Source organism: Epilithonimonas pallida (assembly GCF_900182975.1).
GTDB lineage: Bacteria > Bacteroidota > Bacteroidia > Flavobacteriales > Weeksellaceae > Epilithonimonas > Epilithonimonas pallida.
The window spans coordinates 403,701-519,043 of record NZ_FXUO01000002.1 but is presented as its reverse complement, the minus strand read 5'-3'; the positions used below and the strand labels follow the sequence as shown (position 1 = coordinate 519,043).

Here is a 115,343-nt window from a genome sequence, read left to right as displayed (position 1 = left end):
CAATGCAGATTTATCAAGAGCTTGAGGCAAATTTTCTATCAAAACATCGACCTCGAAACCCATTCTGATCAACTGATCTACGATCGGTTTCGAAAGATTAAGATTTTTATTGACGTATAATATCTTCATTAATCAAATTTAACACGGTTCTGATAATATTTTCCGCTAAATTATGGTTTTTTTGTACTTTTACAAATTGAAAATTTTCTTTATTAAAGAACTTTCACAAATGATAAAAAAAATATTAATAACAGGCGGCGCAGGATTTATCGGAAGCAATCTTGCTCTCAAATTAACCGGCAGAGGTTACATAATCACTGTTCTTGACAATCTGTCTGAGCAGATTCATGGTTCAGATCCCGAAAACACTTCCCCTCTTTATAAAAGTATCAAGGATAAAGTCCGATTTATCAAAGGAACCGTAACATCCCGTGAAGATCTTGAAAAATCGATTGAAGGACAAGATGCAATTGTTCATTATGCTGCAGAAACCGGCACAGGACAATCTATGTACTGCATCGAAAAATATACTGAGGTGAATGTCCAGGGAACAGCTTTGATGCTAGATATTTTGGTGAATCAAAAAAATTCAGTCAAAAAAGTGATTATTGCATCTTCCCGCTCAATTTACGGTGAAGGAAAATATGAGCATCCGGAATTGGGAGTGGTTTATCCTTCTCACAGAACCGAAGAAGAAATGTTGACGGGAAATTTTGAAGTTAGATACAAAGACAATCAGACGCTTAAGCTATTACCAACATCTGAGGATTCTAAGATTCACCCTTCGTCTGTTTATGGAATTACAAAGCAGAATCAGGAGCAAATGATTATGGCAGTTTGTCCTACGATTGGAATTGCTCCGGTTGCATTCAGGTATCAGAATGTTTATGGTCCGGGACAATCTTTGTCGAATCCTTACACCGGGATTTTGTCCATTTTTTCTAACCAAATAAGAAATCATGACGGTATCAAAATCTTTGAAGACGGAAAAGAATCCCGTGATTTTGTTTTTATTGATGATGTTGTGGATGCAACCATCGCCGGAATAGAAAATGACAATGCCAATGGAGAAATTTTCAATGTCGGAACTGGTGTTGCTACTGATGTAATGACTGTTGCTAAAACTCTGATTGACTCTTACGGGATTGATGTGCCTGTAACCATTACCGGAAATTTTCGGTTAGGAGATATCAGGCATAATTTTGCAGACCTTACAAAAATAAAATCCAAGCTTGGCTTCGAACCAAAATTTGATTTTAAAAAAGGAATTAAACAATTTACAGATTGGGTTTTACAGCAGGACATTCAGGAAAATAAATTGAATGACTCTTTGGATGAGATGAAAGCGAAAGGATTATTCAAATAAAATCAAGAAATGATCGGAACATTAATTTGGAGATGTCGAGAGGCAATGGCCGTTCTTCTGGGAAAAAAGAAAACTTTTCCTGACAACAAACCGACTTCTGAAACATCACTTTCCATAGACAAACTCCCTGATTATAAAATTGACAATCAACACATTAAATCTTTTATAGAATCTATTTCCATCGAGTTTTTGTTTTCTGAATTTGGAGAAAATCGTGTCAATGCTGGCGGATCAGAATTTAACTTGGGGAACAGATTGGAACCTTCTCTTTCAACAATCAGACACTATTTCCCAAATGCAAAATTCACGGTTTATTCTGATTTTGATTTGGAGATCGAAGGAGTTAATCTTAAAAAAGTAACATCTCCTGTTCCGGAAAAAGAACATCCAAGGTATCTCTACAGGACTGCAGATTATTTTAAATTCAAGTCTCTTGCGGAGTCGGAAGCAGACTTCTGCTGTGTTGTTGACTCAGATATGTTTGTGGTTTCACCAGATATTTACAGTTTGGTTTATCTTACAAAGATATTTGGATTTTGCGCGCCATATACACCAAGAAACCTTCTGAAAAGAGATATGGAAACATCTCTGGATGCCAGAAAAATCACCGACGAAAGTAATGGTTTCGGACATTCTTACAACCAGAGCCCGATGACACTTTGGAAAGACTCAGAAAATGGGAAAGCATTCTTCGAAAAGTGTTGTGAGATTATGATAAAAGAACCTTCCAGAGCTTCTCTTGTGATGTGGAAAGCTGCTTTAGAAACCCACTCTTCACCTTATCTTTTACCAGCCGAGTTTTGTGTTTGTGGTGATGACGTTGGTATAGGAAACGAAGTAATATTGCATGTTGGTCACACTCAAGTTGCTGATTATTATAATGTAAAATTTAAAGGCTAGATGAAAAAAACAATTCTTTTTATTGCTGACAGACCAGATTGGGCTTATGAGTTTATGATCAAAGCCTGGCTTCCGTTTTTGCAAAAAGATTATGATTGTTTTATAGCTTACGATGATGATTATTCTATTAAAAAAAACAATTCAAAAGGCAAATTATTTCAATTTATTTTCAACTTTAAAAGTTATCTCAAATTTTTAGTTTTCAAATTAATTAAGAAAAACGAAGCTGTTTATTTTCTAAATAAAAGTAGAAAATACTATTACCCCAGGTATATTTCTGATAAAGTTTATCAATATAAAACTGATCTTAACAAGGAACTAACGGCAAAGAAAAATTTTGATATAAAAATCGAAATGGCCTATTACTTTCAATATATGGCAGAATTTCCGTTCTCTGCAAAAAAAAATATTGTTGGGATTTTCACTGACAAATTTCCACACGAAGGTCCTTCAAACGACTTAAAAAACAATATCGACAGAAGTCGTCTGAATCAGGAAGAGTTTTTCGAAAAATATATAAAACCTTATGATCACCTCATCGTTGGCGGTGGTAACCTGCTAACGCGTTATAAAAAACTGACGGACAAAGTAGATTTTGTTTACGGTATCTATGGACAAGAAAACTTTGTTGAGAATAAAAATGTTGGCAAAAATCCTTTTCTAACCGTTGGCTGGACAGGAAATCCAACCAGAACAATGAAAGGTTTTGAAGAATATATTGTCCCCGCCATAGAAAATGCAAAAAAAACAGGAAGAGATATTCGGTTAAAGACCAAATTTTCCGGTCCATATCAGGATCTTTTTACATTCTATCAGGATGTGGATGTCGTAATTGTTGCTTCTGATGCGGATTCTGGACCATCGATGTATGCAGAAGCCTGTTTGTCCGGTGTGCCCTGTATCTCTACCAAAGTAGGTCTACCTCTAATGGGAATAAAAGATAATGAAAATGGATTTCTAATTAATCGTGATGTTGAAGAGCTGGAAAATAAAATCATCAATCTTTATGATAATCGAGATCTTTTAAAAGCAATGTCGGTAAAAGTCAAATCTGATTATCTGCAATGGATGGATAATAAAATAACCATCGAACATATTAAAAAAGTATTGTAATATTCTATGCTATTCAACTCTCTTAGTTTTGCGATCTTTCTCCCAATAGTTTTTGTTTTGTACTGGCTGACAAAAGCCAGAAGAAAGCAGAATATTCTTCTGATGATAGCAAGTTATTATTTCTACGCTTGCTGGGATTGGAGGTTTTTGTTTTTATTGGCATTTTCAACATTTCTGGATTATTATACAGGTCTCAAAATTGAAAAATCTCAGAAAAAATCTTCTAAAAAATTCTGGTTTTGGCTCAGCGTCGGCGTTAATCTTGGATTTTTAGGATTTTTCAAATACTATAATTTCTTCGCTGACTCATTCGCTGAGTTGTTTGCCGGTTTTGGCTTCCAAATCAATCCCTGGGTTTTGAAAATTATTCTTCCTGTCGGGATTTCCTTCTACACATTCCACGGATTGTCATATGTCATTGATATTTATAAGGAAAGAATCAAGGCAGAAAAATCATGGATAGATTATGCATTATTTGTCAGTTTTTTTCCGCTATTGGTTGCTGGTCCTATTGAAAGAGCCACACATCTTCTTCCTCAAATTAAGAGAGAGAGAAACTTTAGTTATAGCAATGCTGTTGATGGATTGCGGCAGATTCTTTGGGGGCTATTCAAAAAAATGGTAGTTGCGGATAATTGCGCTTACTATGCCAATATGATTTTCAACGATTACCATAACTATACCGGTGTGACCTTGATTTTTGGAGCTGTTTTGTTTGCATTTCAGATTTATGGTGATTTTTCAGGATACTCCGACATTGCTTTAGGAACGGCGAGATTATTTGGATTTGATTTGTTGAGAAACTTTTCTTACCCTTATTTTTCAAGAGATATTGCAGAATTCTGGCGTAGATGGCACATTTCGCTTTCGTCCTGGTTTCGTGACTATTTATATATTCCATTGGGAGGAAGCAAAGGTGGAAACTGGATGAGAATAAGGAATACATTCATCATATTCATTGTCAGCGGTTTTTGGCACGGTGCCAACTGGACATTTATAATTTGGGGATTTCTGAATGCACTTTTCATCATGCCTTCCATCATTTTGAAAACCAATAGAAATAACTTAAACATCGTTGCGGAAGGAAGATTATTCCCGAATTTCCGAGAAATCATTCAGTTGATTATTACTTTTTCTTTGGCTTGTTTTGCATGGATATTTTTCCGTTCGGCTTCGGTTACAGACGCGTTCTCTTATATCGGAAGATTATTTTCAACCTTAGGAACCGGAATCGGATATCCTTACAAACTTCTGAATGGAGATCTGAAGGTTTTGATTTTTGTGGTAATAATGTTAATTTTCGAATGGTTTATGAGAGAAGAACTTCATCCATTGAGGAAACCTTTTACAAAATTGCCTACTATTGCAAGGTGGGTTATTTATTTTCTGTTAGCAACTTTGGTTTTATTATTTGCCGGTGAGCAGGCGGAGTTTATTTACTTTCAATTTTAAAAGAGATGAAAAAGTTTATTTTAAGAACACTTTTATTTTTATCACCTTTTCTGATTATTGAAATTTCTCAGGGGTTTTTACCTATTTATGCTTTTACCCATAAGTTCTATGAATCGCCTCTTTATAAAAGCACTGTTGTTCCTCATAATTATCCGATCTATGCCAACCAAAAAGGAAAAATGACCGGCGTCGGTGATCTTTGTTTCAATACTAAGTATGAAATTCCAAAAGACGAAAGCTATATCACTGATGAGTTAGGATTCAGAAATGATAGATTCATTAAAAATCCCGATATTATTATCATTGGTGATTCCTATACAATGGGAGCTACTCTCAGCCAATCCCAACTTTTAGCAAATCAGATAATGAAAAATTCTGATTATAAATACTCTGTCTATGGAATGGCGCCGACAGACTTTTCTACACTTGATAAAATGCTGAAGCTTAATATCATTCAAAAACCAAAATACATTATTTATGAAAGGGTTGAGAGAGGAGTAATTCCTAAGATTGAACGTTTTGACAATTCTTTCCTGACTCAATTAAAATACGAATACAACAATCTTTGGGCGCTGGGTGACACTAATGTTTTTCTGGATAAGATTTTCAGAGGTTATATTAATAACTTTGCTAAAGCTAAAATTACAAAATCGCGAGGAACAGGAACCCAATCAAAAGTAGACGAAAAGTTGTTTTTTTATGACACAAAACATTTGGAGCCTTCTGATGAATGGATGCATATCAATATTAAATCTCTGGAATCCTATAAAAAATATTGTGATTCCATTGGAAGCAAATTTCTTTACTTGCCAATGCCAAATAAAGAAACGGTTTATTTTGATAAAATACCTGTAAACACGCAGCCCGACTATCTTTTCAAAGTCGGGAAAATTCTGAATCAGAATAATATCAGTTATTATCCTACAATTGAATTTTATAACAATTTCAGAAAAAAGGATAACAGAATGTTGTATCAATATGATGATTCTCATTGGAATGCATTGGCCTGTGAACTCATCTCAAAAGAAATTATTAAAACATTAAAAAATGATAATAGGTAGAGGACTTTTAGCTTCACTGTTTGTAGAAGATGATCGGGATGACACCGTTTTCTTTGCTTCAGGTGTTTCCAACTCATTAGAAAACCGTCCCGAGGAATTTATGCGGGAAGAAAATCTCGTTACCAAGACCTTATCAGAAAACCCTGATAAAATTTTTATTTATTTCTCTACCTGTAGCGTTTATGACTCCTCAAAAACGGAAAGCAGTTATGTTTTGCATAAACTGAAAATGGAGCAGATCATTAAAAACCAATGTGAAAAATATCTCATACTGAGAGTAAGCAATGCTGTTGGAAATGGTGGAAACCCCAACTTACTAATGAATTATCTTATCAGATCTATTAATCAAAATGAGATCATCAATGTACATACAAAAGCTACCAGAAATCTGATTGATGCAGAAGACATTAAAAACATCACTTTTCAACTATTAGAAAAATCAGAATTAAATAAAATCGTTAATGTAGCTTATATTCAGAACTATTCAATTATTGAAATTTTGGAGATCATCGAGCGCTTTTATGATAAAAAATTAAGCCTGAACTTAATCAAAAGCGGATCCGGATATGACATCAATGTTCCTGATGTAGAGTATTATTTTCAGGAAAACGGATTGACAGATAAAGATTCTTATCTTAATAGGATATTAAAAAAATACTATTCGTAAATGATGAATTATAAAGAAAAACTTAATAATAAAAATATTTTAGTAACTGGTGGCGCTGGCTTTATCGGTTCCAATCTTTGTGAAGAATTATTAAATCTTGGGGCAAATGTAACTTGTCTGGATAATTTTTCTACAGGTTTAAGGGAAAATCTGGAAGTCATCAAAAATAATCCGAATTTCACATTAATTGAAGGCGATATCCGCAATTTGGAAGATTGTAAAAAAGCTTGTGAAAATCAGGACTTCGTTTTACATGAAGCCGCATTAGGCTCTGTTCCAAGATCTATCAATGATCCGATTACAAGCAATGACGTTAATGTTGGCGGATTTCTCAATATGCTTGTTGCAGCCAGAGAAGCGAATGTAAAACGATTTGTTTACGCAGCGAGTTCTTCCACCTACGGAGACTCCGAAAGTTTGCCAAAAATTGAGGATAAAATCGGAAAACCTTTATCTCCATACGCGATTACAAAATATGTCAACGAGTTATATGCTGATGTTTTCAAAAGAACTTATGATTTTGATACCATTGGTTTGAGATATTTCAATGTATTTGGAAGAAAGCAAAATCCAAACGGTGCTTATGCCGCAGTAATTCCAAAATTTGTAATGCAATTGATGAATCACGAATCTCCTGTCATCAACGGAGGCGGAGAATACTCAAGAGATTTTACATATATCGACAATGTGATTCTGATGAACCTTTTGGCTCTAACTTCCGAAAATCCCGAATCGGTAAATCAGGTTTACAATACCGCTTTTGGAGAAAGAACAACCCTTAATGATCTTGTAAAATATCTGAAAGAATATCTCTCCGATTTTGATCCTAAAATTGCAGATGTGGAAGTCATCTACGGTGATTACAGAAAAGGCGATGTTCCACATTCTCTTGCAAGTATTGACAAAGCAAAAAATCTATTAGAATACCAGCCGAAACACTCTATGAAAGAAGGTTTGAAAGAAGCTGTAACTTGGTATTGGAATAATCTTAAATAAAACAATGAATCATAAAATTACAATAATTGGTCTTGGTTATGTCGGTTTGCCATTAGCAAGATTATTCTCAACAAAATATCCGGTTGTTGGTTTCGATATTAATGAAAAAAGAATTGCTGATCTTAATTCCGGGAAGGATGACACTTTGGAAGTTGATGACGATTTATTAAAATCAGCTTTGATCCCAAACAATCCAAATCTGGAAGAAACAGGATTATTCTGCTCAAGCAAATTTGAGGATATTGCTGATTCTAATATTTACATTGTAACCGTTCCTACACCTGTAGATAAGAACAACCGCCCGGATCTCACACCGCTTTACAAAGCGAGTGAAACGGTTGCCAAAGTTCTGAAAAAAGGAGACATTGTCATTTATGAGTCAACTGTTTATCCCGGAGTCACGGAAGAAGAATGTATTCCTGTATTGGAAAAAAATTCGGGTTTGAAATTCAATGTAGATTTCTTTGCCGGTTATTCCCCGGAAAGAATCAATCCCGGCGATAAGCTTCATACCGTTGAAAAAATCCTGAAGGTGACTGCGGGTTCTACTCCTGAGATCGGAAAAATAGTTGATGATCTTTACAAATCTGTCATTGAAGCCGGAACTCATTTGGCACCAACAATCAAAGTTGCAGAAGCAGCAAAAGTCATAGAAAACTCTCAAAGAGACATCAACATTGCATTTGTTAATGAGTTAGCAAAGATTTTTAATCTGATGGGAATAGATACACACGATGTCTTAACAGCCGCAGGTACAAAATGGAATTTCCTTCCGTTCAAACCGGGCTTAGTGGGTGGACATTGTATTGGCGTAGATCCTTATTATCTGGCTCAGAAAGCTCAGGAATTTGGTTATCACCCGGAGATTATTTTGGCTGGTAGAAGAATGAACGATTCTATGGGGCAATATGTTGCCAGCGAAACCGTAAAACAAATGCTGAAAAAAGATATGAAAGTGAATGGTTCCGATGTACTGGTTTTAGGATTTACTTTCAAAGAAAACTGCCCCGATGTCAGGAATACAAAGGTTGTAGATGTTGTGAAAAACCTGGAAGATTATGGAATCAATGTTTCGATTTATGATCCTTGGGCAAACCCGGAAGAAGTGAAACACGAATACGGTCTGGAAACCTCAACAAAACCACCTTTTAAAAAATACGAAGCGATCGTCTTAGCGGTTTCTCACAAAGAATTTCAAAGCCTTAACATCAAAAATCTGCTTACAGAAAACGGAATTATCTATGATGTGAAGGGAATATTAGAAAAACAAGATGTGGTAAAAAGACTTTGATCAACGGTCAAATCTCCACCGGAAAAATCTATATCCAATAAATAAAGGCAGGCGGTAAAATAAGTCCTGCTTTTTTAGTTTTTTGGAATAATCCGAAGAGAAATAATCCGTAAGGCTCAAAGATTTCATTTGGTTATAAGCTTTGTAACTCCTCTTCCAGAGCTGCTCATTTTTCTGTGCTTTCCAGTTCATTTCCAGCGTCATTCCCTTAAAATCTACAAGATATTCCAGGATCAGTTTTTTCTTATAAGCATCTTTTTCTTCGCGATAAGCTTTGTCCATATAAGAAGCAATTGTGATCCAATTCCCGAAATGTTTCTCTCCTCTATTATGAATGATAGATGCTCCATGAAAGTAATACAGATAAGTATCTTCTCTAAGGAAAGCTATCTTTTCAAATTTTAGCATACTTTGAAAACTCCATAAAACATCCTGAGAAAAAAGATCTTTCACAAAATACAGCTGATGTTTCATAAGAAAATCCATTCTAACCAGTTTATCACAAGCCATTACAGGATATTGACCTTTTACAAAGTTCCACACAATGTCTTTGTTGCCTTCAAGACTATCTTTTGGGGAATTGACCGGGAAATAGTTTCTTCTCCAGTTTTCTTCCTCATTGATGCAGACACTCTGCCCCAAAACCATTTCCGCATTGGTTTCTTCAGCCAATTTTACAAGATGTTCAATTGCATAATCCGTGATCTCATCATCACTGTCAAGAAAATAGATATACTTTCCTTTTGCCAGATCCATTCCTGCATTTCTGGCCATTGACAACCCCTGATTGGTGGGCTGATTAAAAACGATAAAATTAAACTCAGGATTTCTCCGGATAAACTTCTCAGCAATTTCCATAGACGAATCCGGCGTTACATCATTGACCAGAATACATTCGATGTTTTTGTAGGTCTGATTAGCAACCGATTGCAGACATCTTTCAATGAATTGTTCAACTTTATAGACGGGAATTACGATTGTAACAAGAGGACTCATCAGGTGTATTTTAATTTTATTAAATTTAGGCAAAAATAGAAATAAAAATCTGGCATTAACCTATCTTTGTATTAATAGAAACACAATGGACTTTTTTTCTAAAATTATTTTTAAAATACTGAAAGAGAATTCTCTTAACATCATTCGGAAAAACAAAAATTCCAGGATTGGTGATGCATTCAGAATCGGGAACTATGCTAATTTTTCTCTTCACCCCTCAGCTACTTTATTGATTGACAAACGTGTTAATCTCAGGAACTACTGCAATTTTGTATTGGCAGAGGGTGCAAAAGTTGTTCTGGAAGAGAATGTTTTTATGAATAATTATTGTTCTATTAATGCCATTGATAAAATAGAAATCGGGGAAAACACATTGTTTGGTGAAGGCGTAAAGCTGTATGACCACAACCACGAGTACAATGGACAAACCGTTGAGCACCGCAAATTCAAATCTTCCCCTATAAAAATTGGCAAAAATTGTTGGTTGGGAAGTAATGTTACAGTATTGAAAGGTGTTACGATCGGCGACAACTGTATTATTGGTGCAGGCTGCCTCATTCACAAAGATGTTCCTGCCGGCAGTGTTCTCAAACTAAATCAGACTTTTTCATAATTATTTCTATGGAACAGGTACCAAAGATTTCTGTTGTAATGTCTGTTTATAATGGCAGTAATTTTTTAGCTCAGAGTATTCAGGCTATTTTGGAACAGACTTTTCGCGATTTCGAATTTATTATTATTGATGACGCTTCAACGGATAATACCCCTGACATTATAAAAAAATTCGCAAACCAAGATCTCAGAATCCGGGCTTTCCGAAACGAAAAAAACATTGGTCCGGCCGGCTTTATCAGGAATCTCAATACGGGTTGCAAAGAAGCCAAAGGAAAATATATTGCAAGAATAGACCACGATGACATCTCCAGAAAAGATCGTTTCCAGCTCCAGTATGATTTTCTAGAAAGTAATCCGGATATTTTTATTACTGGAGCAGCCTTGAGAAAAATCGATGAAAATGGAAATGATTTAGGATTGATGAAAGCACCCATCAATGATTTGGAAATCAGGAAAACAATGCCAAAAAAAATCTCTTTGTATCATCCTGTAATTATGTTCAGGAAAGAATTCTATCAAGATTTTTATCGGGAAAAGATGCGCTATTGTGAAGATTACGATTTTTATTTCAGGATTATGACAGACAATTTGAAAATGGCAAATCTGGACGAATGTCTATTAGAATACCGGATCCTGCAGAACTCTCTTTCCAGAGAGCAGGATAAAGTCATCAAAAACCTTTTCATCAATCAATCGAAAGTTTTTTACGAAGAACGACTGAAAAAAGGTAAGGACTCTTATGATTATTTTGACCCTAATAATTTTTTGAACATCTATGAAAACCCTTCAAAAGAATTATTCGCAAAGGCAATTAACGTTTCAAAAAAATATTATGATTTCATAGGCTTCCAAAAGCTAATGTCAAAATATAAAAACTTATATGGTTCTGATATTTTTTATATCAAAAACGCTCTGCTTCTTACTTGTGGTGAATCTATGTTCTATAAATATTCTAAATTAATCAACAAGTTAAGCTCTTCGGAATCAATATAACCAAACTCATGACAGATATTTTTATCAAATCTTTTAACCGCCCTTTTTATCTGGACAGATGCATTGCTTCTATCAAAAAATTTGTGTCCGGAGATTTTAGGATAAATATTCTGGACGATGGAACGCCAGAATCCTATCTCGACAAGATCAGGGAAAAATATCCCGATGTCAAGATTCTTCTTTCCGATAATTATCCAAAAAAAATCAAAGCAATTGAAGAGAATCTGCGATCCGGAAAATCTGTTAATGGCTTCGAAATTCCCACCAAATTCTGGTACGAAAATGTAAAAAAAGGCTCAGAATATGTTATCGTAACGGAAGATGATGTCTGGTTTACACAACCTGTAAATGTTGACAATCTATCGCAGCAAGCAAAAAAATTTAATATCAATCTTATAAAACTCGGCTGGCTAGGAAATGAATCTGAAAGAAATGATCTAATAATCGATTCAATTTCTGATGATCTCGAATCTGCACAACCCAAAGGCCTTCTTTTTTTCTCAAAAAGACTGATGCAGGCTTTTTTTTATAATCAATATAAATTTTTCACAATTCTTTACAAATTAGGAAGAGTTGATAATCTTACACAAAGAAAATATTGGGCTCTCAACTCAATACTAATGGGATTTTTTAATAAAGAATATTGGTTGGAAATCTGGGAAGGAATGGACGGAAAAGTAGACGAAAAAAGACAGTTGATCAATGCATCCTTATATTACCGGCAAAATAAAAGCAACCCTAGCTTTATTTCCAAACTAAAGCTGGAATCGATGAAAACCACATTCCAGTCATCTGCGACCAATTCTTACCACGAATATGGTTTCGATTTCGACGTCAACCGGTTCAATCATCTAATCAATGAAGCCTGGTTAAATAACGAATTCGATGCTATGGAAAATTTTCCAAGAGATTTCTCCTTGGATTATTTCAGGCGGTTTGTCTCCGATAAAATCAACTTTCCGGAATTTGAAAAATGGGCAAACCAATTCCGCAAACAGTACGAAAATATGGGTTGTAATACCGAATAAAAAGCTCCGAAAATAATTTTCGGAGCTTTTTATTTAATCTTTTATAATAAGACCGGCATATTTACCGTCAAATTCTACAACGTAAGGCTTCAGATTGCCGGACTCACAGAAATCTTTGAAAGCTGCATTGTCACCAATGTCATCACTCATAAAAATGCCGCCTTTTCTTACTTTACTGAACAATAAGTTATATGCCCAGATCCTGCCATTATAAGATTTGTCACTGTCATAATGAACCACATCAAAAGAATTAGCCTTACCGAAAATTTTCGGTAAAGATTCTTTGTCTGCGTAGCGGTAGAGATCCCAATTATTCCTGTACTTCTGTGGAATGACACAACCTACAAAATCCTCACTTTGGTTTTGTAAAAGATAAGGCATATCCGAGCTGTAAAGTGTTCCGTTTCTATGTACCAACGACGCCAAAGCTGCAAAAGAAGACCAGCCGTAGGCAACACCTGTTTCCACTGTTTTCTGAGCATTGGTATATTCATTAATATAATAGATAACGCTCAATGAGCCTGCTCCACCCAATTTCACCGGTGCTTTTGCCTGGATTTGAAGTGCATCTGCAAACTCCTGAGGAAACAATTTTTCGAAAGGAATAAAGGATGTCTTCAGAACATTTTCTATAAAATCCTTTTCAGAGATAGCCAGGGATGCACACCATTTTTCGGCATCTTCCTTACCCCGCAAAGCAGAAGATCTGTTGAATATATTCTTCCAGATTTTCCTTCTCAGTTCTGGATAAAGATCCGGGCGTTTCAGATACGCAAAAAAAGTAGATGTAATTTCGGCGATTTTGCTCATACAAATATGTTTTGAATTGCAAAAATACAAAACAATTGCACAAACAATGCTTATATTTGTTTTTTGAGAATTTTTTTTGAAAAATACAAATGAACCAAAAAATCAAAGTCCTTTTCCGCCACAGATCAATGGAAATGGGAGGCGTAGAAAAAGTAATTCTGAGTCTTCTTGAAAATCTTGACAAAAGCAAATTTGACATTACCTATCTGGTCAATCTATATCAGGGAGAGCTTAGGGACAAAGTTCCGTCTCATGTTCATTATATAAAAATCAATAGAGGAAAAGAAGATTTCTCAGAGAATCCATTGATACAGAAGATTCAGTTATTCTTGAGAGGTTTAAGAATTAAGTTTTTTGAGACTTTTCCCGCTTGGATCGATAAAATTTATCTGGACAAGAAATTTGATATAGAGATCGCGTCTACTTATTCCGATTTTGCTCCGGTTCTGGAAAGCGCTAATAAGAAATCAAAGAAAATTGGCTGGTTCCATTCAGACATTACTTTTCCAAAATTACAGCCGCTTGTTCCGAAAATCCTGAATCAGATTCCAAAGTTTGATTATTTTATATTTGGGTCTCAGCAGACCAAGGACATTTTGGAAACAACTTATCCTGATCTTGATGTACCTGATAACAAAGTCATTCTTAATGCCATTCCAATCCAGGAGATCAAACAAAAAGCTGAAGAATTTGTCCCTGACTTTGGAACATCTGTTCCGGTTTTTGTTTCAGTCGGCAGATTGCATTCCAGAAAAGGCTTTCACAAGTTGGTCGAAGTCCATTCACAGTTAATAAAGGATGGCTTTCCAAATAAAATAATCATTATAGGAGATGGAGAAGAAAAAGAAAACCTTGAAAATCTTGCAAAAGAATTGGGCGTAGAAGACTCTTTTGTATTAATGGGATCTTTGCTCAATCCCTATCCTTATGTGAAAAATGCAGATTTTTTCATTATGCCCTCGGAATCGGAAGGCTGGCCACTGATCATTGCTGACACACTGATTCTTCAAAAGCCTATCATTTCAACTGCTGTTGGTGGCATTCCGGAAATGATTACACATCAGGAAAATGGCTACCTTATCAATTATGATCATAATGAGATCTACCAGGCGATGAAGGAATTCATGACTAATCAACACCTGATTGAGAACCTGCAGAAAAATCTGAAAAATTCTGAAAATCAATTTGATAATCAGAAGATTTTTGATGCCATTGAAAATATCTTGACTAATTTAGCAGAAAAATAACTGATGAATATCGTTTACAGAATCATTCTGAAAATCCATTCGGTCTGGAAAAGCATTTACAAAAAAGCTTATATAGAGATTTGTAAATCCAGAGGAATGAAAGTTGGAAAAGATGTTATTTTTATAGAAGCACCTGCATTTGGCTCGGAGCCTTATCTGATAGAGATTGGCGATCGCACCAAGATCACGGCAGGGTGTACATTCATCAATCACGATGGTGCCATGTATGTGATCCGCAGCATGGAAAAATATGCCGATGCCAGAAACTTCGGGAGAATAAAAATCGGAAGTAACTGCTTTGTCGGGAACAACTGTATTTTTCTTCCCGGCTCACAGATGGGGAACAATTGTATCCTGGGAGCAGGTTCCGTTCTTAATTCTTCTATGCCGGATAACACGGTGTTCGCGGGAACTCCTGCAAAATTGATCTGCACGATAGAAGAATATGGAGATAAGGCTCTTTACAACAATGTTATATATCCCCGGGAGCTTGAGAAAAACCGCCCGGAACTGGATCGTTATATCAAAGAGAATCTGCCGCATCATTACAAACCTGTTAAATAGCATCATAATTTATAGGTTTTTAACTTTTTATGATACTATTCATAGCCTAACATTGTTTTTAAGATTAGTATCTTTGCCAAAATTTTAGGAAAGAGTATAATGATCAATGTTGCAGCAGTAGAATACTATCTGCCCAAAAATATATTAACGAACGAAGATATTTCGAAAGAGTTCCCGGAATGGAGTGCCGAAAAAATCAAAGCAAAAATAGGTGTAGAATCGAGACATGTGGCAGATGAGTCTGAAACAGCTTTGGATTTGGCTTATAAAGCTTGTGAAAAGCTTTTTAAAAACTATGATAAAAGCAAAATTGATTTCATATTGTTCTGTACTCAGAGTCCTGATTATTTTTTACCGACAACCGCCTGTATCTTACAGGACAAATTAGGTCTTTCAAAGTCAATTGGTGCATTGGATTTCAATCTGGGCTGTTCCGGTTTCGTCTATGGATTGACGCTGGCAAAAGGATTGATTGCCACAGGAATAGCAAAGAATATCTTGCTGGTTACTTCGGAAACTTATACCAAATTTCTTGACAAAGAAGACAAATCCAACAGAACTATTTTCGGAGACGCCGCTGCCGTCACGATTGTGGAGAAAGATGAGACCAGACCGGACTTTCAATTCGTTGTGGGAACGGACGGAAGCGGCTTCAACAACCTGATCGTAGAAAACGGTGCTTCCAGGAACAAAGCAGAAAAGCCGGTTTTGTTTATGAAAGGTCCGAAAATTTTTACATTTGCAGTAGAGAATATCCCGTCTTTGATCAAAGATACATTAGAGAAGAACAAGCTGACAATGGATGATATCGACTTATTCGTTTTCCACCAGGCCAGTTCTTATATGCTCAATTATCTTAAAAATCTTTGTAATATTCCGGATGAGAAGTTTTTTATGGAGATGAAGGATATAGGCAATACCGTGTCTGCAAGTATCCCTATCGCCTTGAAGCTGGCATCGGACAAAGGAAAAATTAAAAAAGGGAATAAGGTCATGGTCGTTGGCTTTGGTGTAGGTTATTCCTGGGGTGCGGGCATTTTAGAATTTTAATCCAGATTATTGAAAAAGAAGATCCTTATCAGAATTGGTTCACTGCGTCATGGCGGCGCAGAAAAAGTCCTGGTAACCTTTCTCAAAAACCTTCCGGAAGATAAATACGAGGTTGACCTTCTTCTGAATCTCCATTCGGGGAAATACCTCCCGGATGTTCCGGATTGGGTGAACGTCATGTTCCTGAACCGTGGAGAGATGATCACCACCAACCGTCCCAAAGATCTGCCGAAAAAAATATACCGTGTCGTTTATCAGCAACTGCTGAAGAAGTATCCCAAAATTCTTTATAAAAGAAAGCTTAAAAACAAGCAGTACGATATCGAGTTTGCGGCCATTCATGGTTTTATGGACGAGGTTCTGAACAGTCCGTTAAAATCTTCCAAAAAACTGATGTGGATCCATAATGACCTTACACAGGTAAGCGGCTACACACCGGAGAAGATGCGGAGGTTTTTTAATTATGATAAAGTCATGGTGATTTCTGAGAAAATTCAGGATACCTTTTTATCACTGGCCGGGAACGAAGACGAAAAGCATAAAATTGTCAGGATCTACAATCCTCTTGACACAGAAGAAATTCTTACCAAAGCGGAAAAACCGGTCATTAATTATGAATTTGATTCATCAGTTCCGACTTTTATTTCCGTTGGAACCGTTTTTCCTCAGAAAGGCTTTGACCGGCTACTGAGAGTTCATAAAAGATTGCTGAACGAAGGTTTACCACACAAAGTATTGATCGTTGGCGACGGTTATGATTTTGAAAATGTTAAAAAGCTGAAATCAGAATTAGGCATTGATGAAACTGCAACCATGCTTGGTTTTACAGACAATCCTTATCCTTATTTCAAAAAAGCGGATTTTTACATCCTGAGCTCCCGTTACGAAGGTTTCCCTACCGTTTTGTTTGAAGCGATAACATTGAAAAAGAACATCATCGCAACCGATGTTTCCGGTGTCAGCGAGATGTTGGAAAACGGAAAATTGGGCCTGATCACGGAAAACTCGGAGGATGGTATTTATAATGGTATGAAGCAGGCTCTTACCAACCCGGAAAGCTTCTATAGTTATCAGGATCAATTACGGCATTATGAGATGCCGTTCAGTCTGGGAAATTCTGTTAATTCGATAATGCAAATTATTGATAATTTGTAATAGCAGCTAATTTGCTATTCCGTAGGAATCTCAATTAAAAATATTCCTATTTTTACACCATGAGTTATTCTATTATTCAAAAAGATTTTTACAGGGAAAGCGGGCGCTACCTATCATCGTTTCAGATTCTGAAAAAATGTTTCAGCCCCAACCTGCATTATATCTATCTGCTCAGAAAAACTCAAAAGCATTATAAAAAGCCCGTGATTGGTTTGTTTTATAAACTGATGCTTCGCCATTACCAGATCCGGTACGGTTTCCAGATCTACCCCCAGACACAGATCGGGGAAGGATTCTACTTAGGGCACTGGGGACACCTGGTCATCAATCCGAAAGCTAAGATTGGGAAAAACTGCAACATTGCCCAGGGCGTTACCATCGCTCAGGCTAACCGCGGAAAAAACGAAGGCGTTCCAGTGATTGGGGACGAAGTGTGGATCGGCCCCAACGCAGTCATTGTCGGTAAGATCACGATCGGCAATAATGTGCTGATCGCGCCTAATGCCTATGTCAATACCGATATTCCCGACAACTCTGTCGTAGTAGGAAACCCTGCTGTGATTACGCCTAAAGCCAATGCAACGGAGGGTTATATTAATAACAAAGTTTAGCTCCAGAAATAGATTTTCAGAATAGCGGATAATATAATGATGCTTCTGCTAAAACAAATGGTTTTTCTGCCCAGTCGCTTCAGATGTGTCCTGAGACCGAGATTCTTTCTTTCGATTCCATTGGTACCATATCTTTTAGTATTATGAAGTTCTTGTGGAATTAAATATTGATAATTCTTCAGCTTATCCGTGAATATCATTTCCGCTTTGGAATTGAGTAATGTTTTTACCACAGCATTAAGCGTTTGATTATTTCTTTTGCCGATGTAGAAGCTCATAACCTGTTTTGTGTTCTTATCAATAGCATATACCAGCCACATGGGATTGCTTTTCTTTCTGATGAAAAACCGCACCTCGTCCATTTCGTAAGTTCGATAAAATGGAATGATGGGTTGAGATATATCTTCTGCTATTTTCAGGATTCTTTTTAATAATGTTGAGGGAGAGATCTCCAGCACTCTTGCTGTGCTTCTTATTCCTAAACCTTCTTTTATCAGTAGTATAATTTTATTATTAATATCGTCTTTGTAAGCTTTATAGCTATAATTCATAATACTTATCGCCTTGCAGTTTTTACATTGATACCGTTGTTTTCCGCAAGCCGTTTTCCCATACTTTATAAAATCTTTTCCGGCACATTTCGCACAATGACAGGTTATTAACTTCATAGATCCGTGTTTTTACAAATAAAAATAACAGAACATTGTCTGATTGATGATGATTAATTCTCCGAGGATATATAAAGCAGACCTTTGGTGACCTTGTAATAGAGGCTAACAACGTATTTAGTAATTTCGCAATTCGATAGAAAATACTCTTATCGCACCATAAGAGTTATTCTTATGCCTCGATAAGAGTAAGACTTATGCCCCGATAAGAGCAAGACTTATCGTCCGACAAGAGTGAGACCTTCCGCTCGATAGGACTTAAATGGAAGCTCGAATACTATAGTAAAAGAGTACCGATTTCTCGATACTCTATTTATTATTTACCACCTTGATGTCGCGGATTTTTAACAGGTATCAATTATAAATCGATCAACACATCTGGAACACCTGTTATGGTTCTCAGTATTTTTAAACAGCTTATTTTATACTTTCTTTTGCTCTGGCTATCTGCAATACTATTTCAAAATCTATTTTCCTATCTCATTTTCTAAAAAATAGGATTGAAATTCAATCCTATTTTTAATTACCAACTTGTTTGGAACATTGCCAGCCCTTATTATTACATCATTTTATTCCACTGTCCTTTTTCTAATTGATAAATAATGGGCTCTTCATTCATTCCGTTCTCATATATATACAATCTACAGCAATTATTACATTTTACCACAAGTTTCATTTGGGAAGCAACATCTTCTATTTTAACAAAATCTTCATCGTCATTCCAAAATTGTTCAAAATCAATATCTGAAATGATATGTAATTCATTAACATTTGGAATATCGTTCAATCTTATAATATTTCCACATTTACAATTAATTTTAGGCATAAATTATTTTTTAGGCATTACAACAATATCTTTTATATTTTTCGCTCCTGCACCTTGAACTCTTTTTAATATGTTATTTAAATCAGATGGTTTTAGACTACTTTTTGAAAGATCGACTACAATACCTTGAGCTTGAGAATTTTTACTTCTTATTGCTGATACTATAGACTTAACACTTGATGTTTCTGGTGTATAAACATCATAGGTTAAACCATCTACAAGCAAATCAGATGTTCTTCCTTGGGCTCCACCTTCAATAACATCTCTTAAAATAACTTTACCACCTTTATCAGCCATATATTGAGCTGCACGCATTTCACTAGCAGAAAAACTACCCTCAGTAACTGTAAGAGATCCCTCGATGTCGCGGATTTGTAATCCGTGACTAATTATAAATCCACCAACACATCTGGAACACCTGTTATGATTCTCAGTATTTTAAGCAGCATATTTTATACTTTCTTTTGCGCTGGCTATCTGCAATACTATTTCAAACTTTATTTTCCTTCCTTATTTCTATAAAAACAGTATTGAAATTCAATACTGTTTTTATTTACCAACTTGTTTGGAATACTAGCACACTACGAGGATTGCATTATTCAAAAACAATCTTTTGAAACCTGCTACCCCCACTATATATATATAGTATGTTATTCACCAAACAATTAGGTCGAATATAACTTTTTTCTTTAAGCTCTTGAATCTGCCATGTTTTCCCTTGGTCTAAGCTGTAAATTAAATCATACTCTGTAAAAGAACCCTTTATATTTCCAATAAAGCCACATATTACTTTATCATTGCTTTCTAATCCCTGAACTATACTATATCCTTTAAATTCTTTTATAACTTGTGTATTTTTTGTCCTAGAATCAAATCTTAATAATCCAATAGAATTCTTTTTTTTTCCTGCTATTATAAGGCTTTCAGCATCTTTTTTTACAATACAATCTGGAATTATATCTTTCAAATTAGTTAATTCTTTCTTTTCTATATCATAAAGATTATTATCCCAAGTAAGAACAAAAGGCTTATTCTCCAATAATGTGATTTTGTCTTTAAATACATTGTTTTCTTTTACAGAATCCACTTTGGTAAAATTAAAGTTGGTAGAATATATTGAACTCTTACCATTGTTTTTACTATCTACAAAAATACTTTGATTAGTTGCCCATATTTCGCCCATTCTTTCAAAATTAAAATTAAGAACAGTAACATTATTAATTTTTATGTCGACTTTTAACAGTTTATTTTTTAAAACTTCTTTACTGTCAATAATTTTTATGTAAATAGCATTTTTATCAATAAAAGAAGTTTTGTAAAAATGATAATCATTTAGAGAATATAATCTAGCCCAATTCTTACCTCCATCAATAGTCTTATAAATCGTTGCTATATCATTAGATTTAGGAAAATAATTTGGGTCATCCAATTGCTCTTCTGTTACTTTGGACCAATCTGTATCGCTTTTATTAGTAAATAAATAACCTTCTTTAGGATTTACAAAATATATACATTCAGGCTCTCCGTTCATTCCTATAGAATTAAACATTTCGACATTAGAACTATTTAGTGTTTTATCTTTGCATCCTAAAATAAGGAAGGCAACAAATATTAAAAAAAATATCCTTCTCATTTTTTCTTTTGATTTGATATAAGAATGAGATATGGGTCAAGTGCTTTTTTTATCACATCGACAGGAACCCCTTCTTTTTTTGCTTTATTTTCAATTAAAGTTTGAATAATACCCTCGATGTCGCGGATTTGTAACACGTATCAATTATAAATCCATCAATACATCTGGAACATCTGTTATGGTTCTCAGTATTTTTAAACAGCTTATTTTATACTTTCTTTTGCGATGGCTATCTGCAATACTATTTCAAACTTTATTTCCCTTCCTTTATTTCTATAAAAACAGTATTGAATATCAATACTGTTTTTATTTACCAACTTGTTTGGAACATTACCCATTACCACACCAACATTGCCGTTAATATCGATAAATAGTCTCTATTAAAATGTCTCTATAAAAAAAATCAATCCTTTTTACATCTTCTTTTTCAAAGTCTTGTATATTCCATTTTCTATTAATATCAAAATCAGCCATATGCTTAAAGCCATCAGGATAAAATTCGATTCTTATATTTTGATTTTGGCTATAAACAATATACTTAATAGCTTTTCCTGGAGGATCATCTTCTATAATCTTTTTGTCAATATTTAATTTAGGAGAAAATGCATTTAAAAAGTCTTGTATCGTATAATATTCATTCAAATTGTTTTGTTTAACACTTAAAAAAGCAAGATCTTTACTATTAACATTTATATATTTTTGAACTTTAACTTCATTATCTTTGCATGCTACCAAAAACAATAAAATACTGCTAGGGATATAATATTTTCTTTTCATAATTATTTTATTTCAACAAAATTTTGCTTTTTTTTGTCATTAGTAATAAAAATTTTTAATCCAGAATTGGAAGAATCCCTCGATGTCGCGGATTTGTAATCCGTGACTAATTATAAACCCACAAACACATCTGGAACACCTGTTATGGTTCTCAGTATTTTAAGCAGCATATTTTATACTTTCTTTTGCGCTGGCTATCTGCAATACTATTTCAAACTTTATTTCCCTTCCTTATTTCTATAAAAACAGTATTGAAATTCAATACTGTTTTTATTTACCAACTTGTTTGGAACACTACCAACACTACCATTTTTTATCCAGCAAATGAATAAATGAGAGTATCTAAACCTATACTAATTTTTAAGTCTCTATCTACCAATCTATACTTAATACCTATAAGTTGTTTATAATCATCAATTTGATAGTACTCATCTGTAATAAATACATTTTCAATTATTTTCTCAATATTATATTTGATTGCTGTTCTTTTTATACAATCACTCATCTCTTCAAAAGAAATGATGATAATGTTTTCTCCTGATGAATCTATTGTCAAACAAATTTGGTTTTCATCTTCAATGTGAATGCAAATGTAATCAATGAATACATCTTCATCTATTATCGTAAAATATTTTTCTACAAAAGATATTCTTTTGTTTATATGTTCTTTTTTTATCATCTGTTTATTTCAATTTGAATTTTTTCATTTGATTTTCATTTAAAACAACCGTAGTAGCAATTTTTCCTTTATTTTTTCCTTCCGCATAGATATAAGTCGCTATATCTTGCCCGTCAACTTTTTTATAGAATCCTTTAACCTTTGTACCACCTAAAACATTTTCAAAAGTTTTAGTCGCGGTACTTAGTATATCTGAATTAAAAGCTTTCCAAGCTTCTCTAGTATTCTTATTCCAAGTCGCGCTCGCAAATTCTTTAATATCTTTTGCGTGTTTAAATGCGTGCTGTAATCTGGAAACATCATTGAGAGCATAATCAATTCCTTTTGTGGTTAATTTAAGAAATCTATAAGCATTATTAACATCCTTTAATTCACTAAGTAGTAAAATTGATAAAAATCTTTCTGTTCCTGATAGTTTATTACCCTGCATATCAGTTCCGGCAATTCCTTCAATAGCACCTTTAAAATCTCCAAAAAGCGGAACAAAATCCATCTGATAACCTCCTCCATTCCTAAGACTTTCCCTCCATCCTTTATTAACATTATTCAATTGGCCATAAGGTACGCCGCGTAATGCTCCTGCAAATGATTGCTTTCCATTTGGGTCTACAAAAATAACAGGGTTTTGATAACAGTAGATATAAGCATTTAAATTTCCTGAATTAAAAACACCGCCATTATGTTGCCCATCACCATAAAACTCAGTTTCCATAACCGGATGGTAAATTGCCAACGGATCTACGCTTAACCAGACACTTGTGTTAGGATCATAATATCTTGCGCCGTAATAGTACAATTGTGTAGCGTCGTCCAGTTCCTTACCGTTGTATTTGTATACATTATTGTAATCCCCATTGCTCTGCTCCATTAGCATTTCCCCAAACGGCATATACTCATACCAATTGGTGGTATTGCCCGATTGGTTGGTAATGACTGAACCACTGCCCAAATGATCCGGGTGCACCCAATAGGTCTGGGATTCCAGCTCTTCATCATTTGGCTGGTTGATCATACAGTCATCCAACTGGAAATTGTGCCAGAACTCGCACACGGTTCCGGTCTGTAACGCAGCATTATAGCCCGCCATCAATTTCTTATAACAATTTGTTTTAGGATTGAAATTAGAGGCTGCTGCTAATACGGCATTGCTACAAGTCTCTTCGGTTTCAAGTGTGGAGTCATCTATATTAGCCCAAGCTACAGGTGGATAACCTGCTTCCTGTATCATAGATTCTACTTCGCGCATTGAAGTTGCAGACAATTCATTAAGCGTTGGCGTTAGCTCAGAAGCAAAACCATGAGATGGCAAATCTGTAACTTTTGCCGCTATCTTATTGCTGCCAATGTAATAATGTTTGCTCAGCTGTGCACCATTCACTACAGCATAGCCGTTAGGATAATAGGTATACGGCTCCATCGTTGTACGCGGTCTGCCAGACCCGACATTACCGTTTGTGAATATGTTTCTCACAATACCTTCGCTCTTCAGAGATCTTTCACCACCAGCATCATAAACATAATGATGTAATGCATTATCCTGAGCTATACCCTTAAGATGGTTTTGCGTATCCCAGAACAATTGTCTTTTGACAGTTCTTTCCGGTAATGAAAAAGGATCTTGAGAAGCCTCATTTTCAACCAATGTCATATTACCGTTGGCATCGTAAGTGTAATACTCGTTAGTATCCATTGCCGAAACATTAAACCCTGTACCACAATCCCACGGTGTGGTATATCTGCCTCCTATTGTAGATGTAATTGAGGAAACCGCATTTGGATGGTTGGTGTCATCATAATGGTACACCATATTGGCGCCTTCCTTGGCCGGATTTGAACATACATCGCTTCTATATGTTTTCCAACGAGAATGTTTACTTGCAATTCCATGCGAATTATTGTAAGCCATATCCAGCTGATAGTATTTCTTCTCGTCAGGACCTGTTGCTTTAATTAAAGAAGTTTTCAGCCTGTTAAATCCATCATAGGTAAATGTCTTTTCAGAAGCTACTCCATTTAATACGGTATTATTAATACCCATTGGTACAGCTGTTATAATACCTGTCACATTATTATCCTTATCATAGGTATAAGCATTACTTCTTATGATTTCTCCGAGAGATGTTAGCGAAATAGGAGCGTTGAGCATAAGCTTCTCCAGTCTGCCCCATGGATCTCTCTGGTACTCGGTTACGGTTCCGTTCCCGGCTGTTACCGAGGTCATTTGGTCATTGTAATCATAAGATATGGATGACACTATGTTGGATGTGGCACCAGTAGTTGGCATGATGCTCTGTATACCGTTAAGCAGGCCAAAAGGATTATAGCTATATAATACTTCCTCGTTATCGGGATATACTATTTTATTGATCCTGTTATACACATCATAGTCATAGCTGGTTTTGAATACCTTTGCGGTCTCATTTGGAGCGATCATAAAGCGTTTCTCCTCTGTTAGTTGTCCAAGTCTGCTGTATTTGAACATTTGGATGCCTGTACGGTCTGTCTGCTTAATGAGCCTGCCTGCTCCATTATTAACAGCTCCCGGCAGCCCATATTCATACTTCACAATGTGATCAGGATAAGTGATCTTCGTGAGCTGGTTATAATTATAAGTATATAAAATCTCGTGTCCGGATTCTCTCAATACAGGGTTATCAAAAGCAATCAGATGATTGGCTTCGTCATAAGTGTAGTTTGACAAACCGGCATCCGGGTGATTTTCTGAAATTCTTCTGCCCAGGCCATCATAGCTATAGGTTATGTTCTTAGAGTTTTGGTCTGTTACTTTTATCAGTTGTCCAAGCAGGTCATAGTTATAACTGGTCCAAAGGTTAGTATTATCACCAGTCTGTTTGACAGAAGTAGTCCTTCCCCGCTCATCTGTATAGGTCGTAGTTTTTGCACCTCTTGGTGTTTCAATAGTTTTGGTGAATTGTATTTCCCCATTTTTATCAGCTCCGAAGCCATAGGTCGTCTTTGTTTCCAGGGTATTGTTAGGATTATCATCTGCCAGTACTCCTTTTTGGATAGACTTAACAGGCCTGTTAAGCTCATCATACTTATAGGTAATATAATAGTCTTGAAATTCAGAAGAATTAAGCATCTCATTAAGTTGAGGATAATAAGTTTTTAAATTAGTGACCACATCGCCTGGCGACTGTAACGCAAGCTTATTAATAAATGCTTTTATGTTCCTTCCTCTAATATCTTTGATAGGACTTTTCTCAAAAGTATAGATATAGTTTCCTGATTCCCCGCCAGCCAATTTCTTTGTAGCTAATTCTTCACCCCAGTAATCCGTAAATAAGCTGCTGAAGTAGTTAATCGTTGGCGTGACTCCATTAATGGTCGGCGCCTTTCTTTCTGTTATAGCTACGTTAGCATTTTGCGTACCCTCTGTGTAATAATGTAGTTTGATCGTCCAGTCGTTATCAAAAGGGGATTTGTATTGAGTCATTCTACCGAAGCTGTCATAGGTATATTCTGAGACTACATTATTCAGGTCTGTAATTTTTTTAGGAACTCCGAACAGATAATTGTCATCATATTGTGTCTTGCTGGTATATCCATACGCATCAGTAACTTTAGTGATATAGGTATGATATACCGGATCATATTCATATTGGTAGAACATTCTCTGGTCGTTCTGATCCAATGGAAATATCGATTTTGTCAGATTACCATAAGAGTCATATTCATAGTTATAATCTACATTTTTATTGCCATATTGTCTTTTGATATTGGTAATGTTTCCATCAGTATCAATTGTTGTTTGTGATTTTCTCAGGACAACACCCGCACTATTGGTTACGGTATGCTGGTAAGGTATCCCCCCTGCATTCTTACTTGTTACAGGATGATAGGTAATGGTTACTTTGATATCGTCTGTTGTATCTGTAATATCTTTTCCTCTGTCTGTATATTTTAAAACATTGCCATATTTATCATATTGCTCTATGGTGCTGATTAATTTTTTGGAATGCAGAATACTGCCATTATATTCTGTTGTAGTGGTTTCTGTTTTATACAGTAGCGGGATAATTCTTCCGATATCTTTATATACTGGTTCAGCTTTTCCTTCGGAAAGAGTATAAGTATCAGCGGCTTGGTCAAAATAATTATAAGTATACTTAACCACAGATCTTGGTCTGCTAAGACTGTCCATTACCGTAACCGACTTTACCAGTCCTTTTTTGTAGAAATATTTTCTTACAGCAGAATCACTATACGGCACATAAAAATCCTGCTTACTACTGTAGTTGGTTTCATATTCGGTTATTTCACTAACACCTTTTCCTCCGGAGTAATCCGTAGACTTTACTTTACCAAATCCAAGGAAGGCTCTCTCTCTTCTATCCTGAACTCCATTTTCATATTCAAATAAATATCTTTTATATGCCGGAGGCAAACTTTTGTTACTCAAATTCAATCCGTCTTGAGATTGCGTATTATCTATTAAAATACCTGTAAGAACCTGTTTACTATAGGGCATTTGATAAGTATTTCCGATTTTGATATGAGAATTCGGATTTACATTATCATAGTTTAAAAATATTGTACCACCTAATGGATTGTTGATCTCAGTTAAAAGGTTTGATTTGTTTGCCTGATTAGGAAAAACTGTAATTTCTGCATTATTATTAGATAATAAAATATCTGCAAGACCATCACCATCAAAGTCTCTTAATTCAACAGTTTGTTTATTAGTTGATTTGTCCTTGCCGGCACCAAACGATACACATATCTTAAAGAAAAAGATCACTGGACATAAAGTTCCCATGAAATTGTAACCCATAGAATTCTGATCGTTTTTGATTTCGAAATCTATATCACCCATATCAATGGGGTACCTACTTATTTTCTGACCGGTATTAACAAATAATTTATAATGATTGTTATCTCTTTCCAATTTATCAACCAGACCATCTCCTGTGAGATCAATAAAGATGACTTTTGTTTTAGAAAAAGAGAAATTTTTTCCAACTCCTACAACCCAGCTTCCCTGTCCTAAATTGACTCCTCCGCCACCAGATAATGCAATACTTTCGTTTTTATAAACCGACCCGACATTCCAATCCGGTTCAAAAACAAATTGCTTTCCGTCATTTACATATACATTACCATTAGCTATATAATCCATAAGGCTATCGCCATTGATATCCAGCCATATATTTTCGTTTTCTGACCTTGACCCTCCGATGCTGCCATTAAGACCTACACCAGTAGCAGAAAACGAAGAACCAAACTGTGAATTGAGCTCTCCAAATGAAGTAAAACCTGATGTCAAGGTATTACTTGCTTTCTCAGAATTAATGCTGCCTCCTGCTAATGGAAAACTTACGCCACCATTAACCGTTTTATTTTTCATGGTTTTATCTCCACTTGCAATAGTGACTGCATTCGTGAGTGCTCCAGTATTTGTTGTTTTGTAGTATTGATTACCTACAACTATATCAGGATACTGATCACCATTAAAATCCTGAAAAAATTCTGATGTCTCATCTTTTGAATAGCCTCCACTAGCACCACCACCAGCTATACTTCCGTAGATATTCAGGCTGGAAGCTTTGGAATGGGATATTATTCCCGTAGGATGTTCCGTTGCAAAACTTGGGTCTCCTTCGAAATTTACAGAAGGCGTACGAGCCAATAAATTATATGGCTGCATATAATTCCTATCCTGGAATGCCGATTCCATTGGAGAAGTATATATTTCTTGTTCCGGGTCTAGTACAAGAGAGGTAAAATATCGCTTGTTTTGTTGTTCTTTTACAAAATTCAACATACAATCTTCATATCCGGGCGTATCCGGATTCCCACAATGAGTTGGCTCAGGAAAATAAGGTGTATTGTCATTAGCTTCTACAAAAAACTCCCTTTCCCTAAGAGGGTTATCGGGATATTTACTTGCATTATAAGAAAAGCCTCCCCAACCTTGCCACATTTGACCCATGCTCGAGTTGTAATGTTTTGTTTGAGCACGGAAAGAATAGTATGAAGTCCAGAAGACAGAATCAAACGAGTTTGTGCAATTACTAGCATTCTGAAAAGCATACCTTACTTTGGAATTTAAACTTAGTAGGTATTTTGACAGTTCATAACTATCTGTGTGGATTTCAAAATAAGCTTGTTCATCACTATATATTATCCTCGGTGCAACGATATATGGTATAGGCAAAGAATTGTTCTGAACCGTAACAGTCCTTTTAAAAACTTGTAGAGGTATAATTGTATTTTGATTGGTATGGAAATTTTTAATTTTAATTGAAAATGTAACTTTTTTCCCATTTAAATTATTTTCCGGACTTATTGATGTAGGAATAGATAAAGGTTGATTATAACAAGAATTATATCCAGGAAAATAAATTGGGTTCTCAGTAGGAGCTATATTAAGACTGTCTATATTTTCCACATTATTTGTGTAAAATTGAGTAGAACCTAGCCTTTCAGGAAAAGCCAGGTATTGAACGGTTGCATTTATACTAGTTGTTTGAGACAATGAAATAACATCAATTTTTGGTTTCCAATTAATTTTGTCCCACGTAATATTAGTATCAGATGATACTTCAAAATTCAAGATAGTTATCGTAGGTTGCCCATCAATCGAAGATTGATTAACTGGTATATTAGTTAAAGCTGTATTCAAAATATTGCTTAAAGAAGTTACACCATTTAATGATGACCCCCTATTCAACTTATGATGAAATATCAAAGTCCTGTTTTCAATAATATCAGCATCCTCATCTACGTTTTGAAGATAAGATCTCCTTTCACTTTTATAGATTTTAAACTCAACATCATCAGTAAAAGCAATATCGTCCATTAAATTCCAGTCGATATTAATTTTTCCCTTATCCCCGATAGCAGCCCCCTTATTATCTGATGACAAAAAAGTATCCGAAAAATTCGATTTAAAATATTTATAACCGTTAGCATCTTCTAAGTTTAAATCTTTATCAGTATATTGAATATTAGAATCAACTAAAATTTTATCTCCCTTAGCATTATCTATTGAACTTGCAATTAAATATATTCTTTGTCCTTTTTTCACAAAAGTTGAAACTGATAACCCACCACTTTGGTTATTATTATCAAAACGAATTATCCCGCTAATAATAGTAGATGGTTGAATATCATTTTCATTAATATTATCAACTTCTCTATGTACCGAACCTTTCTCAATCCATATTTTGACACCATCTGTAGAAATTTGGTTTAAGGAAACTGCTGCCGCTATATTAATATTACCTGTGACAGGAGCTTCCCAAACCCTAACAATATTGGCAAGCATATTAGATTCTGACTCCGGAGTTGTTGTTTTTGGAGCATCAATCCCTTTTAAGATAGGATTTGGAGTGTCCAGCAATGCTGTAGAATTATCTTCAGTGGCTGCAAAATCATTATAATCATTGTTACTTGAGTTAATTCGCATTTTATTGAAAAACACTTTTCCATAATAAACCAGATCCGACAATCCATCCGCATTAACATCTGAAAAATATATGGGTGAATTACTGTTGGTTGTAGAATAGCTGATTCCTCCCTGTATAAATTTCCAGCTGAATTCTATTCCGAAAGAATTGACATAAGCGTTATTTTTTGATAATGGAATATTTGAAAAGCCACTTACAGAATTAATAGCCCCGAAGCTATTTCCTAAATTCCTTCTGTATTTAATTGTACCTCCGTCTTTATAAAACACTTTATCTGGTAATCCATCACCATCAATATCCATTAATTGGGATTTTCCAAAATTTTCATTCTCGGTGTAAGAATAATTCAATCCTATTGTTCCACTTTTCTTTAAGTCGAGCCAAAACATTTTTTTACTGGCTCCAAAAGTCACCGCCCCTTTCCAATTGGTACTTTTACCCTGAGTCCCACTAATGACTGACATTTGACCCTCGTCAAAATTGCCGCTAGTTAAGTTGTCATCTCCTGCAAAGATATCCTTCTTTCCTTCTTCTGAAAATATATGACCATCCAGCCTGTTATACCCAAGACTGTGCTTGTTAAATACATTTTCGTCTTTGTCTTTTTGGATAATCTGCGAAAGTAGCTTTTTACCAAAGTCACCATCATTATATAAGAAAGAATACTGCCTCACAATAGTATTCGCTCTTTTAATTGTTATATTTTCAAGAAGCTTGAAGTCAGAAATTTTTACGCCTAACTTGTGACTTGAAGTGACATCCGGCCTTACTCCTTGCTGGTTATTAAATTCAATTATTGTGTTGGAATATGTTATTTTAGATAGATATTTATTTCTACCATTGTTATATACAATTTCCTCATATTGATAAACAGCCTCATTTCCGTAACGGTCTGTGACTTTGGAAAGATACCATTTCACAATATTTCCGGTTGCATCTTTCAGGAAATCATTATATTCTTTTTTAGTACCGCTATTGTCCGTTATCTCCCATGTATAGGTGCTGGTTGAGCTATTTTTCCTTGTAATCTTGATTCCTTCTTTTACTCCTGTTCTGAAATAAAATAATTTATCCCCTGAAACCCTTGGCTTTAAAAAAGGATTTTCTTTGGTGATTTTAGTTGGTAGGTAACCATCATCAAAGACCAACTGCTCTCCTCCTATTGAGTATATTTCTGTTTCCTTTTCATCGTTAAACTCCGGAACTCCCCACCTAGTATCAATATCGATAGTCTCAACTGCAGAAACATCCCAACCAATCCCTGCCCAGCCTCCATTTTTGCTGTCGCTATTGTAATTAATGGATACGTTAGGTTGCAAACCATTGACACCAGCTGGAATCTCAATTGGATACTGCACGTTAGCACTTCCTTGTTGGTTGGCTTTTGGAGGCGCAATTAAATTTACATTGGATACTGGATTGGCAACAGGAATATCATTAATCGTTGTTGGTGTAAAAGAACTGGTTTCCGGACTTTGAGGATTCTTTATTATTCCATTAACATAATCGGTATCACCACCGCCTTCATTTTTTACAATTAAATATTCATTTTCAACATTAATGCTGTCATACTTTATTCTCTCCCACCTTTTCTTGTTGTAATCAAATCTGAATGCTGCGATATCCGCTTCACTATAACCTTTAGGAATCAGATTTTTGTTATATGGAATGTGAATAATACTCGGTGTACCAGTTGAGCTCTTATATCTGTAACCATAAAAATCTTTTGCTAAATTCGTAATTGACGGATCAACCGGCGGTGAATCAATAGCTCTCAACCCAATTAAATAGCCATACTTATTGTTATATACAATCTTCTCTTTAGCAGCATTATAAGATACTGTTTCAAATGTTTTCTCCTGATTATCTAATTTTATGGTTTTGTTAGCTACAATATTTCCATGATTATTCTTAAACTTTATGTTCAATTCTGTTTTTAACGAAATTTTCTCATCAAAATATTCAAATTCATTACCTTCCAGCTTTATGTTCTTGTCAAGGATTTGTATGGTTGTAATATTTGAGTTTGAATTTACAAATCCTCTAAGGTAGAAAGTATTGTCTTTATAAATTTTAGAATTAATCTTAAATAGATCTGCAGTCTTATTGGTATTTTCTACAATTTTTACATCTTTAATTCTATAAAAATTTTTCTTTCCATTGGCATTGAACAATATGTGATTAACACCTTTTTTCAATAGTGTAGGATCAATATTTTCCTTTACAATATTCCACTTTTCAGATTTTGATTGTACATATCCGCCTAAGGACAAACTCTGATTGATACTTCTGGTAACAGATGCTATATTATCAAGCCCCTGAACCTGATAAGTAAGAACATATTCTTTATTATGATCAATATTATCCAATGTCACATTAAAAACATTATCAGAAGCTTCATCATACCAATTATTAGGATCAGCACTACCAATGGAACCTTCGAATAAATTTGTTTCTGTGGATGGTCTGGGTAATATATTTTCTATAGGATGATCTGACGTTTTTACTATATTGGAAAATATAGCACTGCCTTTCTTAGAGTTATTATTCTCTCTGAAGGGTCTTAAATATTGTATATTGTGACTTTTGGATTGTCCATTTTCTTTTTTAATATTATTAAGACTCCAGCTGCTTAAGGTAAAAAGCAAGGAACTTGTTATTAAGAAAAAACCTGCATTTTTGGGTGATAAAAGAATTTTATTGTTCTTCATGGTTTATAGACTTAGGTTTTTGTTAGTGACGGTATTAGTTTATTAATAGATTATATCCTTTGGATTCTTCCGGAATAAATATTTTCACATTATAATAGCCTATTACAGGCGGAATACTTAAAAGAGCATCTACATTTGCTGTATTGTCATACTTAGCTTCTTTAATAAGTCTTCCTAATGCATTATAGATTTGTATACTAATATTCTTGGGAGATTTAAGAACTATTTTAATATTTACATTTCCATCATGGGTCGGATTTGGAAATAATTTGATTTCTTTAAATATTGAGTTCTGATCTTTCGTGGCATAATCTGTTTGATTAAGTACATATAGTTTTTTTTCAAGAATACAGCCCTGCTTATTCTTGACATTAAGTGTATATTCTCCTAAACCATTTAATAAAAAAGGGGCTAAACTGTTTGTTGAACCATCAGGAGATGTTAACATATACTGATAGGTCTCGTAATTCAGGTCCAGCTCGATCGGCTCACCTTGCCATAGATAATTATCCTCAATATTTTGATTGGAAATATCTTGAATATCAAAACTTCTGATTATATCATGTCCATTTTTATTAATTGTAATCTTATATTGGCTCGGAAATATGTTATTCAGTACAAGGGGATTTGAATTACTATTTTGTATATCCGCTATGGTTGTATTCGTTTTAACATTAACAAGCTTATAGCTATAAAATGAAAAATTATCTGGCAACCGTATTTTAACTAAGCCATTCTTCAACTCGTTACAATCGCTCACAATAGAAATATCTTCGTTAGAAATATCATTATTTAATGTAAAATAGTCATTACCATTATGATCTGTATCCCAAGCTATATTTCTATATACATATATAGAATCATTCATTTTCTCACCATTGAATAGCTCAAAAATTTCACTCTGATAATTTTCAGTTGTCCTAAATATTTTCAGTTTAGGAATTTGGTTACCCGTTTCAACATCTTTAAGGTTAAAGTATAAATTTGTTTTTAGATTATCTTGTGATTTGATCTGTGCTTTCCATAGCCTCTTTAAATCCTTGCCCGGATGATAGGATAGCAAATCTGATTCTTTGAATACGATATCTTCGTTATTATCTCCCCAGAGTAAAAACTCATTATCATTTAAAGATCCTGCATTTTGACTGTTAAGTCTTTTGAGATTGTCAATTGACATAATAAGAGAATTATCTCCACTATTCTTAGACTGTTTTTGATATAATCCAAAAAGATCATCTCTTCCAATGCCAGTTATATGATAACCATATTTTTTGTTTTTTTTATAATTCCATAAAACATCTCCGGCACTCGATAGATAATTTTTTTCAGAGAAATAATTTATGGATATTCCGTATTTAATAGAAAGATAGCTTTCTATTTGCTGCTTTTCTTTTTTACTTAGGTTTCTTTTGAAAATCAGAAGTTCAGGAATCAAAAGATTACTATCGTTTATTTTTGGTAAATAAATAAAACTTCCTGTACTTTTATCATGCTTTCCGTATGTAATTATCTGTGAAGCAACAGAAGGTTCCACTTTCAAGGTATCTGCATAATCAAAAATACCTTGATTTGTAATTACAGTGCTTCCAACTTTTCCATAAATAACTTTATCTGCATTTATTTCAAATTTATTTCCCACTATAAATAAACTCAGTTGATTCAGTTTATATTTAGTATTTATCACAGCTGAATTTGTAAGTGTATCTTTTACAAAATGATAATTTATTAGTCGACCCGCAAGAGTATCTGAACTAACAGGCTCTGTAACTAAACTTTTCTTTAGAATTAAGTCAGCAACGTTACCAAAAGATGATAATGTTTGAGCTAAGTGACTTTGTAAAAAAAATAAGCTAAGGACTAATGACAATTTTTTGATTCTTTTAAGCATGTCTTTAAATAGTTGGTTATTTTGAGAAAAATTAAACGATCATATAACATTCATTTAATTTTTTCATAATTAATAATTTTTAGCTCCAAAAATAATATTATTTTTCAGCTATTGCTCAACAGTAAGCATAATATGCAAAACTTGATAGAATAATTTCTGAAATTATGCTTTATCAAACAGTCATCGAACAGTGGATATACAATGGTTATACTACGATCGAAGAAAGGATATACAAAGGTTATACAAACCAACATATTATGTTAAATCAAAACCCCATAATTATCCAATATCTCTACAAAATGACCTGGAAAATTTTCACTTATTAATCTTAATTGCTCATTAATAACTCAAACTGCCAAACTCAGTTTTGCCAAATGCTTCATAAATTAAAAAATGTCCTTCAGGCTCATAGCTCCAGTCAAAATAGCTTTTACACTTTTAATAGTAATTGCCAATCACCATTAGAAACTGTTAAGCCGAGACTCTCGAAAATTTATTTATAAGAAAAATTAAATCACGTCAACTTTTGTCGCCACACCATAATACTTTTGGCTCATCAGCTGACACAAAAAACAATTTTCAAACTATCTATTAAATTTAAAAAACATTATGGGAAAATTACATGACTCATTATTATCCGGCACTTCGGGACGCACAGGACGCATAGTAGTCGCCAACGTTTATGGCAACGAGATTTCAAAAGTCAGACCTAGAAAACGAACATCACCGCCAACAGCTAAACAGCTTCTGATTCAGAACCGGATAAAAAAATGCGCAGCCTTTATGCAGTCTTACAGGGCTTATGCGTGCCAATACTTTGGAAGCAGAAGTGGGATGAAATCTTGCTACAACCTGGCAATGACTAATCTGATGGAAAACTTCAGGATCAACTACACCACGGAGACGATCAATCCGGATTATCCTTCGCTTTATTTCTCCAAAGGTAATCTCTTAGGGGCCGTGCCATTAGGATTGAGCTTAAAATCAGCCGGATTATTGGAGATCAGCTGGCAGGATAATTCTGCTGGAAGTCCTGAGAGAGAAAATGATGTAGCTCAGATTCTAATTGCCGGAGAGGATAATGATTTTACGTTCTTCGTAGAAAACGCCGCAAAACGCTCTGATATCAAATATTCAGTAAACTTACCGGTCAACTTTCAAAACAAACCACTTCATGTTTGGATTGCCTTCCGAACAGAAAATGGTGAAATTGCCTCCAATTCACAGTATGCGGGAACAGTTTTTTAAAACAAATGATCAGCCGTGATAATTCTTACGGCTGATTATTTTAAAGTCAGAAGAAAAAGTCCTAATATTAAAAGTTTGTTAAATATTAGTTTTTTACGCTATAAACTTCTATTTTTGCATTATTATTGATTCGATCTATTGAAATTGAAAATGATTTCAACGAAATAAATAATTTACAAACCAAGTTTAAATGGCAAAGTCATACGAAGCTATTTTCGAGAACAACAAGAAGTGGGTTGAATCCAAGATTTCCGGCAACCCGGAATATTTTCACCAGCTTGCTCAAACTCAAAATCCCGAATATCTCTACATCGGATGTTCCGACAGCCGGGTAACGGCAGAAGATATGATGGGAGCGGAACCGGGCGAGGTTTTTGTTCACAGAAATGTAGCTAATGTCATTAACACTTTGGATATGAGCTCAACAGCGGTGATTCAGTACGCTGTGGAACATCTGAAAGTGAAGCACATTATAGTCTGTGGCCATTATAACTGTGGCGGTGTAAAAGCGGCAATGACATCACAGGATCTCGGACTTCTGAATCCCTGGCTGAGAAATATCCGAGATGTGTACAGGCTGCATCAGGCAGAACTTGACGCTATTGAAGATGAAGACAAAAGATATGACCGCCTGGTGGAACTGAATGTTCAGGAACAATGCATCAATGTCATCAAAATGGCTTGCGTACAGGAACGTTATATTTTGGAAGAATTTCCGGTCGTCCATGGTTGGGTTTTCGACCTGAGATCAGGAAAAATAATCGATCTCGAAATCGATTTTGAAAACATATTAAAAGACATTCAGAAGATCTACAACCTGACAGATTCTGATTGGGTGATGAGCAGAAAAAAATAGGCACATCAAATATTATGAAGTACTGGAGTATTATAACATTAACGATCTTTCTCAACTTTACGGCTCTTCCGGGATTAGCTGCAATGTTCGGTTGGGAACTGCCGAGAACCAATGTTGTAATCAGTGAAGAAGAGACGCACTCCAGCAACACAATCGTTATCTACGAAAAAACCATTCCTAAAACGATGGACATCCATGATTTCCTGAAGTTTTATGAAGCTGACACCCATAGAAAAATTACGGTCAACTGGGAATCAACTCTATATTTCCCACCGTCTCTCAGCATATTCTCTCCACCTCCGGAAGCATAAATAACATTTTCTGTTTTCTCAGAAAACGCTTGGGGTTGGCTGTAATCACACAGCGGATAGCACTTGCCGTTTCCTGACATCGTCTTAATCAATCACTATTGATTATCAATCACATCTGTTATTTACATTGATGTAGTTACCTTTAGGTCAGGTGATGACATCAGTCAAACTTATTATTTTTTTATGAAAAAGTCACAATCTTTGTTTGGAGGAATCAAAGAGAACTTTCCGTCTGGTCTTGTAGTATTTTTAGTTGCATTACCATTATGTTTAGGCATTGCACTGGCATCCGGAGCGCCTCCTTTATCCGGTATCCTTGCAGGTATTGTTGGAGGTATTGTAGTGGGCGCGATCAGTAATTCCAACATCTCAGTTTCAGGGCCGGCAGCCGGTCTTACAGCTATTATTTTGGTAGCGATTACCGATATTGGTGCATTCGAATTATTTCTTTGTGCCGGGATTATTGCCGGAATTATCCAGTTGATCCTGGGTTTTATCCGTGCAGGAAGTATCTCCAATTATTTCCCGAACAATGTGATCGAAGGGATGTTAGCCGGGATCGGAATCATCATTATTCTAAAACAGATTTCTCACGCCGTTGGATTTGATAAAGATTATGAAGGTCACCAGTCATTATTTGATAATGGATTTAACATTAATTATTTTTCAGAATTATTCGCGGCGATACATCCGGGAGCTGTCATTATAACATTAATTTCAATGGGAGTTTTGTTAGCCTGGGATAATATTGCAGCATTGAAAAGAATGAAATTATTACCCGGAGCACTAGTAGCAGTAATTGCCGGAATCCTGATTAATGAATTTTTCAAATTATCGGGAAGTTCATTGGCCATTTCCCCGGAGCATCTGGTAACACTTCCTGTTCCGACCACTTTGGATGAGTTCAAGAATATGATTACTTTTCCTGATTTTGCAGGATTTACTAATCCAAAAGTGTGGGTCACCGGCGCAACGATTGCTATCGTAGCATCAATTGAAACACTACTTTGTATAGAAGCGTCGGACAGACTGGACGTAAGAAGAAGAATTACAGATACCAACCTGGAGCTTAAAGCACAGGGAATCGGCAATCTGATAAGTTCGTTCATTGGCGGATTACCAATGACATCGGTCGTTGTAAGAAGTTCTGCTAATGCCAATGCAGGCGCAACATCCAAATTATCGGCAATCATCCACGGTGTTCTTTTATTGATCTGTGTTCTAACCATTCCTGTCATATTGAATATGATTCCGTTGGCGACATTAGCCGCAGTATTGATTTTAGTTGGCTATAAATTGGCAAAGCCGGCAACTTTCAAGCATTTTTGGCACAATGGGAAGTATCAGTTTATTCCTTTTGTAGCAACTGTTGTGGCTGTTGTAGCGACAGACCTTTTAAAGGGCGTGGGAATTGGATTATTAATTTCAATTATCTATATTTTACAGGGTAATATGAAGCGGGCCTATTACCTCAGTAGAGAAACACTGAACGATGCTGATGAGATCACGATCAAATTGGCAGAAGAGGTCTCTTTCCTGAATAAAGCAGCCATCAAAAAAACTTTGAAAAATATCAAGCCTGGTTCAAAAGTAATTATCGATGCCAGGACAACTTCCTATATAACGACGGATGTATTGGAAATGATTCAGGATTTTGCCAATGTAAGAGCAAAAGAGGAAGATATAGAAGTAGAACTGGCAGGATTCAAAACGTCATACAGAGATTATGCGAGTGACCAGGATTCTCATGTTGTGGTTAATCACAAAAGAGCAATGTAATTAAATTATTTATTATTAAATTTTAACAATCAAAAAACACATACTTAAAACAATTTTAAAAATATGAAAGCACATACATCAGAAACGCAGGCAACCATTACACCGGAAAAAGCATTGGAAATCCTTAAAGAAGGTAATGCAAGATTCGTTAACAACCTGAAAGCGAACAGAGATCTTCTGGCACAAGTGAATGCAACACGTGAAGGACAGTGGCCTTTTGCCGTTATTTTGAGTTGTATCGACAGCCGCACTTCTGCTGAGTTGATTTTTGATCAAGGCCTTGGAGATATCTTCAGTGTAAGAATTGCAGGGAATTTTGTGAATCAGGATATTCTTGGTTCCATGGAATTTGGCTGTAATGTGGCCGGTTCAAAATTAGTTGTAGTTCTTGGACACTCAAAGTGCGGTGCCTTGAAAGGAGGTCTGGACGCAGCAGCAATAGAAGGAATGGGAATGGATAACCTGAATCATTTGATCGGACATTTTGATCCAATCATCAAAAATATTATTAAAGATGGAGAAGAACGTTCATCTAAAAACGAGGATCTTTTGGAAAGACTGAATCATCACAATGTAAAATCTGCCATAGAAGACATCCGTCAACAAAGCTCAACTTTGAAAAGGCTGGAAGACGAAGGTAAAATCAAAATCGTTGGCGCAAATTATGACGTTGAAACCGGCGTTGTAACCTGGATATAGAAAACATTTTTTCTTCATACAATTAGGGTAGTAGGCCGGGTAATTTATTTATCCGGCTTACTTATTTCCCATTGTAAGCCGTCATCGTATTCTGTACACCGGCAAACACAAAAGATAAAGCCGCCTGGGCAAATTTTTCAATTCTTTCCGGCAATTTTTCATATTCCTCTTCGTTCCATTTTCCGAGAACGTAATCCGCTTGCTTCCCTTCCGGGAAATCTGCAGAAATACCAAATCTCAATCTTGGATAGTTCTGAGTATTGAGTTGGGCCTGGATGCTTTTCAGTCCGTTATGACCGGCATCAGAACCTTTCATTTTCATTCTCAAAGAACCGAAAGGCAGAGCCAAATCATCTGTAATAATCAGGATGTTTTCCAGCGGAATGTTTTCCTTCTGCATCCAGAATTTAACGGCGTTTCCGGAAAGATTCACGTAGGTGTCAGGTTTTAGGATAAAGACTTTTCTGCCTTTATATTTACCCTCAGCCAAAAGTCCGAAATTAGAAGATTTGAAAGGTGCTTCTATTTTTTCAGCGATCTTTTCAGCGACCTTGAAACCGATATTATGTCGGGTTTCAGCATACTCTTCTCCTTTGTTCCCGATGCCGACAATAAGATATTTCATTAATCTTGATATTTATATTCGATAAAATCTTCTCCGGAAGTACTTTTTACAGGATAGTTTTTGCTATCATAAGTATGCGAAAAAGACATTACTTCTGCAGAGGCACCCGTGTTGGCAACAGTTGTTTTTAAAGAATTATTTGCAGATAGAAAATTTCCTCCTTGTGGAGCTATGCCAATCAAGCAGAGGTAGTATTCTAAAGGAAGGAGCTTGTAGGGTGACTTTTTTGAATCGTAAGTGAAAGAAACCGTATTTATTTCCGGACTCATTTCCAAATCTCCGGTTACAGGATTATAAACACCATTTTTGGTTACAGATTTCATCATATTTTCTCCTTGGAATTCATATGTGGTTTCATAATATGCCTTGATAGGAAATGGAATAGTAAAGTCCTGAACAGAAATGATTTTCGAAAGCTTTCCTCCGGAATAGCTGTAATCGGCAGTAATTTTTGCTGTGCCGGTAATTTCCGTAACAACTTTAGTAAGACTAGTTCCTGCGTAAGTGAAAACAGCAGTTTGTCCAGCGTTGTACATTTTGGAGATCTTGTTGCTGCTATTATAGTCAAACTTGGTAACTTCTCCACTAGCGTCTGTATACGACGTTAACTTTGTTCCCGAATAATTATAGGTATAATTTTCATCTTCATATTCTCCCGTATCTTCATTTTTGGTATGCGACTTGACTTGTTTTAACAGCCTTGTTGTCGTTCCAGATCCGCCATTATTAGTGTTGGTTTCATAATCTACACCTTTCAAAAGATCACCATTCTCATCCTGATTTGGAGTACAAGATGCGATAATGAATAATCCGAATATATAATAAAGTATATTTTTCATTGTTTTGTTTTGTGTTTGCAAAGTTAATTTTTTAAAATAAATGTTCAGGTAATTTTTGAGGTCAGGAATTATATTAGTTAGAATCAAATTTTTCTTCGGAATTCAGGCTCTTAATTTGACTGAGTTCATCAATATAAACTTTCAACTGCTTCTCATTCAGTTCACCATTATTCTTATAGATTTCTACCCTTCTGTTAGTCTCAGAATCGTAATATTTTTTGAACTGATCGTTCGTTTCCTGTCTACTCCATAATTCGAAATACTCACATATCTCGGATAAAAAACTTTGTATTTCTTCTCTGGTTTTCTCATCTACATTATTACCAAATGATGTCACAGAACAATAAGCAGGATTTTTAATCGGCATTATTCTCTTGGAAAACTCGTTATATTTGTCATCAATGAGAGATTCGATTTGTTCTTTGTTAAAATAGACATCCTCATTAATATCACTAAGCTGTACAAAATTTGCCGAACTGTAATTATTATTAAAAATATAATTGGCATAGACCACAACCTCGCCTTTTCCTAAGCCTGGTGAAATCCCATAATGTTCCGAGAGATAAAACAATGCTGGTTCAGAATAATCGATTCCATCTTTGAGATTAGCGAAAAACAGTTCTATTTTGGTTCCGTCTTTATCTGTTGCGATTCTTTTCTCAAGATTTTTATACGATTTGTAATCATACAATGTATCGGATGCTTTTTTAAAATATCGAATTGGCGACGAAGCACTATAAGTTCTGAAGCCGTTGGCTGAAACATACTTTTTGTTGTATAAAACACCATCCATTCTGTAGATATTTTTCCGATAGGCATAATAGAAATTAATTGTATTTCTAATATATTTCTTCTCAGAATTGTAACTTATCGAATAAACAGGAACCGATTTGTCTTTAGAATTGAATCTCACAGAAATCCCAGCTTCATTATCTGCTTCACTTAAAAAAATCATTTCCTTATCGTAATGATATTTCAGAATTTGAGCGTTGCAAAAAGAAACCATTGCTATGAAAAACAATAGAATAGCGTTTTTTCTGATAAGAATAGAATGAGATCGATTCATTAAATAAAATAGTTTATTGAGCCAAAATCCGATTCAAAACCAGGTTCACCTCATCCACATTTGTCACATTATCTTTTCGCATCATCAGCTGGTTGTTCTTTTCTTTTAACGTCGCTTCTGCAGGATTTTGTGTAAGATAAGATATGATTTTTTTGAATTTTTCGCTTTGGTAGAATTTGTCCTGAGGATTCGCTGGGAAATAACCAAGAAACACTTTATTCTTCACCACCAACTTATCAAATCCAATTTCAGCCGCCAGCCATTTCAGTTCTACAGATTTCAGAAGATTAATAGCTTCATCCGGCAGTTTTCCGAAACGGTCTGTCAGTTCATTTTCAAATTGTTGCAATTCCTTAGCATTCTGAACATCGGCCAGTTTCTGATACAATGACAAACGTTCTTCCGTAGAACTCACATAATCATCTGGCAACATCAATTCCAGATCCGTATCGATATTCACTTCTTTCGTGGATTTGAACAGCTTGTTTCTATCTTCTTCATTTTCAAAAAGATTTTCAAAATTCTCATCATCTTTGAGTTCTTCCAAAGCTTCCTGCATCATTTTCTGATACGTCTCAAATCCCATTTCGTTGATGAATCCACTCTGTTCTCCGCCCAATAAATCACCGGCACCACGGATTTCCAGATCCTTCATCGCAATCTGGAAACCACTTCCCAAATCCGAGAATTGCTCAATCGCTTCCAGACGTTTTCTCGCATCAGACGTCATCATATCGAACGGTGGTGTTATCAGGTAACAAAATGCTTTCCTGTTGCTTCGCCCGACTCTTCCACGCATCTGGTGCAGATCTGCCATCCCGAATCGTTGCGCATCATTGATGAAAATAGTATTTGCGTTTGGTACATCCACGCCGGATTCTACAATCGTTGTAGAAACGAGAACATCATATTTTCCTTCCATAAAATCGAGGATGTTGGTTTCCATTTGTTTCCCGTCCATTTGTCCGTGGCCGGTAATCACTCTCGCATCGGGAACCAGTCTTTGGATTAATCCTGCAATATCTTTCAGGTTTTCGATTCTGTTGTTGATGAAATAAACCTGTCCGTCTCTCTGCAATTCATAAGAAATCGCATCACGCAAAATTTCTTCATTGAATCCAATGATTTGCGTTTCCACAGGTTGACGGTTAGGCGGTGGCGTTTTGATAACGGATAAATCTCTCGCCGCCATTAATGAAAATTGCAAAGTTCTCGGGATTGGCGTCGCCGTTAAAGTCAAGGTGTCTACATCAGTTTTTAGCGTTTTCAATTTGTCCTTGACGGAAACACCAAACTTATGTTCCTCATCAATAATCAATAAACCTAAATCCTTGAACTTGATATCTTTTCCAACCAACTGGTGAGTCCCGATGACAATATCGATTTTACCGTTTTTAAGACCTTCTTTGGTTTCCGATTTCTGTTTGGCTGTCCGGAATCGGTTCATATAAGAGATGTTCACCGGAAAATCCTTCAATCGTTCTTTGAAACTTCTGTAATGTTGGAAGGCCAGAATCGTTGTCGGAACCAAAATCGCAACCTGCTTTCCGTCGGTCGCTGCTTTAAATGCAGCACGAATCGCTACTTCTGTTTTACCAAAACCAACGTCACCGCAAATCAACCGGTCCATCACACCTTCCGCTTCCATATCCTTTTTCACATCCAGCGTTGCTTTTTCCTGGTCTGGCGTATCTTCGTAAAGGAAACTCGCTTCCAACTCATTTTGAAGGTAAGAATCCGGCGAATACTGGAAGCCTTTTGCAGTTTTTCTTTCCGCATAGAGTTTTATCAAATCAAAAGCAATCTGCTTAACTCTCGCTTTTGTTTTTTGTTTTAATGATTTCCAGGCTGGCGAACCGAGTTTACTAAGAACGATTTCTCTTCCTTCAGGTCCGTTATATTTCGAAATTTTATGAAGTGAATGGATACTTACGTAAAGCAAATCTCCATTTTTGTAAGTCAGTTTAAAACATTCCTGGATTTTTCCATCGTTATTGACTTTTACCAAACCCTTAAATTTCCCAATGCCGTGGTCGATATGTGCAATGTAATCACCAACCTTCAAAGACATCAGATCTTTGAGCGTCAATTGCTCCGACTTGGCAAAAGTGTTCTTGGATTGATATCTCTGGTAACGGTCAAAAATCTGGTGGTCGGTGTAAATCAGAATCTTATTGTCAGCATCTACAAAACCTTCATGCAATTCCGATTTGAAGCTTTTGAACGGAATCTCGTGCTCTAATTCCTCAAAAATCGATTCTAATCTTTCTTTTTGTTTTTCACTTGAAAATGAAATCCAGGTGTCAAAACCTTGACTTTGTTTTTCCTCCAAATCCTGAATCAGCAATTCAAAGTTTTTATGAAAACTAGGCTGTTGTGTTTGGTTGAGTTCTACGTTCTGAATCTTTGGAAGTTCAAATGACTGAGAACTGAAATCTATTGTTTTGAATTTGATTAATTTATTCTGAAATTCAGGCTCAGAAATAAATAATTCGTCAGGCGTTCTATGTTTGATGTCTTTGCTTAATGTCTCAAATTTTTCTAATGCTTTTTCGTGAAAATCCCTGATTCTTTTGGTGGAAAGGTAAAGATTCTTTGAAACTACAAAACTGTCTTCCGGTAATAATTCAAACAAAGAAACTTTGGTCCCTGAAACCGAAAAATTCATATTGGAAACCAGCTGGAATTCATCAATCTTGTCCAAAGAAAGTTGGGATTCTATGTCAAAAGTCTTGATGCTTTCGACCTCATTTCCAAAAAACGTGATTCGAAAAGGCTTCTCATTAGAAAAAGAAAAAACATCCACAATCCCGCCTCGGACAGAGAATTCTCCAGGCTCGGAAACAAAATCTGTTTGGTTGAATTGATAATGGTTCAACAACTCATCCACAAAATCAAAATCCAGTTGATCGCCCACTTTTATCTGATGAGAAATTGCTTTGAAGTCTTCTTTCTTCAAAACTTTTTCAGACAACGCACCAATGAAAGCGACAATCACTTTTGGCGATTTCCCGGAATTCAGTTTATTGATGACTTCAGTTCTCAGAACCAGATTCGCATTCTGGGTTTTCTCAACTTGATATGGCTCAAGATGTGTTGCCGGAAAGTAAAGAACGTTGTCGCTTCCCAACAAATCTTCCATTTCCGCATTGATGTAAAGCGCATCTTCCTTGTCATCCACCAAATAAAGAATGGTTTTGTTCCGAGTCAGAAACAATTCCGAAGCTAAAATTGAAACTGCGGAACCCGTACTTCCTTTGACTGAAATGTGCTGATGCTTTGATATCTGTGAAAAAATCTCATTCCCGAATTGTTTCTGAAGCAAGTCCGGCAAAAGATTTTGATTGATTTTTTTTAATTCCATTAATGTGGTTATAAACGCAAAAAGCGATTCCGAGATATTTTCGGAATCGTTATTTGTTACAAAGATACTATTTTTCAAAAAAATTAGTTTTAATTTTACGGTCTTAAACTATGAGCATTTGAAATTCGGTTTCAAAATATTGTCCCTTTTCTGTCTATTATCAATTCTTTTTACACAATGTAAGGATGATGATGCTAACATTTTCCGTGCATATGTAGAAGGGAAAATCACGTATTCTGATGCCAAGTTTCTGGAAAATCCGATTCATCTTGTGAAGGAAAAGAAAATCATTGCGGAAACTTTCCCGAAAGAAAGCGGAAGTTTTGTTTTGGCCGGGCCTTATGACAAAGGTGCTTACAAATTTCAGCTTAAAAACTTCAAGATAAAATCTTTTTCTACCGAAACCAAAGGCTGCAAAATCTCCAGTGATTCTCTCAGTATCGAAATCCCGGATGGTGTGACTTACGTTATTTTCAATGATATTACTTTGAAATAATGAAGAAACTTCTACTTTTTTCGCTGGCTCTCATTTCGGCATCTGCTTTTTCTCAAAGAAGAAAAAACCAGGATTGGACAGAAAATGTAAAATTTTCTATCGACCCACACGTTAAAGTAATGAAGTCACTTGGCAACAATTTTCTGAATGAAGCCTTCGATTATTTTTATGGTTTCGGAATAGGCGGTAATGTTAATGTCTACAAGAATTTTGGTTTAGGCGTAGAATACACATATTTTTTAGCAAACGTGAAAAACGGTGACAAATTTGGTTATTTGGGCGCTCCTTCAATGAATAATTTTGATTGGTATGCATTTCATCAGGACAAAATCACAGAAGATTTTTTTGTAGAAGAAATTTTAGGTTACAGCACTTACCGGATGAAAAGTCCTTTTCTTGACAATTCCGGGAATTTCCACGAGGGCAATAGCGGTCTTAATTTCGGAGCCAAAGCAATCTATACTATTGATGACACCGGCACTCAACAGATTGTTCTCAATGCAAAACTTAATTTCTATAATTCTAAGATAGGAAATCAGAATCCTGATATAGAAAAGTATTATTCCAAAGCAACGTTGTTGAATATCGGTATTGCCTATCGTATTAATTTTTAAGGCATTTTTAAGTTGTTATAATTTCTGGTTAATTTTTTTTATTCGTAATTTCTAATTGATTTTTAGTATAAATTTGTTCCATCAAACTAAAACAATCTTTGATATGAAAAATTTATTAACAGCTCTGCTACTTACTTTCGGTGTAGGTGTAGCAACTGCACAAACAACAGCGCCGGCCACGGCAAAAAAGCAAGTTCAGAAAACTGAAAAAAAAGCGACCAAGTCTGTGGAAGCACAAGCTGCAAAAGTGGCTAACACTCCTGATGTCAAACTGAAAAAAGACGGAACTCCGGACAAAAGATATAAAGCCAACAAAATGCTTAAAAAGGATGGAACTCCTGACAAGCGTTACAAGGCTAACAAATAATTTTCCTGATCGATGAAGAAGAAAGGGACAATTTAATTTTTCATAACTTTTATTTTTTTAGACTTTACATTTTTTGTAAAGTCTTTTCTTTTTGGTTCACGATTTGATTATATTTTTTTACCAATTCAAAAAAATAGTATTATGAGCCCGAAACCAATGCTTACGCTTTCTCAAGTTATGGAGAAGCTCAGAGAAAAAGGAATCACAGATGAGATCATCATGAATGATAAAAAGCAATTCGTCATTCATAGTACAGAAAAAGCTTATCATGCAGAAGATCTTAAAATTATCCGTGTTTACAGATTTGAAGGCGCAAGTGATCCGGACGATAATATTGCCCTTTATCTTGTAGAGGATGTCTATGGGAACAAAGCCATGATCATAGATTCTTACGGTGCAAACAGCAATTACGCAGGTCCGGAATTTGATGAATTCCTAAAGTCACTTCCGACAGAAGAAAGAGAAGAATACGACTTTTAAATTTCAAAAAGCACATTTATATATTTATTACCCTTTTCCATATTTCGCAGAAAAGGGTAATTTTTTAATCAATTTTGACAACAAGCAATGTTTTTTTAAGTCCGTCTTCTATTCCTTTCCAATAGAAATTGAAGAAAGAACGCTGTTTGTTTCTCTCCACATAGATATCAACTGATTCCGGGAATTTTTTGGAATCTTTTTTAACTACAAGATTAGCAACCGCTGACAAGAATTTCTTTTTCTCCTTTGTATCTTTATCCAGAATATTTACCTTCAGATCTTTGTGTGTGATTCGGAATTTTCCGTTCATAATATCATTGTTCCCCTTAAAGTCAAAATTGAGACTGGTAATTGTTCCTGTGGCAGTGATGTTCATATAAGGTTTGATGAATGGGTTGATATCATTTGCAGGAAGATTGTTGATATAACCACCAATTGTGAAATTATCACGCATATTCGCAGTATCAAAATTCCAGTTGACCTTCATTGGTGAAGCATCCATAAATTTACAATTGATCACAATCGGAACATTGGTATTAGCGCCTTTTTTCTTGTTGGAATTAAGGTTTTTTACATTCATATTGAAGTTGGTGAAAATCACTTTTCCAGGTCCGTTTGAATCCGGCTTGTCTTCTTCATATACCAATTTGGATTGTACAAGATCCAGATTTTCAACAACTAAAGGAAATTTTATCGTTCTTAATAATTTCGAATAAAGTAGTTTTTCTTTTGGATTATCTCTTGGAATCTTGCTTCGGAAGATATTAGCGTCAACATTGGTTAATCTTGCATTTTTCAGTAAAATATCCGGTTGGTCATTTTCAAATTTCCATCGTAATCCTGATAACTGAACACGGTTGACAGAAATATCAAATAAATCATTTTCCATTGGAATCATTCTCACAAACTCAGCTCTGGAAACTTTTGGATTAAGATTAAAATCTTTCAAATCAATACTTTTCGAAGTCACATCGAAGCTTGACAAATCCACTGTGTAATATTGTCCTGCATCGTAAAAAAACTGATTGCCGGAAATTTTGTAATCCTGATAACTGAAAGGCAATTTGTTTTTTGAAGTTTCTTCATTCATCAGAAAACTTTTGATATTCGCATCAAATTTTGCAATTGAAAGTGTTTTCTTTCCATTGGATTTTAAAATCGATAATTTTCCGTTAATAATATCAAAATTTTCAAAATTAAGATCAAATCGAGATTTCTTTTTGCTGGTCTTGACAACTTTATTGTCACGGTTCTGAATCACAAATTCCGGATCTTTGATCTGAGCATTTTTCAGGCTTAGTTTTGTTTTGCTGAAAACCAGCTCATCGAATGTCAGCTTTTTGCTTTTGATCCCAAACAAACTTTTCTGACTTCTGAAACTTTGTTCCCAATTCTTAAAATCCACCAGAGATTTCATTTCAAAATCATCAATTTCTAACTTCCCATTATCGGTTTTGATGTCTGAAGACGTGATGGAATAAATCTGGTCCAGACGGAAAAAGAAATCTTTTGCAGTGATATTGTAGCTGTCCAAGGCAAACGGCAACTCATCAGGATCTTGATTAAGGCTCAGGTTTTTAACGTTGAGATTAAGATCTTTTGCAGAAAATAATTGGGTTTCGTCCGATCTTTTAACACCAATATTTCCATGATCAATTTCAATATTATTAATCATAAATGGAATCGGATCTTTTCCTGACTTGCCGGCTTTTGGTTTTGCTAATCTAACCCGAAGATCCGGTTTTACAAGTTTGATGGAACTCGCTTCGATTCTGTTATTTTTCAACAATTCAATAACACCTAATCTACTGATATTCAAAATTCCCAAAGAACCTTCCAGCGCTATGGTTTCCAGATTATTGGGCTGTTTTGTTTTAATTTTGATTTGGTTAGCGGAAATACCTCCACTCAGGATTTCCACATTCAGAGATTGATAGGTAATTTGATATGGCGTTTTGTTTTTGAGATAATCGGGAAGTTTATATTTTAACCAAAGACTGAATCCAATATTGATAATTAATATTAATGCAAGAAAACTACCTAAGATTATAAGCGAAATTTTTAAAGTTTTTTTCATCCGTTTATTAAATTATTAACTGATGACTAAAAACCGTTCCAAAATTATAAATCCAGTTCTATAACATAACCTTCGTGACCTCTGACATTGACGAAATCGTCACCTTCAAAATGAAGATATTGCCCTTTGATACCTTTCAAAACTCCATTGAATTCCGGTTTTTTATCCAGTGTGAAAACATTAATTTTTCCCGGTTTTTCATACGGAAAATCTAATTTCACAACATTCTCTTCGGTCACTGCAAATTTTTTGAAATCATTGGGAAAATATTCCGCAATCTTATTTCGGAAATCGATCAGATCCAAAGCATCCTCATAATCATCCTGAAGCATTTTCTTCGGATTGGTTTTATCAGCGATATGCTTTTTCAGTTCCACCTCTATCATTCCCGCTTCATAGCGATTATCCGTCACGGCAATCGGCAAAGCGAAAGTTGCGCCCTGGTCAATCCAACGCGTCGGGATCTGATGTTCTCTTGTAACGCCCACTTTAACATCACCTGTGTAAGCCAGGTAAACAATGTGAGGAACCAGTTGTATTTCTTTTTCAACATCCAGATCTCTTTCTGCAATCCCAAGATGAGCAGTGGACAATTCCGGGCGAATAATTGTATCACTTGCATAAGGACTTTCAAAAAAACATTTTTTACAAAATCCCATTCTATATATTTTCTCATCACTTCCACAATTCACACATTCGTAACCCAAATGTTTGATGTAAAGTGTTTTTCCGAACAGTTGGTTCATATTAATCAAATCATTTTTCAGATTAAGAAAATACTGAATGGGTTGTCCGTTTTGGGAAATCATCTTTAGGATTTGTCCGGAGAATTGCATTTTTATGAAGATTTAAATAGGGATAAAAGTAGGGATTTTTACAATAAGGTTCAAAAAATTAAAAAATTTGTCAATTCCAGTTTTAAGGATATATTTGCCACAATTAAAAAACATATTAGTATGAAAAATATTTATGCCTTCTTATCATTATTGGTAACATCTTTCGTTCTTGCACAAACGACTATCTATTCCGAGAATTTTGGAAATCCTTCCTCTACCACTCTTTTGACAGCGTATACAGGTTATCAAAACAGTTCGCCTATCACTTACTCCGGAACAGCTGATGTGAGGACTTCGACACCGTCGGACTATGCAGGAGCTAGCGGGCAAGGCTGTGTCTTCATAGGTGCTGTGACCACATCTTCCGGTAATCCGGCAAAAACACTGATTATTAGTGGAATCAACACAACAGGATATCAGGATTTAACACTTTCCTTTGGGCATCAAAAAGGAACTAATGCCAGCAGTAATGAGTTAAAAGTTGAGGTAAGTTCTAATGGAACAGATTGGACTCCGCTTTCCTACACAAGACCAACCGGCTCCGGAACTTCTGTCTGGCTAGTTGTTACGCCAACAGGAACAATTCCTGCAACATCTAATCTTTCTGTAAGGTTTACAAATCCTTTGGATTCTAATGTTGGTTTCCGTGTTGATGACATTAAATTAACTGGAAATCAGACATTAGCAGTGAGTAATGTTAAAAAACAGCACTTCAACATTTATCCAACCGTTGTGAGCAATGGAATCATCTGTGTTACTTCCGCAAATAATCAGACAAAAAAAATAAACATCTACGATTCTTCCGCAAAATTGGTTATCAGCAGAGGTACGGATAAAGAAATCAATGTTTCTCAACTTCCAAAAGGCACTTACATAATTAATGTCGAGGAAAATGGAATTGTTGAATCAAAAAAATTCATTGTTAAATAACAATTTATGTTTTAAATATTAAAAAGAATCTCCGAATAAGAGATTCTTTTTTTGTTTAATTCTTATCTTCGCATCAACACAATACTTATGAACTATCTTGTAACTGGTGGAAGTGGATTTATTGGTTCCCATTTAGTCGAGCATCTTTTAAAAAATGGACATTCTGTCATTAATATTGACAATTTTGATGATTTCTATGACTATCAAATCAAAATCAGAAATACTTTGGAGTCTACAAATAACAATTCTGAGTTCAGTTTTAAAAATAAAGATGCCGACATCGAGAATTTGATATCATTGACAAAATCAGAATATTACCAGCTTTATTATCAGGATATTCGGGAAAGAAGAGGCCTTGAAGAGATATTCAGAAAACACAACATTGACTTAGTTATCCATTTAGCAGCATTGGCAGGCGTTCGTCCTTCTATTGAGCGGCCTTTGGATTATGAAGAAGTCAATGTTCGTGGCACGATGAATCTTTGGGAGCTGTGCAAAGAATTTGGAATAAAAAAATTCGTTTGCGCTTCATCTTCCAGTGTTTATGGCAACAATGAGAAAATCCCATTTTCAGAAACAGATAATGTTGACAACCCCATTTCTCCTTATGCAGCAACCAAAAAAAGCGGCGAAATTTTAGGCCACGTTTATCATCATCTTTATAGTATAGATATGATCCAGCTGAGATTTTTCACGGTTTACGGACCGAGACAAAGACCTGATCTTGCCATTCATAAATTCACGAAACTGATCTGCGAGAACCAAGAAATTCCTTTCTACGGCAACGGTTCCACAGCAAGAGATTATACTTTTATTGATGATATCATTGACGGGATTCTTAAGTCTGTACAATATCTGGAAAATCACGATCATATTTATCAGATTTTAAATCTTGGAGAGAGCGAAGTCGTTACATTGAATGAGATGCTTGCAACTCTAGAATCCGCATTGGGTAAAAAAGCAAATAAAAAAATGCTGCCAATGCAACCCGGCGATGTCTTGAAAACCAATGCTGATATAACAAAAGCGAGATCTCTGATTGGTTATAAACCGACAACAAACTTCCAAAATGGCACAAAAAAATTTGTGGAATGGTTTTTGGGAAATCGGCATTAATGAATCTCTGACAGCAGGATCATTTAAAACTAAATGAAATTATTTTTAAATATTATTGAAAATCAGTAGAAACATATATAAAATATCACCTAATTTTTTACTTTTGCAAAAAATTTAATTATGTATTGGACATTAGAATTAGCTTCATATTTAAGTGACGCACCTTGGCCGATGACCAAGGCAGAATTGATCGATTATGCAATCCGTACCGGAGCGCCAATGGAAGTTGTAGAAAACCTTCAGGCTATTGAGGACGAAGGAGAGATCTATGATGCGATTGACGAGATCTGGAGCGATTATCCTACAGACGAGGATTATCTTTGGAACGAAGACGAGTATTAATCGTCAATAAGCTTTACACCAAAGCTTCAAAATATATCACACAACAAGTGTAATTTAAACGCTTTGGACTTTGGATCCAAAGCATAAATCAGAAATTTATGAGTTTTTTAAATACCGTTCTTAAAAGTTTTTTGGGAGACAAAAATGCAAAAGATTTAAAAGAAGTAAAAAAAGTTGTCGCAAAAATCAAAGCAGTTGAACCTAACATCCAGTCATTATCCGATGATGGATTAAGAGCGAAAACCGCAGAATTTCAAGAAAAAATAAAATCTGCAACTGCCAAGTTTACAACCCAAATCGACGAAATAAAAGAGCAGATAAAAAACTCTACCAACGTTGACGAGAAGGAATCGCTTTTTAACAAAATCGAAGGTCTTAAAAAAGAATCTTACGAGGTTGAGGAAAAAGTTCTTAACGATATCCTTCCGGAAGCTTTTGCTTTGGTAAAGGAAACCTCAAGACGTTTAGCACAAAATGGAGAAATCCGCGTGACTGCAACAGACAGAGACCGCGAGTTGGCAGCTACCAAAGATTTTGTAGCGCTGGATGGCGATATTGCTGTTTGGAAAAACTCTTGGGATGCAGCCGGAACGCCTGTCGTTTGGGATATGGTTCATTATGACACGCAGTTTATTGGTGGTGTCGTATTGCATTCCGGAAAAATAGCAGAAATGGCAACCGGTGAAGGTAAAACTTTGGTCGGAACACTTCCAATTTATCTTAACGCTTTGCCGGGAAGAGGTGTTCATGTTGTAACAGTTAACGATTATCTTGCAAAAAGAGACTCGGCATGGATGGGCCCGTTATATCAATTCCACGGATTGACTATTGACTGTATTGATAATCACCAGCCCAATTCAGATTCCAGAAGAAAAGCTTATCAGGCAAGTATCACTTATGGAACCAATAACGAATTTGGTTTCGATTACCTGAGAGACAATATGGTAACCAATCCTACTGAATTGGTTCAGGGAGAATTGAATTTCGCAATTGTCGATGAGGTGGACTCGGTTTTGATTGATGATGCAAGAACACCGTTGATTATTTCCGGACCTGTTCCTCAAGGTGACAGACAGGAATTTGATGTGCTTAAACCTTCAATAGACAGAATTGTTGAGGTTCAGAAAAAAACAGTTTCTGCCATTTTCAACGAAGCTAAAAAATTAATCGCGAACGGAAACACCAAAGAAGGTGGATTCAAATTACTTCAGGCCTACAGAGGTCTTCCAAAGAACAGACAATTGATCAAGTTCTTGTCAGAAAGTGGAAACCGTGCTTTGCTTCAGAAAGTGGAAGGTCAATATATGGCAGATAACAATCGTGATATGCCAATTGTTGACAAAGATCTTTATTTTGTCATCGATGAGAAAAATAATCAAATCGATTTAACAGACAAAGGCGTAGAATATATGTCTGCAGGTAACGAAGATTCACAATTCTTTGTTTTAACTGATATCGCGACAGAAATTGCCGAATTAGAAAAAAAGAATCTCTCAAAGGAAGAAGAATTCGCTGCAAAAGAAGAGTTATATCGAGATTTTGCTGTGAAATCTGAGCGTATTCACACCATGAATCAATTACTGAAAGCTTATACATTATTCGAAAAAGATGATGAATATGTAGTAATTGACGGGGAAGTAAAAATCGTTGACGAGCAGACTGGTCGTATTATGGAAGGCCGACGTTATTCTGACGGACTGCACCAAGCGATTGAAGCTAAAGAAAATGTGAAGATTGAAGCTGCGACCCAGACCTTCGCAACGATTACTTTACAGAACTATTTCCGTATGTATAACAAGCTGGCCGGTATGACAGGTACTGCGGAAACTGAAGCTGGAGAATTCTGGCAGATTTACAAATTGGATGTTGTGGTAATCCCTACCAACAGACCTATCCAAAGAGATGACAGACAGGATTTGGTTTACAAAACCAACCGTGAAAAATATAATGCTGTAATCGAGGAAATCGAGAAACTAACCTCAGCAGGGAGACCTGTTTTGGTGGGTACAACTTCGGTAGAAATTTCCCAATTGCTTTCCAGAGCATTACAGTTAAGAAAAATACAACACCAGGTTCTTAATGCTAAACTTCACAAAAAAGAAGCGGAGATTGTTGCCGGAGCTGGTGGACCGGGCGTTGTAACCATTGCAACCAATATGGCCGGTAGAGGTACCGACATCAAGCTGAAACCGGAAGTAAAAGAAGCCGGAGGTTTAGCAATAATTGGTACAGAAAGACACGATTCCCGTCGTGTGGACAGGCAGTTGAGAGGTAGAGCCGGTCGTCAGGGAGATCCTGGAAGTTCCCAGTTTTATGTTTCTTTGGAAGATAATCTGATGCGTCTTTTCGGTTCTGAAAGAATTGCTAAGATGATGGACAGAATGGGTCATAAGGAAGGAGAAGTGATTCAGCATTCTATGATTTCCAAATCTATCGAGAGAGCTCAGAAAAAAGTCGAAGAGAATAACTTCGGTGTCAGAAAAAGATTGCTGGAATACGATGATGTGATGAACAAGCAGCGTGACGTTATTTACAAAAGGAGAAAGAATGCATTATTTGGCGATCACTTGAAGTATGATATTGTCAATATGATTTATGACACTGCTGCTGCAATTGTTTCTCAGGCTAAAGCAAACGGAAATTATAAAGATTTTGAATTCGAGATTATCAAGCATTTCACAATGGAAGCGCCTGTTACGGAATCCGAATTTTCAAGCACACAGATTCCGGCATTAACGGATATCGTGTTCAAGAAAGCCAAAGAAGATTACGATTTAAGATTAAACCTTCTGAAAGAAAAAGCCTATCCGATTATTGAGAACGTTTACCTTAATCAGGGTTCTATGTTCAAGATGATTCAGGTTCCTTTCAGTGACGGCTCTAAGACAATGACCATTGTTACAGACCTGAAAGAAGCTTACGAAACCAAATGTGAATCATTGATCACAGATTTCGAAAAGAATATTTCTCTTGCGATCATTGATGAAAACTGGAAGACACACTTAAGAGAAATGGATGACCTAAGACGTTCTTCTCAAGGTGCGGTTTATGAGCAAAAAGATCCGCTAGTAATTTACAAACAGGAATCTTTCTACTTGTTTAGCGAAATGGTTGACAAAGTAAATAAGGAAATTGTTTCTTTCCTTTACAAAGGAGAAATCCCTGCATAACAAGCAATTACGAGTAAAAATATTAATCCTGTTGAGTAATCAGCAGGATTTTTATTTGGAATAATTCTTAATAATCTGATAAAAATCACAATTTTAGTTAATTTAGAATAATTAAAAATAATATATTTGCATAAAATTATTCCATTAATGAAGAAACTATTTGTGAGTGCTGTGGTTTTGGTTTCCACGTTTGCCTATGCTCAGGAGAATGACACGATTAATAAATCCAATGATATTGATGAAGTAATTGTTCACGGTTACATCACCAGAGATAGGGAATCTGTGAATAAAATGCCTTTGAAAGAAATTGAAAACCCACAGGTTTATAACACTGTCAACAAAAATGTTATCAAAGAGCAGGTTGTAACAAACTTCAATGATGCTCTTAAGAATGTAACGGGTATTGCTCGTTTATGGGAATCTACAGGTCGAGGAAATGATGGTGGGGAATATTATACAATGAGAGGTTTTTCTTTACAGCCAACCTTAGTAAACGGAATGCCGAGCTTAAGTAACGGCACACTTGATCCCGCAGGAATTGAAACTATCGAAGCGATCAAAGGTCCATCTGGAACTCTATATGGCGGAAGTGTCATTTCTTATGGAGGATTAATTAATGTAATCACTAAAAGACCATATAATTATTTCGGTGGAGAAGTGAATTATATTAATGGAAGTTATGGTCTTAACAGAATTAGTGCTGATGTTAATACGCCATTGAGCAAAAGCCTTTTTGCAAGAGTGAATGTTGCATATCAGAAAAATAATACTTTTCAGGATGCGGGATTCAACGAGTCTTTTTATATTGCACCTTCTGTCAAATTCGTAGCAAATAATAGGTTGACATTCTATGTAAATACAGAAATAAAAACATCTGAGTCTGCAAATGCGCCTATGATTTTCTTGAATAGATATGCTCCATTGTCTTTTTATTCCATTGGAGTTTTTAAAGATAATTACAAGAAGTCTTACACAAGTAATGACTTAACAATCAACAATAACTCATTTAACCTGCAAGCAACTGCTGTTTATAAAATATCAGATAACTGGACATCAAAAACCATTATTTCCCGAAGCAATACAAAAAGTAACGGCTATTACCAATACTTGTGGGATCAATCCAATGGAGGTGATTTTAAAAGATACATTGCCAATATCGCGGGTGAAACCAATACTACAGGGATCCAACAAAATATTAACGGTAGTTTTAATATTGGTAATTTAAAAAACAAATTACTTATTGGTCTTGACTATTTCCAACAAGATTTTATCCAGGGCGGTACGAATTATGCAGAATATGGTCTTGTTAATATAGTCAATCAAACAGACACTAAGTGGAATAACCTTACTAAGTCTGGTGTAGACGCCGTACTTGCTGACGCTACACAAGAGCCAAGTAATGCTGAGTCAAAAATATATAGTGCTTACATTTCTGATGTGATTAATATTCTTCCTAACTTATCTGCAATGCTAAGTCTTAGAGCGGACCATTTTACGGGAAGAGTGCTGTATGCAACAACTGATTCAAAGCCGAAGACAACTTTTTCTCCAAAATTTGGCCTAGTTTATCAGCCAATTCAAGATAAAATTTCAATCTTTGGAAACTACATGAATGGATTCCAATACGTAGGACCGCAAAATGTAACAGATGCTAGTGGGCAGCCAACAAATGAATTTATCTATTTTGATCCAGAACATGCAAATCAATGGGAAATTGGTACTAAAGCGAATCTGGCAGGAGATAAATTCTCTGTTACCGCAAGTTATTACGATATCAATGTTAAAAATAAAGTTATGGGTAATGGTCTGAATACTAATCAAGGCGGCGAAGTTGACAGCAGAGGTGTTGAGGTTAGTGTACTCGGAAGTCCAATTCCTGGAATGAATGTTATTGCTGGTTATAGTTATAATTACAGTAATGTCGTAAAGGGCGACGAGGGTTATCCTGGAAACAGAACGGAAGAGGCCGGACCAAAGAATTTAGTTAATTTCTGGGCAACCTATAAAGTTCAAGATGGTGTACTTAAAAACTTTGGTCTTGGTTTTGGGGGAAACTCTGCGAGCAGGTTTTATACACTTAACAGAGGTAATACTGGTGCATTTCCTCTTCCTAGTTACATTATTATGAATTCTTCAATTTCCTATACAGAAGACAAATACAGCATCATTCTAAAATTAGATAACATCGCCAACAAAAAATATTTCTCTGGCTGGTCAACGGTAACACCACAAAGATTAAGGACTTTATCATTAAGCCTGAATTATAAATTTTAATTGTCGCTTTCGGCTTTTAAATCTTATGAAGAAAAAACACCATCATAAAAAAAAACCAGGATTTTTCAAAAAATGGTCAGCCAAACTACATTTGTGGTTTGGCTTATCCATTGGTATTCTGATATTTATTATTTCGACTACCGGGGCACTTTATGTTTTCAAAGACGAGATAGAAAACTTTACACGTAAAGAATATATCTATCACAACGAACAAAACATCGAGTCAAAACAAATCATTCCGATTCGTGAGTTGGAAAAATTGGTTAATAAGCAAACCAAAGAAAAATATCCAATCCATTGGGTTAATGTTCCGATTGATAAAAAAATGTCCTATCAATTTTACTGGTACGAACATCAGCCGGATCAATGGAACTATTTTGACGAATTTCCAATCTACAAGCTGGCATATGTCAACCCTTACACTGGAAAAGTTCTGCAGGTTTATGATGAAAAAAACGGATTCTTCGCCATTGTAAAGTCAATCCATTGGAGTTTTCTTTTGAAGCAGGAATGGGGAACTTATGTTGTTGGTATTCCTGTAATAATTTTCCTGATCATGCTAATCACAGGCATCGTTCTTTGGTGGCCGAAAAATAAAGCCGCCAGAAAGCAACGTTTCAGATTCCAATGGAAAGATACTACACAATGGAAACGTAAGAACTACGACCTTCATAATATTCTCGGTTTCTACTCCTCTATTTTTGCTTTGATCCTTTCCATTACAGGATTATTCTATGCTTTCTTTATCGTTCAGGCATCGATCTATTACATTTTTTCAGGTGGAGAAACTACCTACCCCGATTTTTCAACAATAACGACCAAAGCACCGATTGAAATGAGAAATGAAGGAACTCTTGACAAGATCTCTGACAAAGTGAAGGAGCTTTATCCCACTGCTTATGGTTTTAGCCTGGACCTTGGGCATCCACATATTGATGACCACGAGCATCCGAATTTTGAAGTTTATGTCAAACATCTTTCATATTCATATCACAAAAGCAGCAGTTTGATTTTCGATGAAAATTCAGGTGAACTTTTACACAGACATGATCCTAAGGATAAGAATTTTGGAGAGAAAACAGTTGCTGCCAATTATGATATCCATGTTGGAGCGATATTAGGATTGCCCACAAAAATCATCGCATTCATTGTCAGTTTGATTATTGCATCAATGCCAGTTACTGGCTTTATGATCTGGTGGGGACGAAGAAAGAAAACGCAAATAAAATAATTGATACATAAATCCGGATGTCACATTCGGATTTTTTATTCCTATTTCAACAATATTGTTGAAAATTTTCATTGACACTAAATTTAAAATTAATTTAACATCTGATATATATTAGTTTGTTTTTCCTTAAATTTAGGGTCTTAAAAATTAAAAATCGAATGTCATTAATTGATCTATCTAGACAAATTGCAATCGGAATTGATATTGGCGGGACTAATACCAAATTCGGATTGGTGAACCACCGTGGAGAAATTCTTGCTAAAGGAAGCATAAAAACTGAAGATTATAAACAAGTAGAGGATTTCATCGACGCTTTACATGCTAATATAACTCCTCTTTTGGAAGAATTTAAGGAAAACAATAGTTTGGACGGAATCGGGGTTGGCGCACCTAATGCAAATTACTTCAAAGGCACAATAGAGCTTGCTCCTAATCTTCCGTGGAAAGGTGTTGTTCCTTTTGCCGAGTTGATGACAAAAAAATTCGGTGTTCCTTGTAAAATGACCAACGATGCTAACGCAGCAGCACTTGGAGAAATGATGTTTGGTGCAGCAAGAGGAATGAAGGACTTTATAATGATCACGCTTGGAACAGGCGTTGGAAGCGGGATTATTGCCGGTGGTAGTTTAATCTATGGACACGATGGATTTGCGGGTGAGCTTGGCCACACAATTGTGAAGCCGGGCGGAAGAAAACACTGGAGTACAGGTTCCGAAGGAAGTCTGGAAGCTTATGCTTCTGCAACCGGAATTGCTATTACTGCGAAGAAATTCCGTGCTGAGTTTCCGGATTCTATGCTGAACCAATATCCGGAGGATGCTATCAACTCAAAAACTGTATTTGAATGTGCAGAAAAAGGTGATCCTACGGCTATTGAAGTTTTCAGATATACAGGACAAAAATTAGGGGAAGCCTTAGCCAATTTTGTAATGTTCTCTTCTCCTGAAGCGATTTTGCTCTTTGGTGGTGTTATCAAAGCCGGAGAATACCTTCTGAAACCTGCTAAATTACATATGGAAAGAAACCTGCTCCCGATTTTCCGAGGAAAAGTAAAACTAGTTTTCAGCGAGTTGGATGAAGCAGATGCAGCTATACTCGGAGCAAGTGCACTTGTATGGGAAAACAATAAATAATTGATCTCATAAATCCTTTGGTCTTTCTTTCTGATAGGAATAATTTTTGCTATTAATATCGGGAAAAATCAAAGGATTTTTCTTTCGGAACAATGACTCGATATTTATTAATCATCTTATGCTTTTTTCTTGTCAACTGTAATGGACAGGAGAAAAAATCAAAACCTTTAACAAATCAAAAAATGGATAAAAACAATTTGGAATATGCCACTTTGGCAGGTGGATGTTTTTGGTGTGTGGAAAGTTGCTTTCATATGCTGAAAGGTGTGGATTCTGTAACTTCTGGATATTCTGGCGGGCACAAAGACAATCCAACTTATGAAGAAGTCTGTACCGGAACAACCGGGCACGCAGAAGTTGTAGAGATCGCTTTTGATCCAAAGATTATTTCGTACAAACAACTGCTGGAAGTGTTCTGGTTTCTTCATAATCCTACTACACTTAACAGACAAGGAAATGATATTGGAACACAATACAGATCTGCTATTTTCTACCATTCCGAAAAACAAAAGCAGGAAGCTGAAGAATCTATGAAAGAATCGGAAGCAAAACAGGAATGGAACGGGAAATATGTTACCGAGATCGTTCCTTTTAAAAAATTCTGGTCAGCAGAAGCTTATCACCAGGGCTATTATAATGCTAATCCAAATCAGCCATATTGTAGTGCTGTTGTGGGACCAAAAATTCAAAAATTCAAAAAACATTTTGGAGAAATGGGTTGGCTAAACGAAAAAGCGGAGAATTGATTCTCCGCTTTTTTATCAAAATCTTACTTTGTTTTCCAATCCTGATTGCGTTTATCCTCCGATCGCTTTTTTCCATTATCAATATTATAAGCCAAACCGATTCCTAAGGTTTGTTTCAGCTGGGTTTTCTTGATTTGGTTATGATCGTACAAAAGATCCAATGTTATGTTGGTTGATATATACTTATTGACTTTCATATTCAGAATTCCGGAATATGACAAAACTAGTCTTTCCGGATGGTCTAGATAATTAGAGAAAACCGAAGCATTGTTTTGCAATGTAATATTTTCCATAAGCTTTACCTTATATTGTGCTGTTCCCAGGAAACCGAATTGAAACAGCATAGAATCACCATCATTCTTCAGACCATAATTTCCTGCCCATTGCAGGTCTTTGTCCAGAACAAAAGTGAATCTAGCATTGGCAGGCCTTAGTGTCATTGTAAAATTATCACTCGGTTTATAGGTAAAGCCAGCTCCCAGATTTACATATCCCGGTGCCATGAAATTTGAAATCTTAGTAGCATCAGGATTATTTCCATCCTCGTAGCCCGGAGCAAACTGCGTGATCAATCCAGCACCAACAGATGCGTACCAATTATTAGATATTTTCCGCCCATAATTGGTAGAAATATTAATAACATCCTGTGTTTTCCGATTTCCTACGCCTTGTGTATTATTCATTCCATATCCAAGAATAATGAGGTTTTCCCAGAGGTCTTTGTCTTTCTCATAGGTCATATTGTAGTTAACTCCAGCCTGCCAGCCGACATTGTTGGCACCACCAGCAACCCAGTTAGAAAATGCCGATTGATTGAGCATCAAGGTGTTTTGACCAACGATAGACCAAGCTTTTGTAGGATCTTGCGCAGGCTGTTCTTGCGCATAGGAGCAGAAAGCCCACAATAGGCCTCCAAAAAATAGTAGTTTCTTCATATTTATTTGTTTTTGGTTAAACAAATATAATAAAATAGAAGAATGATTTAGTTTACGAAAGGCTTGATAACACCGGTTTTGTTGTCGCGCTCTATTTTATATCCCAGATTATATGTAATTCCGACTCCAAGGGTTTGTTTTCTCTGTAGTTTTTGGATCTGATCGTGGTCATACATCAGATCAAGAGTTACGACTGTTGTAATATATTTGTTAAATTTCAGATTGAGGCTTCCGCTGTAATTGATATCAACTCTCTCAGAATGCTGAAGATAATTGGTAAAGAAATTAATTTGATTAATGTAAGTGGCATCTTTGAATAGTTTAATTTTATAAAGAACATTCAACATTGCACCAAGTTCAGCCCGCAGGCTTTGTCCGTCTCTTTCCAAACCATAATTACCGGCAAATTGTAATTTCTTATCCAAAACAAAAGTAAATTTTCCATTCACCGGTCTTAGAATGACCTGAAAATTCTCGTTCGGATTATAAGAGACACCGATACCCAAATTAAGATAACCCGGTGCCATAAATTTTGAAATCCTGTCATCAAAAACCGGATCAGGAGTGTTGGAATAATTATATCCCGCTGTGAACTGTGATAGAAACTGAAAACCTGTTGACAAATAATAATGCTGAGCCAACTCGTAGCCGTAATTGGTCATGATATTAATGTAATCATCTGTTTTTCTTGTAGATTGGCCTGTAGATGATACAAAACCATAACCCAATTGGATATTATTATCCAGGTAATGTTTATCTTTTTTATAAACGATATTATAGTTCGCTTTTCCGATAATGCCGATATTATTGTTTCCTCCGGCATACCAGTTTGCAAATGATGACTGATTGAAAACCAAACTATTCTGTCCAAATACAAACCAACGTTTCAAAGTTGGCAACGTTAAAATAGATGATGGTGTTAATGGACTTGCATCATTATTGTTCGGAATAATTACCACATTATTGGTAATTTTTACAGAATCTTTCTTAATAGATCTTATATCAATGATTCTCGGATTGGCAAGACTGTCGAGATCTATTGCTGTCGAATCCCATTTTTTTTGATTAATCGAATCAATTATTTTCTGATAACCAGTAATTTGAGCTTGTGACAAAAAGCCAAACACAACACAAAATAACGCCAATACCTTTTTCATTAACACCTAATTTTGAACAAAAATAATAAAACTAAATTTTCTAAAATCTGACTTTATAACCAAATTCTTATTGATCATGCAGTTTTTTACAGACAAAATTACCTCTTCCGGAAATTGGCTGTAAAATTGTGAACTTAAAATTAATGTTTTTAAAATCTTTAAATCTAAGATCTTTCTTGGTTCCAATAATTATGCTGGGACTGATGTGGAGTTGTTTTATACTTCAGAATCTTGGATTTTTCGAAGGCTGCAACGGAGCAATCATTCCATTATTACCGCAAGGGCTGAAGGGAGTTATCTTTGCGCCCCTGTTACATGGCAATCTTGACCACATTGTCAGCAACTCCATGCCGATAGCAATTCTATTATTTTTACTTTTTGAATTTTATCCGAAAATCGCTTTTAGAATTTTTCTGATTGGTTGGATTGCTTCCGGATTATTGGTCTGGATGTTACCACCAATTGATATCACAACCGGGCAATGGAGTTACAACTGTATCATTGGTGCAAGCGGATTAGTTTATATGCTGGCTTTTTTTATTTTTTTCAGTGGTGTTTTTCGCTGGAATATGAAATTGCTGACGGTATCACTTGTTGTTGCACTATATTACGGAAGTCTGATTTGGGGAATTTTTCCGGAAGAATTTTTTTCTCAATTACAGGAACCGAGCAAGATCAGTTGGCAGTCTCATTTGGCTGGCAGTATTACAGGGATTTTATTAGCCGTTATTTTCAGAAAAATCGGTGAAGAAAAAAAAAGAAAATTCATTTGGGAATATCCTAATTATTATAGCGAAAAAGACGATAAAATGTGGCAGGAATATATCGCTAATCATCCCGAAGATTTTGAAGAACTTCCTCAACTGAAGCAGGAAAATATTTGGGAATACCTGGACGAGATTCGTAGAAAAGAAAAATAGTTTTATATTCGTAGAAAACACAAATGAATTATGTTTTCCGAAGAATATCTTTACATCCTTGCGCTTAAGCAATGCAAAAACATTGGCAATTCCAATCTGCGTAAACTGATAAAAAATATTGGATCTGCTAAAAAGGTTTGGGAATCTTCCCAAAAAAATCTTCAATCCATTTTCGGTATCGGTAAAAATATTACCCGGGATATCGGTAAAAAAGAATTCCTGATTGCTGCAGAGAAGGAAATTAAATTTTGCGAAAAGCATGATATTAAAATCGTTTCTCAAAATGAAGATTCGTATCCAAGACAGCTGTTGAACTGTGATGATGCACCGGTCATTTTATTCTGCAAAGGCAATTTAAATTCTGATCATAACCCTGTCAGCATTGTCGGCACCAGGAAGCTGACATCCTATGGCAAACAGTTTATTCAGGATCTTTTGTCCGAATTAACTAACACAAAAATCTGCACCATCAGTGGTTTGGCATTGGGCGCAGACACTTGTGTCCACGAGGAATCACTTAAAAATGAAATTCCTACAATTGCGGTTCTGGCACAAAGTCTCAAAACAATTTATCCTTCCTCTAATAAAAATTTAGCCAAAAGAATTTTAGATAACAATGGTGCTTTAATCTCAGAATACACTAGTTTCGATAACATCAGCAGAGAAAATTTCTTACAGAGAAACAGAATTATCGCAGGATTTGCACCTCATCTTATAGTTGTGGAAACGGCTTATGGCGGCGGGTCTATGACAACTGTTAATTATGCGAATGGTTATAACCGTGATGTTTTTGCGCTTCCAGGAAAAATTACCGATCAGTACAGTCAAGGCTGTAATCAACTTATTGCAATAAACAAAGCGGAAGCTATTGTTGACATCAAAACATTAATTCAAAATCTGAATATTACCATTCAACCGGAACTCTTTCCTAAAGAAGAACCGATGATAAAATTAGATCCCGACAAGAAAGAACATCAGTTAATCCTCGGCATTATTACCCAGGAAAAATCAATTTCTCTGGATGAGATTGCAGACAAAACTAACATTCTGCATCATAAGCTTTTACCAATTCTTTTGGATTTGGAGATCTATGGCTACATAAAATGTCTTTCCGGAAGGCTATATCAAATAAATTAGTAAAAACAACGTTTCGAAAACTTGAAATAAATTAACATTAACTTCAAAAATTCTTAACGCAAAATATGTAATTATACATTAAGCAAAAAATTAAGTCAATATCCTTAAATTTTCAATAAAAATCAAAATATTACTTGCGAAATTCGAAAATAAAATTAAATTTGTTGTCATAATTATAGAATAATGGAACACTATAACGTTGAGCAAAAGATTCAGGAATTTATGGCAAAAATCGAAGCCAAAAATCCTAACGAACCAGAATTTATTCAGGCAGTAAAAGAAGTTGCAGTAACTGTAATCCCTTTCATCGCCACTAAAAAAGAATATACCGGAATGAAGCTCCTAGAGAGAATGGCTGAACCGGAAAGAGTAATCATTTTCCGTGTTCCTTGGATTGATGATAAAGGAGAAATCCAGGTCAACAGAGGGTTCAGAATCCAGATGAATTCTGCGATTGGTCCATACAAAGGCGGGATCAGATTCCATCCGACTGTAAACCTTAGTGTACTTAAATTCTTGGCTTTTGAGCAAGTTTTCAAAAATAGTTTGACAACACTTCCAATGGGTGGTGGAAAAGGAGGTTCTGATTTTGATCCTCAAGGGAAATCTGATATGGAAATCATGAGATTCTGCCAGGCTTTTATGACAGAGCTTTGCAAACATATCGGCCCTGAAACTGATGTCCCGGCTGGTGATATCGGCGTTGGCGCAAGAGAGATCGGATACCTTTTTGGTCAGTACAAAAAAATCAGAAATGAGTTTACCGGAGTATTGACAGGAAAAGGTCTGGCTTACGGTGGATCTTTGATCAGACCAGAAGCAACCGGTTATGGTGTGGTTTACTTTGCTGAGCAAATGCTGAAAACCATCAATGAGTCCATTGCAGGTAAAACAGCTGTTGTATCAGGATTCGGGAATGTGGCTTGGGGTGTTATCAAAAAAATAAATGATCTTGGAGGAAAAGTAGTGACAATCTCTGGTCCGGATGGTTATATCTATGATAAAGACGGAATCTCTGGAGAAAAAATTGATTACCTTCTGGAACTTAGAGCTTCCGGCAATAACAGAGCTGAAGATTATGCTAAAAAATATCCTGAAGCACAATTTTTTGCAGGAAAAAGACCTTGGGAAGTTAAATGTGATATTGCATTCCCTTCCGCAACTCAAAACGAACTGGATCTTGACGATGCAAAAGCTTTGGTTGCAAATGGCTGTCTTTGTGTAACGGAGGCGGCTAATATGCCTTCAACTCTTGATGCAATCAACTATTTCCTAGATAATAAAGTGTTGTTTTCACCTGGTAAAGCTTCTAATGCTGGTGGTGTTGCTACTTCCGGCTTGGAAATGACACAAAACTCTATCAGATTGAACTGGACTTCTGAAGAAGTGGATGCAAGACTGAAGGAAATCATGATCGGTATCCACAAAGCTTGTAGAGATTATGGTAAAGAAGAGGATGGTTATGTAAACTATGTAAAAGGTGCTAATATTGCCGGTTTCGTAAAAGTTGCTGAAGCAATGCTGGCTCAGGGTGTGGTTTAAACCATACTTATATAAAAAATGAAAGCAGCTAAGATTTAGCTGCTTTTTTTATTTAAAAGATTTTATCTTGGCAAACCTCTTTTCAAAGCGTAATTAGCCCTCTCGATAGCTTTTTTCTCTTTCCAATTCATATATTTGGCTTTGAAATTTCGTTTCATAAAGTTGTCAAAGTTCCTCTGAACCGTCAGATTCCAAAGGGAATGTGCTTTTACTGCCCAACTTTTGTCCCAGGCTCTCAAAGAGATCGAGAAACTGCCGTCCAGATATTTCATCCAGTGCCACCAACCTGTAGGCATAAAAAGCGTATCACCGTGTTCCAGGAAACATTCGATACCTTCTACTCCATCCAAAGCCGGAAACTTACTGAAATCCGGATTTTCAATATCATAATCTTCTAATGCATAAGTGGCGTACGGAATCTGGTATAATCTGTCTTTCCATTTGTAATCGAAAAGCAAAATGTGTTTTCTCCCGTTGAAATGGGTGTGGAAAATATGCGCCATATCTATGTCATAATGAAGAAATGTCACAGATCCTTTTCCTCCAAAAAACATATTAGGATACTTATCCAAGAAACCTCCCATCAAATCTTTTGGAAAAATATAATCATCTAATAATTTAGGCGCTTGTTTTATAGGATCGAATAAGAAAATCCTGAGATCTGTTGGTTCTTTTTCTATCAAATCTATATAATCCGCAAATTTCATTTTTGCAGCAGAAGCATTGATCGGTGCCGCCGGATCTGCTTTTGAGCTATCATACAAAGGAACTTCTACATCACCAACAGTCTGCTTCATATAGTCCATAGTCCACTTTTGATAAGCCGGCCATTTCCTTGCCATATTTTTTATTACCACAGGTTTGCGTGGCTTCAGGTATTTTTCAAAGAACTCTTCTTTGGTGATATCATCTACAATGTCAATAGGTTTAAGAATAATTCCCATGTTAATGTAATATTAAGCGACAAATTTATTAATTTTTAATCTACTGTGAGAAAAAAAGCGCATTGTTATTTATAACAATTATAAATAGAATTCATTCATTTTATAAATGGTTATTATCAAACTGCATATTGAGCATAAGATTTTAACTTAATCAAATTTTTAAACTCCAATAAAAAGTTTGTAACATTTTTTAAATTTTATCTACTAACATTTTAGTGATATAATTAATGACTATGAAAAGAATTCTATCTGCCCTTTTTATGCTGATGTTCACAGTGGTTGTTTTTGGGCAAAAGACAATTTCGGGAGTAATAACAGATTCTGACGGAAAACCCCTTGCCAGCGCAAGTGTAACTGTTGAAGAACCCGGAAAAAATGCCATCCTGGCTTACGGAATTTCCAATGCCAAAGGCGAATATAAAGTGAATGTAACTTCTTCCGAAAATAATCTTGATCTTAAGATCAAAGCCTTTAATCAGAAGCCAATTACGCAATCTATAAAAAACGAAGACCAAAAGCTGAATTTCTCAATGGATTCTCAGGCAACTGAAATCCAGGAAGTAAGGCTTAAAACAAAACTGATTACAAAAAAAGGTGATACAATCTCTTACGATCTTAAGTCTTTTGAAAACAAAAACGACAGAACGCTAGCCGATGTTCTGAAAAAAATCCCGGGAATTGAAGTAAATAAAGACGGAACAGTACTTTACCAGGGTGAAGCCATCAACAAATTTTATGTTAACGGGAAAGATCTCATGGAAGGTGGTTATGGAACCGTTAATAATTCACTTCCGAAAGATGCGGTTTCAAAAGTGGAAGTTTTAGAAAATCACCAGCCTGTAAGCATCCTGAGAGATAAGGTTCCTTCCGAACAGGCTGCTCTTAACATCAAACTGAAAAAATCGGTGACGATGACCGGTCGCGGAGAAATTGGCGCCGGCTTCAGCCCACTACTTTGGAATGTGAAATTGACGCCGATGTTCTTTGGACAGAAAAACCAGTGGGTCGTCAATTATAAAGCGAATAACAATGGCGAAAGTGTAGAAAAAGAAGGTAACCTCTTGAGTTTTGGAAGCCGTTGGGAAGGCAGAAGATCACAAGCCGGACAAAAATCCTGGACCAACGTAGAAACAGCGGGTGTTCCGGACGTCCCTGAAAAAAGATATCTATTGAATAATGTTCACTTCTTTTCTGCTAACTTATTAACAAGTCCTTTCAAAAATAAAGAATGGGAACTGAAGGCGAATGCTTCCTATACCAATAACAGTATTAAAAGAGAAGACCTACAAACAAAAGTTTATGGAGCGGGTTCTATATCAGTACCAACACTTCCAAATGGTGGAACTTTTATATCTAGTACCAACAATAGATTTTTTGATAATGCTGCCAAGGGTGAATTAATTTTCACAAAGAATGCTAAAAAAGGATTTTTCAAAAATACAACTACCTGGAACAGCTTCTGGAATACAGATCGTGCAAATGTAGACAACAATCTGCCTCCAGCATTGAATGATCCTACAGCAACACCAATTCATAAATTTGCAAATGAATCTCTTGAATCTCCAACCGGAACATTCCAAAATTCATTAAGCACAATTATTCCTTGGAAAGACAAGCTTGTTAATTTTATGAGTTACGTTAAGTATCAGAAAGATAAACAAACGCTCACAGTTTCCCCAGGAAACTATATGGAAAACTTTGGGTTCAGTAATTTTGATAAAATCAGACAATATGCAATTTCTAAAACTCTTGAAGTTAATCATTCTGCTTCTGTAGGATTTTCATATAGAAAATGGACATTCACACCTGAGTTTGGTTTGAATATGAACTTCAACAATTTGAAATCGGCTATTACAGGAGAAGTTAACAATAATAATTATTATCTTGGAACAGATAGACAAAATGATATGGATTGGAACGAGGTAATGCCTTATACTCAAGTTGGTGTTAACTTCAAATCTCAAAATTTTAATTTGAATCTAACGCTTCCAATGAATTTCTATGGTATTACTTACAAAGATAATATCAGACAAAATTATCTGGATAAAAGTAAAACTGTTTTTGAACCAAACCTGTTTGCAAACTTAGACTTTGCATCATTTTTCAAAATCTGGGCTTTTGCGAATCAATCCTATGATTTTGGAAACTTTGGATTCTTGTATGGCGGGAATATGCTCACAAGTCCTACTAATTTGCAAAAAAGATTTAGTAACAATATTGAGATGCCAGAATATTTGAGCAGAATGATCGGCTCCAGATTAGAGTATCGTAATCCTTTGAACAATCTCTTCTTCAATGTAAGATATAACTATTCTACCAACAAAAGAAATTTGATAGAGAGTTATACAACCAATGGCTTTGTTTCACAACTGGAGTTGCAAAGCAGAGAGAACACAATCAGAACCCAGACAGAAGGTGCAGAAATTGGCAAATACTTTCCAAAATTCAAAACCAATCTATCTGTAAGTGGCACCAATACAGATTCCAATTCTTTCTCTTATTTTAATTCCGATTTGAGAGAATCAGCGAATAGCAGACAAACAATGGGTATCAAATTCAACAACACTTATTTCAGTTGGCTAAGTGTAGATTATAACATCAATTTGAATTGGAGCAAAAATACCAATAAAAATGACAATACTGTATTTACATCCAGTGGTTGGAATCATAATCTTGCAGCTTATATTTATCCAAGCGACAACCATACTTTTGGTTTCAACTGGGATGATCTTTCTACAAAAGCAAGTGGGCAGAATTTTAGAAATTCTTTCTTCGATTTGTCATACCAATACACTTGGGTTAAGAGAAAAATCGATTTCGAATTCAAATGGTTGAATATCGCCAACAGAAAAGTTTATGAAACTGTTAATGTAGAAGTTGTACAACAGCTTGTTACAACCAACCAAATGTATATCCGCCCAAGCCAGTTTATGTTCACCGTAAAATTCAACTTCAAATAACACTATTTTATAATTGCAAAAAGGCAGTTCATCTTTTTGTCTGCCTTTTTATTTTGCATAATTTTAAATCACTAATTTTTTAGGTATGAAAAAAACACTATCTATTTTAAGTATTTTCCTTAGCGTTCTATCATTCGCCCAAGGAACAAGGATTATTTACGAATACAAATTCGCTTCCAGCCTGGAAAAAAAAGATTCTCTGGAAACGGAACTCATGTATCTGGATATTAAAAAAGACGGAAGCAATTTCTACAGCAGACAAAAATTTGTAAGCGATTCTACAAGAGATGCCTACTTCAAAAAACAAATCCAGATGGGCTCCACAAATTTTAATTATCGCGGGGGCAATTCCGGAAAGATCGGATTTTCGGTTTCAAAATCCTATCCGGATTTCTCGGTTGTATTGCATACAGGAATCGGAAATTCCAGATTTTCTGTAAAAAATGAGCAGCCTGTGGTGTGGAAAATTCTTCCGGATAAGAAAAAGATTGACAAATTCGATGTTCAGAAAGCCACCGCAGATTTTGGAGGACGAACCTGGACAGTCTGGTTCTCACAAGATTTCCCTTTTCAGGATGGACCATACAAATTCTACGGCTTGCCGGGACTTATTTTGGAGCTGGAAGATGCCACCGGCACACATAGCTTTAAATTTGTGGGAAGCAAAAAGTTTGATGAAGTCACAAAAATCGAAAAAGAAGAGATCGGAAGTACAAGGGGCGGTATGGTTGTCAAAACTTTTGGCGTTCCAGGCGGAAAAGAAATAGAAGTCTCCGAAGAACAGTTCAGAAAGCAGTGGAAGGAATATAAAAATGATCCTGTAAAAGATACGCGACAGATCCTGTCACAAGGTAATATGAAGTTAACGCTTAATATTGATGGAAAGATCGTAACTGACCCTTCGGAAGTACTCAGAGCAATGGAAAAAAACCAAAAGGAAGAAATCAAAAATAATAACAATAAAATCGAACCCGCACTTTATCCTTAGTTTATCCATAAAACACTATTTTTATAGTCCTCTTTCGGGAGGACTTTTTTTATGCACAATTTTAAAACAATTGAAATGAGTTATTTGACAAAACTTAAAAATATAAAAGCCTTCGTATTTGATGTTGATGGCGTGTTCACAGACGGAAGTGTCTATCTCCTGCCGGACAAAAATATGTCTCGTGTGATGAGTGTTTTGGATGGTTATGCGGTAGTTCAGTCTTTGAAGCAGGGCTACAAAATTGGGATCATCACTGGCGGAAACGATCCAATGGTAAAAAACAGAATGGAGTATCTTGGCATCAAAGATTATTATGCCAAATCTTCTCACAAAGTTTCTGATTATGAAGATTTCAAATTAAAATATAATTTGCAGGATTCTGAAATTCTGATGATGGGCGACGACATTCCTGACATCGGGATTATGAGATTAGCTGAGATTGCTGCCTGCCCCGCAAATGCAGTTCCCGAAGTGAAAGCCATTTCGGATTATATTTCTCCCGTTTTTGGTGGAAAAGGTGCTGTACGTGATGTCATTGAGCAAGTGATGAAAGTCCAGGGAAAATGGAATCTTGACGAAGAAACAAAATCAGCTTAAATATTTACAAATGAAACTATTACTGGCTTCCAATTCTCCCAGACGGAAAGAATTATTAATACAATTAGGCTACCAGTTCGAGGTTGTTAAAATTGATGTTGATGAGTCGTATCCTTCTAATCTAAGGTCGGACCAGATTGCAGAATATATTTCCGAAAAGAAAGCAGAAGCTTTGGAATTAAAATCTGATGAAATCCTGATAACATCTGATACCATTGTTGCATTAGATCAAAAAATACTTCTCAAGCCTAAAGATGAAAAAGAAGCTTTTGAAATGATCAGAAATCTCTCCGGAAAAAAACATCAGGTTTATACGGCCTTTACAATCAAAACTAATGACAATCAGGTCAGTAAAACCAGCAAAACAGATGTAGAATTCTCGGAAATATCAGACCCGGAAATTGATTTTTATGTCAAAAATTATAAGCCATTGGATAAGGCCGGTTCTTATGGAATTCAGGAATGGCTAGGAATGGCAAAAGTAAAAAACATATCCGGCTCTTTTTATTCTGTAATGGGCTTTCCCGTAGATTTGGTTTATGAGGAGCTTAAGAAATTGGGTTGCTTTCCGAACAATTATTAAAACTAACTGTCTTGAATAATTTTCTTTGCAATTTTTCGTTATTTTTACAGATTAAACTTGAATTTCATTTCAAATAATTAGATGAAAAAATATTTACTAATCATACTTGCCGTCATCAGCGTTATTGCCTGTAATCCACGAACAAAGAAGAAAAAGACCAAAAGTGGACCCGTGAACAGGTTTATGACCTATTATAACACCTTATTTAACAGTAAGGAAGCTTTGAATTTCGAACTAGAAAGCAGAGACAAAGCACATGTGGACAATTTCTTTGATCCGTATATTTCTGTCTATACTACAGAAGATAATATGGATGATTTGCAAAACGGTGTTTCAACATCAGGCTCTGATTCCGGTCCTATGCCGCTAAGAGGTAGAGCCGGTAATGAAGCGACATTTAACAATAGCGGAGGCGACAGAAGTTTATCATCCAACAACACCAAAAAGGGCGCATCCACACTTCAGATTACAGAAGCAAAAGCATTAAAAGCAATTTCAAAATATTCTGTTCTTGTCAGCGGTGTAGAGAAAAACAAGAAAATATTTGATGCTTATATTTTGCTGGCCAAAGCAAGAATGTATCAAGGCAAATATTTGGAATCCCTTGATGCGCTTGGTTATATTTTCAATACCATGAGCAAAGATAAAAGATTGCCTCTGGCTAAGATTTATCAGGCTGCCAATTTCACAAAAATGAAAGAATATTACCGAGCGGATGAAGTTTTTAAGGAATTAGAAGAAGACCCGAAGATAAAACTAAAAAAAGAGCATAAAAAAATTCTCAAAGTTTATCAGGCTGATAATTTTTTGAAGTGGGGTAAAAAGGAACTAGCCGCTGAAGTTCTGGATGAAGCCTTTACTTACAATAAAAATAGAAAAACAAGAAGTAGAATTGCATTTTTAAGAGGACAGATTCTTTCTGATTTGGGACAAAAACCCGAAGCAAGAGAATCCTTTGCAACAGCTTATAAGTATGCTAACAACTACGAGTTTGAAGTCAAATCCCAAATAGAAATTGCAAAAACTTTTGACGGAAAAGCAGACAGTTATGAAGAGGCCATTGCTTATATCGATAAAATTGCCAAAAAAGGAACTTACGCTTCCCGAAAAAATGAATTATATTATGCCAGCGGCCTGATTGCAACTTCTGCGACAAAAGATTCTATAGCAGATTCTTATTTCAGAAAAGCGTTAAAAGAGAAGCAATCCGATCCTCAGATTCGTGGATTGACTTATTCTGAGTTGGCAAAAAAATATTTTGCAAAAGATGATTATTTGACTGCAGGAGTTTATTATGACAGTGCATTAGCGGTTATGACTTATAAACCTGAAAAAGACAGGTTAACAGATCTTACTGCCAATATCAAAAAGCTTTCAAAAAACTATTATATTGTAAAAAAGAATGACAGTATCCTGGCTTTGGCAAAAATGACCGATGCTGAAAAAAGAGAATATTTTACAAAATACATCGAGAAAATCAAAGAAAAGGAAGCTGCCGAAGCATTAGAAAAAAGAAGAGCCGAAAGAAGCAAAGGCTTTGATAATGGGGATTACAATTCCAATTCTATTTTCGCAAATAATTCTACAGATAGCAACAGCTTCCAAAACTTTGGAATTAATACTGGAGGATCAACCTTTTATTTTGCCAATGCAAACAATATCCCAAGAGGAGAAACGGCTTTCAAACAAGTTTGGGGGAACAGAACCTTACAGGATAACTGGCGTTATTCTGCAAAAACAACAACTATTGAAGATCTCAAAAATGAAGCATTAGGAATAACAAGTGCTCCGGATCCCAGACGTTTGGAACCAGAGTTCTACATAGAAAAAATTCCTACATCAAAAACAGAACTGGACAAGCTCAAAAAAGACAGGGACACTGCCAGTCTCGGAATGGGAAGAATGTATGAATCATTCTTCGGAAATACAAAACTGGCAACCAAAACCCTATATGATCTTGTAGATAACAAACCCGACGAAGAAACAGATTTGCTGGCTTTATATAATATTTTCGTTTTCAATTATGAAAAAAATCCTGCCGACGCGGAAAAAGCAAAACAGATTATTCTTCAGAAATATCCATATACTTCCTATGCGGAATTTGTAAAAAATCCAAAAAGCAAAGATTTCAACAAATCCTCTGCAGATGTGGAAAAACTATATGCAGATGCTTACAATCTTTATCTGACAGAAAAGTATTCGGAATCAACCACGATGGCTGATAAAGCCATTGCAGATCATCCAAAAGATGCATTGGTGCCTAAATTTTATTTATTGAACGCTTATAATGCCGGCAAAACTGCAGGAAAAGAAATTATGATTCTGCAATTGGAACAGATTGTTCTTAATTATGGCAATACGCCCGAAGGTAAAAAAGCCAAGGATCTTCTTAAATTTTTAAAGAGTGACGCAAAATTGGAATTCACAGATGAAAATGGAAACGCAATGTCACAGAAAGATAATCCTTCGACCACTAATGCTGAAGAAGAGGAAAGACAAAAAGAGCAGTTGAACAGCAGTGCGCCAATTGGCGGACCAGGAATTCCGGGAAGTGTAGAAATGCCACAACAAACAGGAGTAAAAACAGCAACTCCGGAACAAGCCAAAAGAAAGAAATAAAAAAAAGAGCAATATCAATTGCTCTTTTTTGTTTTATGCTTTATCTAACTGAACTGTAAAGTGCCTTAAAATTTCCGGTTCGCGTTTGATCTTGTAACCTTTTGTAATGTCATTTCTTTTTTCGAAAACGTTCTTCACAGCGGCAGCTACATAATCCATATGATTATTGGTGTAAGTTCTCCTTGGGATGGCCAATCTCACCAATTCCAGTTTTGGATAACGATTTTCCCTCGTTTCAGGATCTCTGTCTGCCAACAAAGTTCCAATTTCCACACCTCGGATTCCGGCTTCCTTATAAAGCTCGATTGCAAGAGTCTGTGCAGGAAATTCCTCTCTTTTGATGTTAGGTAAAAAGTTAAGCGCATCAATAAAAACGGCATGTCCGCCAATTGGTTTCTGGACAGGAATCCCAGCTTCCATTAACTGATTACCGAGATATTCAACCTGAGAAATTCTGCTTTCTAAATAAGGGAACTCTGTTGCTTCATTAAGGCCGGCGGCCAATGCTGACATATCTCTTCCCGCCATTCCTCCGTAAGTAATGAAACCTTCGTAGATGATTGTAAAATTAGAAGCTTTTTCAAAAATATCCCTGTTTTTCAATGCGATAAATCCTCCGATATTTACCAAGCCATCTTTTTTAGAACTCATTGTCATTCCCTCACCATAAGAAAAAAGTTCTTTACATATTTCTTTGATGGTTTTATGTTGTTGTCCTTCTTCACGTTTTTTGATAAAATAAGCATTCTCTGCAAATCGCGCCGAATCAAACAAAACAGGAATCCCATATTGATCCGACAATTCTTTTACAGCTCTTATATTTTCCAAAGAAACAGGTTGCCCACCGGAAGAATTACAGGTAATGGTAATCAAACAGAACGGGATCTGTTCTTTTGGATGAGATTTGTAAACCTCTTCCAGCTTTTCCAGATCAAGATTCCCTTTAAAAGGATGAAGATTGTTGATATCAAAAGCTTCGTCAATGGTGCAATCAATGGCGTGTGCTTTTCTAAATTCTATATGACCTTTTGTAGTATCAAAATGGGAGTTTCCAGGAACAACATCACCTTCTTTTACCAACACCGAAAACAAAACGTTTTCTGCTGCACGACCTTGATGTGTCGGTAACAAATAAGGAAACCCGGTAATGTTTTCAACGGTTTGCTGTAAAGCTTCGAATGAACGGGAACCGGCATAGCTTTCGTCACCGATCATCAGTGCGCCCCATTGCTTATCACTCATTGCCCCGGTTCCACTGTCTGTCAGCAGATCGATGAATACGTGTGAACTTCTCAGATTAAAAAGATTATAATTGGCTTCCTTCAGCCATTGTTCGCGTTGTTCTTTTGTGGATTGATATATCTCTTCAACCATTTTGATTCTAAATGGTTCTGCGTAAGGAAGATTCATAAATGAATAATTTAAATTAATAATTAATATTTTGAAAAGACCAAATAATGCACATCAAATCTTGACATTCATTATTCATTTTTTAATTATTAATTGAAAACTATTCCGGTGCTTTGAAAACATTATCGTCCGAATGGAAACCGGCTACGCCACCACTCACGGCAAATTTCATAGCTTCGGCAGAACTCATTCCGGTAACTTCTTTTATGTTGTTGAATTTGGTAATAATCACCCAGCCGGAAACGGCGTAAGAATGCGGCAAGTAAACAGCCACCATATGGTCAAGGTTCACAGCCGACATATCAGACTGCGTTAGAAAACCTATACGCCAAATCTCTGGTTCTTCATTAGTCTTGACCCAGACCGGAATATTGAATTTTTTCTTATCACCAACAAAAGAACCTAAGACATCTTTCAGAGAGGTGTAAATAAATTTGATTCCGGGAATATGCTCCAGAACATAATCGACGCCGTCTACAATTAACCTTCCAATAATGAATTTGTTCCCAAAGAATCCGATGAATGTTGTCCCGAAGATAACCGTCACGAATATCAGTCCCGGGAATTTTTCCGAAACCGATGGAATAATATTGTCGATGCTGAAAACGATATACCAAATAATCCAAACCGTAATTGCGAAAGGGCCAATAATGATCAGTCCCTGGATAAAGGACCGAAGAAAAAGGCGAAGGTAATCGTTAAAGCTTCTGTTCATATTAGTTATTTGTCACCAAGTCATTAGCCGTGGATTGTTTCTTTGTTACCGTAAGATTGGATAATCTGCGCTTCGTATTCCAGCCATTCTTCCCAGCGCTTGTTCACTTTATCCGGATCACCGATTTGTCTTGCAAATCCAATAAATGTTGTATAATGATTGGCTTCGGAAATCATCAGATCGTTATAGAATTTTTTCAACTCTTCGTCTTTGATATTTTCTGTCAGCACCTTGAAACGCTCACAGCTTCTGGCTTCTATCATTGCTGCAAATAGCATTTTATCTACCAAAAGGTCCGTCCTGTTTCCACCTTTTACAATGAATTTTATCAGGTCATTCACATAATCGTCTTTACGGGTTCTACCCAAAACGCCGCCTCTTTTTTTAATGATCTCGTGAACCTGGTTAAAATGGTCCATTTCTTCTTGCGCAATAGCTAAGAGTTCCGTTACCATTTCCGTGTGCTCAGGAACCATTGTGATAAGCCCGATAGCATTGGTTGCTGCCTTTTGTTCACACCAGGCGTGGTCTGTAAGAATCTCTTCCAGATTATCTTCTGCAATATTAGCCCAACGCGGATCTGTAGGAAGTTTAAGACGAAACATTTTTATATTTTTTGTAAAAATAACAATTTGAAAGGATAAATGAATCTATATAAATACAATTTTTAAGAATAAACTATTTTATTACATTCAAATCGATATGGCACGAATATTGAAAATTTGGTAATTGTAAAATAATAAAATTATGAAAAATACAAAATTCTACAATTGTGCTAAATTCTTTCTATTTAGTATTTTGTCAATGTTTACTTACACATTATCCTTTGCTCAGGATTCCTTGGTTACAAAAACAACCAATGTGACCACACGAACAGAAGAATGGCAGACCAATCCACTTTATTGGGTTATTGGAGGTGTGATACTAATTATCATTATCGCAATCATCGCTTCAAGAGGAAGAAGAAAAGATGATTAAGAATATTAAAAAGCGCTGTAAAAAGCGCTTTATTTTTTTTCCGCCGTTTTTGCTCTCAAGAATTCTAAAATTTTCCAGCCTAAATCATCTACTTTTTTCAAGCCTTTGGAAATCAAAAATGCCAATAAAATATTGACTGGGTAAATAATCAAAACCAACAAATACCAAGGCAAAGAATCTTTCATCGGAACCACAAGGAAATAAACCAAAGACGAACTTATTCCCTGAGCGAAATAGAAAAAGATTGCATTCTGCCCAACATTAGTGAAGAAATTAGGCTTCTCAATCTTTAATCGATTATAGAAAACAAATAATGTAACCAATGAAAACAAGGTCCAAATGATGTAAGGAATTTTAGGTGGGAATTTTTGTTTGTTGAGTTTGTAGAAAATTTCCACCCCATAATTCCAGAACATCCAGGCTAATGCGACGCCTACCAATCCATATAGAGCAGGAATCATTTTGTCCGGTATTGTCTTTCCGCGCATTTTGTTAGCGACTAAGAACACAATCATATAAAATGCTACATAACCAACCTGTCCGTTTGGATAATATTGCGGAAATATATTGAATATCAAAGTCAAAACCACGCAAATCCCAATAAACCAATTAATATGTTTCGGGAAGAATCTTAAAATCAAAACACCAAGAACAGTGAGGATATAATAAACCTTCAGATACCAAAAGCTTCCCATCACTACAGGAAATGTATCACAATTGGAATATTCGTGTAAATACCAGTTCCCCAGGATCTGCCATTGTGGTTCGGTCGAGATGCTTGTCGGAACATATTTGCTCCCAAAGGTTGAGTAAAAATCCTTCAGCCATTCAAAAGAGAAAAATGTCAATCCAAATATCTTGAAAAAATAATCCAAAAAGAAGAGAAACGTCACAAAGATCATATACGTGATTTGCAACTTAAGCAATCTGTAAAATGTCTTTTCAATGTTACTTCCGGAAGTGATTCCACTCAGCGCATAAAACAACGCGACATCAAAAACCAAGGAAAATACTCTCGCTTCTGTCGGCATATAAAACTGTCCGCTCCAGAACGCAGTGTGGATAAAGATTATGGAAATCGTAGCCAGTCCTTTGGCAAAATCAATATAGAGATCTCTTTTCATTAATAGGATTAATTATCTGAAAGTCAAAAATATCATAATTTTCCAAAGTTCTTTATAATTATTTAACTTTTACTACTCGATTCTTATCCTTATTTTTGAAAGTTCAATTGCAAAAATGTCAGATATCATTCAACTTTTACCAGATCACGTTGCCAATCAGATTGCTGCAGGAGAAGTTGTGCAGAGACCGGCTTCTATTGTTAAGGAATTGTTGGAAAACTCTGTAGATGCGGGTTCCAGCAAGATCCAGCTAATCATTCGTGATGCCGGAAAAAATCTGCTTCAGGTGGTTGATAACGGTATCGGAATGTCGGAAACAGATGCCAGACTGGCTTTTGAACGTCACGCTACTTCAAAGATACGCTCAACGGAAGATATTTTCAAAATTGCGACCAAAGGCTTCCGGGGCGAGGCTTTAGCATCTATTGCTGCGGTTGCCCAGGTTGAGCTTAAAACCAAGCAGAAAGATTCACCTGTTGGGACCAATATTTATATCGAAGGTGGAATTTTCCAGTTCCAGGAACCTGTACAGACTGTGGAAGGTTCTAATTTTTCTGTAAAGAATCTGTTCTACAATGTTCCTGCAAGACGCAAATTCCTTAAGAATGATAATGTAGAATTCCGTCATATCATTGATGAATTTCAGCGCGTTGCTTTAGCCCACGAAAACATCGAGTTTGAAATGTTTCATAATGACGAACCTGTTTTTAAGCTGAGAAAAGGCGGACAGATGCAGCGTATCGTGGATGTTTTCGGAAGAAAACTTCAACCGCTTCTGATTCCCATCAAAGAAGATCTTGGTTGGGTCAATCTACAAGGTTATGTAACAAAACCAGAAGGCGCCAAAAAAGTAAGAGGCGAACAATTTTTCTTCGTTAACGGAAGATATTTCAAAAGTGCTTATCTCAGCAAAGCTGTTCAGGAAGCTTTTGATGGTCTGTTGCAGCCTGGTTATATTCCGTCTTTTTTTCTTTATCTGGAATTAGATCCTGAAAAAATAGATGTCAATATTCATCCTCAGAAAACAGAAGTTAAGTTTGAAGATGAAGCTTTGATATTTGCACTGATGCGTTCCACGATCAAACGGTCTCTAGGCATATACAATGTTGCGCCAAGTCTCGATTTCGAAAGAGATCCAAAAATGGAAACTTTTTTTTCTCCGAGCAGGAGTAACCCAGGTGCGGCGACACCTTCAGCCATTAATGTGGACAGAGATTTTAATCCTTTTGTTGCAGAAAAGATTTCGAGCGAAGAAAAAATCAATCTGGCAGAACTTTATGAAGTAACCGCTTCGGCTGCACCTTCAAAAATCAATCTTTTTGAGGATGAGGATCTGGACGAGGATCTTTTCCGATTACCTAACGGCTATTGGCTCCTGAACAAAGACGGGCAGACTTATATGCTGGATCTTGGAAGAATGCATCGCGTACTGATGTCTTCCCATCAGGAGAATCTACCAACCAAAAAGGCGGGACAAAGTCTCTTGTTTTCTTTGGAATATCATCTGAATGAAATCGAGAAAAATAAATATAAATCCATCAAAAAATATCTTCCTGATTTCGGTTTCGAAATGACCTTAGCTCAGGAAAATGTTTTAAGAATAGAAGCTGTTCCGGAAGCATTGAAAGAGTCTCAAGTGATCAGATTTCTGGAAAAGATATTCGAAATTTTGGAATACCGAACCGAAGAAGATTTTTACAAATATTTTGAATATCAATGGGTTAAATTAAAAACCAAATCCAAATTCGATTTTATTTATAAAACAGAGGTTGAGCAATTGGTCAAAGATTTTATCGATCTTGGTTTTCCACAATATACGGTCAACGGAAAAAAATGCTGGTTGGAAGTCCCATTCGATGATTTTAAAAATAAATTTTAAGCTATGTTCTCTCAATTAACACCGGTTACCAAAAATATAATTATTATTAATGTCATCTTTTTTGTAGGTGCATTTTTGCTGGGAAATGCCAATATCAACGTTGACGCCCTATTAGCAGGATATTTCCCTTTATCTCCCAATTTCAGATCCTGGCAGATTGTCACACATATGTTTATGCACGGTAGTATTCTTCATATTGCGTTCAACATGATGACATTGTGGAGCTTTGGTCCTGTTTTGGAACAGGTGCTGGGACAGAAAAAGTTTATAATATTATATTTTGCTTCAGGCTTGGGCGGATTTGCACTCTATAATATCTGGAATTTTTATGAAGTGAGTCAGCTTACAAATTATTTGACCAGCCAGGCCTATGATGTCCACGAGATTTACAAATATGCTGACAATAATTATGCTGGGGAAATGCCGATTTCTACCAATTCTGAAGCAGTAAGAGATGCTGCACAGCAACTTTTCATTATTCTGAAAACACCTATGGTCGGCGCTTCTGGCGCTATTTTCGGGGTTATTGCCGCTTTTTCAACGTTGTTTCCTGATGCAAAGCTGATGTTTATGTTTATTCCTTTTCCAATTAAAGCTAAATATCTGACACCGATTATTATTGTTGTTTCTATATTTTTAGGTTTCAGACAGTTTAGTGGCGATAATATTGCTCATTTTGCACATCTTGGAGGTGCATTGATTGGTTTTCTCTACATCTGGAATTGGAAGAAAAACAGAGACAGAATCCAATAATGAAAATCATCCGGTTTTTACTGACAATTCTGCATCTTATAGTTATTGGTCTTTTATTCGGGACAATAATGAATGCGTATATCCCACCAAGGGTTTTCGGATTTTTGAATCTTTTGTCGTTAGGATTTCCGATTCTGATCAGCTTTAATATTGTATTCTTAGTTTTTTGGATTATAACCTGGAAAAAAAGAGCATTTATATTCCTTATATTGTCTTTATTTTTCATCATACCAACAAGACGTTGGATTAATTTTACTTCGACTAAAACAGAGACATCCAATCTTAAACTAATCTCTTTTAATGGGAAATTTGGAAAATTAGGTGATGATGAAATCTATGACTTTCTCAATAAACAAAATCCCGATGTTGCTTTCTTTCAGGAATATGATAACAAAAAGCCCCTAGACGGATTTAAGTATTTTGAAAATGGCTATCCAATTGTTAAAATCCAGTCCAAATATCCGATTTCGGAAAGTGGAATTGTAAGAACCGACGTTAATAACGGGATTTGCATCTATGCAGACATCAAAATCAGTGGGAAGTTGATCCGTTTTGTCAATGTCTATATGGAGCCGTTTTTCCTCGATAAGAAAATGGTTAAGCCAACAAAAGACATGGATGTCAATGAGCAAAAAGCAAAGAAAGTTTTGCATATGCTGATTCCGACATTCAAAAAGCATCAGACACAAATTGACCAGATCAAAGATTTTATCAATACATCGCCTTATCCTGTAATAGTCGGAGGAGATTTCAACGCAGTTCCGAATTCTTATGAGTATTACAAAGTTTCAGAAGATTTACAGGATGTTTTTCTCAAAGTCGGAAAAGGAAGCGGAACCAGTTTTCACGATTTCAAATTCCCTCTGAAAATCGACCACATTTTTGCATCAGAATCAATTGAGCCTATCAGTTATAAAGTGGATAGAAGTGTCCGGATCTCAGATCATTTTCCAGTAATTGCTGAATTTTATATCCAATAATTTTCGATATTTGTTGATATGAAACACATCTATTTTATCGCAATTTTTGTTTTTGCCATTTCTTGTTCCAAGAATAACTCTACAGTAAGCCAGGAAAATTTTGAAAAAACGCCTGCGATTACATACGATACAACTGCCATCGATTCTTTTGGACCCGGCGCAACTTCTGAAAGTGTCATGGCAAAAATCAATGCCGTTGCAATCAAACGTGAAAAAGATAGTTTAGCCGCAATTGCAAAAGCTGAACAGGAAAAACTGGATAAAGAGAAAGCAGAGAAAGAAGCACAAAAGATTAAAGAAGAAAAGGAAAAAGCTAAAACAGAACAAACTCCAACAGAAAATCTACCACCAAATCCATAAAAAAACCACCAAAATTTGGTGGTTTTTATTAGAATTAGAATCTAATATCTTATTTGTTATAAAGCTCTTCCACTTTATCCCAGTTGATCACATCAAAAAACGCAGACACATAATCCGGTCTTCTGTTTTGATAATTCAGGTAATAAGCGTGTTCCCAAACATCCAATCCAAGAATCGGGGTTCCTTTTACGTCAGCAACCGGCATTAACGGGTTATCCTGATTCGGAGTTGAAGAAACAACCACAGAACCATCAGAATTTTTTACCAACCAAGCCCAACCGGAACCGAATCTCGTTTTCGCAGCGTTAGAAAAATCTTCTTTGAACTTCTCAAAACCTCCGATTTTCTCGATTTCAGCTTTCACGTTTCCAACTGGCTCTTTGCTTCCTCCCGGAGTCAGGATTTCCCAGAAAAGTGTGTGGTTAAAATGTCCGCCCCCATTATTTCTCACGGCCGGTTTATCTGTTCCTGTCTTTTGGATTTCTTCAAGAGATTTTCCTTCCAGCTCTGTTCCTGCAATTGCGTTATTAAGATTATCCACATAAGCTTGATGGTGCTTTGTATAATGGATCTCCATTGTTTTTGCATCAATCGTTGGTTCCAACGCATCGTATGCATAATTTAGTTTTGGTAATTCGAATGCCATAGTTTCGTATTTATTTGTTATTAATAAATGAGTTGGTCAAAAATACTCAATAATTATTCCTTAATCCAATAATCACAGTCATTTTATAAATATTTAACATCGAAATTTTTAATAAATTTTGTTGTAACTTTGAACCATTCTAAATAATTACAAACTTTATTTTAATTATTTGGGCAGCTTTATCCGCCTTCCGCTCCCGCTATTTTTGTCATTGCGAACGAAGTGAAGCAATCTACAGAAAGTTTCAACAATCGCAATAACAAAAATGAGCTCCGCTCAAGTCGGGCTGCGTGCAATTCTTTATTAAGTTGAAGTTTATACTGAGCTTGCCGAAGTACCTTTGTGAACCTTAAAAAGATATTTAATTTAAAAAAATCTTTGTGCACTTTGTGTTCAAAATCAAAAATCTAATTAAAACATGTTCGACATCAATCATATCAGAGCACAATTCCCAATCCTGAATCAGCAAATTAACGGAAAACCGTTGGTTTATCTGGACAACGCAGCAACGTCACAAAAACCGATTTCGGTTCTGGAAACCTGGGAAAAATATTACGAAACCATCAATGCTAATGTTCATCGCGGGATTCACACTTTGAGTCAGTTGGCGACGGAAGAAATGGAACTTTCCAGACAGAAAATCCAAAAATTCATCAACGCCAAACACGACTATGAAGTTATCTTTACCAAAGGCACAACCGAAGGAATCAATCTGGTGGCTTATGCTTTGACGAATCAAATCAAAAAAGATGATGAGATAATCATTTCTTACCTGGAGCACCATTCCAACATCGTTCCGTGGCAGATGCTTTGTGAAAGAACCGGAGCAAAACTGAAAGTGATCCCAATGGACGAAAACGGAATTCTTCAAATCGATGTTTTGGATTCTTGGCTGAACGAAAAAACAAAAATTGTTTCTGTTAATCAGGTTTCTAACGCTTTGGGAATCATTAATCCAATCGAACAGATCATTGAAAAAACAAGAAAACTTTCTAATGCTTATATTTTGATAGATGGTGCTCAATCCGCACCACATTTCAAAATCGATGTTCAGAAACTGGATTGTGATTTCTTCGTTTTCTCTGGACACAAGATGTACGCTCCAATGGGAACGGGAATTCTTTACGGGAAAGAATCCGTTTTGGAAAATCTTCATCCGTTCCACGGCGGCGGCGAAATGATTGCCGTTTGCAGCTTTGACGGAACAACATACGCAGGTTTACCTTTCAAATTCGAAGCCGGAACTCCGAATGTTGGTGGAAATATCGCTCTTGGTTCCGCTGTTGATTTCATTAATCAAATTGGTCACGATAATCTTCAAATCCACGAAAATGGGCTTCTGACTTATGCTCAGAAAAAACTTCTGGAACTCGACGGCATCAAAATCTACGGCGAAAGAGCCAATAGAACTGGTGTAGTTTCTTTCAATCTGGAAGGCGTCGGAATCGCATCTGACACCGGAATGATCTTGGATAAAATGGGAATTGCTGTGAGAACTGGACATCATTGTACGCAACCGATTATGGATTTCTTCAACATTGCCGGAACTGTTCGAGCAAGTTTTGCCGTTTACAACACTTTGGAAGAAATTGATGTTCTTGTTGAAGGGGTGAAAAAAGCGCAGAGAATGTTGGTTTAATTTATATAAAAGTATATTTCACGCAGTTACTAATTTTCTGCAGATAAGCTTTAATAAAAATCTGTTTAATCAGCTGAATCAGCGAGAAAAAATAACACTTACAACCCTTTCAGAGTTTAAAACTCTGAAAGGGTTTTTTGATAAAACTGCCAAATTGTATTGTTTTTTCCTGTGGCATAGCTCTTGCGAAATTATAATCAACATACAACCAGATTGATTTTCTAAGCAATAATAGAGAGTCAATCTTCATATCCATTAAGATTAATGACAATATGTCATCAAGTATATTATGACAGAATTTGAAAATATCAATTTTGAAGAGATTCTTGACGAAGGTCTCGGAATCATTGCCGAAGAAATTAATTTCTCTGACTTCGACACTAAGGAAAGCGACGAATCTCAAAGTCTCTTTCCGATTCTTCCCGTAAGAAATATGGTAATGTTTCCTAAAGTGGTGATTCCCATTACAGCTGGAAGAGAAAAATCCAAAAAACTTCTGGAAGAAGCACAAAAGGAAAATAAATTCATCGGAATCATAAGTCAGAAAAATCCAAATGAGGAAAATCCAACGGAGAAAGACCTCTACGCCATCGGAACTTTGGCTAAGATTATCAAAATAATCAAACTTCCGGAAGGTAATATCACCGCGATAACAAGAGGTGTTCAGCGTTTCAAAATCAAGAAAATGATTTCTCAGGAACCTTATTTTCTTGCGGAAATCACAAAACAAAAAGATTCTCCGCCAAAAGACAAAGAGGAATTCCTTGCTTTGATTGACAATATCAAAGATCTGGCAGAAAAAATTATCAATATCGACCCAAACATTCCAAATGCCGCACAATTTGCATTGAAGAATATCGAAGGCCAGGAAGATTTGCTGAATTTCGTTTCGGCAAATGGTAATTTTTCTTCAGATAAAAAACAACAATTGTTGGAAGAAAAAACTTTGACTGGTCGCGCCAAAGCTTTGTATGAACTGATGCACGATGATTTCCGTCATTTAGAATTGAAGAATCAGATTCATCAGAAAACAAGCAAGGATCTGGATAAGCAGCAACGCGAATACTTCTTGAACCAGCAAATCAGAACTATTCAGGAAGAATTGGGTGGCGGTGTCGAGTCTGATGCGGACGAAATCAAGAAAAAAGCTTCTAAAGTCAAATGGAATGCTGATGTGGAAGCCCATTTTCAGAAAGAATTACAAAGATTACAACGCCAGCATCCTAATTCTCCGGACTATAATGTTCAGCGAAATTATCTAGATTTCTTCACCGATTTGCCTTGGGAACATTATTCTAAAGATCATTTTGATCTCATCAAAGCGGAAAAACTTTTGGACAAAGAACATTTCGGACTGGAAGATATCAAGAAGAGGATACTGGAACATATGGCCGTTCTAAAACTGAAGAACGATATGAAATCGCCAATCCTTTGTCTGGTTGGCCCTCCGGGCGTTGGTAAAACGTCTCTCGGGAAATCGATTGCGGATTCTTTAGGTAGAAAATATGTCCGTGTTTCTTTGGGTGGTTTGCACGACGAAAGTGAAATCCGCGGCCACAGAAAAACGTATATTGGTGCAATGGCGGGAAGAATTCTACAATCCATTAAGAAATCAGGAACATCCAACCCGGTAATTGTTCTGGATGAGATTGACAAAATTGGACAAGGCATCCATGGTGACCCAAGTTCGGCGTTACTGGAAGTACTTGACCCTGAGCAGAATAATAATTTTTACGATAACTTCCTTGAACTAGGGTATGACCTTTCCAAAGTGATGTTCATTGCGACAGCCAACTCATTGTCAACCATTCAGCGACCTTTGTTGGACAGAATGGAAATCATCAGCATTGCCGGTTATACTTTGGAAGAAAAGATTGAAATCGCCAAACGGCATTTGGTTAAAAAACAACTTCAGGAAAACGGCTTGGATGCAAAATCCTTGAAATTAGGAAATACTGAATTAAAACATATCATTGATGCTCATACTTCGGAAAGTGGAGTGAGAACTTTGGAAAAAAGAATTGCCGGAATCGCGCGTTGGGTGGCGCTCCAGATTGCAATGGAAAAAGAATTTGACCCGAAAATTTCCGTCGATAAAGTCGATGAAATTTTGGGTGTTCCAAGACCAAAAACATTGTCTGAAATTACGGATGTTCCCGGTGTTGTAACAGGTTTAGCCTGGACCAGCGTTGGCGGTGATATTCTTTTCATCGAAAGTATTTTGTCCAAAGGGAAAGGCGGTCTGACGATGACCGGAAATCTCGGCAACGTGATGAAAGAATCCGCAACAATCGCATTGGAATTTATCAAAGCGCATTACGAAGAGTTAGGGATTTCGGAAGAAGATATCGAGAAAAAAAACATCCACGTTCACGTTCCGGAAGGTGCAACGCCGAAAGACGGACCGTCTGCCGGAATTGCGATGTTGACATCAATGGTTTCCAGCTATAAGAACAAAAAAGTGAAGCCTCACTTGGCTATGACCGGCGAAATCACCCTACGTGGAAAAGTATTGCCTGTTGGCGGAATCAAGGAAAAATTATTGGCTGCAACAAGAGCTGGAATCAAGGAAGTGATTCTTTGCGAAGCGAACAGAAAAGATGTGGAAGAAATCAAAAAAGATTATCTGAAAAACCTTAAAGTCAACTATGTCAACAATATGAGTGAAGTGATTAAAATTGCTTTGAAATAGGTTTTAGAATAAACATTATAAATACTAATCCGTTCAGAGAACTCTGAGCGGATTTTTTTATTTTCAAATTCAATCTAAATTTTTTATAAAAGTTTTCTTAAGACAATTTTTGAATAGAAAAAAAGATTTAATTTAGAATTAAATTAAAAAACTATTCGTGGTATGAAATACGTCAAATTTATTCTATGTCTTCTTTTTGGATTAATGTTTATCAATGCCGGATTAGACAAGTTTCTGCATTATATGCCAATGCCTAAAATGGAACCTGAACAAATGAAATTGTTTGCAGCTTTTGGAGAAATCACCTGGCTCATGCCATTAGTTGGTACGGTTGAATTGATTGGAGGATTGCTTTTTATTTTGCCTAAAACAAGAGCCCTTGGCGCGATTGTTATTTTGCCGGTAATGGTTGGAATTGTTCTTCATAACTTTACACTGTTTCCTACAAACGAAGGTAGAATTATTGCTGTTATTCTTTTATTAATCAATCTTTGGATGCTGATTGATAATCGTGAAAAGTATAAAACATTGCTCAGCTAAAAATTAAAGGGAAGATTAATCTTCCCTTTTTTTATAATTTTTCAATAGCTTTTATAATTTGGCTGGGTTCTACAATCATAGCTTGCAAATGTTCTCCGGAATATTCCAAAAATTGTTTAGGTTCTGGAGCATTATTATAAATGACTTGCCCGTGTTCAAAAGGAACTGTTGTATCGCCTTTACTATAGATAAATAGTTTTGGAAGACCTTGCAAAGACTTCACATCTTCTTTCGCAGAATAAGGGGAAATCAAATATTTTTCGATGACGTCCTTCATTTCCGGTTTGAAATGGATTGCAATATCTGTAAATGATGACATTCCGCCGTCCAAGATCAATCCTGAAATTTTTGACTGATTATCTTTTGCGAGATGTGTTGCAATCTGAGAGCCCAAGGACGCTCCAAATAAATAGATTTTAGTATTACTAATATCTTTTCTCTTCAATAGATAGTCGAACATTTTTTGACCGTCTGACGCAACATTAACGTGTGTTGGCTTTCCTGTTGATTTCCCGTAACCTCTTACATCCACCATCACTACTTGAAACCCACTTTCAACTAATGGTTTTGTCATAAACTGATAAGTCGAGATATTTCCGCCTGCTCCGTGAAAAAACAAAATCGTTTTTTTGATCGATTTTGATTCCGGTTTCAAAATAACTGCTGTGATGGTATCGCTTTCAACAGGTAAATTTATATTTTCGATGTTTTTGAATTCCAAAGGTGTCATTTCTTTCTTAGGCTGATAGAATTTATCATCCATTTGAGCTTTAGAAAAAAAAGATAATAAGATTAGGAATAAAGAAAAGAATACTGATGTTTTCATTGTTTTAATTATTTGATGATTCAAAAGTATCATGATTGAAAATCAAAAGGAAAACATTCCGACCGAACCGGCAAAAAAACAGACCGAACTGTAGAATTCTTGGATAAACAAAAAAAGAGACTTAATATTAAGTCTCTTTTTTATTATATAAAATCTGATTTTAATCTCTAAGTCTGGCAATTACATCCAGTCCGCCTTTTGTCTTATCTCCAATCTTGCAAAGGATTTCTGTATCAAGAGGCAAAAAAACATCCATTCTGGAACCGAATTTAATAAACCCAAATTCGTGTCCGGCTTTGGCTTTGTCCTCAATATTACAATAGAAAACAATTCTTCTGGCCACATAACCAGCAATCTGGCGGAAGACCACTTGATGGTTGGTCAAACTTTGCACAGCAACTGTAGTTCTTTCGTTCTCGGTAGAAGATTTTTCGTGCCATGCAACCAGATATTTTCCAGGATGATATTTTTTATATGTCACATCGCCACTCACGGGATAACGGCAGATATGGACATTAAGCGGTGACATGAAAATAGAAACCTGAATACAATTAGCCTTCAAAACCTCATCCTCGAAAACCTCTTTTATCATGACCACCTTTCCATCAACTGGTGCAATCACATTTTCTGTATGATCCAAAATGGCTCTATTTGGAACTCTGAAAAACCAGAAAATCAATCCCAACATTACCAATAATGGAATTAGAATAACCAAAGACCATAATTGTAAATAATAAATGGATATGGTTCCGATAAATGCAATGAACAAAATCGCAACAACCAACGTTCCTTTCGATTCCTTATGTAGTTTCATAATGTTGTTTCTAAAATAGTTTTTCTAAAATAAAGTACAGGTAAATCACCGGCGCACAAATGATAAAGCTATCAAGTCTATCCAGAATTCCGCCATGACCGGGAATAATATTCCCACTGTCTTTCACTGCAAAACTACGCTTTAACTGACTTTCTACCAAATCGCCTAAAGGTGCAAATATAGAAATCAGTAATCCGACAATCATCCAGTTTCCTCTAAGCTCAGGGAAATACTTCTCTACAAAAAAACCTAAAATCAAAGTCAGAATTACACCTCCGGCAAATCCTTCCCAGGTTTTTTTAGGAGAGACTTTTGGCGCCATTTTATGTTTTCCAAAAAATTTTCCTGTGAGATAAGCAAATGTATCACTACTCCATATTAATACAAAGAGCATAAATACTTCTAAAGTAAACGGCTTATCCGGGTCAAGTGTGCTGAATTTTGGTAAACCCAAAGCAAAACCAAAAGGTAAAGCCAGATAAATAACTGTGAAAATCAGTTTACCATTCTCGAAATAAAGTTCTCTGGTATATTTGAAAAGTGTAATCGCTGCAATGGGAATTAACGCTAAAGCCAAAATCTCGCTGAAATTAACATCGAAGAAAAAACCGTGGTAAAAAAAACGTTTGCTAAAGCGGTAATAAATGATTGCCGCAACAGGAAAAACCAACCATTTGTAAATGCTGTTATCAAATTTCATAATTCTGACACATTCATAAAGTCCTACCACGAGGAAGAATGTTATCAATCCGTAAAAAAGATATTGCTGTTTTAAATCCGGAAAAATATTACCTAACAGATATTCTCCAAGAGGTGTGGTGCAAATTGCTATAATAAAGACGTAAATAAGTCCAGATATAGTCCGTTGAATTAAATTTTTATCCAAAACTGAAGTTTAATCTTCCAGCAAAAGTAAGAAAAGTTTGGTATTATCCTTATTAGGAGTATCCAATTTGGACTGGCTACCGCTGATAGATGTAAGATTCTTAAGATTCCCGGCACGTTTTACCTTCATCATGGCTTCGTTAAGGTTGCTTGCAATCTGAGAAACATTAGCCATAATGATGATTTTACTTGGTAACCTTGAAGAATGATAATGAAGAATATTATTGTGAGAAAGCATAATCCTGCCGTCGAATGCGATCAGATATTCGCAGGTAATAAAAGCTGCATCATTTTGCTCTGTTAATTCAGGTGTATATTGCGTTTTGATGACGTCTAAGAAATTCTTCAGATCCTGATCCCAACAAAACACATTGTTAATCTGCTCTATCTTTATAATTTGATTAAGGGTCTGTAATGCTTCTGACTCGTCGGCACAATAATTAAAAAAACCACCTGAATGCGTAAAAAGCTGCGCAAACTTATAATCCAGATCCGCATCACGAAGTTGATCCGCCAGTTTTGTAACATCTGGTTCGGCCTCTTCGGGCTGGTTCATTATTTTATTTACGATTTTCTTAAACAGACTCAATTTCTGTAATTTTTTATTAATTATTACAAATGTAAAGAATTATTGCATTACTCTAAAAATCAAAACTTTGTTTTAATAAAAAAATCCTAAATAAATTAGGACTTTTTTATTATTTGCAATTAATTCGATAATTAACTCTCTGTATTTAAGATATTTCCGGCCGCAGCAGGATTATCCACGCTTGATACTGGTTTTTCGGTCAATTCCGGATCCCATGCCCGTTTTCCAAAAATTTCTTCAAGATCTTCACGGAAAATCACTTCTTTATCCAATAATTTCTGAGCCAAGGCATCTAGTTTATCTCTGTTTTCAGTTAGGATATTAACCGCTCTTTGATATTGTGTTTCGATCAGTTTAGAGATCTCTTCATCAATCAATTTGGCAGTTTGCTCAGAGTAAGGTTTTCCAAAGCTATATTCTGACTGACCTGAACTGTCATAATAAGAGATATTACCAACCTTATCATTCAGACCATAGATCGTAACCATTGCCTGGGCCTGTTTGGTTACTCTTTCCAAATCAGACAAAGCACCAGTAGAAATGTTTCCGAAAACAGCCTGTTCTGCAGCTCTACCACCCAATGTTGCACAAATCTCGTCCAACATCTGTTCAGTCGTTGTCAACTGTCTTTCTTCCGGAAGATACCAAGCTGCACCAAGTGAACGTCCTCTTGGAACAATTGTTACTTTTAGAAGTGGCGCTGCATGTTCTACCAACCAGGATATGGTTGCGTGACCGGCTTCGTGAAAAGCAACTCTTCTTTTTTCAGAAGGCTTAATCGCTTTATTTTTCTTTTCAAGACCACCGATAATTCTATCAACAGCATCCAGGAAGTCTTGTTTTGTGACTGATTCGTGAGAGTTTCTTGCTGCAATCAGTGCCGCTTCGTTACAAACATTCGCAATATCAGCACCGCTGAATCCCGGTGTTTGCTTTGCCAAGAATTCTCTGTCAACAGTATTGTCCAATTTGATCTTCTTCAGGTGAACATCAAAAATCTGTTTTCTCTCATGAAGTTCCGGTAAATCAACATAAATTGATCGGTCAAAACGTCCTGCTCTCATCAAAGCTTTATCCAGGATATCGGCTCTGTTGGTTGCTGCCATTACGATCACATTGGTATCTGTCCCGAAACCATCCATTTCCGTAAGTAACTGATTTAATGTATTTTCACGTTCATCATTACCTCCTGTAAAATTACCTTTTCCTCTTGCTCTACCAATCGCATCAATCTCATCGATAAAGATAATTGCCGGAGATTTAGCTTTTGCCTGTGCAAAAAGATCTCTTACTCTGGAAGCCCCGACTCCAACAAACATCTCTACAAAATCAGATCCTGACAAGGAAAAGAAAGGGACTTTGGCTTCACCGGCAACAGCCTTTGCCAACAATGTTTTACCAGTTCCCGGAGGGCCTACCAAAAGAACACCTTTCGGGATTTTTCCTCCCAGTTTTGTATATTTTTCTGAATTTTTCAAGAAATCTACAACTTCCTGAACTTCTTCTTTAGCACCTTCCAATCCAGCAACGTCCTTGAAAGTTACCTGGATTTTATCTTTTTCATCAAATAATTTAGCTCTTGATTTTCCGATACTGAAGATTTGTCCGCCGGGACCGCCTGCGCCACCTCCCATTTTTCTGAAAAGCACAAAATAGAATAGAGCCATAATGCCTATCCAGAAAAGAGCTGTGAACAAAAGATCTGAGAAAAATCCCTGGCTTTTTCCGAATTCCATTCTTGCCTGTTTCGGAAGTTTGGAATTGATGCTGTCAAATTTTTCCTGGAAATATCTTAAATCTCCATAAGTCAATACAAAATCCGGGCTCGGTTTGATATTGATTACAGAAAGCGGATCGCTTTTTTTGTCACCTTTTTGTAACTCGGCCTTCGCTTCCTTGGTAAGATAAACATCAGCCTTAAAGCTATCTCTGTAAACCATTACTTCGTTGACCTTACCCTGTTGAACCAAGCCGTAAAATTCTTTTTCATCTATGTTTTTTACCATAGAATCTCCCAAAAGTCCTGGAAGAAATATGAGTAAAATAAGTCCCAATAATACGGGTATGAACCAATTGAATCCTTTGTTATTCATCCTTGTTTTTTAAAATAATTGATGATGCAACCGTTGCATCTTTTAGCTTTCTACCTTTGTGATTTTTGCATCACCCCATAGCTCCTCGATATCATAATATTCTCGGATCTGTCTCTGGAAAACGTGTACAACCACAGAAACGTAATCTACCAATACCCACATTGCATTTTCCGTACCTTCCACATGCCATGGTCTTTCCTTGATATCGTTTCTTACTTTTTTTTCTATATTGCCGGCAATTGCAGAAACCTGAGTGTTTGAGTTTCCACTGCAGATGATAAATGTATCTGCTGCTGAATTTTCTATGCCTGATAAATCGAAAATCTGAACGTCTTCTCCTTTGGTATCCTGAATCGCTTCTACGATTTTGTCGATTAATAATTGTTTTTCTGTACTTTTACTCATTCAAAAAAATTGTCTAATTGCAAATTTATTGATTTTTATCTATTTATCTTTTGTTTCGTCAGTTATTATATCTTAAAGTTTTCATAAATGAGTCAATTAATCCATCTCGAAAATTGTTTTTCTACAAATGATGAAATTATTACCCTCATAAATGATGACGAATCAACTGCTGTTTTTACTTTTAATCAATTAAAAGGCCGGGGGCAATATGGCAATATCTGGAAGGCAAACCCTAATCAAAATCTTGCCTACTCACTGGCAGTTAGAAATGATAAAATCAATATTACAGATATTTCTCTCAATTATTATACCGCTATTATTGTTCGAGATTTTCTTGACAATCTGACAAAATCCCAAGTCAAAATAAAATGGCCCAACGATATCATCCTCAACGGAAAAAAAGTTTGCGGCATTCTTATCGAAAAAAAGAAAGTTAATAACCTGGAATATTACATCCTGGGAATCGGAATTAATGTGCTGCAGGAAGATTACTCCCAACTACCAAAAGCCGGTTCGGTTTACACAGCAACAGGATTAATATTTGATTTACAGGAATTTGCACTGGATTTTCACCACGCTATGATTTCGAAATTGGATACTAATATTTCTGAAGAAGAAATTTTAGCACAATACAATCGGTTCCTTTTTAGAAAAAATGAGATAAGTGTTTTTCAGAAAAATAATGTCCGCCAAAATGGCATCATCAAAAATGCTGACGAAAATGGCTTTCTATGGATTGACCTGGAAAACGAAGGTTTACAAAAATTCTTCCACAAAGAGATAGAAATGTTCTATTAGTCTTAAAAAAAATCTACAAATCATCAACTCCGCAAAAAAAATTCGGGCAACTAAAATTAAAATTTATTCATTTGCTCTCTTGATATAGAGATACGCAGCAATCGGCGCAAAAACGATATTCGGAAGCCACATTGCTAAAAGTGGAGGTAGTGTTTTGTTCTCGGAAACGACATTCAGTACCTGAAATGAAAAGACGAATAAAAATGCCAATGCAATTCCCAAAGCCAGGTTAAGCCCCAGTCCACCTCGTTTTTTCTGCGATGATAGTGACAATCCCAAAAACGTCAATATAATAATCGAAACCGGCATCGATGTTCTTTGATAAAGCTCATTATAAAAAGAAGTCACGTTACTGTTTCCTTTCATTTTTTCACGATCTATCATTTCAAGAAGTTCAGGGGTGGTTTTATTTTGTGCTACTAATTTATCGGGAAATAGTTCTGACGGCGGCATTTTAAAATCCTGAATTTTTGTCGAACCATTCCCAAGAATTTCGGTATTGTTTTTTGAGGCGGTCCGCTCAGCATAATTATTAATGACAAAATACTTTTTCTTCGCATCCCAGTTGATATCCATCGCTGTAATCTGATAGATTAGCTTTTTGTTTTTATCAAATCTCTGATACATATATCCGGATCCGCGGTTTTCCTTTTTGTTATAGCTATTAACAAAGATATACTCACTGGGATTGATATTGGATGCAATCGTCATATTACCCAAAAGTTTTTCTTTATTAATCGAATTATATGTATAAGGCTCAAGAACATTTTTCTTGATATTGGACCAGGGCAAAATAAAATGATTGAGCGCTAAAGTGATAAATGCGATGAGAATCGATGTGATCAAATAAGGTTTTGCAAACCTATGAAAACTTGCGCCACTGCTGATAACTGCAACAATTTCCGTGTTATTGGCCATCCTGGATGTAAAAAAAATCACGGTGATAAAAACCAGGATCGACATAAAGGTCAGAATGAGGTTCAGAATCCAGTATGGATAAAAATTCAAAAGAAAATAACCAACCGTGAATCCGTTACTCTCAATCCTCGGTGTTTTGGACTGGACATCAACCACCAGAATAATAACAGACAATAAAGCCAACATAAAAATGAGGGTTCCCAGATATTTTTTGATGACGTAAAGGTCTATGATTTTCACGTTCTATAATTGAAATGATGATTGATAATTAATTATCTGTCTTGATTTTTAAATCCTGATTCTAATCTAAAGTCTTTTCTTCAGTTGCGGAATAATCTGCTCTTTCCATTGGTAAAAATCTCCGGCAACAATATGTTCTCTCGCTACTTTTACCAGATCCAGATAAAATGCCAGATTGTGAATTGACGCAATCTGCTTTGCGAGATATTCTTTCGCTACAAAAAGGTGTCTTACATAAGCTTTGCTGTATTCCTGATCCACAAAACTTGTCCCAAACTCGTCGAGAGGTGAAAAATCGGTTTTCCATTTTTCGTTTTTCATATTCATCACACCTTGCCAGGTGAAGAGCATCGCGTTTCTGGCATTTCTTGTCGGCATCACACAATCCATCATATCCACACCAAGACCGATGCTTTCTATAATGTTCCAGGGCGTTCCAACACCCATCAGATATCTTGGTTTTTCTTTTGGAAGAATATCTGTCACTTCATTGGTAATTCTGTACATTTCTTCCTCCGGTTCGCCAACAGAAAGCCCGCCAATCGCATTACCTTCCGCACCAGCTTCGGAAATGACCTCAGCAGAAATCTTTCTCAAATCAGAATAAGTTGAACCCTGAACAATCGGGAACAATCTCTGCTTGTGTCCGTATAATTCCTTATTTTGTTCTGTCCACTCGATACATCTTTTCAACCAACGGTGTGTAAGTTCCATCGAGGTTTTTACGGCATTGTAATCACTCGGATAAGCAATACATTCATCAAATGCCATAAAAATATCGGCTCCGATTTGTCTTTGTATTTGCATAGAAACCTCCGGCGACATAAAATGCAAACTACCATCGATGTGAGACTTGAATTTCACGCCTTCTTCTGTAATTTTTCTACTTTTTGCCAAAGAAAAAACCTGATAGCCACCAGAATCTGTAAGGATTGGCCTGTCCCAGTTCATGAATTGGTGAAGTCCACCAGCCTGTTCCATAATATCCATTGTCGGACGCAACATGAGGTGGTAAGTGTTTCCTAAAATGATCTGTGCTTTTATATCTTCTTTCAGCTCCTTTTGATGAACGGTTTTCACTGATGCCACAGTTCCAACCGGCATAAAAATCGGAGTTTGAATCTGTCCGTGGTCTGTCGTAATGACTCCAGCTCTTGCCTTTGATTCTGAAGTTTTTTCGATTTCAAAAAATTTCATTCGTATATTCTAAATTTCGCCTTCGGTTATTTTGCCGAATGGAACTTGTTTCTGCATAATTTATCTCGCTTGTGCCGGAACATTGCCGCTTTCTTTCAGCTTTTTACTGATATATTCTTCGGCTTTTGGATCTTTTGATTGTATAATATCCTGAGCTTTGTCAAAAATATCTTTTATTGTTTCCGGCTTCGTCATATAGTATTTATAACTTTCTGTAAATAATTCTCCTTTGATGTTGTATTTTTTCAGAATAAATCTCGTCGCGTTTTCTGAATCTATATTACCTCCAATGGTATAACTCTGTTCATTGACAGCAAAATCCGCAATAATTTCAGACATTTTGTCTTCTGATATCAGATCCTTCGGTTTTTCTATCGCTTCTGTACAAGACAAAACACAGAGAATCATCATTATGTAAAGTATAATAGCCTTCATTTTATAACTTTCCGATTGTACTTTTCCACTTCAGATTCAATACACCAAAGACTGCTTCCTGTATAATGCCCCCATTCATTTTGCTTTCGCCTTCTGTCCTGTCGGTAAAAATAATCGGAACCTCAACAATTTTAAGATTCTTTTTGAAAACGCGGTATTTCATTTCAACCTGGAAACCATAACCTTTCAATTTGATTTTATCCAACCCAATAGCGACCAGCGTTTCTTTTCTGAAACAAACAAATCCCGCAGTTGTATCATGAATTGGCAGTCCAAGAACGAAACGTACATATTTCGAAGCAAAATACGACAACAATACTCTTCCCATTGGCCAGTTCACCACATTCACACCCTGAGAATATCTTGAACCGACTGACATATCCGCATTTTTACAAGCCTCGTAAAGCTTGATCAAATCTTTGGGGTTATGAGAAAAATCGGCATCCATCTCGAAAATGAAATCATAGTCATTATAGATCGCCCATTGAAACCCATGGATGTAAGCTTTACCCAGACCATCCTTAACTTTTCTCACAGTCAGATGAAGCTGGACCGGGTATTTTTCACGTAATCTTTTTACAATTTCCGCTGTTCCATCGGGAGAAGAATCGTCAACTACCAACACGTGGAAATCCTGCTGCAAATCAAAAACAGCCGAAATGATTTTTTCGATGTTTTCTTTTTCGTTGTATGTTGGAATAATGACAAGCTTCTTCATCTTGGAAATAATTCGCAAAGATAATCTTTTACTCGCTAATGTTTTTTAGTGGATTATAAATTAACTTTTTTTAACCGATTATTTTAATGAATTGTATCATTAGCCATTTCTAATTCTTATTTTTGCAAAAAATTTGACCGTTGATTAGGATAACAGAAAATAATGATTGGGTGGTATATTGTATTCTTGGAAGTATATTCATATACATTATTCTGTTGTCTGTTTTCCAGAGAGACGCAAACATCAAGGATTTTCTGACACAGAAAATCGAAGATTCTAACAATCTCACACCATCCTGGTTGATTATTTCCATTGTAAGATGCGTGATGCTTTCACTGCTTTTGTCTCAATTTGTTCCAGTAATCCCAAAGATTTTTTCAGAGATAAAATTTTTCGGATATCAGATTAACAAATTCGGATTTACATTAATGTCTGTCATAATATTTGACATTATTCGGAATATGCTGACATTCTTTTTCTACTCCAGTATTGGAAGCGGCAAAAACCTTAAAGGGTTAACGCTGGTTTCCAGCAAGTTTTATTTTTTAGAATCTATCGCATTAATTATTGCCGGATTTACACTTTATTTTTACCCTATTGATCTTGTAAAATATTTTTATTTCATTATTGGTCTGGTTGTTGGATCATTTGTTTTGAAAAATTTAATATACATTTTTCATAATCAGACCATACTGCCGGAAAAATGGTATTATAAATTTCTGTATATTTGCACGCTTCAAATAGTGCCGACTTTGGTGCTTTGGAAGTTCTTGTTTTATTAAATGTAACACACACATTTTAAGATGAAAATCAAATCTATTTTAGTTTCACAGCCCGCTCCGAATGAATCATCGCCTTATTTGGAAATAGCAAAAAAAGAGAAAATCAAAATCGATTTTCGTCCTTTTATACATGTAGAAGGTGTGGATGCGAAAGAACTCAGGGCTCAGAAAATAGACCTGGCGCAATACACAGGTGTTATTTTTACGAGCAAGAATGCGATTGACCATTATTTTCGTCTTGCTGAGGAAATGAGATTCACTGTTCCGGATTCCATGCGTTACATCTGTCAGTCAGAGGCGATTGCCAACTATCTGCAGAAACATATCGTTTACAGAAAAAGAAAAATCAGTTTTGGAGAAAAGAACTTCTCAGATTTGGCAGCTTTGTTCAAAAAACACCCAAGCGAGAAATATCTTTTGCCATCCTCCGATGTTTTGACACCCGAGATCCCGAAAGTTTTAGATGCTGCCAATCTGGACTGGACAAGGGCAATAATGTACAAAACAGTTGCAAGTGACTTGACTGATATTAATATTAAGGATTATGACATGTTGGTATTTTTCAGTCATCAGGGAATCAAATCTTTAGGAATCAATTTCCCGGATTTTAAACAGGAAGAAACAAAAATTGCAGTTTTTGGAACAACAACACAGGCCGCTGCAGAAGAAGCAGGTTTGACGGTGAATGTAATGGCACCAACCAAAGAAACGCCATCTATGACAATGGCCATAGAAAAATATATCAGAAGTATCAATAAATAAGTAATTATTAACATAAAACAAAACCGTCTTCTATCCAGAAGATGGTTTTTTGTTTACATTTGTTTAATCTGATTTTTTTCAGAATAATATTTGACTATAAAAAATGAACGCCCCACAAGCTAAAAAAACAGATAAATTTTTAGAAATCCATAACGATAAAAGAAATGACCCTTATTTCTGGATGAACGAACGCGAAAATCCCGAGGTCATAAAATATCTGGAAGAAGAAAACGCTTATACAGATTTTATAATGAGGGATACGGAAGATCTTCAGAATGATTTGTATGAGGAAATGAAATCCCGGTATAAAAAAGACGATGAATCATTACCTTATTTCTTCAACAGCTATTGGTACATTGTGCGCTATGAAGCAGGGAAAGAATATCCGATCTTCTCAAGAAAGTTCCAATCCTTAGACAATGAAGAAGAAATTCTTTTGGATGTCAATATATTGGCTGAGGGTGAAGCATTTTTCGAAACAGGAAGCATCTCTGTAAGCATAAATAACGATATTCTTGCTTATTCTACCGACAATGTCGGGAGAAGAATTTATAAAATCTTTTTCAGGAACATCAAAACTGGTGAAATCTATTCTGACGTTATTGAAAACACAACGGGAAAAGCGGTTTGGGCGAATGATAATCAACACGTTTTCTATATCAGAAAAGATGAAAGCCTGAGAGCTTTTCAAATCTACCGTCATAAATTAGGAACAGATTCTTCTGAAGACGTTTTGATTTTCCACGAGGAAGATGAGACTTTTGATGTTAGCGTCTTTAAAACCAAATCATTAGAATATATTTTCATCGCCGCTTCATCTACTAATGAAGATGAAATGAGATTTATTCCGGCTAATAATGTTTTTGCAGACTGGACAATTGTTCAACCAAGAACAGATGATTTGGAATATTCGGTGGAGCATTACGAAGATGATTTTTATATTATTACGAATGCTGATAACGCTACGAATTTCAAAATCGTAAAAACCAAAGTTGATAAGCCGTCAATGGAACATTGGCAGGATTTCATTCCGCACAGAGAAAATGTCTTACTGGAAGGCTTTGAGATTTTTAAGAATTATTTTGTAGTTGAAGAACGCGAAAAAGGCCTTTTACAAATTAACATTATTGATAATCAAAACAATAACTCCTATTACCTGCCTTTCTCTGATCCGACTTATACCGCTTATATCGGCATCAATATGGAGTTTGATACAGATATTTTGCGTTTTGGTTATACATCATTGACCAAACCGTCTTCAACTTTCGAGTATAATATGAAAGAAAAAACTACCGTACTTCTGAAACAGCAGGAAGTTTTGGGCGGTAAATTCTTCGCAGAGAATTATATCTCGGAAAGAATCTGGGCAACTGCAAGAGACGGAAAAGAAGTTGCGATTTCTTTGGTTTATCATAAGGACGCTAAGAAATCCGTAAATACCCCATTATTACTTTACGGTTACGGAAGTTACGGACATACAGTTGACGCTACTTTTTCCAGCGTGAGATTGTCGCTTTTGGACAGAGGATTTATTTATGCTATTGCCCACATCAGAGGCGGCGAATATCTTGGTCGCGAATGGTACGAGGATGGAAAAATGCTTCAGAAGAAAAACACTTTTTTTGATTTCATCGATGCTGCAAAATACTTAATATCAAAAAATTATACATCTCCAAAACATCTTTACGCAATGGGCGGAAGTGCAGGCGGTCTTTTGATGGGCGCTGTAATGAATTATAATCCGGAATTATTCAATGGGATTGTGGCTCAGGTTCCTTTTGTGGATGTTGTAACGACGATGCTGGACGAAACAATTCCTTTGACGACGGGAGAATACGACGAATGGGGAAATCCGAATGAGAAGGAATATTATGATTATATGAAATCCTACTCGCCGTATGACAACATTGAAGCGAAAGATTACCCTAATATTTTAATTACAACAGGATTCCACGATTCGCAGGTTCAATATTGGGAGCCTGCAAAATGGACGGCGAAATTGAGAGATTTGAAAACAGACAACAACATTCTGATTTTCAAAACCGATATGAGTTCCGGTCACGGCGGTGCAAGCGGAAGATTCGAAAGTTTGAAGGAGATCGCTTTGGAATATGCATTTTTGTTAAAAATCGACCAATAACTTCTCTTTCACCTCATCTTTATATTTTCTCCCAACAGGAATTGTCAAATTATTGATTTCAATCTTGCTGGGAGAAACCGAGGTCATATGATCTTTATTAATCAAAAATGAGCGATGAATTCTTACAAATTTGGATTCGGGTAATAGTTCCTGAACCGATGTCAGTGTTTTAAGAACCGTGATTTCAGAATCGTTAAGTTTTATCTTGCAGTAATTTCTGAGACTTTCCACAAAAACAATATCATTGATTTTGATTTTCCTTACACTTTTATCGACTTTCAGATTGATGTAAGAATCATCGTTATTATCCTGAATTACAGCATCTTCTTTTAATAATTTATTCTCTTCATTCAGCTCCGAATAGTTTTTTTCAAGATTTTCAATCGTTGTCAGATAAGTATAAGCGATCGGAATCATCGCAGCAATATTGATGTCCAGAGCGGTATTCATAATCTCTGACATGACAAAAAAGCCATTATTTTTAAACTCCGGAAGAAAATTAGGTTGAATAAAATAAAGAAACAAAGGACGTTGGATAAAAACACTTATCAGTCCGACCAATATTACATAAGAGATAAAGAAACTGAAATATTTTTTCTGATTGAAAAACTTCGGTAACAGATAAAAAAGTGTGAGATAAACCAGCAACATCCTAGAAGGAAGACAGCAAATCTGAATCATAATATTCCGCAAATAATTGTCATCAGAAATACCCCAAACCAATCCAAAAAACAGAACAAACGCAATCCAGTAGAAAGCGTGCTTTATCCAAAATTTGGATTTGAAATGTTCAAGAATGGATTGGTTCATATTTTAAGGTTGCTCAAATTTAATTATTTATCTGAAATCATTTCCAGTGATTTGCTTTTTGTACAGAATAACCTGTCGTTTGTCCAAAAGGCTTGTAACAAAAGGAAAGTAGAAATAGTTTTGTTCAAAATTCAAACTAAAAAATGAAACTTTCAATTTCTTTTTCACTTCTGTTTTTAGCATTTTTCTTTCCGATTTTAGGATTCGGTCAGGAAAACAAAGCCACTCTTGAAGCTGTAGAATATCTGAAACAACATCCAAAAAGTCCGAAAGATTATCTCGTTTCAAAATTCAAGAATTATCCTATTGTACTTTTAGGTGAGGACCACGCTGTGAAAGAAAATCTAGATTTTGTCAAAAGCCTTATTCCGGAACTATATCAGGCCGGTGTTTACAATCTCTGTATGGAATTCGGTGCTTTCGAAAAGCAGAAAGAGCTGGATGAATTGCTGAATTCTGAAAAATTCGATGAAAGAAAAGCAAAAGATATGTTCTTCTATTACAATGTAGGTTGGGCTTATAAGGAATATTTTGACATCTATAAAGCGGTTTGGGAATTCAATAAAACCTTAAAATCTGATGCTAAAAAATTCCGAATCGTCAATCTGAGTTATCAATACCGTTGGGAAAACTTCAAAGGTGGCGCAAGAACTCCCGAAAATATGAAAGCCGTTTTCAATCTGGGAACGCCAGACCAATTCCGAACGAAAATCATCAAAAAGGAAATCATTGATAAAAATGAAAAAGCCTTGATTTATATGGGACACGTTCACGTTTTCACCAAGTACAAAATGCCAATCCTGAAAGTGAACAACGATGATTTTTGTGATTATGATGAAGGAATGGTCGGAAATCGTCTTTACAAATTGATGCCTGATAAGATTTTCAACATTATGTTTCATACGCCGATGTTTTCCAAAACTCAGTATAATCCGGCTTATGTTTCGCCAGCGAATGGAGAATTGGAAAATGCACTTCAGAAACTCAACTATCCACAGATTGGATTCGATTTGATTAACACACCTGTCGGGAGATTGCGAGACAATAGTTTTTTCAGTTTTTGTCATTCTGATTTCAAAATGGAGCATTTTTTTGACGGTTATATTTTCCTTAAACCTTTCAAAGATTTGACAGGTTGCACGTACGATGATGATTTTTTCGCTGGAAAGGATTGGAATTATATTGAGAATAATTTTCCGGACCCGGATTGGAGAAAACCAAAAAATCTTGATGAATATAAAACAGCCATCAAGAAATATGTCGATATCAAAGACCGATACAAAGAGGTGATTCAGACTTCGGTTCCCGATGTGAGTTTTGGTAAAATCATCAGAATTAATCAATTTCCTTCGAAATATGTGGCGTCAAGAAATGTTGATATCTGGTTGCCGGAAAACTTCAATCCCAATAAAAAATATGCGGTTCTCTATATCCACGACGGTCAGATGCTTTTTGACCCAAAAATCAACTGGAATAATTCCGAATGGAAAGTGGATGAAAATTATACAGAACTCAGCAAAAAAATCAAACTGAAAGATTGCATCATTGTCGGACTTTGGAATACTGGCGCAACCCGGCATTCGGAGTATTTTCCACAAAAAGCTTTTGAAAGTTTATCTAAAGAGTTACAAAATCAAACACTTGAAAAATACTTTCAAGGGAAAATCCAATCCGATAACTATTTGAAATTCATTGTAGAAGAGATAAAACCTTTTATTGATAAAAATTATCCAACACTGAAAGACAGGGAAAATACTTACATCGCCGGTTCCAGTATGGGCGGACTGATATCGATGTACGCGATTTGCGAGTATCCCGAAGTTTTCGGCGGCGCAGCTTGCCTATCCACCCATTGGGTTGGAATCACAGACCTTTCTGATGACGAAATCCCTTCTGCGTTTGAAAATTATCTCAAACAAAAACTTCCGAATCCGAAAACCCATAAAATCTATTTCGATTTTGGAACGGAAGGATTGGACAGTCGCTATGAGAAACATCAGAACAAAGTCGATTTGATAATGACGGAAAAAGGATTCAACAAAAATAATTGGACAACCAGAAAATTTGAATCGGCTGACCACAGCGAAAATTCCTGGAGCAAACGGTTATCAATTCCATTAGAATTTCTTCTGAAAAAATAACTAATCTAAATCTATTAATCAATGAAAAAATCACTTACAATACTTTTACTTTTCATCAGTTTCAATCTTATTCTTTCTCAAAAAATTGAACGCATAGAACCGGCCAATTGGTGGGTTGGGATGAAAAATAATTCGGTCGCTTTATTAATTTATGGTAAAGACATTTCAGATTTACAGCCTGCAATTTCTTATCCCGGAATTACCATTACTGAAAATAAAACGGTTGAAAATAAGAACTATTTGTTTCTGACTCTGCAAATCAATCCTGATGCAAAAGCCGGAACTGTGAAAATCAAATTTTCGAAGGACAATAAAGTGGTTCTGACTAAAGATTTTCCAATCTATGCTCGGGAAGCGAACAGTGCGAATCGTGTAAGTTACAGTTCAAAAGATGCGATTCTTTTGATTGTTCCGGACAGATTTTCGAATGGTAATGAAAAAAATGATATTGTCAAAACAACTCTGGAACAAAAGCTTGACAGAAATAATGAAGACGCCAGACACGGCGGTGATATCCAGGGAATTATTAATCATTTGGATTACATCAAGTCTTTGGGCTACACTCAGATTTGGAACACGCCTTTGATTGAAAATGATGAGCCTACCTATTCTTATCACGGTTATGCAGCGACAGATTTTTACAAGATTGACCCGAGATTCGGGACGAATGAAGATTTGAAAAAATTATCAGCAGAAGCCAGGAAAAGAAACATTGGTTTGATTTGGGATGTTGTGCTTAATCATTGTGGCTCAGAGTATTATTTCATCAAAGACTTGCCAGAGAAAAGCTGGATTAATTATCCTGATTCGGAAAACAGAGTCAGAACTAATCACCTTAAAACCACCATCACAGATATCTACGCCACTGAAATTGATAAAGAAGAATATCTCAACGGCTGGTTTGATGGTCATATGGCAGACCTTAATCAGAAAAATCCTCTATTGGCAAAATATCTGACTCAGAATATCATCTGGTGGATTGAGTATGCCGGGCTTTCCGGATTGCGTGTTGACACCTATTCTTACTCCGACAAAAATTTTCTAGCTGATTGGACTAAAACCATTCTTGAAGAATATCCGAAAATGAACATCGTTGCCGAAGAAATGACAAGAAATATTGCCCAGACTTCCTATTGGCAAATCGACAAAGAAAATAGTGATGGCTACAAAAGTTATATGCCGATGATGATGGATTTTTCCATTAATGACAATATCGTCACTGCACTCAATGAGAAAAGCGGTTGGTTTTCAAGTTGGCGAAAAGTCTATGAAAGTGTTGCAAACGATTTTCTTTTTCCGCATCCTGAAAATCAATTGATTTTTCCGGATAATCATGATCTGGACAGATTCTATTCCCGACTAAACAAAAACTTAGAAAACTGGAAACTCGGGATTGCGATGTATATGACAATACGCGGAACACCTCAATTTTTCTATGGAACCGAAGTTCTGATGACCAATGACAAAGCCGGAAGCGACGGACAAAGAAGAAGTGATTTCTACGGAGGTTGGAAAGGCGATTCCAAAAATGCTGTAACCGAAATAGGATTAACTGATGAAGAAAAGGAAGCCAAGAAGTATTTTTCGACTTTACTTAACTGGAGAAAAACGAATGATGCGATTGCTAATGGAAAATTCAAACATTATGCGCCAACCAATAATGATGTTTATGTTTATTTCAGATATACTGATAAGCAGAAGTTAATGGTTTTACTCAACAAAAATACTGATAAAGTAACGCTTAATCTTAGTCGATATAAAGAGATGATTACTAATTATTTCAATGCTAAAGACATTATTTCTGGCAAAGATTTCAGTTTTGAGAACACAATAGATATTCCGGCAAAAACAGCAATGATTTTGGAAATCCGGAATTAAAATTCATTTTTGTAAATTCGCATCAAGATCAATAAAACTCTGGTTTAAAATTTTAGCCAGAGTTTTGGTTTTTTATCGTTCTTCGTTGGAGTAATTATTCAGATCAATATTAAATTATTAAAATGAAAAACACCCGAGTTTACAAGATGCCTTTTGCAAGCGTTTATCCACATTATATTGCAAAAGCGGAAAAGAAAGGCAGAACCAAAGCTGAGGTTGATGAAATTATCTTTTGGCTGACAGGATATAATGCAGAGAAACTTCAGGAGATTATTGATAATAAGGCTGATTTCGAGACTTTTTTTGCAGAAGCAAGTTTGAATCCCAATGTTTCAAAAATAACTGGTGTGATTTGTGGTTATCGTGTTGAAGAAATTGAAGACAAGCTGATGCAACAAATTCGTTATCTGGATAAACTGATAGATGAACTGGCAAAAGGAAAAACGATCGATAACATTTTAAGAAAGTAAAAAGCAATATGACAGAAGCCGAAATCTGGAAAAAAATAGAACAGTTTTTTGAAGAAAATTTCCAGACAGAAAAAAATCCGCCCATTGAAACAATGTTATTTTTAATTGGGATTCAGGAACTTGGAAGTGGCCAACAAAAATTCACTAAAGATGATAAAGTCAATCTTATTCATATTGCGGTTTGCAGATTATTGGAACCTTTTGGCTATTACAAATTCAGTCATTATAACGAAGGCTGGCCCGAGTTCGAAAAGCTGGAAGATTTGCCCGATCTGAAACCCAACGAACAATCGCTTCTGATGAAAAAAGCGATTATCCAATATTTTGAAGATGAGGAAATTAATTTGAATTAATTAATCTTTTGCTACAATATCTTCAAGTTGATTCAATCCCATTTTAAAACCCTCTTCAAAACCCATTTCGATGAGCTGATTCATTTCTACTTTGGAGTTAAAATGCAGATTGAAAGTCATTCTTGTGCCTTCATCGATACCTGTGAAACCAATCAGCCAGGATGTTTGTGGCAAGTCTGTTCTTGCCTTTCCTTTGTCATCTGCAAAAGCATCTGTCCAGGAAATACTTCTATGATGCATTATTTCGCCGTAATTGGCTAAGGCCATTTCTTTTTCTCCGTCCGGACCTTTCATTGCGTACAGCCAAACACCGTTTTCACGAAAATCCATTTTTTCGGTTTCGCATTGCCAAGGTTTTGGCGCCCACCATTGGTCTATCAATTCTGATTTTGTGAAATAATCCCAAAGCGTAGAGACGTCGGCTTTATAAACCTTCATCACATAAACTCCGGTATCAGAATCCTTATTAAAAACAATTTCTGAGTTCATACAATTTCTTTTTATAAAATTAATTATAAAAAATCACACCAAAGTTTTCCTATGGCAACATTTTTGATTATTCACAATAAAATGTTAAAAAACTCGTTTTTAAGAAATATTTAATAATTGTATCGCGTTTTTTTTATTGAGATATTCTTAAAAAGAGTAATTTTAACTTTTCAAAATCAATAATTGCAATGAATAACAAATTTATTCCTATTATTTCTGTATTTATGACGATTTCCTTGGTGGTTTTCGTCTCCTTGCAGCTGTATTGGATTAAAGAATTATATACTTCTCTGGAGCAGGATTTTTCTAACAAAGTTTACTCTGCTTTAGAGACATCGACTCAAAAGGTTAACCAAATCGAAGTTAACAAATACTGGAATGAGACTTATAACAATGTTGGAAAAGAAGTTCTGGCATCTAATAATCAACCGGTTAAAACTTACATCCAGCAAAGTTCCGATTCTGCGAATCGCTCTAACATTCTTTTTCAAACCAGCATTGTTGAAAAGCAAAATATCCCAGTTTCCGCAAAAGGCGACACACTTTATACAACCAAACTTTATAAAGATGAAGGCCAGTTAAAGGTCAAAAGAAACTCGCCTGAACCTTTGACAACCAACATCAGCAGAGACCTTGACAATAACTCTTTCCAAATGAAGGAATTTGCAAGATTAAGCGCAACCAGTCTTCCCATTGAAAAAAGAGTTAACAACAAAACAATAGATTCGGTTTTATCCAAAGAATTGAGACTGAAAGGAATTGACACCAAATTCGGTTTCGGAGTGATCGATAAAAACAACAAACTGACAACGATTGCCAACAATATTTATCTTGATCAAAAAGACAAAACCAACTACACTTATCCGATTTTTACCGATACCAAAGACCGGACGCTTTATACTTTAGCCCTGGTTTTTCCAAGAAAAGACTACTCTTTGGTAAAGCACAATCTGCCGATGTTGTTGGGAACTTTCATTTCGTTATTGACGATTTTAGGGATTTATATTATTTCAATCAATTATATGATGAGACAGAAAAAAATTGCAGAGATCAAAACCGATTTCATCAACAACATGTCTCACGAGTTCAAGACTCCTCTGGCAACCATTTCCGTTGCAACGGACTCATTAGCCAACGATAAAATTGCGACCGACCCTGATAAGGTCAAATATTATTCGGGATTGATAAAGCAGGAGAATCTGAGGATGAAAAAACAGGTAGAAACCGTTCTGAACATGTCTAAACTGGAACGAAACGAAATGCCGCTTCATCTGAAGGAAACCAACGTAAGAGAATTAATAAAAAGTATTGCAGAATCTTTCCGACTGATTGTTAATGAAAGAAACGGAATTCTGACAACGGAATTCAATGCGACAAAATATAATTTCAGGATTGATGAATTCCATTTCTCCAATGCATTGATCAATCTTCTGGATAATGCCAACAAGTATTCGCCAGAAACACCTGACATAAAACTGACCACCAGAAACGAAGGTAACTGGTATGTTGTGGAAATTTCGGACAAAGGAATGGGAATGGAGTCGACCAACAAAACCAAAATCTTTGAAAAATTCTTCCGGGAAGAAACCGGAAACATCCATAATGTAAAAGGACAAGGTCTTGGATTGTCTTATGTAAAAAAGATCGTTGAAATCCACAAAGGTCAGATCCATGTGGATTCTCATAAAGGAAAAGGAAGCACATTTACGATTAAACTTCCAATGGTATAATTTTAATTATTGAATGAATCAGAATTAAAGTATAAAGAAATAACAAATTCAACTTTTAAACAACAAATCAAAATATTAACGGAACGGAGAAATATCAATTCTTCATTTTAATTATTAATTACAAAAGCTATGAGCAACAGAATATTATTAGTAGAAGACGACCAAAGTTTTGGTGCAGTTCTTAAGGATTATTTGACCATCAATAACTTTGAGGTCACATTGGCCACAGACGGAGAAATGGGTCTGAAAGAGTTTACAGAAAAGGAGTTTGACATCTGCATTTTTGATGTGATGATGCCTAAAAAAGACGGATTTTCCTTAGCAGAAGATGTGAAGAAAATCGATAAAAACACACCTATCATTTTCCTTACAGCAAGAAATATGCGTGAGGATATCCTAAAAGGTTATCAATTGGGCGCAGACGATTATATCACAAAACCATTTGATACGGAATTACTTCTTTACAAGATCAAAGCCATTTTACAGAGAAGCGCGGTTTTGGAAAATGAAGATCAGGAGCAATTCAAGATCAGTAATATTTTCTTCGATTCTATGCTGAGACAATTGAGAGTTGGGGAAAACGAATACAAGCTTTCTCCAAAAGAAAATGAGCTATTGAAATTACTTTGCATCCACAGAAACGATTTTATGCCAAGAGATCTGGCTTTGAGAAAAATCTGGAAAAAAGAGAATTATTTCACTGCCAGAAGTATGGATGTTTATATTGCAAAACTGAGAAAACTTCTGAAAGACGACGAAGGTTTGGAAATCATCAACGTTCATGGAGAAGGTTTCAGATTATTAGTCAAGAATCCTTAATAAAAATCAAACCTTCAAGTTTTAACAAAATAAACCCTTTCAGAGTTCGGAACTCTGAAAGGGTTTATACTTTTACATTGTACATTTTACAAAATACAAAGATTTAATTCGTTGCCATATTTTGTTTTGGAGAATCAAGAATTGAGTCTGTCTTTTCAACATTTTTCAACCATTGAGAACTCGCCAGGTAACTCTGATCAGGAAAATAAATAAACAGACAAGTTCTGTTTTTGATGGTATCAATGATTGGTTTTGCAAGACTGGCCGGAACAGCTGGGCAACCCCAGCTTCTTCCTAATCTCTTTTCAGATTTGATAAAATCCTCGCTTACATATTTGGCACCGTGCATTACTATACAGCGCTCTAGGGCAGCATCGTTATAACCGCGATCCATCCCGAATAATCTCATAGAATAGCCATTATCTCCCATGTAAGCTTGTTCGGTAATGTAAAAGCCCATACTCGACTGATGCGAGTCCTCTATATTAGAAAAGCTCGTGGCAAACTCTTCGCCCGTTCCTTTTCCGTGCGCAACTAATGTGTTGAACAACACTTTTTTCTCACCCAGATCTATGACCCAAAGTCGTTTCCTGTTAGAAGACAAACTAAAATCACAAACCGAAAGCAACTTAGCTGACGGCTCCAGTTTTCCGGACTTTTTCAAATTTTGGAATCCTAAAAAAGCTTTTTCAAAGACTTCAAAATTCAATGTTTCATCCGCAAACCGAAGCTCCTTGTAGATCTCTTCTGCTGGATTCTGTGGTGAGAAATTCTTTTTAGCACTTAGTTTGATTTCTCTTATCATCAGCCTGGGATAAGAAACTCTGTCCTCAGAACTTGCCGGATAAAAAGAAGTCGTTATCAAATAAACTAAGCACAACAATAATGGGAATTTCTTCATTAAATTATAATATTAAGATTTTGTTTTAGTGGTGCAAAATTATATATAAATCATTATCAGACGGTTACAATCAAACTTTTTAACGATTTTTTAGGAGACTTTAACTTGATTTCGTGGGTATTTTTAGATTTTTATTAAGAACTTCTTATGAAAACGAATTTTAAAGTGATAAATTGCATTAAACTTTCTGAATATGTCAATACTTACAATTACGGGACTGAATTTGGATATCGCATGGAAAAATAAGGAAGAAAATTTCAAAAAAATTGAAAATAAATTGGCTTCAGTGGAAGCAGATCTATTCCTTTTACCAGAGATGTTTTCTACCGGATTTTGCATGGAAGCCGAAGAGGTGGCAGATAGAAATGAGGAGTCTTTAATCTGGATGAAATCTTTTGCTAAAAACAAAAATTCAGCAGTTGCAGGAAGTGTTTCTGTGGAAGACAATGGTAAATTCTATAACCGGTTTTATTTTGTTTTTCCTGACAGCAGTTTTGAATACTACGACAAAAGACATTTGTTTTCTTATTCTGGAGAAGATAAAATTTACACTGCCGGAACAGAGCGAAAAATTATTGATTACAAAGGATTTAAAATTCTTTTACAGGTTTGTTTTGATCTGCGTTTTCCGGTTTTCTCAAGAAATCAGAATGATTATGATGCCGCTTTATATGTTGCTAATTGGCCAAAATCCAGAATTGATGCCTGGAAATCACTTATAAAAGCGCGTTCGATTGAAAATCAGGCTTTTCTTTTCGGATTGAATCGTATCGGAACAGACGGTTATAACCTTGAATATGAGGAAAGTTCAATGGCTTATTTTCCGGACGGAAGAGAAATATCGGAAAGAAAAAGCGACCTCATCACAACTGAATGGAATCTGGATGAATTGAAGGAATTTAGAAGCAGGTTTCCTTTTTTAAAAGAGCGAGATGAGTTTGAAATTATTCCTTAGTTTTGTAAAAAAATGCTTTCAGCAATGAAAAACATCTTTACATTATTCTTTTTAAGTTTTATTCTATTTTCTTGCTCAAGAGACGACGAATCAACAACAATTTCCGCAGAAGAATATCCTTTGGTTACGAAACTAAACGTAGGCTTTTCAAATGGCTACAACTCTGACAATAATTTTTATTTCGATTATGATAGTAATAATCGCTTAATCAAGAAAAAAGGTGGCTTTTTACAACTTAGCGGAGGCACAGGTTATAACGGTTTTTTCACAGATAAATTGTTCACTTCTTTAGTTTATACTAATAATAAAGTTACCGTTGAAAATTTTTCATCTTCAGACGAATTTAATCCCCTGAAAGACACAAAATATTATTTTTTGAATAATAATAATCAAATTATTCAAAAGGAAATTCCATCTGTCTACAATAACCATCAAGACAGGAAGCAGTCATTTAGCTATTCAAATAATCAACTCGTTGAAATAAATACAACGTTTCCTAATATGCCTTATTATCCACCAGACGATTACATAGAAACTTATCTCGAAAAATTCTATTACGATACCAAAGGTAATCTGACAAAATCAGAATACTTTGAACAGAGAAACGGCATAAACAAAGGAATAAAAATCATTAGAACATTCGGAGACTATGATAATTCTTACAATCCGTTTAGAAGACTTTATTTATTAGACGAATATTTTTATCGAGCAATATCTAAAAATAATTATAGAAAATATAATGAGGTTAAGTATAACGAATTTGGTCAAATTACTTCAAATATAGAACAAACTTGGACTTTCAACTATGACAATAGCGGAAATATAATAATCAATTAGAATACTGCTCCAGCAAACCAACCAAAGAGTTCACATCATGAACACCGCTTTCTTTCCAAAGCAACTCTCCGTTTTTAAAAATTGCTAAAGTCGGAACACCACGAACTCCGTTATCCGCAGCTATTGACGGAAACTGATCAATATCAATTTTTACGATTCTTGCTTTCTCTCCAACTTTTTCTTTTACAGAATTCAAAACGGAAGACTGAACTTTGCAAGGCTGACACCAGGTTGCGAAAAAATCAACGAGAACAGGACGTTCGGATTGTATGAGTTCTTGAAATTTCTGTGACATAACTAAGACGTTAGAAGTTAGATTTAAGGTATTAGATTCTTCGGCAGGCTCAGAATGACATGTTAAAATTTATTGTCAGGCTGAAGTTCAAGCCTTTTTTAATTCTATAAAGTTTTACTTTGACAAACAAAATTACTCAAGGGAAATTTTCCTGTTTTCTTAATCGCATTGAACCCGCCATCAATCTCGGTGAAGTTTCTATAACCTCTTGCCTGTAAAATACTTGCCGCGATCATACTTCTGTAACCACCGGCACAATGGATATAAAAATGTTCAGAATTGTCCAAAGAATTCACCCAGTCATTGATATAAGCCAAAGGCTTGCTGTAAGCTTCATCGATATGTTCGGCTTCGTATTCCGTTTCCTTTCGGACATCGATAACTTTTACACCTTCAGAAAACTCATCAGCAAATTCTTCTACAGAAATTCTTTTGATCTCGTCAGTTTCTTTACCGGAGTTTTTCCAGGCTTCGAAACTTCCCTTCAAATAGCCTAAAACATTATCAAATCCTACTCTGCTTAGTCGCGTGATCACTTCTTCCTCTGTACCTTCGTCAGAAACCAAAAGAATCGGCTGTTGAACATCAACAATCATCGCTCCAACCCAGGGTGCAAAATCGCCTTTGATTCCAATGTTGATAGAATTCGGAACAAAACCTTTATGGAAATTGGCTGCACTTCTTGTGTCCAGGATCAAAGCCCCGGTTTCTTCCGCCGCCGTTTCAAATTCCTCAACAGACAATGGATTATTACCTTTTTTCAGAACCTGGTCAAAACTTTCATAACCGCCTTTGTTCATTGCGACATTCATCCCGAAATATTTTGGTGGTGCAGT

At 35.8% G+C, this 115,343-nt stretch carries 101 protein-coding genes (2 of these 101 cut by a window edge); 61 read left to right on the top strand and 40 right to left on the bottom strand.

Translation table 11 applies throughout. The features are described from left to right. A protein-coding gene (locus tag QOL71_RS05550) for a WaaS/CpsH family glycosyltransferase (protein ID WP_283415974.1) crosses the window boundary here: on the bottom strand, window positions 1-129 show its 5' end (the start). Its footprint begins 876 nt before the window's first position; only the first 129 of its 1,005 coding nucleotides appear in the window; it begins with the start codon at window positions 127-129; its stop codon lies beyond the left edge, outside the window. A 100-nt stretch (window positions 130-229) separates the two neighbouring features. Between QOL71_RS05550 and QOL71_RS05545 the strand changes: the two genes are divergently transcribed. The 8 genes from QOL71_RS05545 to QOL71_RS05510 are packed head-to-tail and all read left to right on the top strand — an operon-like array spanning window position 230 to window position 8,846. Then, the gene (locus QOL71_RS05545; protein ID WP_283415973.1) at window positions 230-1,366 is read left to right on the top strand and encodes an NAD-dependent epimerase/dehydratase family protein; all 1,137 of its coding nucleotides are present in this window, start codon (window positions 230-232) and stop codon (window positions 1,364-1,366) included. Window positions 1,367-1,375: 9 nt separating this feature from the next. Then, window positions 1,376-2,266 (top strand): hypothetical protein, encoded by an 891-nt coding sequence (locus tag QOL71_RS05540; RefSeq protein ID WP_283415972.1) that lies wholly within the window; start codon window positions 1,376-1,378, stop codon window positions 2,264-2,266. Continuing rightward, window positions 2,267-3,379, top strand: coding sequence for a glycosyltransferase (locus QOL71_RS05535; protein ID WP_283415971.1), 1,113 nt, complete (start codon window positions 2,267-2,269; stop codon window positions 3,377-3,379). 6 nt (window positions 3,380-3,385) lie between these two features. Continuing rightward, window positions 3,386-4,831, top strand: coding sequence for an MBOAT family O-acyltransferase (locus QOL71_RS05530; RefSeq protein ID WP_283415970.1), 1,446 nt, complete (start codon window positions 3,386-3,388; stop codon window positions 4,829-4,831). A gap of 5 nt (window positions 4,832-4,836) precedes the next feature. Continuing rightward, a complete protein-coding gene (locus QOL71_RS05525; RefSeq protein WP_283415969.1) occupies window positions 4,837-5,892 on the top strand; it encodes an alginate O-acetyltransferase AlgX-related protein in 1,056 nt (351 codons plus the stop codon). Then, entirely contained in the window at window positions 5,879-6,559 is a 681-nt protein-coding gene (locus QOL71_RS05520) for an NAD-dependent epimerase/dehydratase family protein (protein WP_283415968.1), read from the top strand. Before QOL71_RS05525 ends, QOL71_RS05520 begins: the two co-directional genes overlap by 14 nt. Beyond that, on the top strand, window positions 6,560-7,555 hold the full coding sequence (locus QOL71_RS05515) for an SDR family oxidoreductase (RefSeq protein WP_379953380.1): 996 nt from the start codon (window positions 6,560-6,562) through the stop codon (window positions 7,553-7,555). A 4-nt stretch (window positions 7,556-7,559) separates the two neighbouring features. Next, window positions 7,560-8,846: a nucleotide sugar dehydrogenase gene (locus QOL71_RS05510; RefSeq protein ID WP_283415967.1), complete on the top strand. Its 1,287-nt coding sequence runs from the start codon at window positions 7,560-7,562 to the stop codon at window positions 8,844-8,846. Here the strand turns inward: QOL71_RS05510 and QOL71_RS05505 are convergent, their stop codons facing one another. Further along, window positions 8,847-9,842, bottom strand: a complete 996-nt coding sequence (locus QOL71_RS05505) for a glycosyltransferase family 2 protein (RefSeq protein ID WP_283415966.1) — start codon at window positions 9,840-9,842, stop codon at window positions 8,847-8,849. Window positions 9,843-9,927: 85 nt separating this feature from the next. On the opposite strand from QOL71_RS05505, the gene QOL71_RS05500 reads away from it, so the two are divergent. Genes QOL71_RS05500 through QOL71_RS05490 form a run of 3 tightly spaced genes read left to right on the top strand, consistent with a single transcriptional unit; the run spans window position 9,928 to window position 12,478 of the window. Then, a complete protein-coding gene (locus QOL71_RS05500; RefSeq protein WP_283415965.1) occupies window positions 9,928-10,455 on the top strand; it encodes an acyltransferase in 528 nt (175 codons plus the stop codon). Window positions 10,456-10,463: 8 nt separating this feature from the next. Further along, window positions 10,464-11,450, top strand: a complete 987-nt coding sequence (locus QOL71_RS05495) for a glycosyltransferase family 2 protein (RefSeq protein WP_283415964.1) — start codon at window positions 10,464-10,466, stop codon at window positions 11,448-11,450. Between the two features lie 8 nt (window positions 11,451-11,458). Continuing rightward, on the top strand, window positions 11,459-12,478 hold the full coding sequence (locus QOL71_RS05490; RefSeq protein WP_283415963.1) for a glycosyltransferase family 2 protein: 1,020 nt from the start codon (window positions 11,459-11,461) through the stop codon (window positions 12,476-12,478). 33 nt (window positions 12,479-12,511) lie between these two features. Here the strand turns inward: QOL71_RS05490 and QOL71_RS05485 are convergent, their stop codons facing one another. Further along, a complete protein-coding gene (locus QOL71_RS05485; RefSeq protein ID WP_283415962.1) occupies window positions 12,512-13,288 on the bottom strand; it encodes a class I SAM-dependent methyltransferase in 777 nt (258 codons plus the stop codon). Between the two features lie 89 nt (window positions 13,289-13,377). On the opposite strand from QOL71_RS05485, the gene QOL71_RS05480 reads away from it, so the two are divergent. The 5 genes from QOL71_RS05480 to QOL71_RS05460 all read left to right on the top strand — a co-directional run bounded on the left by QOL71_RS05480 (window position 13,378) and on the right by QOL71_RS05460 (window position 17,915). After that, window positions 13,378-14,535, top strand: a complete 1,158-nt coding sequence (locus QOL71_RS05480) for a glycosyltransferase (protein ID WP_283415961.1) — start codon at window positions 13,378-13,380, stop codon at window positions 14,533-14,535. Between the two features lie 3 nt (window positions 14,536-14,538). Next, window positions 14,539-15,099: an acyltransferase gene (locus tag QOL71_RS05475; RefSeq protein ID WP_283415960.1), complete on the top strand. Its 561-nt coding sequence runs from the start codon at window positions 14,539-14,541 to the stop codon at window positions 15,097-15,099. 99 nt (window positions 15,100-15,198) lie between these two features. Then, window positions 15,199-16,149: a 3-oxoacyl-ACP synthase III family protein gene (locus QOL71_RS05470; protein WP_283415959.1), complete on the top strand. Its 951-nt coding sequence runs from the start codon at window positions 15,199-15,201 to the stop codon at window positions 16,147-16,149. Window positions 16,150-16,158: 9 nt separating this feature from the next. Then, on the top strand, window positions 16,159-17,304 hold the full coding sequence (locus QOL71_RS05465) for a glycosyltransferase (RefSeq protein ID WP_283415958.1): 1,146 nt from the start codon (window positions 16,159-16,161) through the stop codon (window positions 17,302-17,304). 59 nt (window positions 17,305-17,363) lie between these two features. Then, window positions 17,364-17,915: a serine O-acetyltransferase gene (locus QOL71_RS05460; protein WP_283415957.1), complete on the top strand. Its 552-nt coding sequence runs from the start codon at window positions 17,364-17,366 to the stop codon at window positions 17,913-17,915. Here the strand turns inward: QOL71_RS05460 and QOL71_RS05455 are convergent. The 8 genes from QOL71_RS05455 to QOL71_RS05420 all read right to left on the bottom strand — a co-directional run bounded on the left by QOL71_RS05455 (window position 17,912) and on the right by QOL71_RS05420 (window position 34,530). Next, window positions 17,912-18,583: an IS1 family transposase gene (locus tag QOL71_RS05455; RefSeq protein ID WP_283415956.1), complete on the bottom strand. Its 672-nt coding sequence runs from the start codon at window positions 18,581-18,583 to the stop codon at window positions 17,912-17,914. The genes QOL71_RS05460 and QOL71_RS05455 overlap by 4 nt on opposite strands. A gap of 559 nt (window positions 18,584-19,142) precedes the next feature. Continuing rightward, on the bottom strand, window positions 19,143-19,409 hold the full coding sequence (locus QOL71_RS05450; protein WP_283415955.1) for a hypothetical protein: 267 nt from the start codon (window positions 19,407-19,409) through the stop codon (window positions 19,143-19,145). A 3-nt stretch (window positions 19,410-19,412) separates the two neighbouring features. Continuing rightward, complete coding sequence (locus QOL71_RS05445; protein ID WP_283415954.1) at window positions 19,413-19,706, bottom strand: CdiA C-terminal domain-containing protein; 294 nt, start codon at window positions 19,704-19,706, stop codon at window positions 19,413-19,415. 298 nt (window positions 19,707-20,004) lie between these two features. Continuing rightward, a complete protein-coding gene (locus tag QOL71_RS05440) occupies window positions 20,005-21,042 on the bottom strand; it encodes a beta propeller repeat protein (protein ID WP_283415953.1) in 1,038 nt (345 codons plus the stop codon). Window positions 21,043-21,399: 357 nt separating this feature from the next. Beyond that, on the bottom strand, window positions 21,400-21,819 hold the full coding sequence (locus QOL71_RS05435) for a hypothetical protein (RefSeq protein ID WP_283415952.1): 420 nt from the start codon (window positions 21,817-21,819) through the stop codon (window positions 21,400-21,402). Window positions 21,820-22,132: 313 nt separating this feature from the next. Beyond that, a complete protein-coding gene (locus QOL71_RS05430) occupies window positions 22,133-22,498 on the bottom strand; it encodes a hypothetical protein (protein WP_283415951.1) in 366 nt (121 codons plus the stop codon). A 4-nt stretch (window positions 22,499-22,502) separates the two neighbouring features. Continuing rightward, window positions 22,503-32,642: an RHS repeat-associated core domain-containing protein gene (locus tag QOL71_RS05425; RefSeq protein WP_283415950.1), complete on the bottom strand. Its 10,140-nt coding sequence runs from the start codon at window positions 32,640-32,642 to the stop codon at window positions 22,503-22,505. 34 nt (window positions 32,643-32,676) lie between these two features. Beyond that, window positions 32,677-34,530, bottom strand: coding sequence for a T9SS type A sorting domain-containing protein (locus QOL71_RS05420; protein WP_283415949.1), 1,854 nt, complete (start codon window positions 34,528-34,530; stop codon window positions 32,677-32,679). A gap of 609 nt (window positions 34,531-35,139) precedes the next feature. Between QOL71_RS05420 and QOL71_RS05415 the strand changes: the two genes are divergently transcribed. The 5 genes from QOL71_RS05415 to QOL71_RS05395 all read left to right on the top strand — a co-directional run bounded on the left by QOL71_RS05415 (window position 35,140) and on the right by QOL71_RS05395 (window position 39,423). Next, entirely contained in the window at window positions 35,140-35,778 is a 639-nt protein-coding gene (locus QOL71_RS05415; protein ID WP_283415948.1) for a DUF6266 family protein, read from the top strand. 190 nt (window positions 35,779-35,968) lie between these two features. Further along, on the top strand, window positions 35,969-36,634 hold the full coding sequence (locus QOL71_RS05410) for a carbonic anhydrase (RefSeq protein WP_283415947.1): 666 nt from the start codon (window positions 35,969-35,971) through the stop codon (window positions 36,632-36,634). A 14-nt stretch (window positions 36,635-36,648) separates the two neighbouring features. After that, complete coding sequence (locus QOL71_RS05405) at window positions 36,649-36,945, top strand: hypothetical protein (protein ID WP_283415946.1); 297 nt, start codon at window positions 36,649-36,651, stop codon at window positions 36,943-36,945. Between the two features lie 183 nt (window positions 36,946-37,128). Continuing rightward, the gene (locus QOL71_RS05400) at window positions 37,129-38,724 is read left to right on the top strand and encodes a SulP family inorganic anion transporter (RefSeq protein ID WP_283415945.1); all 1,596 of its coding nucleotides are present in this window, start codon (window positions 37,129-37,131) and stop codon (window positions 38,722-38,724) included. Window positions 38,725-38,787: 63 nt separating this feature from the next. Beyond that, complete coding sequence (locus QOL71_RS05395) at window positions 38,788-39,423, top strand: carbonic anhydrase family protein (RefSeq protein WP_283415944.1); 636 nt, start codon at window positions 38,788-38,790, stop codon at window positions 39,421-39,423. A 61-nt stretch (window positions 39,424-39,484) separates the two neighbouring features. Here QOL71_RS05395 and pth read toward each other — a convergent pair whose 3' ends face one another. The 4 genes from pth to mfd all read right to left on the bottom strand — a co-directional run bounded on the left by pth (window position 39,485) and on the right by mfd (window position 45,317). Next, complete coding sequence (gene pth / locus QOL71_RS05390) at window positions 39,485-40,048, bottom strand: aminoacyl-tRNA hydrolase (protein WP_283415943.1); 564 nt, start codon at window positions 40,046-40,048, stop codon at window positions 39,485-39,487. Continuing rightward, entirely contained in the window at window positions 40,048-40,887 is an 840-nt protein-coding gene (locus tag QOL71_RS05385; protein ID WP_283415942.1) for a hypothetical protein, read from the bottom strand. The genes pth and QOL71_RS05385 overlap by 1 nt, the downstream gene beginning before the upstream one ends. Window positions 40,888-40,960: 73 nt before the next feature. Further along, a complete protein-coding gene (locus tag QOL71_RS05380) occupies window positions 40,961-41,953 on the bottom strand; it encodes a hypothetical protein (protein ID WP_283415941.1) in 993 nt (330 codons plus the stop codon). Window positions 41,954-41,966: 13 nt separating this feature from the next. Then, the gene (gene mfd / locus QOL71_RS05375; RefSeq protein WP_283415940.1) at window positions 41,967-45,317 is read right to left on the bottom strand and encodes a transcription-repair coupling factor; all 3,351 of its coding nucleotides are present in this window, start codon (window positions 45,315-45,317) and stop codon (window positions 41,967-41,969) included. Window positions 45,318-45,435: 118 nt separating this feature from the next. On the opposite strand from mfd, the gene QOL71_RS05370 reads away from it, so the two are divergent. The 4 genes from QOL71_RS05370 to QOL71_RS05355 all read left to right on the top strand — a co-directional run bounded on the left by QOL71_RS05370 (window position 45,436) and on the right by QOL71_RS05355 (window position 47,274). After that, entirely contained in the window at window positions 45,436-45,813 is a 378-nt protein-coding gene (locus QOL71_RS05370; protein ID WP_283415939.1) for a hypothetical protein, read from the top strand. Continuing rightward, window positions 45,813-46,427, top strand: a complete 615-nt coding sequence (locus tag QOL71_RS05365) for a hypothetical protein (RefSeq protein WP_283415938.1) — start codon at window positions 45,813-45,815, stop codon at window positions 46,425-46,427. The genes QOL71_RS05370 and QOL71_RS05365 overlap by 1 nt, the downstream gene beginning before the upstream one ends. Window positions 46,428-46,530: 103 nt before the next feature. Then, window positions 46,531-46,794: a hypothetical protein gene (locus QOL71_RS05360; RefSeq protein ID WP_283415937.1), complete on the top strand. Its 264-nt coding sequence runs from the start codon at window positions 46,531-46,533 to the stop codon at window positions 46,792-46,794. A gap of 141 nt (window positions 46,795-46,935) precedes the next feature. Continuing rightward, a complete protein-coding gene (locus tag QOL71_RS05355; RefSeq protein WP_283415936.1) occupies window positions 46,936-47,274 on the top strand; it encodes a hypothetical protein in 339 nt (112 codons plus the stop codon). 64 nt (window positions 47,275-47,338) lie between these two features. Here QOL71_RS05355 and QOL71_RS05350 read toward each other — a convergent pair whose 3' ends face one another. After that, window positions 47,339-49,351, bottom strand: a complete 2,013-nt coding sequence (locus QOL71_RS05350) for an AsmA family protein (RefSeq protein WP_283415935.1) — start codon at window positions 49,349-49,351, stop codon at window positions 47,339-47,341. Window positions 49,352-49,395: 44 nt separating this feature from the next. After that, the gene (locus QOL71_RS05345) at window positions 49,396-50,187 is read right to left on the bottom strand and encodes a DUF2797 domain-containing protein (protein ID WP_283415934.1); all 792 of its coding nucleotides are present in this window, start codon (window positions 50,185-50,187) and stop codon (window positions 49,396-49,398) included. Between the two features lie 120 nt (window positions 50,188-50,307). On the opposite strand from QOL71_RS05345, the gene QOL71_RS05340 reads away from it, so the two are divergent. The 8 genes from QOL71_RS05340 (at window position 50,308) to msrA (ending at window position 61,129) form a co-directional block, all read left to right on the top strand. Continuing rightward, window positions 50,308-51,117 (top strand): T9SS type A sorting domain-containing protein, encoded by an 810-nt coding sequence (locus tag QOL71_RS05340; protein WP_283415933.1) that lies wholly within the window; start codon window positions 50,308-50,310, stop codon window positions 51,115-51,117. An 87-nt stretch (window positions 51,118-51,204) separates the two neighbouring features. After that, a complete protein-coding gene (locus tag QOL71_RS05335) occupies window positions 51,205-52,233 on the top strand; it encodes a GDP-mannose 4,6-dehydratase (protein WP_283415932.1) in 1,029 nt (342 codons plus the stop codon). Between the two features lie 120 nt (window positions 52,234-52,353). Further along, window positions 52,354-52,575 carry a DUF2795 domain-containing protein gene (locus QOL71_RS05330; RefSeq protein ID WP_027382805.1) on the top strand — a complete coding sequence of 74 codons (222 nt, stop codon included), beginning with the start codon at window positions 52,354-52,356 and terminating at the stop codon, window positions 52,573-52,575. Between the two features lie 98 nt (window positions 52,576-52,673). Beyond that, the gene (secA, locus tag QOL71_RS05325; protein WP_283415931.1) at window positions 52,674-55,745 is read left to right on the top strand and encodes a preprotein translocase subunit SecA; all 3,072 of its coding nucleotides are present in this window, start codon (window positions 52,674-52,676) and stop codon (window positions 55,743-55,745) included. Between the two features lie 147 nt (window positions 55,746-55,892). Continuing rightward, window positions 55,893-58,019, top strand: coding sequence for a TonB-dependent siderophore receptor (locus tag QOL71_RS05320; protein ID WP_283415930.1), 2,127 nt, complete (start codon window positions 55,893-55,895; stop codon window positions 58,017-58,019). Between the two features lie 25 nt (window positions 58,020-58,044). Further along, complete coding sequence (locus tag QOL71_RS05315) at window positions 58,045-59,250, top strand: PepSY-associated TM helix domain-containing protein (RefSeq protein ID WP_283415929.1); 1,206 nt, start codon at window positions 58,045-58,047, stop codon at window positions 59,248-59,250. Window positions 59,251-59,408: 158 nt separating this feature from the next. Further along, window positions 59,409-60,383 carry an ROK family protein gene (locus QOL71_RS05310; RefSeq protein WP_283415928.1) on the top strand — a complete coding sequence of 325 codons (975 nt, stop codon included), beginning with the start codon at window positions 59,409-59,411 and terminating at the stop codon, window positions 60,381-60,383. Between the two features lie 182 nt (window positions 60,384-60,565). Continuing rightward, window positions 60,566-61,129 carry a peptide-methionine (S)-S-oxide reductase MsrA gene (gene msrA, locus QOL71_RS05305; protein ID WP_379953384.1) on the top strand — a complete coding sequence of 188 codons (564 nt, stop codon included), beginning with the start codon at window positions 60,566-60,568 and terminating at the stop codon, window positions 61,127-61,129. A 23-nt stretch (window positions 61,130-61,152) separates the two neighbouring features. On the opposite strand, the gene QOL71_RS05300 is transcribed toward msrA, so the two are convergent. Both QOL71_RS05300 and QOL71_RS05295 read right to left on the bottom strand, forming a co-directional pair. Further along, window positions 61,153-62,064, bottom strand: a complete 912-nt coding sequence (locus QOL71_RS05300) for a DUF3078 domain-containing protein (RefSeq protein ID WP_283415926.1) — start codon at window positions 62,062-62,064, stop codon at window positions 61,153-61,155. Window positions 62,065-62,111: 47 nt separating this feature from the next. Further along, entirely contained in the window at window positions 62,112-63,221 is a 1,110-nt protein-coding gene (locus QOL71_RS05295) for a DUF3078 domain-containing protein (protein WP_283415925.1), read from the bottom strand. A gap of 143 nt (window positions 63,222-63,364) precedes the next feature. Between QOL71_RS05295 and QOL71_RS05290 the strand changes: the two genes are divergently transcribed. The 3 genes from QOL71_RS05290 to gdhA all read left to right on the top strand — a co-directional run bounded on the left by QOL71_RS05290 (window position 63,365) and on the right by gdhA (window position 66,820). Then, window positions 63,365-64,141 carry a rhomboid family intramembrane serine protease gene (locus QOL71_RS05290; RefSeq protein WP_283416064.1) on the top strand — a complete coding sequence of 259 codons (777 nt, stop codon included), beginning with the start codon at window positions 63,365-63,367 and terminating at the stop codon, window positions 64,139-64,141. A 30-nt stretch (window positions 64,142-64,171) separates the two neighbouring features. After that, window positions 64,172-65,278 carry a DNA-processing protein DprA gene (gene dprA / locus QOL71_RS05285; protein ID WP_283415924.1) on the top strand — a complete coding sequence of 369 codons (1,107 nt, stop codon included), beginning with the start codon at window positions 64,172-64,174 and terminating at the stop codon, window positions 65,276-65,278. A gap of 183 nt (window positions 65,279-65,461) precedes the next feature. Then, on the top strand, window positions 65,462-66,820 hold the full coding sequence (gene gdhA / locus QOL71_RS05280; RefSeq protein ID WP_283415923.1) for an NADP-specific glutamate dehydrogenase: 1,359 nt from the start codon (window positions 65,462-65,464) through the stop codon (window positions 66,818-66,820). Window positions 66,821-66,882: 62 nt separating this feature from the next. On the opposite strand, the gene QOL71_RS05275 is transcribed toward gdhA, so the two are convergent. Next, window positions 66,883-67,764 carry a cupin-like domain-containing protein gene (locus QOL71_RS05275; protein WP_283415922.1) on the bottom strand — a complete coding sequence of 294 codons (882 nt, stop codon included), beginning with the start codon at window positions 67,762-67,764 and terminating at the stop codon, window positions 66,883-66,885. A gap of 233 nt (window positions 67,765-67,997) precedes the next feature. Here QOL71_RS05275 and QOL71_RS05270 point away from each other — a divergent pair, with 233 nt between their 5' ends. The 5 genes from QOL71_RS05270 to porW all read left to right on the top strand — a co-directional run bounded on the left by QOL71_RS05270 (window position 67,998) and on the right by porW (window position 75,511). Further along, complete coding sequence (locus tag QOL71_RS05270) at window positions 67,998-70,724, top strand: TonB-dependent receptor (protein ID WP_283415921.1); 2,727 nt, start codon at window positions 67,998-68,000, stop codon at window positions 70,722-70,724. An 85-nt stretch (window positions 70,725-70,809) separates the two neighbouring features. Continuing rightward, window positions 70,810-71,712, top strand: coding sequence for a GLPGLI family protein (locus tag QOL71_RS05265; RefSeq protein ID WP_283415920.1), 903 nt, complete (start codon window positions 70,810-70,812; stop codon window positions 71,710-71,712). A 75-nt stretch (window positions 71,713-71,787) separates the two neighbouring features. Next, window positions 71,788-72,309, top strand: coding sequence for a KdsC family phosphatase (locus QOL71_RS05260; protein WP_283415919.1), 522 nt, complete (start codon window positions 71,788-71,790; stop codon window positions 72,307-72,309). Between the two features lie 10 nt (window positions 72,310-72,319). Next, window positions 72,320-72,892, top strand: a complete 573-nt coding sequence (locus QOL71_RS05255; RefSeq protein ID WP_283415918.1) for a Maf family nucleotide pyrophosphatase — start codon at window positions 72,320-72,322, stop codon at window positions 72,890-72,892. Between the two features lie 81 nt (window positions 72,893-72,973). After that, entirely contained in the window at window positions 72,974-75,511 is a 2,538-nt protein-coding gene (gene porW / locus QOL71_RS05250; RefSeq protein WP_283415917.1) for a type IX secretion system periplasmic lipoprotein PorW/SprE, read from the top strand. A 33-nt stretch (window positions 75,512-75,544) separates the two neighbouring features. On the opposite strand, the gene tnaA is transcribed toward porW, so the two are convergent. The 3 genes from tnaA to QOL71_RS05235 form a co-directional block, all read right to left on the bottom strand. Continuing rightward, window positions 75,545-76,921, bottom strand: coding sequence for a tryptophanase TnaA (gene tnaA / locus QOL71_RS05245; RefSeq protein ID WP_283415916.1), 1,377 nt, complete (start codon window positions 76,919-76,921; stop codon window positions 75,545-75,547). Window positions 76,922-77,021: 100 nt separating this feature from the next. After that, complete coding sequence (locus QOL71_RS05240) at window positions 77,022-77,636, bottom strand: DUF502 domain-containing protein (RefSeq protein WP_283415915.1); 615 nt, start codon at window positions 77,634-77,636, stop codon at window positions 77,022-77,024. A gap of 23 nt (window positions 77,637-77,659) precedes the next feature. Next, window positions 77,660-78,241, bottom strand: a complete 582-nt coding sequence (locus QOL71_RS05235) for a MiaE family protein (RefSeq protein WP_283415914.1) — start codon at window positions 78,239-78,241, stop codon at window positions 77,660-77,662. A gap of 142 nt (window positions 78,242-78,383) precedes the next feature. On the opposite strand from QOL71_RS05235, the gene QOL71_RS05230 reads away from it, so the two are divergent. Next, the gene (locus QOL71_RS05230) at window positions 78,384-78,614 is read left to right on the top strand and encodes a hypothetical protein (RefSeq protein ID WP_283415913.1); all 231 of its coding nucleotides are present in this window, start codon (window positions 78,384-78,386) and stop codon (window positions 78,612-78,614) included. 29 nt (window positions 78,615-78,643) lie between these two features. Here QOL71_RS05230 and QOL71_RS05225 read toward each other — a convergent pair whose 3' ends face one another. Then, on the bottom strand, window positions 78,644-79,738 hold the full coding sequence (locus tag QOL71_RS05225) for an acyltransferase family protein (protein ID WP_283415912.1): 1,095 nt from the start codon (window positions 79,736-79,738) through the stop codon (window positions 78,644-78,646). A gap of 115 nt (window positions 79,739-79,853) precedes the next feature. Between QOL71_RS05225 and mutL the strand changes: the two genes are divergently transcribed. The 4 genes from mutL to QOL71_RS05205 are packed head-to-tail and all read left to right on the top strand — an operon-like array spanning window position 79,854 to window position 83,710. Continuing rightward, entirely contained in the window at window positions 79,854-81,617 is a 1,764-nt protein-coding gene (gene mutL, locus QOL71_RS05220) for a DNA mismatch repair endonuclease MutL (protein ID WP_283415911.1), read from the top strand. A 3-nt stretch (window positions 81,618-81,620) separates the two neighbouring features. After that, window positions 81,621-82,370: a rhomboid family intramembrane serine protease gene (locus QOL71_RS05215; RefSeq protein ID WP_283415910.1), complete on the top strand. Its 750-nt coding sequence runs from the start codon at window positions 81,621-81,623 to the stop codon at window positions 82,368-82,370. Continuing rightward, entirely contained in the window at window positions 82,370-83,350 is a 981-nt protein-coding gene (locus tag QOL71_RS05210) for an endonuclease/exonuclease/phosphatase family protein (RefSeq protein WP_283415909.1), read from the top strand. Before QOL71_RS05215 ends, QOL71_RS05210 begins: the two co-directional genes overlap by 1 nt. An 18-nt stretch (window positions 83,351-83,368) precedes the next feature. Beyond that, the gene (locus QOL71_RS05205; protein WP_283415908.1) at window positions 83,369-83,710 is read left to right on the top strand and encodes a hypothetical protein; all 342 of its coding nucleotides are present in this window, start codon (window positions 83,369-83,371) and stop codon (window positions 83,708-83,710) included. Window positions 83,711-83,759: 49 nt separating this feature from the next. On the opposite strand, the gene QOL71_RS05200 is transcribed toward QOL71_RS05205, so the two are convergent. Continuing rightward, the gene (locus tag QOL71_RS05200) at window positions 83,760-84,356 is read right to left on the bottom strand and encodes a superoxide dismutase (RefSeq protein WP_283415907.1); all 597 of its coding nucleotides are present in this window, start codon (window positions 84,354-84,356) and stop codon (window positions 83,760-83,762) included. Between the two features lie 418 nt (window positions 84,357-84,774). Between QOL71_RS05200 and QOL71_RS05195 the strand changes: the two genes are divergently transcribed. The 3 genes from QOL71_RS05195 to QOL71_RS05185 all read left to right on the top strand — a co-directional run bounded on the left by QOL71_RS05195 (window position 84,775) and on the right by QOL71_RS05185 (window position 89,227). Further along, window positions 84,775-85,995, top strand: coding sequence for an aminotransferase class V-fold PLP-dependent enzyme (locus QOL71_RS05195; protein WP_283415906.1), 1,221 nt, complete (start codon window positions 84,775-84,777; stop codon window positions 85,993-85,995). Window positions 85,996-86,284: 289 nt separating this feature from the next. Further along, window positions 86,285-88,687 (top strand): endopeptidase La, encoded by a 2,403-nt coding sequence (lon, locus tag QOL71_RS05190; RefSeq protein WP_283415905.1) that lies wholly within the window; start codon window positions 86,285-86,287, stop codon window positions 88,685-88,687. Window positions 88,688-88,849: 162 nt separating this feature from the next. Further along, window positions 88,850-89,227, top strand: a complete 378-nt coding sequence (locus QOL71_RS05185; RefSeq protein ID WP_283415904.1) for a DoxX family protein — start codon at window positions 88,850-88,852, stop codon at window positions 89,225-89,227. Window positions 89,228-89,258: 31 nt separating this feature from the next. Here the strand turns inward: QOL71_RS05185 and QOL71_RS05180 are convergent, their stop codons facing one another. From QOL71_RS05180 to rsfS, 6 genes are all read right to left on the bottom strand, one after another. Then, window positions 89,259-90,053, bottom strand: a complete 795-nt coding sequence (locus QOL71_RS05180) for an alpha/beta hydrolase (RefSeq protein ID WP_283415903.1) — start codon at window positions 90,051-90,053, stop codon at window positions 89,259-89,261. A gap of 160 nt (window positions 90,054-90,213) precedes the next feature. After that, entirely contained in the window at window positions 90,214-90,867 is a 654-nt protein-coding gene (locus QOL71_RS05175) for a phosphatidylserine decarboxylase family protein (RefSeq protein WP_283415902.1), read from the bottom strand. 10 nt (window positions 90,868-90,877) lie between these two features. Continuing rightward, complete coding sequence (locus QOL71_RS05170; RefSeq protein ID WP_283415901.1) at window positions 90,878-91,753, bottom strand: phosphatidate cytidylyltransferase; 876 nt, start codon at window positions 91,751-91,753, stop codon at window positions 90,878-90,880. Between the two features lie 9 nt (window positions 91,754-91,762). Then, window positions 91,763-92,341 carry an LUD domain-containing protein gene (locus QOL71_RS05165; RefSeq protein ID WP_283415900.1) on the bottom strand — a complete coding sequence of 193 codons (579 nt, stop codon included), beginning with the start codon at window positions 92,339-92,341 and terminating at the stop codon, window positions 91,763-91,765. A 131-nt stretch (window positions 92,342-92,472) separates the two neighbouring features. Continuing rightward, complete coding sequence (gene ftsH / locus QOL71_RS05160; protein WP_283415899.1) at window positions 92,473-94,434, bottom strand: ATP-dependent zinc metalloprotease FtsH; 1,962 nt, start codon at window positions 94,432-94,434, stop codon at window positions 92,473-92,475. A 42-nt stretch (window positions 94,435-94,476) separates the two neighbouring features. Continuing rightward, window positions 94,477-94,839, bottom strand: coding sequence for a ribosome silencing factor (rsfS, locus tag QOL71_RS05155; protein ID WP_283415898.1), 363 nt, complete (start codon window positions 94,837-94,839; stop codon window positions 94,477-94,479). A gap of 87 nt (window positions 94,840-94,926) precedes the next feature. On the opposite strand from rsfS, the gene QOL71_RS05150 reads away from it, so the two are divergent. Further along, a complete protein-coding gene (locus tag QOL71_RS05150; RefSeq protein ID WP_283415897.1) occupies window positions 94,927-95,637 on the top strand; it encodes a biotin--[acetyl-CoA-carboxylase] ligase in 711 nt (236 codons plus the stop codon). A gap of 63 nt (window positions 95,638-95,700) precedes the next feature. Here QOL71_RS05150 and QOL71_RS05145 read toward each other — a convergent pair whose 3' ends face one another. The 4 genes from QOL71_RS05145 to QOL71_RS05130 all read right to left on the bottom strand — a co-directional run bounded on the left by QOL71_RS05145 (window position 95,701) and on the right by QOL71_RS05130 (window position 99,145). Beyond that, window positions 95,701-96,795 carry an LptF/LptG family permease gene (locus QOL71_RS05145; protein ID WP_283415896.1) on the bottom strand — a complete coding sequence of 365 codons (1,095 nt, stop codon included), beginning with the start codon at window positions 96,793-96,795 and terminating at the stop codon, window positions 95,701-95,703. Between the two features lie 66 nt (window positions 96,796-96,861). Next, a complete protein-coding gene (gene tgt / locus QOL71_RS05140; RefSeq protein ID WP_283415895.1) occupies window positions 96,862-97,992 on the bottom strand; it encodes a tRNA guanosine(34) transglycosylase Tgt in 1,131 nt (376 codons plus the stop codon). A gap of 60 nt (window positions 97,993-98,052) precedes the next feature. Continuing rightward, window positions 98,053-98,427: a DUF4296 domain-containing protein gene (locus QOL71_RS05135; RefSeq protein WP_283415894.1), complete on the bottom strand. Its 375-nt coding sequence runs from the start codon at window positions 98,425-98,427 to the stop codon at window positions 98,053-98,055. 1 nt (window position 98,428) lies between these two features. Next, complete coding sequence (locus QOL71_RS05130; RefSeq protein ID WP_283415893.1) at window positions 98,429-99,145, bottom strand: polyprenol monophosphomannose synthase; 717 nt, start codon at window positions 99,143-99,145, stop codon at window positions 98,429-98,431. Between the two features lie 140 nt (window positions 99,146-99,285). Between QOL71_RS05130 and QOL71_RS05125 the strand changes: the two genes are divergently transcribed. The 3 genes from QOL71_RS05125 (at window position 99,286) to QOL71_RS05115 (ending at window position 102,829) form a co-directional block, all read left to right on the top strand. After that, window positions 99,286-99,927, top strand: a complete 642-nt coding sequence (locus QOL71_RS05125; RefSeq protein WP_283415892.1) for a DUF4271 domain-containing protein — start codon at window positions 99,286-99,288, stop codon at window positions 99,925-99,927. Window positions 99,928-99,948: 21 nt separating this feature from the next. Then, window positions 99,949-100,689 (top strand): uroporphyrinogen-III synthase, encoded by a 741-nt coding sequence (locus tag QOL71_RS05120; protein WP_283415891.1) that lies wholly within the window; start codon window positions 99,949-99,951, stop codon window positions 100,687-100,689. A 103-nt stretch (window positions 100,690-100,792) separates the two neighbouring features. Next, window positions 100,793-102,829: a S9 family peptidase gene (locus tag QOL71_RS05115; protein ID WP_283415890.1), complete on the top strand. Its 2,037-nt coding sequence runs from the start codon at window positions 100,793-100,795 to the stop codon at window positions 102,827-102,829. Here the strand turns inward: QOL71_RS05115 and QOL71_RS05110 are convergent. Beyond that, complete coding sequence (locus QOL71_RS05110; RefSeq protein ID WP_283415889.1) at window positions 102,812-103,639, bottom strand: LytR/AlgR family response regulator transcription factor; 828 nt, start codon at window positions 103,637-103,639, stop codon at window positions 102,812-102,814. The genes QOL71_RS05115 and QOL71_RS05110 overlap by 18 nt on opposite strands. 143 nt (window positions 103,640-103,782) lie before the next feature. On the opposite strand from QOL71_RS05110, the gene QOL71_RS05105 reads away from it, so the two are divergent. The 4 genes from QOL71_RS05105 (at window position 103,783) to QOL71_RS05090 (ending at window position 108,481) form a co-directional block, all read left to right on the top strand. After that, window positions 103,783-105,780 carry an alpha/beta hydrolase gene (locus QOL71_RS05105; RefSeq protein WP_283415888.1) on the top strand — a complete coding sequence of 666 codons (1,998 nt, stop codon included), beginning with the start codon at window positions 103,783-103,785 and terminating at the stop codon, window positions 105,778-105,780. A 21-nt stretch (window positions 105,781-105,801) separates the two neighbouring features. Continuing rightward, window positions 105,802-107,658, top strand: coding sequence for a glycoside hydrolase family 13 protein (locus QOL71_RS05100; RefSeq protein ID WP_283415887.1), 1,857 nt, complete (start codon window positions 105,802-105,804; stop codon window positions 107,656-107,658). A gap of 122 nt (window positions 107,659-107,780) precedes the next feature. After that, window positions 107,781-108,128, top strand: coding sequence for a DUF2200 domain-containing protein (locus QOL71_RS05095; protein WP_283415886.1), 348 nt, complete (start codon window positions 107,781-107,783; stop codon window positions 108,126-108,128). An 8-nt stretch (window positions 108,129-108,136) separates the two neighbouring features. Further along, window positions 108,137-108,481, top strand: a complete 345-nt coding sequence (locus QOL71_RS05090; RefSeq protein WP_283415885.1) for a hypothetical protein — start codon at window positions 108,137-108,139, stop codon at window positions 108,479-108,481. Here the strand turns inward: QOL71_RS05090 and QOL71_RS05085 are convergent, their stop codons facing one another. Then, the gene (locus tag QOL71_RS05085) at window positions 108,482-108,970 is read right to left on the bottom strand and encodes an SRPBCC family protein (RefSeq protein WP_283415884.1); all 489 of its coding nucleotides are present in this window, start codon (window positions 108,968-108,970) and stop codon (window positions 108,482-108,484) included. Window positions 108,971-109,158: 188 nt separating this feature from the next. Here QOL71_RS05085 and QOL71_RS05080 point away from each other — a divergent pair, with 188 nt between their 5' ends. Beyond that, the gene (locus QOL71_RS05080; RefSeq protein ID WP_283415883.1) at window positions 109,159-110,700 is read left to right on the top strand and encodes a sensor histidine kinase; all 1,542 of its coding nucleotides are present in this window, start codon (window positions 109,159-109,161) and stop codon (window positions 110,698-110,700) included. A gap of 129 nt (window positions 110,701-110,829) precedes the next feature. After that, window positions 110,830-111,519: a response regulator transcription factor gene (locus QOL71_RS05075; protein ID WP_027382831.1), complete on the top strand. Its 690-nt coding sequence runs from the start codon at window positions 110,830-110,832 to the stop codon at window positions 111,517-111,519. Between the two features lie 103 nt (window positions 111,520-111,622). Here the strand turns inward: QOL71_RS05075 and QOL71_RS05070 are convergent, their stop codons facing one another. Next, entirely contained in the window at window positions 111,623-112,420 is a 798-nt protein-coding gene (locus QOL71_RS05070; protein WP_283415882.1) for a murein L,D-transpeptidase catalytic domain family protein, read from the bottom strand. Between the two features lie 193 nt (window positions 112,421-112,613). On the opposite strand from QOL71_RS05070, the gene QOL71_RS05065 reads away from it, so the two are divergent. Both QOL71_RS05065 and QOL71_RS05060 read left to right on the top strand, forming a co-directional pair. Beyond that, window positions 112,614-113,375 carry a nitrilase-related carbon-nitrogen hydrolase gene (locus tag QOL71_RS05065; protein WP_283415881.1) on the top strand — a complete coding sequence of 254 codons (762 nt, stop codon included), beginning with the start codon at window positions 112,614-112,616 and terminating at the stop codon, window positions 113,373-113,375. Window positions 113,376-113,399: 24 nt separating this feature from the next. Then, entirely contained in the window at window positions 113,400-114,212 is an 813-nt protein-coding gene (locus QOL71_RS05060) for a hypothetical protein (RefSeq protein WP_283415880.1), read from the top strand. Here QOL71_RS05060 and QOL71_RS05055 read toward each other — a convergent pair. Then, complete coding sequence (locus QOL71_RS05055) at window positions 114,205-114,507, bottom strand: thioredoxin family protein (protein ID WP_283415879.1); 303 nt, start codon at window positions 114,505-114,507, stop codon at window positions 114,205-114,207. The two genes, QOL71_RS05060 and QOL71_RS05055, sit on opposite strands and share 8 nt — an antisense overlap. 104 nt (window positions 114,508-114,611) lie before the next feature. Next, window positions 114,612-115,343: the 3' portion of an MBL fold metallo-hydrolase gene (locus tag QOL71_RS05050; protein WP_283415878.1), read on the bottom strand. The gene runs 678 nt beyond the window's last position; the window shows 732 of its 1,410 coding nt (coding positions 679-1,410); the start codon falls outside the window, past its right edge; the stop codon is at window positions 114,612-114,614.

Excerpts from the sequence above, each read along its gene's own strand:
- QOL71_RS05545 (WP_283415973.1), top strand. The coding sequence starts at position 230 with ATGATAAAAAAAATATTAATAACAGGCGGCGCAGGATTTATCGGAAGC.
- QOL71_RS05540 (WP_283415972.1), top strand. The coding sequence starts at position 1,376 with ATGATCGGAACATTAATTTGGAGATGTCGAGAGGCAATGGCCGTTCTT.
- QOL71_RS05535 (WP_283415971.1), top strand. The coding sequence starts at position 2,267 with ATGAAAAAAACAATTCTTTTTATTGCTGACAGACCAGATTGGGCTTAT.
- QOL71_RS05530 (WP_283415970.1), top strand. The coding sequence starts at position 3,386 with ATGCTATTCAACTCTCTTAGTTTTGCGATCTTTCTCCCAATAGTTTTT.
- QOL71_RS05525 (WP_283415969.1), top strand. The coding sequence starts at position 4,837 with ATGAAAAAGTTTATTTTAAGAACACTTTTATTTTTATCACCTTTTCTG.
- QOL71_RS05520 (WP_283415968.1), top strand. The coding sequence starts at position 5,879 with ATGATAATAGGTAGAGGACTTTTAGCTTCACTGTTTGTAGAAGATGAT.
- QOL71_RS05515 (WP_379953380.1), top strand. The coding sequence starts at position 6,560 with ATGATGAATTATAAAGAAAAACTTAATAATAAAAATATTTTAGTAACT.
- QOL71_RS05510 (WP_283415967.1), top strand. The coding sequence starts at position 7,560 with ATGAATCATAAAATTACAATAATTGGTCTTGGTTATGTCGGTTTGCCA.
- QOL71_RS05505 (WP_283415966.1), bottom strand. The coding sequence starts at position 9,842 with ATGAGTCCTCTTGTTACAATCGTAATTCCCGTCTATAAAGTTGAACAA.
- QOL71_RS05500 (WP_283415965.1), top strand. The coding sequence starts at position 9,928 with ATGGACTTTTTTTCTAAAATTATTTTTAAAATACTGAAAGAGAATTCT.
- QOL71_RS05495 (WP_283415964.1), top strand. The coding sequence starts at position 10,464 with ATGGAACAGGTACCAAAGATTTCTGTTGTAATGTCTGTTTATAATGGC.
- QOL71_RS05490 (WP_283415963.1), top strand. The coding sequence starts at position 11,459 with ATGACAGATATTTTTATCAAATCTTTTAACCGCCCTTTTTATCTGGAC.
- QOL71_RS05485 (WP_283415962.1), bottom strand. The coding sequence starts at position 13,288 with ATGAGCAAAATCGCCGAAATTACATCTACTTTTTTTGCGTATCTGAAA.
- QOL71_RS05480 (WP_283415961.1), top strand. The coding sequence starts at position 13,378 with ATGAACCAAAAAATCAAAGTCCTTTTCCGCCACAGATCAATGGAAATG.
- QOL71_RS05475 (WP_283415960.1), top strand. The coding sequence starts at position 14,539 with ATGAATATCGTTTACAGAATCATTCTGAAAATCCATTCGGTCTGGAAA.
- QOL71_RS05470 (WP_283415959.1), top strand. The coding sequence starts at position 15,199 with ATGATCAATGTTGCAGCAGTAGAATACTATCTGCCCAAAAATATATTA.
- QOL71_RS05460 (WP_283415957.1), top strand. The coding sequence starts at position 17,364 with ATGAGTTATTCTATTATTCAAAAAGATTTTTACAGGGAAAGCGGGCGC.
- QOL71_RS05455 (WP_283415956.1), bottom strand. The coding sequence starts at position 18,583 with ATGAAGTTAATAACCTGTCATTGTGCGAAATGTGCCGGAAAAGATTTT.
- QOL71_RS05450 (WP_283415955.1), bottom strand. The coding sequence starts at position 19,409 with ATGCCTAAAATTAATTGTAAATGTGGAAATATTATAAGATTGAACGAT.
- QOL71_RS05445 (WP_283415954.1), bottom strand. The coding sequence starts at position 19,706 with ATGGCTGATAAAGGTGGTAAAGTTATTTTAAGAGATGTTATTGAAGGT.
- QOL71_RS05440 (WP_283415953.1), bottom strand. The coding sequence starts at position 21,042 with ATGAGAAGGATATTTTTTTTAATATTTGTTGCCTTCCTTATTTTAGGA.
- QOL71_RS05435 (WP_283415952.1), bottom strand. The coding sequence starts at position 21,819 with ATGAAAAGAAAATATTATATCCCTAGCAGTATTTTATTGTTTTTGGTA.
- QOL71_RS05430 (WP_283415951.1), bottom strand. The coding sequence starts at position 22,498 with ATGATAAAAAAAGAACATATAAACAAAAGAATATCTTTTGTAGAAAAA.
- QOL71_RS05425 (WP_283415950.1), bottom strand. The coding sequence starts at position 32,642 with ATGAAGAACAATAAAATTCTTTTATCACCCAAAAATGCAGGTTTTTTC.
- QOL71_RS05420 (WP_283415949.1), bottom strand. The coding sequence starts at position 34,530 with ATGCTTAAAAGAATCAAAAAATTGTCATTAGTCCTTAGCTTATTTTTT.
- QOL71_RS05415 (WP_283415948.1), top strand. The coding sequence starts at position 35,140 with ATGGGAAAATTACATGACTCATTATTATCCGGCACTTCGGGACGCACA.
- QOL71_RS05410 (WP_283415947.1), top strand. The coding sequence starts at position 35,969 with ATGGCAAAGTCATACGAAGCTATTTTCGAGAACAACAAGAAGTGGGTT.
- QOL71_RS05405 (WP_283415946.1), top strand. The coding sequence starts at position 36,649 with ATGAAGTACTGGAGTATTATAACATTAACGATCTTTCTCAACTTTACG.
- QOL71_RS05400 (WP_283415945.1), top strand. The coding sequence starts at position 37,129 with ATGAAAAAGTCACAATCTTTGTTTGGAGGAATCAAAGAGAACTTTCCG.
- QOL71_RS05395 (WP_283415944.1), top strand. The coding sequence starts at position 38,788 with ATGAAAGCACATACATCAGAAACGCAGGCAACCATTACACCGGAAAAA.
- pth (WP_283415943.1), bottom strand. The coding sequence starts at position 40,048 with ATGAAATATCTTATTGTCGGCATCGGGAACAAAGGAGAAGAGTATGCT.
- QOL71_RS05385 (WP_283415942.1), bottom strand. The coding sequence starts at position 40,887 with ATGAAAAATATACTTTATTATATATTCGGATTATTCATTATCGCATCT.
- QOL71_RS05380 (WP_283415941.1), bottom strand. The coding sequence starts at position 41,953 with ATGAATCGATCTCATTCTATTCTTATCAGAAAAAACGCTATTCTATTG.
- mfd (WP_283415940.1), bottom strand. The coding sequence starts at position 45,317 with ATGGAATTAAAAAAAATCAATCAAAATCTTTTGCCGGACTTGCTTCAG.
- QOL71_RS05365 (WP_283415938.1), top strand. The coding sequence starts at position 45,813 with ATGAAGAAACTTCTACTTTTTTCGCTGGCTCTCATTTCGGCATCTGCT.
- QOL71_RS05360 (WP_283415937.1), top strand. The coding sequence starts at position 46,531 with ATGAAAAATTTATTAACAGCTCTGCTACTTACTTTCGGTGTAGGTGTA.
- QOL71_RS05355 (WP_283415936.1), top strand. The coding sequence starts at position 46,936 with ATGAGCCCGAAACCAATGCTTACGCTTTCTCAAGTTATGGAGAAGCTC.
- QOL71_RS05350 (WP_283415935.1), bottom strand. The coding sequence starts at position 49,351 with ATGAAAAAAACTTTAAAAATTTCGCTTATAATCTTAGGTAGTTTTCTT.
- QOL71_RS05345 (WP_283415934.1), bottom strand. The coding sequence starts at position 50,187 with ATGCAATTCTCCGGACAAATCCTAAAGATGATTTCCCAAAACGGACAA.
- QOL71_RS05340 (WP_283415933.1), top strand. The coding sequence starts at position 50,308 with ATGAAAAATATTTATGCCTTCTTATCATTATTGGTAACATCTTTCGTT.
- QOL71_RS05335 (WP_283415932.1), top strand. The coding sequence starts at position 51,205 with ATGAACTATCTTGTAACTGGTGGAAGTGGATTTATTGGTTCCCATTTA.
- QOL71_RS05330 (WP_027382805.1), top strand. The coding sequence starts at position 52,354 with ATGTATTGGACATTAGAATTAGCTTCATATTTAAGTGACGCACCTTGG.
- secA (WP_283415931.1), top strand. The coding sequence starts at position 52,674 with ATGAGTTTTTTAAATACCGTTCTTAAAAGTTTTTTGGGAGACAAAAAT.
- QOL71_RS05320 (WP_283415930.1), top strand. The coding sequence starts at position 55,893 with ATGAAGAAACTATTTGTGAGTGCTGTGGTTTTGGTTTCCACGTTTGCC.
- QOL71_RS05315 (WP_283415929.1), top strand. The coding sequence starts at position 58,045 with ATGAAGAAAAAACACCATCATAAAAAAAAACCAGGATTTTTCAAAAAA.
- QOL71_RS05310 (WP_283415928.1), top strand. The coding sequence starts at position 59,409 with ATGTCATTAATTGATCTATCTAGACAAATTGCAATCGGAATTGATATT.
- msrA (WP_379953384.1), top strand. The coding sequence starts at position 60,566 with ATGGATAAAAACAATTTGGAATATGCCACTTTGGCAGGTGGATGTTTT.
- QOL71_RS05300 (WP_283415926.1), bottom strand. The coding sequence starts at position 62,064 with ATGAAGAAACTACTATTTTTTGGAGGCCTATTGTGGGCTTTCTGCTCC.
- QOL71_RS05295 (WP_283415925.1), bottom strand. The coding sequence starts at position 63,221 with ATGAAAAAGGTATTGGCGTTATTTTGTGTTGTGTTTGGCTTTTTGTCA.
- QOL71_RS05290 (WP_283416064.1), top strand. The coding sequence starts at position 63,365 with ATGTTTTTAAAATCTTTAAATCTAAGATCTTTCTTGGTTCCAATAATT.
- dprA (WP_283415924.1), top strand. The coding sequence starts at position 64,172 with ATGTTTTCCGAAGAATATCTTTACATCCTTGCGCTTAAGCAATGCAAA.
- gdhA (WP_283415923.1), top strand. The coding sequence starts at position 65,462 with ATGGAACACTATAACGTTGAGCAAAAGATTCAGGAATTTATGGCAAAA.
- QOL71_RS05275 (WP_283415922.1), bottom strand. The coding sequence starts at position 67,764 with ATGGGAATTATTCTTAAACCTATTGACATTGTAGATGATATCACCAAA.
- QOL71_RS05270 (WP_283415921.1), top strand. The coding sequence starts at position 67,998 with ATGAAAAGAATTCTATCTGCCCTTTTTATGCTGATGTTCACAGTGGTT.
- QOL71_RS05265 (WP_283415920.1), top strand. The coding sequence starts at position 70,810 with ATGAAAAAAACACTATCTATTTTAAGTATTTTCCTTAGCGTTCTATCA.
- QOL71_RS05260 (WP_283415919.1), top strand. The coding sequence starts at position 71,788 with ATGAGTTATTTGACAAAACTTAAAAATATAAAAGCCTTCGTATTTGAT.
- QOL71_RS05255 (WP_283415918.1), top strand. The coding sequence starts at position 72,320 with ATGAAACTATTACTGGCTTCCAATTCTCCCAGACGGAAAGAATTATTA.
- porW (WP_283415917.1), top strand. The coding sequence starts at position 72,974 with ATGAAAAAATATTTACTAATCATACTTGCCGTCATCAGCGTTATTGCC.
- tnaA (WP_283415916.1), bottom strand. The coding sequence starts at position 76,921 with ATGAATCTTCCTTACGCAGAACCATTTAGAATCAAAATGGTTGAAGAG.
- QOL71_RS05240 (WP_283415915.1), bottom strand. The coding sequence starts at position 77,636 with ATGAACAGAAGCTTTAACGATTACCTTCGCCTTTTTCTTCGGTCCTTT.
- QOL71_RS05235 (WP_283415914.1), bottom strand. The coding sequence starts at position 78,241 with ATGTTTCGTCTTAAACTTCCTACAGATCCGCGTTGGGCTAATATTGCA.
- QOL71_RS05230 (WP_283415913.1), top strand. The coding sequence starts at position 78,384 with ATGAAAAATACAAAATTCTACAATTGTGCTAAATTCTTTCTATTTAGT.
- QOL71_RS05225 (WP_283415912.1), bottom strand. The coding sequence starts at position 79,738 with ATGAAAAGAGATCTCTATATTGATTTTGCCAAAGGACTGGCTACGATT.
- mutL (WP_283415911.1), top strand. The coding sequence starts at position 79,854 with ATGTCAGATATCATTCAACTTTTACCAGATCACGTTGCCAATCAGATT.
- QOL71_RS05215 (WP_283415910.1), top strand. The coding sequence starts at position 81,621 with ATGTTCTCTCAATTAACACCGGTTACCAAAAATATAATTATTATTAAT.
- QOL71_RS05210 (WP_283415909.1), top strand. The coding sequence starts at position 82,370 with ATGAAAATCATCCGGTTTTTACTGACAATTCTGCATCTTATAGTTATT.
- QOL71_RS05205 (WP_283415908.1), top strand. The coding sequence starts at position 83,369 with ATGAAACACATCTATTTTATCGCAATTTTTGTTTTTGCCATTTCTTGT.
- QOL71_RS05200 (WP_283415907.1), bottom strand. The coding sequence starts at position 84,356 with ATGGCATTCGAATTACCAAAACTAAATTATGCATACGATGCGTTGGAA.
- QOL71_RS05195 (WP_283415906.1), top strand. The coding sequence starts at position 84,775 with ATGTTCGACATCAATCATATCAGAGCACAATTCCCAATCCTGAATCAG.
- lon (WP_283415905.1), top strand. The coding sequence starts at position 86,285 with ATGACAGAATTTGAAAATATCAATTTTGAAGAGATTCTTGACGAAGGT.
- QOL71_RS05185 (WP_283415904.1), top strand. The coding sequence starts at position 88,850 with ATGAAATACGTCAAATTTATTCTATGTCTTCTTTTTGGATTAATGTTT.
- QOL71_RS05180 (WP_283415903.1), bottom strand. The coding sequence starts at position 90,053 with ATGAAAACATCAGTATTCTTTTCTTTATTCCTAATCTTATTATCTTTT.
- QOL71_RS05175 (WP_283415902.1), bottom strand. The coding sequence starts at position 90,867 with ATGAAACTACATAAGGAATCGAAAGGAACGTTGGTTGTTGCGATTTTG.
- ftsH (WP_283415899.1), bottom strand. The coding sequence starts at position 94,434 with ATGAATAACAAAGGATTCAATTGGTTCATACCCGTATTATTGGGACTT.
- rsfS (WP_283415898.1), bottom strand. The coding sequence starts at position 94,839 with ATGAGTAAAAGTACAGAAAAACAATTATTAATCGACAAAATCGTAGAA.
- QOL71_RS05150 (WP_283415897.1), top strand. The coding sequence starts at position 94,927 with ATGAGTCAATTAATCCATCTCGAAAATTGTTTTTCTACAAATGATGAA.
- tgt (WP_283415895.1), bottom strand. The coding sequence starts at position 97,992 with ATGAAATTTTTTGAAATCGAAAAAACTTCAGAATCAAAGGCAAGAGCT.
- QOL71_RS05135 (WP_283415894.1), bottom strand. The coding sequence starts at position 98,427 with ATGAAGGCTATTATACTTTACATAATGATGATTCTCTGTGTTTTGTCT.
- QOL71_RS05130 (WP_283415893.1), bottom strand. The coding sequence starts at position 99,145 with ATGAAGAAGCTTGTCATTATTCCAACATACAACGAAAAAGAAAACATC.
- QOL71_RS05120 (WP_283415891.1), top strand. The coding sequence starts at position 99,949 with ATGAAAATCAAATCTATTTTAGTTTCACAGCCCGCTCCGAATGAATCA.
- QOL71_RS05115 (WP_283415890.1), top strand. The coding sequence starts at position 100,793 with ATGAACGCCCCACAAGCTAAAAAAACAGATAAATTTTTAGAAATCCAT.
- QOL71_RS05110 (WP_283415889.1), bottom strand. The coding sequence starts at position 103,639 with ATGAACCAATCCATTCTTGAACATTTCAAATCCAAATTTTGGATAAAG.
- QOL71_RS05105 (WP_283415888.1), top strand. The coding sequence starts at position 103,783 with ATGAAACTTTCAATTTCTTTTTCACTTCTGTTTTTAGCATTTTTCTTT.
- QOL71_RS05100 (WP_283415887.1), top strand. The coding sequence starts at position 105,802 with ATGAAAAAATCACTTACAATACTTTTACTTTTCATCAGTTTCAATCTT.
- QOL71_RS05095 (WP_283415886.1), top strand. The coding sequence starts at position 107,781 with ATGAAAAACACCCGAGTTTACAAGATGCCTTTTGCAAGCGTTTATCCA.
- QOL71_RS05090 (WP_283415885.1), top strand. The coding sequence starts at position 108,137 with ATGACAGAAGCCGAAATCTGGAAAAAAATAGAACAGTTTTTTGAAGAA.
- QOL71_RS05085 (WP_283415884.1), bottom strand. The coding sequence starts at position 108,970 with ATGAACTCAGAAATTGTTTTTAATAAGGATTCTGATACCGGAGTTTAT.
- QOL71_RS05080 (WP_283415883.1), top strand. The coding sequence starts at position 109,159 with ATGAATAACAAATTTATTCCTATTATTTCTGTATTTATGACGATTTCC.
- QOL71_RS05075 (WP_027382831.1), top strand. The coding sequence starts at position 110,830 with ATGAGCAACAGAATATTATTAGTAGAAGACGACCAAAGTTTTGGTGCA.
- QOL71_RS05070 (WP_283415882.1), bottom strand. The coding sequence starts at position 112,420 with ATGAAGAAATTCCCATTATTGTTGTGCTTAGTTTATTTGATAACGACT.
- QOL71_RS05065 (WP_283415881.1), top strand. The coding sequence starts at position 112,614 with ATGTCAATACTTACAATTACGGGACTGAATTTGGATATCGCATGGAAA.
- QOL71_RS05060 (WP_283415880.1), top strand. The coding sequence starts at position 113,400 with ATGAAAAACATCTTTACATTATTCTTTTTAAGTTTTATTCTATTTTCT.
- QOL71_RS05055 (WP_283415879.1), bottom strand. The coding sequence starts at position 114,507 with ATGTCACAGAAATTTCAAGAACTCATACAATCCGAACGTCCTGTTCTC.